The sequence below is a fragment of the Mesorhizobium sp. L2C066B000 genome, from assembly GCF_000502335.1.
Taxonomy (GTDB): Bacteria; Pseudomonadota; Alphaproteobacteria; order Rhizobiales; family Rhizobiaceae; genus Mesorhizobium.
Window position 1 is genome coordinate 1 of record NZ_AYWZ01000010.1, and the last position, 109,992, is coordinate 109,992.

116 protein-coding genes and 4 pseudogenes (1 of these 120 only partly in view) are annotated in these 109,992 nt (G+C 63.3%); 58 read left to right on the top strand and 62 right to left on the bottom strand.

What is annotated here, in order from left to right:
- The 3 genes from X733_RS1000000170505 to yihA form a co-directional block, all read left to right on the top strand.
- On the top strand, positions 1-281 hold a 281-nt coding region (locus X733_RS1000000170505), incomplete at its 5' end, for a hypothetical protein (protein WP_032911291.1).
- A gap of 60 nt (positions 282-341) precedes the next feature.
- The gene (locus X733_RS146545; protein WP_023681358.1) at positions 342-980 is read left to right on the top strand and encodes a CatB-related O-acetyltransferase; all 639 of its coding nucleotides are present in this window, start codon (positions 342-344) and stop codon (positions 978-980) included.
- A complete protein-coding gene (yihA, locus tag X733_RS146540; protein WP_023741307.1) occupies positions 977-1,636 on the top strand; it encodes a ribosome biogenesis GTP-binding protein YihA/YsxC in 660 nt (219 codons plus the stop codon). The genes X733_RS146545 and yihA overlap by 4 nt, the downstream gene beginning before the upstream one ends.
- Positions 1,637-1,702: 66 nt before the next feature.
- On the opposite strand, the gene X733_RS146535 is transcribed toward yihA, so the two are convergent.
- Entirely contained in the window at positions 1,703-2,446 is a 744-nt protein-coding gene (locus X733_RS146535; RefSeq protein ID WP_023673241.1) for a TetR/AcrR family transcriptional regulator, read from the bottom strand.
- A gap of 146 nt (positions 2,447-2,592) precedes the next feature.
- Between X733_RS146535 and X733_RS146530 the strand changes: the two genes are divergently transcribed.
- Positions 2,593-3,774, top strand: coding sequence for an HlyD family secretion protein (locus X733_RS146530; protein WP_023732747.1), 1,182 nt, complete (start codon positions 2,593-2,595; stop codon positions 3,772-3,774).
- Positions 3,775-3,795: 21 nt separating this feature from the next.
- Positions 3,796-5,397, top strand: coding sequence for a DHA2 family efflux MFS transporter permease subunit (locus X733_RS146525; RefSeq protein ID WP_023819243.1), 1,602 nt, complete (start codon positions 3,796-3,798; stop codon positions 5,395-5,397).
- Between the two features lie 116 nt (positions 5,398-5,513).
- On the opposite strand, the gene X733_RS146520 is transcribed toward X733_RS146525, so the two are convergent.
- The 5 genes from X733_RS146520 to X733_RS146500 form a co-directional block, all read right to left on the bottom strand.
- Positions 5,514-7,061: an FAD-dependent monooxygenase gene (locus X733_RS146520; protein WP_032911293.1), complete on the bottom strand. Its 1,548-nt coding sequence runs from the start codon at positions 7,059-7,061 to the stop codon at positions 5,514-5,516.
- Positions 7,062-7,213: 152 nt separating this feature from the next.
- Positions 7,214-7,714, bottom strand: a complete 501-nt coding sequence (msrB, locus tag X733_RS146515; protein ID WP_023819245.1) for a peptide-methionine (R)-S-oxide reductase MsrB — start codon at positions 7,712-7,714, stop codon at positions 7,214-7,216.
- Between the two features lie 210 nt (positions 7,715-7,924).
- Positions 7,925-8,482, bottom strand: coding sequence for a fasciclin domain-containing protein (locus X733_RS146510; RefSeq protein WP_023681353.1), 558 nt, complete (start codon positions 8,480-8,482; stop codon positions 7,925-7,927).
- A gap of 222 nt (positions 8,483-8,704) precedes the next feature.
- Positions 8,705-9,427 carry an anti-sigma factor gene (locus X733_RS146505; protein ID WP_023673235.1) on the bottom strand — a complete coding sequence of 241 codons (723 nt, stop codon included), beginning with the start codon at positions 9,425-9,427 and terminating at the stop codon, positions 8,705-8,707.
- A complete protein-coding gene (locus X733_RS146500; RefSeq protein WP_023673234.1) occupies positions 9,424-9,963 on the bottom strand; it encodes a sigma-70 family RNA polymerase sigma factor in 540 nt (179 codons plus the stop codon). Before X733_RS146500 ends, X733_RS146505 begins: the two co-directional genes overlap by 4 nt.
- 147 nt (positions 9,964-10,110) lie before the next feature.
- Between X733_RS146500 and X733_RS1000000168335 the strand changes: the two genes are divergently transcribed.
- Complete coding sequence (locus X733_RS1000000168335; RefSeq protein WP_245270238.1) at positions 10,111-10,533, top strand: hypothetical protein; 423 nt, start codon at positions 10,111-10,113, stop codon at positions 10,531-10,533.
- A 100-nt stretch (positions 10,534-10,633) separates the two neighbouring features.
- Entirely contained in the window at positions 10,634-11,527 is an 894-nt protein-coding gene (argB, locus tag X733_RS146495) for an acetylglutamate kinase (protein WP_013528489.1), read from the top strand.
- 42 nt (positions 11,528-11,569) lie between these two features.
- Here the strand turns inward: argB and X733_RS146490 are convergent, their stop codons facing one another.
- From X733_RS146490 to X733_RS146480, 3 genes are all read right to left on the bottom strand, one after another.
- Positions 11,570-11,968: a RidA family protein gene (locus X733_RS146490; protein ID WP_023819246.1), complete on the bottom strand. Its 399-nt coding sequence runs from the start codon at positions 11,966-11,968 to the stop codon at positions 11,570-11,572.
- Between the two features lie 112 nt (positions 11,969-12,080).
- Positions 12,081-13,628, bottom strand: a complete 1,548-nt coding sequence (bchE, locus tag X733_RS146485) for a magnesium-protoporphyrin IX monomethyl ester anaerobic oxidative cyclase (protein WP_023703792.1) — start codon at positions 13,626-13,628, stop codon at positions 12,081-12,083.
- 111 nt (positions 13,629-13,739) lie between these two features.
- Positions 13,740-14,216: an Lrp/AsnC family transcriptional regulator gene (locus X733_RS146480; protein WP_023687465.1), complete on the bottom strand. Its 477-nt coding sequence runs from the start codon at positions 14,214-14,216 to the stop codon at positions 13,740-13,742.
- 139 nt (positions 14,217-14,355) lie between these two features.
- Here X733_RS146480 and phhA point away from each other — a divergent pair, with 139 nt between their 5' ends.
- A complete protein-coding gene (gene phhA / locus X733_RS146475; RefSeq protein WP_023687466.1) occupies positions 14,356-15,192 on the top strand; it encodes a phenylalanine 4-monooxygenase in 837 nt (278 codons plus the stop codon).
- Between the two features lie 193 nt (positions 15,193-15,385).
- Here the strand turns inward: phhA and X733_RS146470 are convergent, their stop codons facing one another.
- From X733_RS146470 to X733_RS146465, 3 genes are all read right to left on the bottom strand, one after another.
- Positions 15,386-16,825 (bottom strand): GMC family oxidoreductase, encoded by a 1,440-nt coding sequence (locus X733_RS146470; protein WP_023819247.1) that lies wholly within the window; start codon positions 16,823-16,825, stop codon positions 15,386-15,388.
- Entirely contained in the window at positions 16,822-16,992 is a 171-nt protein-coding gene (locus X733_RS1000000170280; protein ID WP_023819248.1) for a hypothetical protein, read from the bottom strand. Before X733_RS1000000170280 ends, X733_RS146470 begins: the two co-directional genes overlap by 4 nt.
- Before the next feature lie 178 nt (positions 16,993-17,170).
- Positions 17,171-17,932 carry a GGDEF domain-containing protein gene (locus tag X733_RS146465; RefSeq protein ID WP_023681345.1) on the bottom strand — a complete coding sequence of 254 codons (762 nt, stop codon included), beginning with the start codon at positions 17,930-17,932 and terminating at the stop codon, positions 17,171-17,173.
- Between the two features lie 176 nt (positions 17,933-18,108).
- On the opposite strand from X733_RS146465, the gene X733_RS146460 reads away from it, so the two are divergent.
- The gene (locus X733_RS146460; RefSeq protein WP_023687469.1) at positions 18,109-18,828 is read left to right on the top strand and encodes a pyrimidine 5'-nucleotidase; all 720 of its coding nucleotides are present in this window, start codon (positions 18,109-18,111) and stop codon (positions 18,826-18,828) included.
- A gap of 80 nt (positions 18,829-18,908) precedes the next feature.
- Here X733_RS146460 and X733_RS146455 read toward each other — a convergent pair whose 3' ends face one another.
- On the bottom strand, positions 18,909-19,754 hold the full coding sequence (locus X733_RS146455) for an LOG family protein (RefSeq protein WP_023681343.1): 846 nt from the start codon (positions 19,752-19,754) through the stop codon (positions 18,909-18,911).
- A gap of 148 nt (positions 19,755-19,902) precedes the next feature.
- On the opposite strand from X733_RS146455, the gene dapD reads away from it, so the two are divergent.
- From dapD to X733_RS146440, 3 genes are read left to right on the top strand one after another with little or no spacing between them, the layout of a single operon-like run.
- Complete coding sequence (dapD, locus tag X733_RS146450) at positions 19,903-20,757, top strand: 2,3,4,5-tetrahydropyridine-2,6-dicarboxylate N-succinyltransferase (protein ID WP_023819249.1); 855 nt, start codon at positions 19,903-19,905, stop codon at positions 20,755-20,757.
- A complete protein-coding gene (locus X733_RS146445; RefSeq protein ID WP_081740697.1) occupies positions 20,754-21,158 on the top strand; it encodes a DUF805 domain-containing protein in 405 nt (134 codons plus the stop codon). The genes dapD and X733_RS146445 overlap by 4 nt, the downstream gene beginning before the upstream one ends.
- Positions 21,159-21,179: 21 nt before the next feature.
- Complete coding sequence (locus tag X733_RS146440; protein WP_023703796.1) at positions 21,180-21,950, top strand: hypothetical protein; 771 nt, start codon at positions 21,180-21,182, stop codon at positions 21,948-21,950.
- Between the two features lie 66 nt (positions 21,951-22,016).
- Here the strand turns inward: X733_RS146440 and X733_RS146435 are convergent, their stop codons facing one another.
- Complete coding sequence (locus X733_RS146435) at positions 22,017-23,030, bottom strand: 2-dehydropantoate 2-reductase (RefSeq protein ID WP_023819251.1); 1,014 nt, start codon at positions 23,028-23,030, stop codon at positions 22,017-22,019.
- Between the two features lie 115 nt (positions 23,031-23,145).
- Here X733_RS146435 and dapE point away from each other — a divergent pair, with 115 nt between their 5' ends.
- Both dapE and X733_RS146425 read left to right on the top strand, forming a co-directional pair.
- The gene (gene dapE / locus X733_RS146430; RefSeq protein ID WP_023673218.1) at positions 23,146-24,336 is read left to right on the top strand and encodes a succinyl-diaminopimelate desuccinylase; all 1,191 of its coding nucleotides are present in this window, start codon (positions 23,146-23,148) and stop codon (positions 24,334-24,336) included.
- Positions 24,337-24,338: 2 nt separating this feature from the next.
- On the top strand, positions 24,339-24,944 hold the full coding sequence (locus X733_RS146425) for a hypothetical protein (RefSeq protein WP_023673217.1): 606 nt from the start codon (positions 24,339-24,341) through the stop codon (positions 24,942-24,944).
- On the opposite strand, the gene truA is transcribed toward X733_RS146425, so the two are convergent.
- From truA to def, 6 genes are all read right to left on the bottom strand, one after another.
- Positions 24,941-25,696: a tRNA pseudouridine(38-40) synthase TruA gene (gene truA, locus X733_RS146420; protein ID WP_023681338.1), complete on the bottom strand. Its 756-nt coding sequence runs from the start codon at positions 25,694-25,696 to the stop codon at positions 24,941-24,943. The genes X733_RS146425 and truA overlap by 4 nt on opposite strands.
- Positions 25,697-25,707: 11 nt before the next feature.
- The gene (locus X733_RS146415) at positions 25,708-26,214 is read right to left on the bottom strand and encodes an N-acetyltransferase (protein WP_023819252.1); all 507 of its coding nucleotides are present in this window, start codon (positions 26,212-26,214) and stop codon (positions 25,708-25,710) included.
- A complete protein-coding gene (gene fmt / locus X733_RS146410) occupies positions 26,211-27,161 on the bottom strand; it encodes a methionyl-tRNA formyltransferase (protein WP_023819253.1) in 951 nt (316 codons plus the stop codon). The genes X733_RS146415 and fmt overlap by 4 nt, the downstream gene beginning before the upstream one ends.
- A gap of 38 nt (positions 27,162-27,199) precedes the next feature.
- Positions 27,200-27,625, bottom strand: coding sequence for a type II toxin-antitoxin system VapC family toxin (locus tag X733_RS146405; protein ID WP_023732763.1), 426 nt, complete (start codon positions 27,623-27,625; stop codon positions 27,200-27,202).
- A complete protein-coding gene (locus X733_RS146400; RefSeq protein WP_023696043.1) occupies positions 27,622-27,909 on the bottom strand; it encodes a hypothetical protein in 288 nt (95 codons plus the stop codon). Before X733_RS146400 ends, X733_RS146405 begins: the two co-directional genes overlap by 4 nt.
- 99 nt (positions 27,910-28,008) lie before the next feature.
- Entirely contained in the window at positions 28,009-28,539 is a 531-nt protein-coding gene (gene def, locus X733_RS146395; RefSeq protein ID WP_023673213.1) for a peptide deformylase, read from the bottom strand.
- Between the two features lie 103 nt (positions 28,540-28,642).
- Here def and X733_RS146390 point away from each other — a divergent pair, with 103 nt between their 5' ends.
- On the top strand, positions 28,643-29,896 hold the full coding sequence (locus X733_RS146390; protein ID WP_023819254.1) for a DNA recombination protein RmuC: 1,254 nt from the start codon (positions 28,643-28,645) through the stop codon (positions 29,894-29,896).
- 167 nt (positions 29,897-30,063) lie between these two features.
- On the opposite strand, the gene X733_RS146385 is transcribed toward X733_RS146390, so the two are convergent.
- From X733_RS146385 to X733_RS146370, 4 genes are all read right to left on the bottom strand, one after another.
- The gene (locus tag X733_RS146385; RefSeq protein WP_023819255.1) at positions 30,064-30,870 is read right to left on the bottom strand and encodes a class I SAM-dependent methyltransferase; all 807 of its coding nucleotides are present in this window, start codon (positions 30,868-30,870) and stop codon (positions 30,064-30,066) included.
- Positions 30,871-30,951: 81 nt separating this feature from the next.
- Positions 30,952-31,356 (bottom strand): GFA family protein, encoded by a 405-nt coding sequence (locus tag X733_RS146380; RefSeq protein WP_023703802.1) that lies wholly within the window; start codon positions 31,354-31,356, stop codon positions 30,952-30,954.
- Between the two features lie 77 nt (positions 31,357-31,433).
- Complete coding sequence (locus X733_RS146375; RefSeq protein WP_023819256.1) at positions 31,434-32,387, bottom strand: cation diffusion facilitator family transporter; 954 nt, start codon at positions 32,385-32,387, stop codon at positions 31,434-31,436.
- Between the two features lie 116 nt (positions 32,388-32,503).
- Complete coding sequence (locus tag X733_RS146370; protein WP_023687480.1) at positions 32,504-33,313, bottom strand: transglutaminase family protein; 810 nt, start codon at positions 33,311-33,313, stop codon at positions 32,504-32,506.
- A gap of 213 nt (positions 33,314-33,526) precedes the next feature.
- On the opposite strand from X733_RS146370, the gene X733_RS1000000171330 reads away from it, so the two are divergent.
- Positions 33,527-33,652, top strand: a complete 126-nt coding sequence (locus X733_RS1000000171330; protein WP_006200611.1) for a hypothetical protein — start codon at positions 33,527-33,529, stop codon at positions 33,650-33,652.
- A gap of 213 nt (positions 33,653-33,865) precedes the next feature.
- Positions 33,866-34,180 carry a quaternary ammonium compound efflux SMR transporter SugE gene (sugE, locus tag X733_RS146365; RefSeq protein ID WP_023819258.1) on the top strand — a complete coding sequence of 105 codons (315 nt, stop codon included), beginning with the start codon at positions 33,866-33,868 and terminating at the stop codon, positions 34,178-34,180.
- An 85-nt stretch (positions 34,181-34,265) separates the two neighbouring features.
- Here sugE and X733_RS146360 read toward each other — a convergent pair whose 3' ends face one another.
- Positions 34,266-34,694 (bottom strand): DUF6481 family protein, encoded by a 429-nt coding sequence (locus tag X733_RS146360; RefSeq protein WP_023819259.1) that lies wholly within the window; start codon positions 34,692-34,694, stop codon positions 34,266-34,268.
- A gap of 235 nt (positions 34,695-34,929) precedes the next feature.
- Here X733_RS146360 and X733_RS146355 point away from each other — a divergent pair, with 235 nt between their 5' ends.
- From X733_RS146355 to pmtA, 7 genes are all read left to right on the top strand, one after another.
- Positions 34,930-35,991, top strand: a complete 1,062-nt coding sequence (locus X733_RS146355) for an LLM class flavin-dependent oxidoreductase (RefSeq protein ID WP_023819260.1) — start codon at positions 34,930-34,932, stop codon at positions 35,989-35,991.
- A gap of 110 nt (positions 35,992-36,101) precedes the next feature.
- The gene (locus X733_RS146350; RefSeq protein ID WP_023681324.1) at positions 36,102-37,271 is read left to right on the top strand and encodes an AI-2E family transporter; all 1,170 of its coding nucleotides are present in this window, start codon (positions 36,102-36,104) and stop codon (positions 37,269-37,271) included.
- Between the two features lie 82 nt (positions 37,272-37,353).
- Positions 37,354-37,557, top strand: a complete 204-nt coding sequence (locus X733_RS146345) for an arylamine N-acetyltransferase (protein ID WP_023819261.1) — start codon at positions 37,354-37,356, stop codon at positions 37,555-37,557.
- Between the two features lie 22 nt (positions 37,558-37,579).
- Positions 37,580-38,578: an LLM class flavin-dependent oxidoreductase gene (locus X733_RS146340; RefSeq protein ID WP_023673201.1), complete on the top strand. Its 999-nt coding sequence runs from the start codon at positions 37,580-37,582 to the stop codon at positions 38,576-38,578.
- 371 nt (positions 38,579-38,949) lie between these two features.
- A complete protein-coding gene (gene dnaK / locus X733_RS146335) occupies positions 38,950-40,866 on the top strand; it encodes a molecular chaperone DnaK (RefSeq protein ID WP_023819262.1) in 1,917 nt (638 codons plus the stop codon).
- 219 nt (positions 40,867-41,085) lie between these two features.
- Positions 41,086-42,216: a molecular chaperone DnaJ gene (gene dnaJ, locus X733_RS146330; protein WP_023681322.1), complete on the top strand. Its 1,131-nt coding sequence runs from the start codon at positions 41,086-41,088 to the stop codon at positions 42,214-42,216.
- Between the two features lie 117 nt (positions 42,217-42,333).
- Complete coding sequence (gene pmtA / locus X733_RS146325; RefSeq protein ID WP_023687484.1) at positions 42,334-42,939, top strand: phospholipid N-methyltransferase PmtA; 606 nt, start codon at positions 42,334-42,336, stop codon at positions 42,937-42,939.
- A 95-nt stretch (positions 42,940-43,034) separates the two neighbouring features.
- On the opposite strand, the gene X733_RS146320 is transcribed toward pmtA, so the two are convergent.
- Positions 43,035-43,934 (bottom strand): LysR family transcriptional regulator, encoded by a 900-nt coding sequence (locus X733_RS146320; protein WP_023819263.1) that lies wholly within the window; start codon positions 43,932-43,934, stop codon positions 43,035-43,037.
- Between the two features lie 131 nt (positions 43,935-44,065).
- Between X733_RS146320 and X733_RS146315 the strand changes: the two genes are divergently transcribed.
- From X733_RS146315 to X733_RS146300, 4 genes are all read left to right on the top strand, one after another.
- Positions 44,066-44,677 (top strand): LysE family transporter, encoded by a 612-nt coding sequence (locus tag X733_RS146315; protein WP_023687486.1) that lies wholly within the window; start codon positions 44,066-44,068, stop codon positions 44,675-44,677.
- Between the two features lie 120 nt (positions 44,678-44,797).
- On the top strand, positions 44,798-45,394 hold the full coding sequence (locus tag X733_RS146310) for an NADPH-dependent FMN reductase (RefSeq protein WP_023673195.1): 597 nt from the start codon (positions 44,798-44,800) through the stop codon (positions 45,392-45,394).
- Positions 45,391-46,104, top strand: coding sequence for an orotidine-5'-phosphate decarboxylase (pyrF, locus tag X733_RS146305; protein ID WP_023819264.1), 714 nt, complete (start codon positions 45,391-45,393; stop codon positions 46,102-46,104). The genes X733_RS146310 and pyrF overlap by 4 nt, the downstream gene beginning before the upstream one ends.
- A gap of 13 nt (positions 46,105-46,117) precedes the next feature.
- A complete protein-coding gene (locus tag X733_RS146300) occupies positions 46,118-46,405 on the top strand; it encodes a DUF1330 domain-containing protein (protein ID WP_023741329.1) in 288 nt (95 codons plus the stop codon).
- 18 nt (positions 46,406-46,423) lie between these two features.
- On the opposite strand, the gene X733_RS146295 is transcribed toward X733_RS146300, so the two are convergent.
- The 8 genes from X733_RS146295 to X733_RS146260 all read right to left on the bottom strand — a co-directional run bounded on the left by X733_RS146295 (position 46,424) and on the right by X733_RS146260 (position 55,608).
- Complete coding sequence (locus X733_RS146295) at positions 46,424-47,677, bottom strand: low temperature requirement protein A (protein WP_023819265.1); 1,254 nt, start codon at positions 47,675-47,677, stop codon at positions 46,424-46,426.
- A 91-nt stretch (positions 47,678-47,768) separates the two neighbouring features.
- Positions 47,769-48,830 (bottom strand): hypothetical protein, encoded by a 1,062-nt coding sequence (locus X733_RS146290; protein ID WP_023819266.1) that lies wholly within the window; start codon positions 48,828-48,830, stop codon positions 47,769-47,771.
- A 103-nt stretch (positions 48,831-48,933) separates the two neighbouring features.
- Positions 48,934-49,809: an SMP-30/gluconolactonase/LRE family protein gene (locus tag X733_RS146285; protein WP_032911296.1), complete on the bottom strand. Its 876-nt coding sequence runs from the start codon at positions 49,807-49,809 to the stop codon at positions 48,934-48,936.
- Positions 49,809-50,450, bottom strand: a complete 642-nt coding sequence (locus tag X733_RS146280; RefSeq protein ID WP_023819268.1) for a 2-dehydro-3-deoxy-6-phosphogalactonate aldolase — start codon at positions 50,448-50,450, stop codon at positions 49,809-49,811. The genes X733_RS146285 and X733_RS146280 overlap by 1 nt, the downstream gene beginning before the upstream one ends.
- Before the next feature lie 22 nt (positions 50,451-50,472).
- A complete protein-coding gene (locus X733_RS146275; RefSeq protein WP_031193622.1) occupies positions 50,473-51,417 on the bottom strand; it encodes a 2-dehydro-3-deoxygalactonokinase in 945 nt (314 codons plus the stop codon).
- 5 nt (positions 51,418-51,422) lie between these two features.
- Positions 51,423-52,190, bottom strand: a complete 768-nt coding sequence (locus tag X733_RS146270) for an SDR family oxidoreductase (RefSeq protein WP_023819270.1) — start codon at positions 52,188-52,190, stop codon at positions 51,423-51,425.
- A 168-nt stretch (positions 52,191-52,358) separates the two neighbouring features.
- A complete protein-coding gene (locus tag X733_RS146265) occupies positions 52,359-53,708 on the bottom strand; it encodes an EAL domain-containing protein (protein WP_023673185.1) in 1,350 nt (449 codons plus the stop codon).
- A 100-nt stretch (positions 53,709-53,808) separates the two neighbouring features.
- Positions 53,809-55,608 (bottom strand): hypothetical protein, encoded by a 1,800-nt coding sequence (locus X733_RS146260; protein WP_023819271.1) that lies wholly within the window; start codon positions 55,606-55,608, stop codon positions 53,809-53,811.
- 124 nt (positions 55,609-55,732) lie between these two features.
- Between X733_RS146260 and X733_RS146255 the strand changes: the two genes are divergently transcribed.
- From X733_RS146255 to gshB, 3 genes are all read left to right on the top strand, one after another.
- Positions 55,733-56,737, top strand: coding sequence for a glycosyltransferase (locus X733_RS146255; RefSeq protein WP_023710382.1), 1,005 nt, complete (start codon positions 55,733-55,735; stop codon positions 56,735-56,737).
- A gap of 4 nt (positions 56,738-56,741) precedes the next feature.
- Positions 56,742-57,116: a GtrA family protein gene (locus tag X733_RS146250; protein WP_023739808.1), complete on the top strand. Its 375-nt coding sequence runs from the start codon at positions 56,742-56,744 to the stop codon at positions 57,114-57,116.
- A 135-nt stretch (positions 57,117-57,251) separates the two neighbouring features.
- Complete coding sequence (gene gshB, locus X733_RS146245; RefSeq protein WP_023819272.1) at positions 57,252-58,205, top strand: glutathione synthase; 954 nt, start codon at positions 57,252-57,254, stop codon at positions 58,203-58,205.
- 92 nt (positions 58,206-58,297) lie between these two features.
- On the opposite strand, the gene X733_RS1000000167260 is transcribed toward gshB, so the two are convergent.
- Positions 58,298-59,371 carry a glycosyltransferase gene (locus X733_RS1000000167260; protein ID WP_023819273.1) on the bottom strand — a complete coding sequence of 358 codons (1,074 nt, stop codon included), beginning with the start codon at positions 59,369-59,371 and terminating at the stop codon, positions 58,298-58,300.
- Positions 59,372-59,555: 184 nt separating this feature from the next.
- Between X733_RS1000000167260 and X733_RS146240 the strand changes: the two genes are divergently transcribed.
- Both X733_RS146240 and X733_RS146235 read left to right on the top strand, forming a co-directional pair.
- Positions 59,556-60,620 carry a glycosyltransferase gene (locus X733_RS146240; RefSeq protein ID WP_155924238.1) on the top strand — a complete coding sequence of 355 codons (1,065 nt, stop codon included), beginning with the start codon at positions 59,556-59,558 and terminating at the stop codon, positions 60,618-60,620.
- A gap of 250 nt (positions 60,621-60,870) precedes the next feature.
- Positions 60,871-62,403 carry a YifB family Mg chelatase-like AAA ATPase gene (locus tag X733_RS146235; RefSeq protein WP_023819274.1) on the top strand — a complete coding sequence of 511 codons (1,533 nt, stop codon included), beginning with the start codon at positions 60,871-60,873 and terminating at the stop codon, positions 62,401-62,403.
- Between the two features lie 205 nt (positions 62,404-62,608).
- Here the strand turns inward: X733_RS146235 and X733_RS146230 are convergent, their stop codons facing one another.
- Together X733_RS146230 and X733_RS146225 are read right to left on the bottom strand one after the other, a co-directional pair.
- On the bottom strand, positions 62,609-64,780 hold the full coding sequence (locus X733_RS146230) for a malate synthase G (RefSeq protein WP_023819275.1): 2,172 nt from the start codon (positions 64,778-64,780) through the stop codon (positions 62,609-62,611).
- Positions 64,781-64,903: 123 nt separating this feature from the next.
- Positions 64,904-66,925: a hydantoinase/oxoprolinase family protein gene (locus X733_RS146225; RefSeq protein WP_023752360.1), complete on the bottom strand. Its 2,022-nt coding sequence runs from the start codon at positions 66,923-66,925 to the stop codon at positions 64,904-64,906.
- A 195-nt stretch (positions 66,926-67,120) separates the two neighbouring features.
- On the opposite strand from X733_RS146225, the gene X733_RS146220 reads away from it, so the two are divergent.
- The 3 genes and pseudogenes from X733_RS146220 (at position 67,121) to X733_RS146215 (ending at position 69,104) form a co-directional block, all read left to right on the top strand.
- Entirely contained in the window at positions 67,121-68,098 is a 978-nt protein-coding gene (locus X733_RS146220) for a threonine/serine dehydratase (protein WP_023673293.1), read from the top strand.
- Positions 68,099-68,106: 8 nt separating this feature from the next.
- Positions 68,107-68,487: pseudogene (locus tag X733_RS01000000166400) on the top strand (nuclear transport factor 2 family protein).
- A gap of 17 nt (positions 68,488-68,504) precedes the next feature.
- Positions 68,505-69,104, top strand: coding sequence for a DNA-3-methyladenine glycosylase (locus tag X733_RS146215; RefSeq protein ID WP_023681283.1), 600 nt, complete (start codon positions 68,505-68,507; stop codon positions 69,102-69,104).
- 4 nt (positions 69,105-69,108) lie between these two features.
- Here the strand turns inward: X733_RS146215 and X733_RS146210 are convergent, their stop codons facing one another.
- From X733_RS146210 to X733_RS146195, 4 genes are read right to left on the bottom strand one after another with little or no spacing between them, the layout of a single operon-like run.
- Positions 69,109-70,245 carry an ABC transporter permease gene (locus X733_RS146210; RefSeq protein WP_023819276.1) on the bottom strand — a complete coding sequence of 379 codons (1,137 nt, stop codon included), beginning with the start codon at positions 70,243-70,245 and terminating at the stop codon, positions 69,109-69,111.
- Positions 70,242-71,162: an ABC transporter ATP-binding protein gene (locus tag X733_RS146205; protein WP_023673289.1), complete on the bottom strand. Its 921-nt coding sequence runs from the start codon at positions 71,160-71,162 to the stop codon at positions 70,242-70,244. The genes X733_RS146210 and X733_RS146205 overlap by 4 nt, the downstream gene beginning before the upstream one ends.
- Entirely contained in the window at positions 71,159-72,112 is a 954-nt protein-coding gene (locus X733_RS146200) for an HlyD family efflux transporter periplasmic adaptor subunit (RefSeq protein ID WP_023739818.1), read from the bottom strand. Before X733_RS146200 ends, X733_RS146205 begins: the two co-directional genes overlap by 4 nt.
- The gene (locus X733_RS146195) at positions 72,109-72,813 is read right to left on the bottom strand and encodes a CerR family C-terminal domain-containing protein (protein ID WP_023739819.1); all 705 of its coding nucleotides are present in this window, start codon (positions 72,811-72,813) and stop codon (positions 72,109-72,111) included. The genes X733_RS146200 and X733_RS146195 overlap by 4 nt, the downstream gene beginning before the upstream one ends.
- Before the next feature lie 92 nt (positions 72,814-72,905).
- Between X733_RS146195 and X733_RS146190 the strand changes: the two genes are divergently transcribed.
- The 3 genes and pseudogenes from X733_RS146190 to X733_RS146180 all read left to right on the top strand — a co-directional run bounded on the left by X733_RS146190 (position 72,906) and on the right by X733_RS146180 (position 75,133).
- Positions 72,906-73,403, top strand: a complete 498-nt coding sequence (locus X733_RS146190) for a CYTH domain-containing protein (protein WP_023739820.1) — start codon at positions 72,906-72,908, stop codon at positions 73,401-73,403.
- 69 nt (positions 73,404-73,472) lie between these two features.
- Positions 73,473-74,264, top strand: a pseudogene (locus X733_RS146185) (CHAD domain-containing protein); the annotation flags it as partial.
- A 41-nt stretch (positions 74,265-74,305) separates the two neighbouring features.
- Positions 74,306-75,133, top strand: coding sequence for a hypothetical protein (locus X733_RS146180; RefSeq protein ID WP_023819278.1), 828 nt, complete (start codon positions 74,306-74,308; stop codon positions 75,131-75,133).
- Between the two features lie 49 nt (positions 75,134-75,182).
- Here X733_RS146180 and X733_RS146175 read toward each other — a convergent pair whose 3' ends face one another.
- Together X733_RS146175 and X733_RS146170 are read right to left on the bottom strand one after the other, a co-directional pair.
- The gene (locus X733_RS146175; protein WP_023819279.1) at positions 75,183-76,559 is read right to left on the bottom strand and encodes an adenylate/guanylate cyclase domain-containing protein; all 1,377 of its coding nucleotides are present in this window, start codon (positions 76,557-76,559) and stop codon (positions 75,183-75,185) included.
- Positions 76,560-76,733: 174 nt separating this feature from the next.
- Positions 76,734-77,534, bottom strand: a complete 801-nt coding sequence (locus tag X733_RS146170; protein WP_023819280.1) for a helix-turn-helix transcriptional regulator — start codon at positions 77,532-77,534, stop codon at positions 76,734-76,736.
- Positions 77,535-77,649: 115 nt separating this feature from the next.
- On the opposite strand from X733_RS146170, the gene X733_RS146165 reads away from it, so the two are divergent.
- Entirely contained in the window at positions 77,650-78,510 is an 861-nt protein-coding gene (locus X733_RS146165) for an ATP/GTP-binding protein (protein WP_023703854.1), read from the top strand.
- Between the two features lie 18 nt (positions 78,511-78,528).
- Here X733_RS146165 and X733_RS146160 read toward each other — a convergent pair whose 3' ends face one another.
- Both X733_RS146160 and X733_RS146155 read right to left on the bottom strand, forming a co-directional pair.
- Positions 78,529-80,250, bottom strand: a complete 1,722-nt coding sequence (locus X733_RS146160; protein WP_023819281.1) for a SulP family inorganic anion transporter — start codon at positions 80,248-80,250, stop codon at positions 78,529-78,531.
- Positions 80,251-80,329: 79 nt separating this feature from the next.
- Entirely contained in the window at positions 80,330-80,599 is a 270-nt protein-coding gene (locus X733_RS146155; RefSeq protein WP_023673276.1) for a helix-turn-helix transcriptional regulator, read from the bottom strand.
- 79 nt (positions 80,600-80,678) lie between these two features.
- Between X733_RS146155 and X733_RS1000000169675 the strand changes: the two genes are divergently transcribed.
- Positions 80,679-80,870 carry a hypothetical protein gene (locus X733_RS1000000169675; RefSeq protein WP_155923589.1) on the top strand — a complete coding sequence of 64 codons (192 nt, stop codon included), beginning with the start codon at positions 80,679-80,681 and terminating at the stop codon, positions 80,868-80,870.
- 16 nt (positions 80,871-80,886) lie between these two features.
- Here X733_RS1000000169675 and X733_RS146150 read toward each other — a convergent pair whose 3' ends face one another.
- Both X733_RS146150 and X733_RS146145 read right to left on the bottom strand, forming a co-directional pair.
- Positions 80,887-81,597, bottom strand: a complete 711-nt coding sequence (locus X733_RS146150) for a phosphatase PAP2 family protein (protein WP_023692974.1) — start codon at positions 81,595-81,597, stop codon at positions 80,887-80,889.
- Positions 81,598-81,601: 4 nt separating this feature from the next.
- Positions 81,602-81,943, bottom strand: coding sequence for a hypothetical protein (locus X733_RS146145; RefSeq protein WP_023819282.1), 342 nt, complete (start codon positions 81,941-81,943; stop codon positions 81,602-81,604).
- 240 nt (positions 81,944-82,183) lie between these two features.
- On the opposite strand from X733_RS146145, the gene X733_RS146140 reads away from it, so the two are divergent.
- Positions 82,184-82,408 carry a hypothetical protein gene (locus tag X733_RS146140; RefSeq protein WP_023673272.1) on the top strand — a complete coding sequence of 75 codons (225 nt, stop codon included), beginning with the start codon at positions 82,184-82,186 and terminating at the stop codon, positions 82,406-82,408.
- 118 nt (positions 82,409-82,526) lie between these two features.
- On the opposite strand, the gene X733_RS146135 is transcribed toward X733_RS146140, so the two are convergent.
- The 3 genes from X733_RS146135 to X733_RS146125 all read right to left on the bottom strand — a co-directional run bounded on the left by X733_RS146135 (position 82,527) and on the right by X733_RS146125 (position 85,106).
- Positions 82,527-83,207: a GNAT family N-acetyltransferase gene (locus X733_RS146135; protein ID WP_023726768.1), complete on the bottom strand. Its 681-nt coding sequence runs from the start codon at positions 83,205-83,207 to the stop codon at positions 82,527-82,529.
- Positions 83,204-83,689 (bottom strand): MarR family transcriptional regulator, encoded by a 486-nt coding sequence (locus X733_RS146130; RefSeq protein ID WP_023819283.1) that lies wholly within the window; start codon positions 83,687-83,689, stop codon positions 83,204-83,206. Before X733_RS146130 ends, X733_RS146135 begins: the two co-directional genes overlap by 4 nt.
- 232 nt (positions 83,690-83,921) lie before the next feature.
- Positions 83,922-85,106, bottom strand: coding sequence for an NAD(P)/FAD-dependent oxidoreductase (locus X733_RS146125; protein ID WP_023819284.1), 1,185 nt, complete (start codon positions 85,104-85,106; stop codon positions 83,922-83,924).
- A gap of 164 nt (positions 85,107-85,270) precedes the next feature.
- Here X733_RS146125 and X733_RS146120 point away from each other — a divergent pair, with 164 nt between their 5' ends.
- Positions 85,271-86,302: a phosphatidylglycerol lysyltransferase domain-containing protein gene (locus X733_RS146120; protein WP_023714442.1), complete on the top strand. Its 1,032-nt coding sequence runs from the start codon at positions 85,271-85,273 to the stop codon at positions 86,300-86,302.
- A gap of 172 nt (positions 86,303-86,474) precedes the next feature.
- On the opposite strand, the gene X733_RS146115 is transcribed toward X733_RS146120, so the two are convergent.
- The gene (locus tag X733_RS146115) at positions 86,475-87,236 is read right to left on the bottom strand and encodes an ABC transporter permease (RefSeq protein ID WP_023681263.1); all 762 of its coding nucleotides are present in this window, start codon (positions 87,234-87,236) and stop codon (positions 86,475-86,477) included.
- The gene (locus X733_RS146110; RefSeq protein ID WP_023696074.1) at positions 87,233-88,159 is read right to left on the bottom strand and encodes an ABC transporter ATP-binding protein; all 927 of its coding nucleotides are present in this window, start codon (positions 88,157-88,159) and stop codon (positions 87,233-87,235) included. The genes X733_RS146115 and X733_RS146110 overlap by 4 nt, the downstream gene beginning before the upstream one ends.
- A 270-nt stretch (positions 88,160-88,429) precedes the next feature.
- On the opposite strand from X733_RS146110, the gene X733_RS146105 reads away from it, so the two are divergent.
- Both X733_RS146105 and X733_RS146100 read left to right on the top strand, forming a co-directional pair.
- Positions 88,430-89,791 (top strand): cytochrome ubiquinol oxidase subunit I, encoded by a 1,362-nt coding sequence (locus tag X733_RS146105; RefSeq protein WP_023714441.1) that lies wholly within the window; start codon positions 88,430-88,432, stop codon positions 89,789-89,791.
- 108 nt (positions 89,792-89,899) lie between these two features.
- Positions 89,900-90,904 carry a cytochrome d ubiquinol oxidase subunit II gene (locus tag X733_RS146100; protein ID WP_023701932.1) on the top strand — a complete coding sequence of 335 codons (1,005 nt, stop codon included), beginning with the start codon at positions 89,900-89,902 and terminating at the stop codon, positions 90,902-90,904.
- Positions 90,905-91,150: 246 nt separating this feature from the next.
- Here the strand turns inward: X733_RS146100 and msrA are convergent, their stop codons facing one another.
- From msrA to X733_RS146085, 3 genes are all read right to left on the bottom strand, one after another.
- Complete coding sequence (msrA, locus tag X733_RS146095) at positions 91,151-91,876, bottom strand: peptide-methionine (S)-S-oxide reductase MsrA (protein WP_023710365.1); 726 nt, start codon at positions 91,874-91,876, stop codon at positions 91,151-91,153.
- A 111-nt stretch (positions 91,877-91,987) separates the two neighbouring features.
- Positions 91,988-92,272, bottom strand: a complete 285-nt coding sequence (locus tag X733_RS146090) for a hypothetical protein (RefSeq protein ID WP_023755325.1) — start codon at positions 92,270-92,272, stop codon at positions 91,988-91,990.
- 79 nt (positions 92,273-92,351) lie between these two features.
- Positions 92,352-93,053, bottom strand: a complete 702-nt coding sequence (locus X733_RS146085) for a DUF1223 domain-containing protein (RefSeq protein ID WP_023755324.1) — start codon at positions 93,051-93,053, stop codon at positions 92,352-92,354.
- Positions 93,054-93,247: 194 nt separating this feature from the next.
- Here X733_RS146085 and X733_RS146080 point away from each other — a divergent pair, with 194 nt between their 5' ends.
- Together X733_RS146080 and lepA are read left to right on the top strand one after the other, a co-directional pair.
- Positions 93,248-93,619: an endonuclease domain-containing protein gene (locus X733_RS146080; RefSeq protein ID WP_023681256.1), complete on the top strand. Its 372-nt coding sequence runs from the start codon at positions 93,248-93,250 to the stop codon at positions 93,617-93,619.
- A gap of 141 nt (positions 93,620-93,760) precedes the next feature.
- Positions 93,761-95,566: a translation elongation factor 4 gene (gene lepA, locus X733_RS146075; RefSeq protein ID WP_023673259.1), complete on the top strand. Its 1,806-nt coding sequence runs from the start codon at positions 93,761-93,763 to the stop codon at positions 95,564-95,566.
- 80 nt (positions 95,567-95,646) lie between these two features.
- Here the strand turns inward: lepA and X733_RS146070 are convergent, their stop codons facing one another.
- Positions 95,647-97,548 carry an ATP-dependent helicase gene (locus tag X733_RS146070; protein WP_196813745.1) on the bottom strand — a complete coding sequence of 634 codons (1,902 nt, stop codon included), beginning with the start codon at positions 97,546-97,548 and terminating at the stop codon, positions 95,647-95,649.
- A 229-nt stretch (positions 97,549-97,777) separates the two neighbouring features.
- Between X733_RS146070 and X733_RS1000000169680 the strand changes: the two genes are divergently transcribed.
- From X733_RS1000000169680 to X733_RS1000000168350, 4 genes and pseudogenes are all read left to right on the top strand, one after another.
- Complete coding sequence (locus tag X733_RS1000000169680; RefSeq protein WP_245274466.1) at positions 97,778-98,245, top strand: hypothetical protein; 468 nt, start codon at positions 97,778-97,780, stop codon at positions 98,243-98,245.
- A 249-nt stretch (positions 98,246-98,494) separates the two neighbouring features.
- Positions 98,495-98,899: a hypothetical protein gene (locus X733_RS146065; protein WP_245274467.1), complete on the top strand. Its 405-nt coding sequence runs from the start codon at positions 98,495-98,497 to the stop codon at positions 98,897-98,899.
- A gap of 315 nt (positions 98,900-99,214) precedes the next feature.
- The gene (locus X733_RS146060; RefSeq protein ID WP_023819288.1) at positions 99,215-99,586 is read left to right on the top strand and encodes a hypothetical protein; all 372 of its coding nucleotides are present in this window, start codon (positions 99,215-99,217) and stop codon (positions 99,584-99,586) included.
- A 91-nt stretch (positions 99,587-99,677) separates the two neighbouring features.
- Positions 99,678-100,049 (top strand): annotated as a pseudogene (locus X733_RS1000000168350) (endonuclease domain-containing protein).
- Between the two features lie 118 nt (positions 100,050-100,167).
- Here the strand turns inward: X733_RS1000000168350 and X733_RS146050 are convergent.
- The gene (locus X733_RS146050; RefSeq protein ID WP_023728762.1) at positions 100,168-100,488 is read right to left on the bottom strand and encodes a hypothetical protein; all 321 of its coding nucleotides are present in this window, start codon (positions 100,486-100,488) and stop codon (positions 100,168-100,170) included.
- Between the two features lie 163 nt (positions 100,489-100,651).
- On the opposite strand from X733_RS146050, the gene mbfA reads away from it, so the two are divergent.
- Positions 100,652-101,635, top strand: coding sequence for an iron exporter MbfA (gene mbfA / locus X733_RS146045; protein WP_023673250.1), 984 nt, complete (start codon positions 100,652-100,654; stop codon positions 101,633-101,635).
- Between the two features lie 160 nt (positions 101,636-101,795).
- Here mbfA and X733_RS146040 read toward each other — a convergent pair whose 3' ends face one another.
- The 3 genes from X733_RS146040 to X733_RS146030 form a co-directional block, all read right to left on the bottom strand.
- Positions 101,796-102,140 carry an antibiotic biosynthesis monooxygenase gene (locus tag X733_RS146040; protein WP_023819290.1) on the bottom strand — a complete coding sequence of 115 codons (345 nt, stop codon included), beginning with the start codon at positions 102,138-102,140 and terminating at the stop codon, positions 101,796-101,798.
- On the bottom strand, positions 102,137-102,493 hold the full coding sequence (locus X733_RS146035) for an NIPSNAP family protein (RefSeq protein ID WP_023692959.1): 357 nt from the start codon (positions 102,491-102,493) through the stop codon (positions 102,137-102,139). Before X733_RS146035 ends, X733_RS146040 begins: the two co-directional genes overlap by 4 nt.
- Positions 102,494-102,578: 85 nt before the next feature.
- Positions 102,579-102,782: a DUF1127 domain-containing protein gene (locus X733_RS146030; protein WP_023819291.1), complete on the bottom strand. Its 204-nt coding sequence runs from the start codon at positions 102,780-102,782 to the stop codon at positions 102,579-102,581.
- 69 nt (positions 102,783-102,851) lie between these two features.
- On the opposite strand from X733_RS146030, the gene X733_RS146025 reads away from it, so the two are divergent.
- Positions 102,852-103,556: a winged helix-turn-helix domain-containing protein gene (locus X733_RS146025; RefSeq protein WP_023819292.1), complete on the top strand. Its 705-nt coding sequence runs from the start codon at positions 102,852-102,854 to the stop codon at positions 103,554-103,556.
- A gap of 111 nt (positions 103,557-103,667) precedes the next feature.
- Here X733_RS146025 and ligD read toward each other — a convergent pair whose 3' ends face one another.
- Positions 103,668-106,178 carry a DNA ligase D gene (gene ligD / locus X733_RS146020; protein ID WP_023819293.1) on the bottom strand — a complete coding sequence of 837 codons (2,511 nt, stop codon included), beginning with the start codon at positions 106,176-106,178 and terminating at the stop codon, positions 103,668-103,670.
- Positions 106,179-106,189: 11 nt separating this feature from the next.
- The gene (locus X733_RS146015; RefSeq protein WP_023672038.1) at positions 106,190-107,056 is read right to left on the bottom strand and encodes a Ku protein; all 867 of its coding nucleotides are present in this window, start codon (positions 107,054-107,056) and stop codon (positions 106,190-106,192) included.
- 345 nt (positions 107,057-107,401) lie between these two features.
- Here X733_RS146015 and X733_RS1000000168355 point away from each other — a divergent pair, with 345 nt between their 5' ends.
- The 5 genes and pseudogenes from X733_RS1000000168355 to X733_RS146005 all read left to right on the top strand — a co-directional run.
- Positions 107,402-107,551 carry a hypothetical protein gene (locus tag X733_RS1000000168355; RefSeq protein WP_196813601.1) on the top strand — a complete coding sequence of 50 codons (150 nt, stop codon included), beginning with the start codon at positions 107,402-107,404 and terminating at the stop codon, positions 107,549-107,551.
- A gap of 269 nt (positions 107,552-107,820) precedes the next feature.
- Positions 107,821-108,149 (top strand): annotated as a pseudogene (locus X733_RS01000000166410) (DUF393 domain-containing protein).
- 71 nt (positions 108,150-108,220) lie between these two features.
- A complete protein-coding gene (locus X733_RS1000000170285; protein ID WP_196813749.1) occupies positions 108,221-108,913 on the top strand; it encodes a hypothetical protein in 693 nt (230 codons plus the stop codon).
- A 211-nt stretch (positions 108,914-109,124) separates the two neighbouring features.
- Positions 109,125-109,493, top strand: coding sequence for a YciI family protein (locus X733_RS146010; protein ID WP_023819294.1), 369 nt, complete (start codon positions 109,125-109,127; stop codon positions 109,491-109,493).
- Positions 109,494-109,500: 7 nt separating this feature from the next.
- A protein-coding gene (locus X733_RS146005; protein ID WP_023819295.1) for a DUF6596 domain-containing protein crosses the window boundary here: on the top strand, positions 109,501-109,992 show its start. Its footprint extends 753 nt past the window's final position; 492 of the gene's 1,245 nt are visible here — the first part of the coding sequence; its start codon is at positions 109,501-109,503; the stop codon falls past the right edge of the window.

The following is a 109,992-nucleotide window of genomic DNA, read 5'->3' on the forward strand; positions in this document are numbered from 1 at the left end:
CCGTCATCAACAAGCGATTCGTGTGTCATCGCAGTGTAGAATCACACCCGATTCCGCAGGGCAACACCTATCTTAGCGCCTATGCCCGCACGAGGAGGTGCCATTCTTTTGAAGCCGTCTTCGACACCACCGGGGTCCTGCTTGTCCTTCGCAGGGCCCCGTTTTTTTTGTTTCAGGGCGCCTTAGCCGACGGCGGCGGTCGACCTGATCGTGATCTGCCGCGGCACGAACTGAACATCGAAGCCCAGCAGGGCTCGCTCATCGGGCGATTGGTGCTATAGGGCGGATCACGCCATCTCGAATGGCGGCTTTAATTTGCGCCACTCTCGACGGATCTCGCCATGGACGGACCCAACCCAGACATCAAACACCCGATCCCGATGCACACCCGCGTCGGCTTCCTCAAGCCCCTGGTCACCGCGCCGAATATCGAGATCGGCGAGTTCACCTACTATGACGATCCTGACGGACCGGACAAATTCGCCGAGCGGTGCGTGCTGCATCATTATCCCTTCATCGGCGACAAGCTGATCATCGGCAAGTTCTGCGCCATCGCCGAGGGCGCGCGCTTCATCATGAACGGCGCCAACCATGCCATGTCCGGCTTTTCCACCTATCCGTTCAACATTTTCGGCCATGGCTGGGAGCAAGGCTTCGACCCGAAGACGTGGTCGCAGGAACTGCGCGGCGACACGGTGGTCGGCAATGATGTATGGATCGGCATGGATGCGGTGATCATGCCCGGCGTGTCGGTCGGCAATGGCGCCATCGTGGCGGCGAAATCGGTGGTGACGCATGACGTGCCGGCCTATGCGATCGTCGCCGGCAATGCGGCAAAGGTGGTGAAGATGCGTTTCGACGACAGGACGGTCAGGCGGCTGCTTTCCGTGGCGTGGTGGAACTGGCCGGTGGACAAGATCGGCCGCAACCTCAACGCCATTCGGGGCGCCGATATTTCCAGGCTGGAGGCAGCGATTTGAACGCGCTGGGCAACGCTGTCATCGGCACCGACCTGTTCACCAAGGGGTGGATCTTCATCCGCGGCGTACCGGCGATGAAGTTCCTGCCGCCGGAGGGGCCGCCGGAGATCGCCTTTGCCGGCCGCTCCAATGTCGGCAAGTCGTCGCTGATCAATGCGCTCGTCGGCCATAACGGGCTGGCGCGCACCTCCAACACGCCGGGGCGCACGCAGGAGCTCAACTATTTCGTGCCGGGCGGGTTTTCCGGCGAAGGCACCGACCTGCCGCCAATGGCGCTGGTCGACATGCCGGGCTACGGCTATGCCAGCGCGCCGAAGGAAAAGGTGGACGACTGGACCAAGCTGGTCTTCGACTATCTCAAGGGCCGCGTGACGCTGAAGCGGGTCTATGTGCTGATCGATTCCCGCCATGGCATCAAAGCCAAGGACGACGAAGTGCTGTCGCTGCTCGACAAGGCGGCGGTGTCCTACCAGATCGTGCTGACCAAGACCGACAAGATCAAGGCCGCCGGCGTGCCGCAGCTGATCGAAGAGACATTACTGAAGATCAAGAAGCGGCCGGCGGCGTTTCCGTTCGTGCTCGCCACGTCGTCGGAAAAGGGCGAGGGTCTGGACGAACTGCGCGCGGCGATCGTGCTGGCGGCCAATGGCGGTTGAAAGCAACTCCGGGAAAAGTGTGAAGCGGTTTTCCGTCCGGAGTTGCGAAAAAAGACCTTTGGCTAACTAGGCCTTTGCCTTGGACTTCGCCTCGAGCGCGATCATCTGATGGCTTTCTTCCTCGGCAAGCTTTTCGGTGCCGTAGGACTTCAGGAACAGGCTGACGCCCGACCGCACGATGTGGTCGATTTCATCCTGGCTCGGCGCCGTGGTGCGGTAGGCGAAGATGCACTGGCGAAACAGGCCGGCGAGGCACAGTTCGGTGAATTGATAGGCGGCAAGATCGACATCATCGATCTTGAGCAGGCCGCGTTCTATGGCTGCATTGAGGAACTTGACCACCTTGTCGTGGCCGCGTTTGGGGCCACGTTCGTAAAACCGCGCGCCCATGTCCGGTATCCTGTCGGAGGCGCCGATCACGGTGCGTTGCGCCTGGATGACCTTGGCCGAGGTGATCTTCATCGACAGCACCTTGCCGAATTTCACCAGCGTCTGGCGCAGATCGTCGGCGCGGTCGAGCATGTCGTACATGTTCTTGAAGATGGTGCCGCGCTCTTCCTCGATCAGCGCCTCGAACAGCTCTTCCTTGTTGGCGAAGTAGACATAGATCGTGCCCTTGGAGACGCCGGCCTCGCGGGTAATGTCGTTCATCGACGCCGCTTCGAAGCCCTTGTCGATGAACACGCGCCGCGCGCCCTCAATGATCTGGCTGCGCTTGACCGGATCCTGGCCCGCCGCCGGGCGGCCGCGACGCGCACTATCCAGCACATCGCACCGATCATTTTCGACGTCGGGTAACGTGTCGGCCATTAAAGTCACACCTCGCGAAATAATTCGAACCGAGCGGTTCGATTGCTCTTGATATGGGCCTGCTTTAGCGCTATGTCAACGTTCGCATCGAACCGAACGGTTCAGTATAACACATTTTCCTTATGTAGCTACGGTAGCGAGATATCATGTCCTCGAACACGCCAACCACCGCCGAAGTCCGCCCCTTTCCCAACGCCAAGGTCTCGCCGGTTATCGAAGCGCCGGAAGCGCCCATCAAGCCTGCCGCCGAAGTTTTGGCCGAGGTGCCGGCCAAGAAGAAGCGGTCGGCTCGCTCGTTCATGCTGCCGATCATCGGCCTCGCTCTGCTCAGCGCCGGCGCCTGGTATGGCTATAATTACTGGACCGACGGCCGGTTCCTGATCTCGACCGACGACGCCTATGTCCAGGCCGACATGTCGTTCGTCTCGCCGAAGATTTCCGGCTATGTCGATCAAGTCAAGGTCTCGGAGAACCAGCAGGTCAAGGCCGGCGATCCGCTGCTGACGATCGACGACGGCGACTACAGAATAGCCGTTGCCCAGGCGGAGGCGCAGATCGCCACGCTGGCCAAGACGCTCGACCGTATCGACGCGCAGACCAAGGCGGCGCAAGCTTCGCTGCAACAGGCGCAGGCGCAGAAGGTCGCCGACCAGGCGGCAGCCGACAACGCCGCTCGCGCCCAGCAGCGCGCCGCGCAACTGGTCAAGACGCATGTCGGCACACAGGCGCAACTGGACGATGCCCAGACCGCTCTCGACCAGGCCAATGCAGCCCTCGTCGGCGCCGACGCGCAGATTGCAGCCGCACAGGCCAATATCGGCGTGTTCGAAGCGCAGCGCGCCGAATCGGCCAGCACGCTGGCTTCGCTGCGGCTGAACCGCGACAAGGCCGCGCGCGATCTTTCCTTCACCGTGCTCAAGGCGCCTTATGACGGCGTCGTCGGCAACCGCTCGGTCGAGCAGGGCGACCTCGTCAGCCCCGGCCAGAAGCTCGCCGTCGTGGTGCCGCTGGACAAGCTCTACATCGTTGCCAACTTCAAGGAGACGCAGCTGGCCAAGCTGGTGCCCGGTGAGAAGGTGCGGGTCTCGGTCGACGCCACGGACGGCCATGATTTCGAAGGCACGGTGTCGTCGCTGGCGCCGGCTTCGGGTGCGGTGTTCTCGCTGCTGCCGCCGGAAAATGCCACCGGCAACTTCACCAAGGTGGTGCAGCGCATCCCGGTTCGCATCGACGTGCCGGCCGATGTGCTGAAGGCAGGCAGGCTGCGCGCCGGCCTGAGCGTCGTCGTCGCCGTCGACAGCCGCACGGCTCCGGCTACGGCGAACTGAGCGAAAGCCGGGAGCAACGCCATGGCAACCGCAACCATAACTGCAGGAGCGGCTCCGGCGCCTGCCATGCCGGCGGTACCGACGACCATCTCGACGCGCCGCCTCATCGCCTTCCTGGCGATGGTGTTCGGCATGTTCATGGCGATCCTCGACATCCAGATCGTCTCAGCCTCGCTGGCCGAGATCCAGGCCGGCCTCAGCGCCAGTTCCGACGAAATCCCATGGGTGCAGACCGCCTATCTGATCGCCGAAGTGGTGATGATCCCGCTGTCGGGCTTCCTCAGCCGGATGCTGTCGACGCGCGTGCTGTTTGCAGGCGCCGCGGCCGGCTTCACGGCGGCCAGCGCGCTGGCCGCGACCGCCACCAACATCGACCAGATGATCGTCTACCGAGCCATCCAGGGCTTTATCGGCGGCGGCATGATCCCGAGCGTTTTCGCCGCCGCCTTCACCATCTTCCCGCCGTCGCGCCGCGCCATGGTGTCGCCGATGATCGGCCTGGTGGCGACGCTGGCGCCGACCATCGGCCCGACCGTCGGCGGCTATATCAGCCATGCCATGTCGTGGCACTGGCTGTTCCTCATCAATGTCATTCCAGGCATTCTGGTGACGGTCACGACTTGGACCCTGATCGATTTCGACAAGCCCAATCTCGGCCTGTTCAGCAAGTTCGACTGGTGGGGCCTTGCCGGCATGGCGGCGTTCCTCGGCTGCATGGAATATGTGCTCGAGGAAGGTCCGAACCATGACTGGCTGCAGGAACAGGCCGTGTTCATCTGCGCCATCATCATGGTTGTCGGTGCGGCGCTGTTCTTCTGGCGCGCCTTTACCGCCGAGGAGCCGATCGTCGATCTCAGGGCCTTCACCAACGTCAATTTCGCCTTCGGTTCGCTGTTCTCCTTCGTCATCGGCATCGGCCTGTACGGTCTGACCTATCTCTACCCAGTGTTCCTCGGACGCATCCGCGGCTACGATTCCTTGATGATCGGCGAAGCCCTGTTCGTCAGCGGCCTGGCGATGTTCGTCACCGCGCCGATTTCCGGCATCCTGTCGAGCAAGATGGATTTGCGCATCATGATGATGATCGGGCTGTTCGGTTTCGCTGCCGGCACATGGTGGATGACGCATCTGACCGCCGACTGGGATTTCTGGGAATTGCTGATCCCGCAGATCCTGCGCGGCAGCTCGATGATGCTGTGCATGGTGCCGATCAACAACATTGCGCTCGGCACCTTGCCGCCGGACCGGCTGAAGAACGCGTCGGGCCTGTTCAACCTGACCCGCAACCTCGGCGGTGCGGTCGGCCTTGCCGTCATCAACACCGTGCTGATCGATCGCAGCGCCTTCCACTACGCCAGGCTGGCCGAGCATGTGGAATGGGGCAGTGCGGCGGCGCAGACCAAGCTGCAGAACATGACGTTCGACTTCCAGCAGACTCCCGGCCTCGACGCCACCAAGGCGGCGATCTCCAAACTGTCGGGCATGGTCCAGCAGCAGGCGTCGCTGCTGTCGTTCATGGACGTGTTCACCATGCTGACCGTGCTGTTCGCGACCATGGCGGTCTTCACCCTGGTCATCGCCAAGCCGGCGCCGCCCGCGGGCAGCGGTGGCGGAGGCCATTGAGCGCGCCGGACCCCCGCCTGGCGCCCTCATGTGTGACCCCGGAAATCACCCCCGATTTCCGGGGTCACGCTTAAGCATCGATCGTTATCAAGCTCCTTGGTCGAACACCCGGCGCGCTATGCTGCGGCAGGCGCCCCAAACCATTTGGTCAGCGAGTCGGTTAGCCCGGCTGCTTCAGGGCCGCCGACCCAGGCCACATAACCGTCAGGCCGGACCAGCACTGCGCATGGGGCTTCGACTGCCCCCAGCACCGGAAGCTCCCAGACGCCATCGTAGCTGGCGTCGACAGACCGAACCCGATCAGCCCACGGGCGGATGTCCAAAGCGCCGGGTTTTTCAAAGTTGAGCAGCAGCGGCCGGGCGTCGTGCAGCAGGGCAAAGACCCGCGCCGGCCCAGCAGCGGTGACGAGGTCGAGATCAGGCATGCGACGTCCCAGCAGCGGATGCCCTTCGCCAAGATCGTAGTGAATGTCCAGGCCGGACATCATCCCGGCAAAACGCTTGCGCGGCTCTTCCATGGCGAGCAGTTCGGCCATTGTATCGCGCAACGCTTTGGTACGCTCGTCTTCGCGACGGAGCGCGACTGACGCCATGGTGTTTTTCGATACGCGCGCGGCAACCGGGTGGCGTTCTGCCTGATAGGTGTCGAGCAGGCTTTCCGGCGCGGTATTTGTGACCACCTGGGCGAGCTTCCAGCCCAGATTGACCGCGTCGTGCACACCGGTCTGCAGACCCTGTCCGCCGTCCGGCGGATGGACATGCGCGGCGTCGCCGGCGAGCAGCACCCGCCCCTTGCGATATGAGGCTGCCTGCCGGGTCATGTCGGTGAAGCGGGCCAGCGATGTTGGATTGTGGACGCCGTAATCGGTGCCGTAGACGGCAATGAGCGCCTCGCTGAGCTCATGCAACGTGGGCACGCCGCCGGCCCCGACCTCGCGTTCGGTCACCAGCACCCGCACCGTACCGTCTTCCAGTCTGCTGAGGCCGTGAATTCCGATGGCATCGCGGTGGATACCCCATTGCGGCTCTTCCGTTACCTCGACCTCGGCGATCAAATTGCTGGTTGTCGGCTCGGAACCGGGGAACTCGATGCCCGCCGCCTTGCGCACGAGGCTTCTGCCGCCGTCGCAGCCGACAAGATAATCGGCACGAAGCGACCCGCCATCGCTCAGTGCGACATCGACGCCGCCGCCATCCTGCACGAAGCCTGTCACCTCGCGGCCACGGTAGACCGTGACGCCAAGTTCATCGACCCAGCAGGCAAGGATGCGCTCTATGTGCTTTTGCCACAGCGCCAGCCCGTAATTGTGGCGGGTGGGGAAGTCGCTGATATCAAGCGAAACGCCGGCGAAGCCTGCGACCTGTGCGGTCTGGCCTTGCGACAGGAACCGATCGGCAATGCCGCGCTGGTCGAAGATCTCGATGGTGCGCGAATGCAGGCCGCCCGAGCGCGCGCCGGCGAGATCCTGGTTCTCGCGCCGCTCGACGATGGCGACATCGATGCCGTCCAGGGAAAGCTCGCCGGCCAGCATCAACCCGGTCGGGCCGCCGCCGGCGATCACCACGGAATGGGATATTCGCGGCCGGTCCGCATCAACACCGTCGGTCGATTTGGCGGTCGATTTGGGCTCGCCGTCGCGAGCCCGTGCTTTGGTTGGTTGCATAGATTCTGGCCCTCTCGTTAGGGCTGCGGAATCTACGCATAAAAAACCGTCTGCCAATTCTTGAAGTTGACTGTTTTCGCCCCATTTCAAGAGATAGGAGGCGGTCGTCACGCCGGCTCCAAATCCCCACCCCGCTAAAAGACGCCGAACGGTCAGGCAGTTGCCGGCTTGAAGCTGAGCGCAACGCCGTTGATGCAGTGGCGCAGGCCGGTCGGCGCCGGGCCATCGTCGAAGACATGGCCGAGATGACCGCCGCAGCGGCGGCAATGAACCTCGGTGCGGGTCATGCCCAGCGAACGGTCCTCGGTCTTGCCGACGGCGTTGGCAATCTCTTGCCAGAAGCTCGGCCAGCCGGTGCCGGAATCGAACTTGGTCTCCGAGGAATAGACCGGCAGGTCGCAGCCGGCGCAGGCGAAAATGCCCTTGCGGTGCTCGTTGAGCAGCGGGCTGGTGCCGGGATACTCGGTGCCTTCCTTGCGCAGCACGTTGAAGGCTTCATCCGACAGGATGGCGTGCCACTCGGCGTCGGTCTTGGTGACCTCGAAGGTTTCAGCAGCTCTGGCGGGTTGGGGTCCGCCCATGCGCAGCGTTGCCACCGCGCCGGCAAATGCGGCAACGGCGACGCCACTCAAAAGCAAGTCGCGACGGTTCATGACAGAAATCCTCCTGCGGGTTGTTTTGCCAGATTTGGCCGCCACTGGAAAATCAAAAGCCGGTGACGGTTGCCCTGCAAACGAACGCTCCACACCGGCTCCGCGCTTGTTGCGGACGGGATGGAGCGCTCGGTCGTTTGCTCGGCCCACGGGGGCGGGGCCGCGCAATCTGCAGGAGCTTACCGCCTGTTCGTCGGCGGCAGGGCTTTGTTACATCTTCGGCAGCAGGACCTTGTCGATGACGTGGATGACGCCGTTCGACTGCTCGACATCGGCGATCGTCACATTGGCGACATTGCCGTTCTCGTCGGTCACGGTGACCTTGCCGCCGTCAGCCTTGAGCGACAGCTCGCAGCCGCCGACCGTCTTGACCTTATGGGTGCCGCCATCGGCCTTGGCCATCGAGGCGACATCGGCGCCCATCGCTTTAGCGCCGATGACATGGCAGGTCAGGATCTTGGTGAGCTTGTCCTTGTTCTCGGGCTTGAGCAGCGTCTCGACCGTGCCAGCCGGAAGCGCGGCGAAGGCCTCATTGGTCGGCGCGAAGACGGTGAACGGGCCTGCGCCCTGCAGCGTCTCGACCAGGCCGGCAGCCTTGACGGCGGCGACCAGCGTGGTGTGGTCCTTCGAATTGACGGCGTTCTCGACGATGTTCTTGTTGGCGTACATGGCGGCGCCGCCAACCATCGGATTCTCGGCATAGGCGATTGTGGCGAGGGCGGAGACGGCAATGGTACCGGCGAGCAAAAGGGTGGCGATTCTACGCATAGTGTTCGAACTCCTCGGGGTTATTGTTTCCTCTTTCGGAACATGAGGAGATACGAAATAGAACTGCCTGAGTTTCCGCGCGCCGGGAAAAATTTCCTTTATTTTGTCGACGAATTAATCTCCGGAGATCGAACCTCTAATCTCCAGCAGCGTATCCAAAACGAAAACAGCGGAAGATGTACTTCCGCTGTCTTCATTGTGACGTCATGGTTTTACGATTTATCAGATGCCCTTCAGGTCGCCCGCGGCAACGACCGGTCCGGTCGGCTGTCCGGTCGTCGAACCGCCCGTCGGCTCGACGCTGACGGCAAGCACGGCGCCTTGCGCCAGCTTCTGCTGCACTGCCGGGGTAACCGGAATGTGCGTGACCTGGCCGGCGGGAATGACACCCATCGAGACCGGCGCATTCTTGCCTTCGATCATCCACAGTTCGAAGTCCTTGCCGGCGGCGCGTTCGCCCGAAACCAGCGACAGGCCGACATCGCGGCGGGAAGCGTCGTAGACGACGAGGTATTTGACATCGCTGCCTTCGGCAGCCAGCGAGGCGACGAGGCGCTCCTGCGGCACGACGACCGGCGACCTGACGTAAGGCACGGCGACATAGAGCACCAGGGCCGCGAGAGCCGCTGCGGTGAGGCCGCGCCAGAAGCTAAGGCTGGACCACAGGCTGCCGCTCGGGGCCGTCGTCGACGCCGCGGTGGAGGAGAACAGCCGGCGATCGATAGCCGGCTTGATGGTGGCCGGCGGCTCTACCTCAGCATAAGCGGCAGCCATCGGCGAGAGATTCACTTCCCAGGAATCGACGAGACGGGCAAAGCCGGTCTCCGCGTCGATGCGTCCGGAGGCTATCTGGCGCTCATCCGCCGGCAGCACGCCGAGAACGTATTCGGCTGCGAGCAGGTCGTCGCCTCCACGTTCCGGTCCATTTTCTTCTGCCAGGGTCATCTTTCCAGACATTCTCTAAGTTTCAACAGGCTGCGGCGCAGCCATGTCCGCATCGTGTTGAGCGGAACCTTGTGACGTTCCGCGAGCTCGGCGTAACTTTCGCCGTTCAAATAAGCACCCCGAACGGCTTGCGCCCGGTCTTGTTCCAACTCTTCAAGGCACTGATAGATGCGCTCGGATTCACCGCCCGCAACAACCATAGCCTCTGGCCCCGGACCGGGGTCAGCCACGTCGAGCGCGGCATCGATATCGGCAGCGGGCTTGCGTCGCGACCGGATGCGATCAATCGCATGATTGCGTGCTATGGCCACCAGCCAGGAGATTGGGCTTAGATCGGAAACAGCGAAACGGTCCGCCTTCGTCCACACTTTGACGAAGACCTCTTGCAGCGCTTCTTCCGCATCTCCGCGATCCTTCAATACACGAAGGCACACGCCGAAAAGTTTCGCACTGGTTTGCCGGTAAAGCAGATCGAACGCAGTCCGATCCTTCATCGAGGTCCGGACAATCAGGGTGGAGATATCCTGCGGCGTCATACGGACAAGCTAAGCGATCACGATTTATTTGCAAAGGCAGAAATCTTGTTGTCCACGCAAACGATGTCCGCGCCCGATCGCCAGTAATCGCCGGTCGGTGCCAAGGAAATCGGCTGTCGTTAGCCTCCCGCAGAAAGGGGAACAGCAATGTCGGCCGAACAGATGCTGTGGGAGAACGATGCAACCGGCTTGGCGGAGCTGGTGCATAGAGGCGAGATCTCGCCGCCGGACCTTGTCGATGCTGCGATCGCGCGCGCCGAGGCAACCCGATCATTGCGCATCCGCCGCTTGCCTGAGGCGCCATGGACCCGAAGGGGGCCGCGAGCTCATCGAAAACCTGCTCGACAAATTGCATTTGACCCGTCTCTTGGAGATCAGATCCCTGTTTGGGCAATTGATGGACAAGAGCCTGTGGTTCACCACTGGCCGGCGATCCAGAATGGCCTGCCGCTCGACATCCAGGGCGTCGGCCGCCCCGGCGACGAGCAGACGTTCTTGTCGCTCGCCGCGCAGATGGAGAAGATTTCCGGCTGGCTGACGCGGCGGGCGCCGCTCAAGGTGCCGGCCTGATCCGGCAGATTTCATCATCGTGATAGCAAAGCTGTTTGCGGCCTAGGCCAATTCCCGCTAAGACGCCGCCGTCCTTACCCGCATCCAGGGAACCATGCCGATGACGGAGATCACCGCCACCGCCGAAATGCAGGCCGCCCTGCTCTCGCGGGCCCTGCCCTATATGCAGCGCTACGAGCACAAGACGGTGGTGGTGAAATATGGCGGTCATGCCATGGGCGATATCGAGCTCGGCAAGGCTTTCGCCCGTGACATCGCGCTGCTGAAGCAGTCCGGCGTCAACCCGATCGTCGTCCATGGCGGCGGGCCGCAGATCGGCGCCATGCTGGCCAAGATGGGCATCGAATCCAAGTTCGAAGGCGGGCTGCGCGTCACGGACCAGAAGACGGTCGAGATCGTCGAGATGGTGCTGGCCGGTTCGATCAACAAGGAGATCGTCGCGCTGATCAACGCCGAGGGCGAATGGGCGATCGGCCTGTGCGGCAAGGACGGCAACATGGTGTTCGCCGAAAAGGCGCGCAAGACCATGATCGACCCGGACTCCAACATCGAGCGTGTGCTCGATCTCGGTTTCGTCGGCGAGCCGGTCGAGGTCGACCGCACCCTGCTCGACCTGCTGGCACGCTCGGAAATGATCCCGGTGCTGGCGCCGGTGGCGCCCGGCCGCGACGGCCACACGTACAACATCAATGCCGACACCTTCGCCGGTGCCATCGCCGGCGCCTGCCAGGCGACGCGCCTTTTGTTCCTGACCGACGTGCCCGGCGTGCTCGACAAGAACAAGAAGCTGATCGACGAGCTGACGGTGGCCGAAGCCAAGGCGCTGATCAAGGACGGCACGGTGTCGGGCGGCATGATCCCCAAAGTCGAGACCTGCATCGAGGCGATCGAGCGCGGCGTCGAAGGCGTCGTCATCCTCAACGGCAAGACGCCGCATGCGGTGCTTCTGGAACTGTTCACCGAACACGGCGCCGGCACGCTGATCGTGCCCTGATCGGCAACTGGCTTGGCGGCCAGTTGGTCGGCTGGCCAGCCCTTAGGCAGGCTGGGGCAGGCGCGCGATGACCTTTATCTCGAAGTCGAAGCCGGCTAACCAGTTGACGCCGACCGCCGTCCAATTGGTGTAGGGCGGTTCACCGAACACCTTCAGCCGAACGGCATCGATCACGGGCCATTGCGTTGCCGGATCGGTGTGGAAGGTGGTCACGTCGACTATATCGTCGAACGTGGCGCCCGCTGCTTTCAGCACTGCCGCGAGATTGTCGAAGGCAAGCTGGACCTGCTTTTCGAAGGCAGGTTCGGGCGACCCGTCCTCGCGGCTGCCGACCTGGCCCGAGACAAACAAAAGATCGCCCGATCGGATTGCAGCAGAATAGCGATTGATCTCGTAGAGAGCCTGCCTGCCGGCAGGAAAGATCGCGTCACGTTTGGTCATTTTCACTCCATTGTCCGGGGCACTCACATACGTCCCGTATGCATGAGGTGGGTACATACGCCGCGTATGTCAATACGCATACGGTACGTATCTATGAATGGCAGCGAGCCGGTCAGGTGCCGGCCGAGATCGCGACAGCCGCTTCGGCCGGCTTGAGCGGCGGGCGCATGACGACCATGGATTCCTCATCGGCATCCTGCGGCGCGCCCCAGAACTCAGCCAGCGTCGGACCATCCTTGAGGCGGCGGTCGCGGGCCAGGAAACCCCAGACCTCGCGGAACCACACGCGGCGGCCCATTTGGGTGTACCAGCGCATCGAATGGCGCTGTTCGGGATCGGGGTGGAAGAGAATGCGCGCCAGCGCCTTCGGCCGCGACTGCACCGCGACCTCGATCAGCTTGACCGAGAAGAACAGCATCCACGGTTTCAGCCGGGTCATCTGCAGCACCTGGTGCTTGTAGTCCCACAGCCGGGCATCCGTCTGGATCACCTTGCGGTCCTTGGCGATGCGGAAGAACGGCGTCCAGCGGTGCGGCGTGACATAGAGCGCCTGGATCTGGTCGGGGTCGTAGGCAAGCAGCTGGCGAAAGCCGCGCCACAGATCGCGAAAGGTCTCATCCTCGAACCCCGCCACCCAGGTCGCCATGGACAGTATGCCATGCTGGCGGAGCAGCCGGATCGCCTCGCGGTCGGATGAGGTGCTGCCGCCCTTGCGGATCAGTTGAAGCGTCTGCTGGTCGGTGTTTTCCATGCCGAGCAGCCAGCGGATGACGCCGGCCTTGCGATAGAGGTGCAGGATGTCGGCATCGCGCACGATGTCGTCGGCCCGGGTCGAGCCGACGATCAGCACCGGCACGTTCTCGGCGATCAGCGCATCGAGAAAGGCGCGCCAAACCTTCTTCGATACGGTCGGGTTTTCGTCGGCGAGGTTGATCAGTTCGACGCCGTGCTGGCGGTGCAGCCAGGCAATCTCCTGCGCAAATTTTTTGGGGTCGCGGTGCCGCCAGCGGGTCCAGAAACCGCGCTGGCCGCAATAGTTGCACAGATGCGGACAGCCCCGCGAAAACTGCATGACCACGGCGCGCTTGCCGCCCCAATAGCTGTAGCGGCGGTGATCGATCAGCTCCCAGCCGACGCGGTACTCGTCCAGATTGGCAGTGGTCCCGGCCGGCCGCGTCGCGAAGGGGCGGCCGAGATCGTCGCGATAGGCGATACCCGCGACATCGCCCAGCGGCCGGCGATTGTCCAGTGCCACGACCAGGGCAAGGATGGTTGCCTCGCCCTCGCCGCGCACGATGAAGTCGAAGACATCGCTCGCCGCCAATATGTCGCGCCAGTGATAGGTCGGGAACACGCCGCCATAGATCACCAGCGTCGCCGGCTCGAGCGCCTTGACCATGCGGGCGATCGCGAGCGCGGTGGGATGCGCCGAGGTCGAGCCGGAGTGGCCGATCAGGATGCAATCGGGCTGGCCGCTGAGCGCATCGCGCACCAGAGTTTCCAACGGCATCGGCCCGAATTCGGCATCGACCAGCCGGACTTTATGGCCGGCGTCGATAAGCGGGCCGCCCAGTGCCAGCAGGCCGAGCGGTGGCAGATGGTCATCGGGCACGCGGCTGCCGATGGCGGTGTGCGGCGGATTGATCAGCACGATGTTCATGACGGACCTTTGAGCGACGGTCCGCATGGCGTAGCCGGCGTTTCAGTTTCGCATTTGGGCTCCGTTCAGCAGTTTGCGTGCAGCTTTTCCGCAGAAATGGCGGTGCGTGTCCTACCGCCTGAGGTGGGCGAGCGGCACGTGGCCCGGGCCCTTGATGTTCTGCAGCACCAGCTGGGTGTGAACGTCGCGCACGCCGGCAAGGCGCATCAGGCGGTGCATGACGAAGGCGTTGAGTTCGTCGACCGACGGCACCATGACGTGCAGCAGGAAATCGTGGTCGCCGGTCATCGTCCAGCATGACGACACTTCGTCCATGCGTTGCACGGCGGCGATGAAGGTTTCGGGCGAACCGTCGCTGTGGCTGGTGAGCCGCACCTGGATGAACACCTCGACCATCAGGCCGACGGCGCGGCGGTTGAGCACGGCGGCAAAGCCCTTGATGATGCCGGCCTCCTGCAGCGCCTCGAAGCGGCGGGCGCAAGGCGTCGTCGACAGGCCGATCTCCTGCGCCAGTTCGGACACGGGCTTGCGTCCATCGCGCTGAAGCACATCCAGCATCTTGATCTCGAAATCGTCGAACTGAGGCATTTTCACTCTCTTTCAGCTTCTGCTTGGTGATTTTTACCTCAAATCATGGACCCAAGCCATCATCAAAGCTGAATTGCCTCGCCGGCCGCCGCTAGACTCTGCGGACAGATTCAAGTGTCACGATCAGGGGAGAAGAACCATGACGACGATGAGCGTTGCCGAATATGCCCGTGATTGCGCGGCGCAAGGCCTGCGAGGCGACTATTCAGTGTGCCGTTCCGATTTCACCGTGGCGCAGGGCTATGATTACAGCGCCGACGAACAGGCGGTGTGGCGCACGCTGTGCGACCGGCAAACCAAGCTGACACAGAAGCTGGCGCACCATTCCTATCTCGATGGCGTCGCCGCACTCGGCCTGCTCGACAAGATCCCGGATTTCGGCGCGGTCTCAGACAGGCTGCGCAAGCTGACCGGCTGGGAAATCGTCGCCGTGCCTGGCCTCATCCCGGCCGCGCCCTTCTTCGACCATCTCGCCAACCGGCGCTTTCCGGTGACCAACTGGCTGCGCACCAAGGACGAGCTCGACTACATCGTCGAACCCGACATGTTCCACGACTTCTTCGGCCATGTGCCCATCCTGACACAGCCGGTGTTTGCCGACTTCATGCAGATGTATGGCGAAAAGGCCGAGAGCGTGATTGCGTTGGGCGGTGACGAGATGATCACCCGGCTCTACTGGTACACCGCCGAATACGGGCTGATACAGGAGGAGGGCCAGAAGCTGAAAGCTTTCGGCGCCGGGCTGATGTCGTCGTTCACCGAATTGCAGTTCGCCGTCGCGAGCCCGGACGCGCACCACGTGCCCTTCGACCTCGAAACGGTAATGCGCACCGGTTACGAGATCGACAAGTTCCAGCGCGCTTATTTCGTGCTGCCGTCCTTCGACGTGCTGCGCGATGCGTTCCGGACCGCCGATTTCAAGGCGATCGTTGCCCGCCGCAAGGGGCAGCCGACCCTGGATCCAGCGACGGTTTAGCAAATCCTGAAGGGTTTGCGCGGCACCTATCCCCACCCTTAATCCTCCCCACAAGGGGGAGGGAGATCTCGTTGGCGCTGATTTCCGAGGGTTTCGACACCAAGGCATGGGTAGCGCCGGCAGCAATCCTGTCGCGCCGTTCGCTTTTTTGACATCAGACGGTAATGACTTCGTCACACCGTGGATGACTTCGTCACACCGTGATTACTTTGGTCAGATGGTCGCCTAGCCGGCAGGCAAGTGCGGTGATTGTCGTCGTCGGGTTGCATTCGCCCGACGTGCAGAACACCGACGAGCCGCCGACATAGAGATTGTCCATGCCGTGCACCTTGCAGTTGGCGTCGACCACGCTCTTGGTGATATCGGTGCCCATGCGCGTGCCGCCCATGTGGTGGTGGCCGGCCAGTTCCTCATCCGTCGGGTAGTCCTCGCCATTGGTCAGCCAGTCCATGATGCGGACGCGGCCGAGGTCCTTCTCGATCAGCGTCGTTCCGAACAGCTTGAGCCCCTCGAGGATGGTGCGGCGCTCCAACGGCGACTTCTTCCAGTGCAGCTCGATGCGCGGCACGCCGGCACGGTCGACATCGGTCTTCGACAATTCGATATGGTTCGAGGCCAGCGGCGCCTGTTCCCAGGCGACGTAGAGCTGGGCGGCGCAGCGCAGGTTCTGGCTGAGCTGGTAGGCGACCCATTCGGCGGCCTCGGGCGCGGTGCAGGCGAGGTCGGCAATCAGGCTCTTGACGCCGGCATAGGGCGTCTCGATCAGGCGTATGCCGAAATTCATGATCTGCAGCCGCTCCATGGCGGCGAGCGTCGGCGAGAAGAACGCCTCGTTGACGGCATCAACCTCGAACTCCCTGTAATCGGCCAGGATGGCATTGCCGCCCTCGAAGGTCGGGTGCTCCATCCAGTAGCGGCCAAGTGCCGTGGCGTTCGGCACCACGCCGCCATTCGAGCGCTGGTTCGACCATAGAAGCAGCCGCGAATTCTCCAGCCCGCCGGCGCAGACGATGAAACAATCGGCGCTGAAGGCGCCGGCATCCTTGCCATTCGACCACAGCCTGGCGCCGGTCACTCGCTTGCCGTCCCCGGCAAGTTCGGTGGCATAGGTGTTGAGCACGAGCGCTATGTTCTTGCTCTTGTCGAGCTCGTCGGAGAATTTCTCGCCAAAGCGCACGGCCGGGCTCTTGATCAGCTGCACCCAGCGTATGTCGTCTGAAATCGGCACATCGGGCTTGAAGTCGGGAAGCTCGAGTATGTCGTGCACCTCGGACAGATAGGGCTCGATGTCGGTCCGGGCGATTGGCCAGCCGGTGTCCGGCGCCCATGCCTTGGGCTCAAAGTCCTGCTTGTCGAGCACGCGGCACCAGCCGGCCCAGTGGTTCGACGACCCGCCCATGAAGCGCAGCCGGGTGATGTCGAGATCGAAATATTGATCGCCGACCGTGAAGCCGCGGTAGAAATCCTGCGACTCGTCGCTGAATTCGCGTGCGCCGGCCTCCAGCACCACGACCGGAATGCCGGCGGCGCCGAGCTTTCTGGCAATGGTGGTGCCGGCCGGCCCGGAGCCGAGAATGCAGACCTTGGGCTTGAAATCCGAGGCTCGAAACGCCTCATAGCAGTCGAAGATCATGCCAGGTCGCTCCGCTTCAGGATCCAGCCATTGACCACGACGATCTCGTCGGGATCGGCCGGGGGGCGGTCGCTGTCAGGCAGCTTGCGAAAAAGCTGTAGCGCCGGCATCGCAATCAGCGCCTGCACGATGGTGCGGCGCGACATTTTCCTGATGAACAAACTCATGACACGTCTCTGGATGGGGGCTTCGATCCACGCATGGCGTTCCCTGAACGGCACACGTACCGGCCAGACATGCCATTCCCGTGCCAAGCCTTGCCTGTAAACGAGTTACAACCCGGTAAACGGCGCAGTTGCGTGGAAACAATGTTGGCGAACCGTTAACAGCCCCACCACCAACACCTCACGCAGCTTCGGAAATGTCCCGGTCGAGGATCGACAAATTGCGGCCGCGGTGCTTGGCCTCGTAGAGCCGGCGGTCGGCGGCGCGCATCAGGTCCGAGACATCGGCATCTTGCGCACAGGTGATGCCGCCGATCGAGACGGTCAGCGGCACCGTGCGCTCGTCGACCGGACGAAAGCGGACCAGCTCGACTTCACGGCGGATGCGCTCGGCCACGCGCCGGGCTTCGGCTTCCGTAGCGCCGACCAGGAAGGCGCCGAACTCCTCACCGCCAATGCGGCCGAGCACGTCGCCGCTGCGGACGCCGCGCTCGATGGCGCTGGCGATCAACACCAGTGCGTCATCGCCGGTCAGATGGCCGAAACTGTCGTTGATCGCCTTGAAATGGTCGGCGTCGATGATCAGCAGCGCGCCGCGATCGGATTTGCGCCGCGAGCCGTCCAACGCGGCAAAGAAGCTCTCGCGGTTGAGCATGCCGGTCATGTCGTCGCGGCTCGCCTTCGCCGACAGGCGCCGATGCGCGGCGGCGAGCTGGGCATGCGCGCGGGCGAGATCGCGATGCGCGTTTTTCAGTCGGTCGCTCTGCCAGAAGGTGCTGGCGCAGGCGATCCAGGCGAGCGCCAGCGGGCACACCGTCGATGTCAGCCAGACAGTGCGGTCGACCGGAAAACCCATGGCGGGAACGATGATCAGCGTCAGCAAAAGCGAGATGGCTACCGAGCCGAATGCGACCGCGGCGGACTTTAAGACTATGCGACTCATCGCTGGCTCCCACTGAACCGTCTCTGTGCCAGCAAGCCCTGAAGGCCACCTTTCCGTGATGGCTAAAATTTGAATGGTGAGCCCATTTTTTACAACTCTAGATGCACATAGGTTGTGGATAAGCTCTACATCAGAAAGGGGTTCGAACGGCAGATATTTCATGCCATAAGGACGCCATGACCACGCTGCCCGATCCCGCCCGCTTCGCCCATGTCACCGACTGGGTGTTCGACCTCGACAACACGCTTTATCCGCACCATTCGAATCTGTTTTCGCAGATCGACGTCAAGATGACGGCCTATGTCGGAGAACTGCTCACGCTGCCGCGCGAGGAAGCGCGCAAGCTGCAGAAGGAACTCTATCTCGAATATGGCACGACGCTGAACGGGCTGATGACGCGCCACGGCATCGACCCCGACGATTTTCTCGAAAAGGTGCACGACATCGACTATTCGTGGCTGGTGCCGGATCCGGTGCTGGGCACCGCCATCCGCCAGCTGCCCGGCCGCAAGTTCATCTTCACCAATGGCGACCGCAGGCACGCCGAGCGCACCGCGCGCCAGCTCGGCATACTCGACCATTTCGACGACATTTTCGATATCGTCGCCGCCGGGCTGACGCCGAAGCCGTCGCGGCAGACCTATGAGAAGTTTGCCGAACTGCACGCCGTCACCGGACACAATGCGGTGATGTTCGAGGATCTCGCCCGCAACCTGGAGGTGCCGAAATCACTGGGCATGACCACGGTGCTGGTGGTGCCGCGCAATTTCGAGCCGACCTTTGCCGAGATCTGGGAACGCGATCCGGCCAATGAGGACGACGTCGATTTCGTCACCGACGATCTCGCGACGTTTCTGACGGGGATAGTGGAGGGGGTAGAGGAATTGAGGAGCTGAAGAATTGAAGAACTGGTGAAAGGGAGACCGATCCGGACCTCCTTTTCCTCAATTCTTCAGTTCTTCAATTCCCGGTTCCCCTACTCCCCCAACTTGTAGAAGCGGCTGATGATCCCCCAGGCCTCGTCGGCGGTGTCAACAAAGTCGATGATATCCTGGTCGCCGGGCGTGATGGTGCCTTGTTCGGCCAGGAAATCGAGGTCGATCGCGCGCTGCCAGAACGCCTTGCCGAACAGGATCACCGGCACGCGCTCCATGCGGCCGGTCTGGATCAGCGTCAGCGTCTCGAAGAATTCGTCCATGGTGCCGAAGCCGCCCGGAAACACCGCGACGGCCTTGGCGCGCATGACGAAATGCATCTTGCGGATGGCGAAATAGTGGAAGTTGAAGCACAGCTCCGGGGTCACATAGGCGTTCGGCGCCTGCTCGTGCGGCAGGACGATGTTGAGGCCGATCGACGGCGCGCCGACATCGTCGGCGCCGCGATTTCCCGCCTCCATGACGCCTGGACCGCCGCCGGTGACGACGACGAATTCGCGGTAGTAGGACGTGGCCGATTGCTGTGAGCAGAGGCGGGCGAATTTGCGCGCCTCCTCGTAATATTTGCTGTTTTCCTCGAGGTTTTTCTTCTGCGTCTCGTTCTTGGCGGCCCAGGCCTCGCCGCCGGGCTCGGGAATACGCGCGCCGCCGAACAGGATGACCGTCGAGCGGATGCCGCGCTCGGCCAGGATCATTTCGGGCTTCAAGAGCTCAAGCTGCAAGCGCACAGCGCGCAATTCCCGGCGCGTCATGAAGTCGGGATCGTTCCAGGCCAGCCGGTAGGTTTCGGCGCGCGTCTGCGGCGTGTCGGGAACGCTTTTCGAGCGCTCCAGATCCTCGTCCGAATGCGGCAGCGGCGTCCATCCCGCCTTTTCCATAGGAGTCATATGCTTTCTACCCGTCCCAACAGTTCACTTGCGCCGTCCCATGGCGCACGCGCGATTGACCCCCAATACGCCTTAACATAGGGTCCGCGCGACTTTCAAAACAAGGTTAAGGCCGACGGCCTTAACAGCGTGGTAACGGAGCGAATTCATGTCGAAGCCTGATCTGGCCAGCCTCGAAAAGACGATCGAGAAGGCCTTCGAGGAGCGCGACACGATTTCGACCGCGACCCGGGGCGAAACGCGCGACGCCATCCAGTCCTCACTCGACCTGCTCGACCGTGGCACCGTGCGCGTTGCCGAGCGCCAGGCCGATGGCAAATGGCATGTCAACCAATGGCTGAAGAAGGCGGTGCTGCTCTCGTTCCGGCTCTATCCGATGGAGATCATCAAGGGCGGCCCCGGCCAGGCGGTCTGGTGGGACAAGGTGGCGTCGAAGTTCGACGGCTGGAGCGCGGTCGATTTCGAGAAGGCAGGCTTCCGCGCCGTGCCGTCTTCGATCGTGCGCCGCTCGGCCTATGTCGCGCCGGGCGCGGTGCTGATGCCGTCCTTCGTTAATGTCGGCGCCTATGTCGATAGCGGCACCATGGTCGACACCTGGGCCTCGGTCGGCTCCTGCGCCCAGATCGGCAAGAATGTGCACCTCTCGGGCGGCGTAGGCATCGGCGGGGTGCTGGAGCCGATGCAGGCCGGCCCGACCATCATCGAGGACAATTGCTTCATCGGCGCGCGCTCCGAAGTGGTCGAGGGCTGCATCGTGCGCGAAGGCTCGGTGCTCGGAATGGGTGTGTTCATCGGCCAGTCGACCAAGATCGTCGACCGCGCCACCGGCGAAGTGTTTTATGGCGAGGTGCCGCCGAATTCGGTCGTCGTCGCCGGCTCGATGCCGGGCAAGGCCTTTCCGAACAACGATCCGGGCCCTGGCCTCTACTGCGCCGTCATCGTCAAGCGCGTCGATGCCAAGACCCGGTCGAAAACCTCGATCAACGAACTGCTGCGTGATTGATCCTGTCCGAGCAACCAGAGCGCTCCAGATTGCCCAAGACACCACCACTTCCCTGGCTTTTCTTCAGCCTCTCAGGGCGCGTCAGCCCAAGTGCCTACGTGCTCGCCGGGCTGCTGCTGGTGCTTGCACAGTTTTTCCCGCTCTACCAGTTGTCGAGACTGGAACCCGGCACCGCAACCAGCCAGAACTGGGCACTTGTGTTCTGGGTCGTTTTGCTCATCTCGACATGGTCGAGCTTTGCGGTAACCGCAAAGCGGTTTCATGATTTCGGCAAGCCGACTTATTACGCGTTGATCTCTCTTGTCATCGGCCCCATTCTTCTCATCGTTCTAGCGTGTTTCCGGGGTGACCCCGGTCCGAACCGCTACGGCAAACGCAGCAACGCGCCGGCTGAACCATGAGCGCCGACCGGATATCTCGCCATGCGCTACCGCACGCTTGATCCGAAACTGATCATCGACACCGCCGAGCGGCTGGAAGAGCGCGTCGCCGAGCGTTTTCCCGATGCCGGCCTGCGCGGCGTCGCCGCCGAACTGGTGTCGCTGTCGCGCGACCTGGCCAAGGCGGCGCAGGCGCTGGAAGCGCCGATCTGGTGGCTGCGCGGCGCCATCGTCGCCGCTGTTGCCGCCGGCGCGCTGACCTTCCTATTCGTCGGCACCATCCTGCCGCTCATCCATATCTCGCAGGCCGACGATGCGGTGCAGTCGGTGCAAGGCATCGAAGCCACGATCAACATGATGATCCTTGCCGTGCTCGGCCTGCTGGCGCTGATCCGCACCGAGGAGCGCATCAAGCGCAAGCGGGTGTTTCGCCAGCTGCATGGGTTGAGATCGCTGATCCATGTCATCGACATGCACCAGCTGACCAAGGATCCGGCAGCATTGTCCGCCAATTTCAGGCCGACCGCGCATTCGCCGGCTCGCATCACCAATGCCGCCGACCTGGCGCGCTACCTCGACTATTGCTCGGAAATGCTGTCGATCACCGGCAAGATCGCGGCGCTGTTTGCGCAGTCCGTCAATGACGATGTGGTCATCGACGGCGTCAACGACGTCGAGAACCTGGCGTCCAACCTGTCGCGCAAGATCTGGCAGAAGATCACGCTGATCGAGAACCACCCGGCGGCGCAGCCCGTGCCGGCGCCAGGCCCGGCGAGCAAAGCGCCGGCTCCGAGGCGCGCACCAAAGCTGTGACGCGGCGGGCCCACGCGCCTGTTTTCGGGCTATGCGGGCCAAGGCCCGAGGCTCGCGGCAAGTAGACTATCCAGTGACGGCTTCCGGCGTCAGCCCGGGTGAGCCGCGCGTTTCCCGCTCGGCCTGCCGCACCAGCGCGGTGACCCGCTTCAGCAGAGGCGCCGGCGTGCCGGCCTTTTCGGCGAGGCTCAGGACGGCCCCCTGCAGGTCACCGATCTCGGTCGGCCGACCGCGCTGGAGGTCGTCCCACATCGACGAGCGCGCCTGCGGGTCGATGGCGAGCATGCGGCGGGCGACCAGCCGGAACAGCCAGTCCGGCAGCCGGAGCAGCTTCGGCAGCAGGCCGGGACGCAAGCCGCCGATCCGCGCCGGCGCGATATGTAACGCCTTCATCGCCGCCAAGGCCTCGTCGATCTGACCGGCCAGGATCCGCCGCCAGCGGCGGTCGGCAAGTTCGCTCGCCAGCGGCAGGCCGGACAAGGCGACAAGCGCGTTGTTGAGGTTGATCAGCAGCTTGCCCCACTGAACGGCTTTCATGTCGGGATGGGTTTCCACGCCAAGCCCTTCGACATCGAGAAGGCCGGCAAGGCCGGTCACGCCATCTTCGATCATGACCTTGCCGTTGCTGGCGCGATGCACGTGAAGCGGCAAATTGCCTATGGCCGACTGGACGACATTGAACGGCACCATGCCGGCGAGCACAGTCCGTCCACCGAGCCCGGCGCGTAACCGGTCGGCATTGCCGACGCCGTTCTGGAGGCTGACCACCACGACTTCGCCGCGCGCATGTCCGGCAACAAGCGACGCCATCTCCTCGGTAGCGCCGTTCTTGACCGTCACCAGCACCACGTCGGCACTGGCCAGGGCAGCGGCGGGATCAGTGGTGACGGACTCCGGCCGGATGGATCGGTCGCGATTATCGAGATCGGTGATGCGCAGGCCGCCGTCCAGCAAGACCGTCGCGATGCTTGGCCGCGCCAAAAACACCACCTTGCGTCCGGCCAGCGCCAGGCAGCCGCCGACATAGCAGCCTATGCTGCCGGCGCCGGCAATGACGATGATCTTTTCGGCGTTGGCCATGCGATTATCTCGTGTTGGCCTGCACTATACGACAGGAAAACCATAATGTCGGCGGCAGGACCGGTCATCATCTCTGGCCGTGACAGGCCTTTCGCTTTCGACTATCGCTTTGCCCATGAAACTGCCGACCGATCCCGCCGCCAACCTCGCGACCCTCATACGCTGCGCCTCCGTAACGCCCGCCGAGGGCGGCGCGCTGGCTGCCCTGGAAGGCATGCTGAAGCCGCTCGGCTTTTCCGTCGAACGCCCGGTGTTTTCCGAAGACGGCACCCCCGACATCGAGAACCTCTACGCGCGTCGCTCCGGCAATGGGCCGCATCTGATGTTTGCCGGCCATACCGACGTGGTGCCGGCGGGCGACGAGGCGTCGTGGACGCATCCGCCCTTCGCCGCCGAGATCGCCAAGGGCGAGATGTATGGCCGCGGCGCCGTCGACATGAAGGGCGGCATCGCCTGTTTCATCGCCGCCGTGGCGCGCCATGTCGAGAAAAAGGGTGGTCCGAAAGGCTCGGTCTCGCTGCTGATTACCGGCGACGAGGAGGGGCCGGCGATCAACGGGACGACAAAACTGCTCGACTGGGCGGCGGCCAGGGGCGAGAGATGGGACGCCGCGATCGTTGGCGAGCCGACCAATCCGGACACGCTCGGCGACATGATCAAGATCGGCCGGCGTGGCTCGATGTCGGGCAGTGTCACGGTCAACGGCCGCCAGGGCCATGTCGCCTATCCATTGCTCGCCGACAATCCGGTGCGCGGCCTGATCAGCCTGGTCGACGCCTTGCTGTCGCCCGTCTTCGACAAGGGCACGAAGGATTTTCAGCCGACCAATCTGGAAGTGACCTCGATCGATGTCGGCAACCCGGCGACCAATGTTATTCCGGCCAAGGCGACAGCCACCTTCAACATCCGCTTCAACGACACATGGACTGCCGAGACGGTGCAGGCCGAGATCCATAACCGCCTCGACCAGGCGGCGAAGCGCAAGAAATACCGGACCGGCAAGACGCCGGTCGACTACGAGCTGATCTGGCGCGACCGGCCGAGCCATGTCTTCCTGACGCGCGACGACAAGCTGATCGAGACGCTGCGCGGGTCGATCAAGGCGACAGTCGGCAAGGAGCCGGCGCTGTCCACCTCGGGCGGAACCTCGGATGCGCGTTTCATCAAGGACTATTGCCCGGTGGTCGAGTTCGGCCTCGTCGGCAAGACCATGCACATGGTCGACGAGCGCGTCGCACTGGCCGACCTCGAGACGCTGACCCAAATCTACCAGCGCTTCATCGATGACTGGTTCGAGCAGGGCTGATCATGCTTTCGGTTGATGAGACCTCTTCATCGCTTAACGGCGCCTGGCGGCTGATGCTCGGAAAGGCCGACGGCTTGCGGCTGCTCGACCTTTCGGCGGACGGCTTCTGGAATTCCTTCTTCGCCATCGTCGTCGCCGCGCCGGCGATGATCGTCGGCTGGGTCGGCACGGCCAACGAGATCGGCGATCCCAATGCGTTCGCCGGCCGGCTGGGCATGTTGATTCGCCTGGCGACCGTCGACCTCGGCTCGTGGCTGCTGCCCCTGGTTGTGCTTGCCCTGGTCGCATCGCGCGCCGGCATCGGCGACCGCTTCGTCCACTATGTCGTCGCCAGCAACTGGGCGTCGGCGATCACTGCCTGGATGCTGCTGCCTTCAGCGCTGATCAGGCTTTTCCTGCCGTCCGGCAACCCGGTTGCCGAATTGGTGTGGCTGGTTCTGGTGGTGCTGTCGCTGGTACTCTCCTGGCGGATGACCAACGCCGCGATCGGCAAGGGCGCGGCTGTCGGCAGCGCCGTGTTCGCAGGCATGTTGGTGGTGTCTCTGGCCGTCTTGTTCGGCCTGGTGGCGCTGCTCGGCATCACTGTGCCGACCGCCGCTCCGGCTTAGAACTTTTCCGGATAGTCTACACCGACGAGAAAAAGCCCGTCGGGCGGCGCCACCTGGCCGCAGGCGGCGCGGTCTTGCGCCGCGAGCGCTGCCTTGAGGTCGGCGGCGGTCCAGCCGCCGTCGCCGACGCGTTTCAGCGAACCGACCATGGAGCGCACCTGGTTGTGCAGGAAAGAGCGCGCCGAGGCCCTGACTTCGATCAGGTCGCCCTGGCGGCTTACATCGAGCCGCTCCAGCGTCCGCACCGGACTGTTGGCTTGGCATTGCGTCGAGCGGAAGGTGGTAAAGTCATGTCGGCCGAGCAGGACTTTCGCCGCTTCGTGCATGGCGTCCGCATCGAGCCGCTTCGGCACCCACCAGACCTTGCCCTTTTCCATCGCTGCAGGCGCGCGCCGGTTGAGGATGCGGTAGAGATAGTGCCGTCCGGTGGCCGAGAAACGGGCGTCGAACTCATTGGGGACAACCGTGGCCTGCAGGATGGCGATGCGCGCGCCTGCCGCCTGCAGGTGCGCGTTGACGGCGTCGCGCACCTTGTCGTTTGGCCATGCCTTGGCGAGGTCGACATGCGCCACCTGGGCGGTCGCATGCACGCCGGCGTCGGTGCGGCCGGCGGCGCGTATCCGCACCGCCTCACCGCAAAATTTCTCGATCGCCTGCTCTATCGCCTGCTGCACCGAAGGCTGATCCGCCTGGTGTTGCCAGCCGGCGAAGAGGCTGCCGTCATATTCGATATCGAGACGAAAACGCGGCATACACCCTTCGTTCAGGCGGCGAGTGCGGTAAAGGCCTGGGCGTAGACCAGTTTGCCTTTTTCGGGTGCGTCACCCCAGGCCAGCGCCTGCAGCGCTTCGCCCTGATATTCGCTCTCGAACTCTTCGGCCCGCGCATGATTGTAGCCGAAGCGGCCGTAATAGGCCGGATCGCCCAACACAACGGCGAGCGTCTCGCCGGCATCCCTGAGGCGGATATGCGCCTCGCGGATCAGCGCACCGCCAATGCCCGAGCCGTGGAACGAAGGTTCCACCGCCAACGGCGCCAGCGCCACGGCTGCGAACTGCTTGCCGCCGTTCTGGACGAACAGCCTGGAAAACAGGATGTGGCCGACCACCTGGCCGTCTTCTTCCGCCACCAGTTCGACAACGGCGTCGCCGCCGGTGACCAGAGCGTCGACCAGCCCGGCCTCCGCCTGCTGGCCGAATGCGTGTTCCTCGACCAGGCGTATGGCCTCGCGGTCCCGCGGCGTCGCGCCGCGTATCGACATCATGCTCATGAGAACTTCATTCCTTTTTCGATCTTGGCCCCGCGCAGAAACTCCTTCGCGGCAGCAGGCTTTCCGCCCGCCCGTTGAACTTCGACCAGCCTGACCGCGCCCGACCCGCAGGCGACCGTCAGCCGGTCATCGAGAATTCCTCCCGACTCGCCCATGCTTTCAGAAAGCGTACCTTCAGAAAGCGTGGAGCGAAGCAGTTTCAGCCGTTCCGTGCGGCCGCCGATGTCGGCCTCGCACCAGGCGCCGGGGAATGGCGACAGCCCGCGAATGTGATTGTGGACCTCCGCAGCCGGGCGCGTCCAGTCCACACGTGTCTCCGACTTATCGATTTTCCTGGCGTAGGTCACCCCGTCAGCCGCCTGCAAAGTCGATGCCAGGGTATTTGTCTCGAATCGGGACAGCGCTTCCACCATCAGCGTGGCAGCAATATTCATCAAGCGGTCGTGCAGATCGCCGGCCGTCATATCGGGCTCTATGGCGCATTTTTCAACCAGTGCCACCGGACCGGTGTCCAGGCCCTCTTCCATGCGCATCACCATCATGCCGGTCTCGACGTCGCCGGCCATAATGGCGCGCTGGATGGGAGCTGCACCACGCCAACGCGGCAAAAGCGAGGCGTGGCCGTTGAGGCAGCCGAGGCGCGGAGCCTCCAGAATAGCCTTCGGCAACAGCAAACCATACGCGACGACGACCGCGACATCGGCACGCAACGCCTGGAAAGCAGCTTGCTCGGCCTCGCCCTTCAGCGACAGCGGCGTGCGCACTTCGATGCCCAGCCGCTCAGCCTCGCGCTGCACCGGCGACGGTGTCAGTTCCAGCCCGCGGCGGCCCGCGGCGCGCGGCGGCTGGGTGTAGACGGCTGCTATCTCGTGCCCGGCCTCGGCAATCGCGCGCAGCACCGGCACCGAAAACTCCGGCGTGCCCATGAAGATGACGCGAAGCGGCATTTTTCGTCCAGTATCCTGTTCTGCGCGCGGCAGTCCGCTCAAGCGTCTGCTTCAAACGGGTTTACGATCTTGAGGTCAAGCTCTTCGAAGTCCTTAATATTGCGCGTCGCCAGCATAGCGTCGTGCGACAGGCAGATGGCAGCGATCATGGCATCGGAAAGGCTGATCGGCCGGCCGATAGTTTCCCGCATTGCCCGGAGCTTGCCCGCCAGACGGGGAATGGGACCGGCAAATTCGACGACACGTCCCGAAAACTGCTTCGAAACCAGGTGGTCAAGTGCACGGACGTGGCGGTCCGAGCCGGTCTTGTTGAGAAACCTTTCGGCTCCAAAGGACTGCTCCATGACAACAGGACCGCAGAGATAGAGGTCGAGCAGGTCCTGTCTGCGAAACCACTTAGCGACGTTTGGATCGGGCGCGGGCCGGCTCGCTTCCGAGACGACATTGGTATCGAGGATTATCACTCGAAATTCTCAATGGTGCGGCCAAAGTCGCGTTTCCGTTCCGCTTCGATCTCATCCATCATCTGCGCAAATTCGTCGCTGATTGCATTTTCCGAGGCGAAGGCAGCGCGAATCGCATCCCAAGCCGTGAGTCCAGGCTCGGCCTTGCCTTCTTTTTCCGCAACCATGCCTTTTCGCAATAAATCGATCGCCTTGATCGAGAGGCTTTGGCCGCCCTTGCGTGCCGCATGCTCGATTTCACGCTTCAACGGCTCGGGAATATCTCTGATCAACATATCGCCCATCTGAGTCTCCAGTCTGATATCAATGATATCACGCTAGGAAGCGTCTCTCAATAGGGGCGGGTCGAGACGGGATTTTGTGCGAGTCGCCGAAAGCAGGGCCTATCCCACCAGCTTGCCCGGCGCCTTGTCCTTGGCGAGCTTCTTGAACTTCTTGACCACCATGTCGCGCTTCAGCTTCGAGATGTGGTCGATGAACAGCACACCGTTGAGATGGTCGATCTCGTGCTGCAGGCAAGTCGCCATCAGGCCTTCGGCCTCGATCTCCTGCAGCTTGCCGTCGCGGTCGAGATATTTCACGCGCACCGAGGCGGGACGCTCGACCTCGGCGTAATAGTCCGGGATCGACAGGCAGCCTTCCTCGTAGACCGAGCGGGCGTCGGCGCTTTCGAGGATTTCGGGATTGATGAAGACATGCGGCGCCGGCGGCTCGTCTTCTTTGGCGAGGTCGATGACCAGCATGCGCAGCGGCTCGCCGATCTGGATTGCGGCCAAACCGATGCCCGGCGCATCATACATCGTCGCCAGCATGTCGTCGGCCAGTTTGCGCAAAGGCGCGTCGACGCGTTCGACTGGTTTGGAAACCTGGCGCAGGATGGGATCGGGAAGGATGATGAGCGGCTTGATCGACATGGCGCCTCACCTAAAACGTCGCAGGAGAAGCGTCAACCGGTGCGAATCGGTCTCGTTCACGTTTTGATCTGTGCCAGGTCTGCGAATCGGCTATGCTGGCGGGATGAACGACCTGAGCACCATCCTTTCCGAACCCGTTGCCCGGCTTGGCGCCACGACGATCACGCTCGGCCATGCACTGGCCCTCGGCGCGCTGGTGTTTCTCGGCCTGTTCCTGGCGCTTGTCGTGGCGCTGTGGCGATCGGCCAAGGCGCGCACCATCGCCGCGGCGGAAGCCGCCGACCACGCCCGCGACGCCGAGGCGCGGATGGCCGGCATTTTGCAAAGCCAGGCCGAGATGCAGGGCCGCATGGGCGCCATCGCCGACGTGTTCGGCGCAAGGCAGGCCGAACTCAACCAGTTGATCGGCCAGCGCCTCGACGCCATGACCGGCAGGCTCGGTCAAACCATGACCGAACAGACCAAATCGACGCATGAGAGCCTCGCCAAACTGCAGGAACGGCTGGCGGTCATCGACACCGCGCAAGGCAACATTCAGTCGCTGGCCGGCCAGGTCGTGCAATTGCAAGCGATCCTGTGCAACAAGCAGACGCGCGGCGCCTTCGGCCAGTCGCGCATGGAGGCGATCGTCGCCGACGGCCTTCCGATGGGCGCCTACGAGTTCCAGGCAACGCTGTCAAACGGCAGCCGTCCCGACTGCCTGGTCAGGATGCCGAACGGTGCGCCGCAGCTTGCCATCGACGCCAAGTTTCCGCTGGAAGCCTGGAACGCCATCCGCGCCGCCGATGGCGCCGAACACCAGAAGATCGCGGCCCAGGCTTTCCGCCGCGACATCGAAATTCACGTCCGCGATATCTCGGAAAAATACCTGATCCAGGGCGAGACGCAGGACACCGCCTTCATGTTCGTGCCGTCGGAATCGGTGTTCGCCGAAATCCACGAGAATTTCGACGCCGTGGTCCAGAAGGCGCACCGGGCGCGTGTCATCATCGTCTCACCGTCGCTTTTGATGCTGTCGATCCAGGTCATCCAGGCCATCCTCAAGGACGCCCGCATGCGCGAACAGGCGCATCTGATCCAGGGCGAGGTGATCCGGCTGATGGAAGACGTCGCGCGCGTCGACGAACGCGTGCGCCGGTTGCAGACGCATTTTGGCCAGTCGGCCAAGGATATCGACGAGATACTGGTGTCGACGTCGAAGGTGACCAAGCGCGGCCAAAAGATCGAAGCGCTGGAGTTTGGCGAAAGCGAAGCCGAAGTGCGCGGTGGCGGACCCGCCAAGGCCGAAGCCGGGGTGCGGGTGGCGGACTCCAAGACGGGGCAGCTCAGGCTACGTGTCGTCGAAGGCGACGATTAAAGTCTTTGTTTTGATGCATGTCGTTGTCCCAGAACCGCGGCACACTTCTGGGCGGCATGCATTAAAGCGCGTCGCGCTGAAACGGATTCATACGACGCGCTTTAAAAGTCTTTGTTTTGATGCATGTCGTTGTCCCAGAACCGCGGCACACTTCTGGGCGCCATGCATTAGACCGTAGCCACGATCACGTGCGCCTGGATCTTGGCCGCAACCTCGCCGCTGCCGTGTCTGGCTGCAATCACGGACGCGGCGTGATCGGTTGCGGCTTCCAGTTTTCCTCTAGCCTCGATTTCGTTGCGAAGCGGAGTTCCCTGGCAATAGGCAACCGCCGGAAGGCGCGGCGAGGAGGCACGGCTTTGTTCGGCCCTCGTGTCGATCACCACACGGGAGAAACCTGCGGCTTCCAACTCGCCGCGGATCAATGCAATGTCATTGTAGCCGTGCGGCGTGCGGGCGAGAAAGCGGGGCGGATCGTTCGGAAAAATCTCCGCAAGAGCATTCGTCACATCATTGGCGAATACATTCTCTTCGATGCGATCCCACACGTTGAACAGGAAATGGCCGCCGGTCTTCAGGACCCGCTTTGCTTCGCGATAGCCGGCGGATCGGTCGGGAAAGAACATCGCGCCGAACTGACAGCAAACGAGATCGAAAGCCGCATCTTCGAACGGCAGCGCCAGAGCATCCGCCTGACGCCATTGTATACGACTGTCGGGAGCTTGTCGCGAGGCCGCGTAGTCGAGCATAGGCTGGTTGAGGTCGGTCACGACATAGCTTGCGCCGGGAGACAGTTTTGGAGCCAATGCGCGGGTGACAACGCCGGTGCCGGCGGCGACTTCCAGGACGGCGCCGGGCGACAAGGACGCTGCCCGTCGTGCCAAATCCGCGGCGAACGGCTCGAAGATCAGCGGCACCATGTAGCGGTCGTAGTTTTCCGGAATCGAGCCGGCAAACACTTTGTCCGTTTCCGACATTGCTATCCCCCGCCATCCGTTTGATGGCTAGCCTAGCACATTATTGGCTGGTTTGGGCCGCGTTTAACCGGGAGGCAGGTGCTACTGCGCCTCTACGATGCTTACGCCCTCGAATTCCGGAAGCCAGTGCAGGGCCGATCGGTGCCATTTCTGTTGGGTCGGAACGAGATCCTCGCGTTGCCGCGCGGTCCCCGCCCTGATCCCATAGACCTTCGGCCCGTCGCCAACCGACGTTGCGTAAAGATGCGAACCGCAGTCGCCGCAGAACGCCTGGGCACGCTTGGCGCCGCTCGATCCCGTCTTGATATAAACCTTCGGTGTTCCCTTGGTGATCCTATAATGATCCTCAGGCGCGGGAACAGTGACACGAAAGGCGGTGCCGGTCAGTTGCTGGCAGTCGGTGCAATGACAGATAGAGGTCTTTTCCGGGTCGACCTCTGCTTCATAAGCTATGGCGCCGCAATGACACCCACCATCGATTTTCATGGTTGATTCTCCGAATTCCGTCGAGTGATCTTAGCGGGACCAGGCGATGGGGCCAACGGTGGACTGCTGGTCCAGAACTAGTCCGACGCCGCCTCGACCTGCTTGCGCCGGTGCTCCCAGGTTCCGGTCGTCTGCGGCTTGACGAACAGCCTGGTGATCTCCGGCATTTCTTTTTTCAAGAGCGCCTCGATGCGCTCGACACAGGCTTCGATCTCAGGCGCCGTCAGATGGTCCTCGAATTCGATGCTCAGCCCAGCGACGATCTGTCGAGGGCCGAGATGGACGGTGAGAACGCCGTTGGCCCGCTGCACTGCCGGATCCTGCTGGGCGATGGCCAGCACCTTGGCCTGCACTTCTGGGGAGGCCGGCTCACCGATGAGCAATCCCTTGCTTTCGCGCGCCAGAAAGATGGCGGTGGCGCCGAGGATCATCGCGATGCCGATCGAGGCGACGCCGTCGAGTTCGGGCATGTCGAGGAGTTCGGCCGCCAATATGCCGGCGAAGGCGACGAACAGACCGAGCAGGGCGGCGCTGTCCTCGAACAGGATCGTGTAGACGCTCGGATCCTTGCTCGATTGCACGGCCTGCAGCCAGCCTTGCTTGCCCTTCTGCTGGCGGAACTCCTTCAGCGCCACGTACCAGGAGCTGCCCTCGAACAGCATCGAGAGGCCAAGCACAATGTAGTTGATTTTGGGATTGGCGACCGGCTCAGGCGCCATGATGTGGACGACGCCTTCATAGAAGGACACGCCAGCGCCGAGCGCAAAGACGAGCAGGGCGACAATGAAGCTCCAGAAATACAGCTCGCGGCCATGGCCGAGCGGATGCGTGCGGTCCGGCGGGCGGGCGGCGCGGTGCATGCCGTAGAGCAGCAGCCCGCCATTGCCGGTATCCACCAGCGAGTGCACGCCTTCCGACAGCATCGCCGAGCTGCCGGTGAAGAAGGCGGCGACGAATTTGGTCACAGCAATAGCGAGATTACCGGCGAGCGCCGCGTAGATGACCGTCTTCGACCCGCCATGTGCTGCCATGCTGTCCCTCCAAGGAACCTGATGTAACGCCCCTGCCGCCGAGCTCCACAGGCATCACAACGCACGAATCGCCCGGTCGTTCAGGGTCTTGTAGGCCAGCTTGCGGAAAGACGCCCCTATTCGATGATCTCGTCCGTCCACACCTTGAAACCAGCCAGCGTGCCCGGTCCGAAGATGTGGGTCAGCGGCACGTCGGCGGCGTCGCGGCCGGAGGCGATCAGGATGCGGCCGATGCGTGGCGAATTGTTGCGCGGGTCAAAGACATGCCAGCGGCCACCGAGATAGACCTCCATCCAGGCTGCGAAATCCATGCTCGCCCAAGGTTTGGGCAGGCCGATGTCGCTGATGTAGCCGGTGCAGTAGCGGGTCGGGATGTTGAGCGCACGGCAGAAGGTGACGGCGAGGTGGGCAAAGTCACGGCAGACGCCGCTTTGCTCCCGATAGGCTTCCGCCGCGGTGCGGGTCGGCCGCGCATTGCCGTAGCTGAAGACGATGTGGTTGTGGACGAAATCACAGACCGCCTGGACGCGGGCAATGCCGAGCGGAGTGTGCCCGAACAGCCGCCAGGCTTCGCTGGCCAGCAGATCGCTCTCGCAAAAGCGGCTGGGCAACAGGAACAGCAATGTGTCCGACGGCAGGTCGCGCACCTCATGCTGCCAGGCCATCAGGTCGCCCATCTCGAAGGTACCGGGGTCGCGGATTACCGAATCGGTGCCGAAGGTGAAGCGTCCGGGCGGGGCGACGAAACGGTTGCACCAATTGCCGAAACTGTCGCGGTAGCTCTGGATCGGCACCGGCGGGTTGGAGGTCAGGAAATCCGGGCGCTCGAGATCGGAGGCCCTGGAGTAGTGGACGTTGAGCATCGCGATCAGCGGCGTTTCCTGCGGAAAATCGAAACTCATCTCGCTGCCGATGCGGATTCGCATTGTCGTCCTGACCGCACTTCCTGATCATCGCCGGGCGAAGGCATGGCCGATGCTGCAGTGCGAAGGCAACCATGGCACGGACCGGAATGGTTTACGAGCAAATTAGAAACCGGTTGAAAGCGGCCCGCCGGCGCCGGCGACGGACGCCCGCCCCCTTGCAGTCCGGCGTTTCTCTTGTTTCACTTGGCCTCCCAGCAACTGGAGGAACGAATCATGGCTAAAGGTGCGATGAAGGCGGGCAAGGAAGCTCGCAAGCCGAAAAAAGACGCCAAGAAGCCCGCCGCGGCTCCGGCACTCAAGGCGCCGCCCGTCAAGGCGATGAGGCTCAAGGAAAAGTAAGCCCGCCTTAGGTCGTCAATATCTTGGGACGGTTGAGATCCGGGCAAACCGTTTCGGCGCAGATTTTGACGCCGGCGGCATGAACGATGCTGCCGGCGTTTTGTTGATCGGACCGGCGCAGCCGCTTATGCCGAAGCGGCGAGGACGACCTCGCGCCTTTCTCAAAAGTCCGGCCGGGACGCCCCGCCATCCTCATGGAAGGAGTGCATCCCGATGTCGTGGATTTTTCTGTTCTTCGCTGGTCTGTTCGAAATCGGCTGGGCGATCGGCCTCAAATACACCGACGGCTTCTCGAAGCCGCTGCCGACGGTGCTCACTGTCGCCTCGATGATCATCAGCCTGGGGTTGCTCGGCCTAGCGCTCAAGACGCTGCCTGTCGGGACGGCCTATGCGGTGTGGACCGGCATCGGCACGGTCGGCACGGCGCTGCTTGGCATCTGGCTGCTGGGCGAGCCGGCGACGGCCATCCGGTTCGCCTGCATTGCGCTCATCGTCTGCGGCATTATGGGGCTGAAGCTCGCCGCCTGAGCAAAGCAACCAAGGAAATCGACGCACAAACACATTCAGGGCCGCTGGAAGGCGACCCTGATGTCCGATCGTTTCGATCGAAGCGTTAGCGGGCGGAGAAGCCCGGAGGCGTCCTGCCGGTACGCTGCTTGCGGGCCGCATAGCGTGCGTCGCGCTTGGCCTTGCGTTCGGCTTCGTCGGCCAGCAAACGGGCGATGCGCTCGTTTTCTTCGGCTTCCTTGATCTTCGCTTCAGCCTGCGCTGCCTCTTCGGCCGCAATACGCGCCGCTTCGGCTGCTGCCTCGCGCTCGGCCTTCTCGACCGCCTCGCGTGCCAGCTTTTCCTGCTTCAGCCTGGCCTTTTCGGCCTCGCGTATTTTGCGAGCCTCAAGAATCGCCTTGCGTTCGGCCTGTTTGGCCAGAACCGCAGGATCATCAGCCGCCGGCTTCGACTTGAAGCGCTCCAGAAGCGCCTTCTTTGCCTCGTTCGCGGCATTGCGCCGCTCGAAAATGTCTTTTTCCCTGTAGATAGCCAAGTCCACTTCCCTGAAGTCAATTCGCGACGCTTACATACGCGCGAAAACCGAGAGTTCAAGCGCCAAAACGGTATGCCAGCCATGAAAGTTTATGCTGTTGCAGCCGGGAGACGCGTTTTCCCTGAAACAAAGCCGGCCGAAACCGACATGCACTGTTCACTATCCGCCCCTCTGGCGGCCGGGGCGGCTCGCCGCTACCTCTAGCGGGCAAATCAGAACATTTGGATGACATGCCATGGAACTCGGTCTCTACACTTTCGCCGACGTCAGCCCGGAGCCCAGCCCCGGCGCGATCGGCCCGCATCAGCGGCTGCGCAATCTGATCGAGGAGGTCGAGCTGGCTGACCAGGTTGGCCTCGACGTCTTTGGTCTGGGCGAACATCACCGCCCCGACTATGCCGCGTCCGCGCCGGTGGTGGCGCTGGCCGCTGCCGCCGAACGCACCAAGCGCATCAAGCTGACCAGCGCGGTCACCGTGCTGTCCTCCGACGATCCGGTTCGCGTCTTCCAGCAGTTCGCAACGCTCGACCTTTTGTCGGGCGGCCGGGCCGAGATCATGGCCGGGCGCGGTTCGTTCATCGAATCCTTCCCGCTGTTCGGCTACAATCTCGAGGACTATGACGAGCTGTTCGCCGAAAAGCTCGATTTGCTGCTGGCCATACGCGACGGCGTCAAAGTCACCTGGTCCGGCAATCTGCGCGCGCCGATCAACGACCGCGGCGTCTATCCGCGGCCGCTGCAGGACAAATTGCCGATCTGGATCGCAATAGGTGGAACGCCGCAATCTGCGGCGCGCGCGGGCGTGCTCGGTTTGCCGCTGGCACTGGCCATCATCGGCGGCGAGCCGGCGCGGTTTGCACCGCTGTTCGACATTTATCGCGATGCCGCAAGGCGGGCCGGTACCGACCCCTCGGGCCTTGCCACCAGCATCAATGTGCACGGCTTCATCGCCGGCACCACTGAACAGGCGGCCGACGATTTCTATGGCCCGCAGGCCGAAGTGATGAACCGCATCGGCCGCGAGCGCGGCTGGGGCCCGACCTCGCGGGCGCATTTCGATCAGTCGCGTGGTCCGAACGGCGCGCTGTTCGTCGGCGATCCGGAGCAGGTGGCGGAAAAGATCGTCGCCCAGCACAAGATCTTCAACAATGACCGCTTCCTGCTGCAGATGGCGATCGGCGCCATGCCGCACGCCAAGATCATGAAGGCGATCGAACTGTACGGCACCAAGGTGGCGCCGATCGTACGCAAGGAGACCGCCAAGCCCGGCGTCGCCGTCGCAGCGCCAGCCGCCTGAGCGACGGGCGGCCCGGATTGAGGGCCTTTCCGGCTAACGGAACCTTGGGCTTGCAGAGGCGTTTCCGTCAGGGGAAAGCACCAATTGCGGTGCGCCGCTGAGGGAAAATCATGAAAGCCGAACCCGCCGCTTTGGGTGCTGGCCTTGCCGAGACCGAAGAGGCGAGAGTTGTGGCGCGTGCCGACACGCATCTGATGCGTTCGCTGCTCATCGGGATCTTCCTGTTCATGGCCATCTACGCGCTGTATTTCGCGCGTGCTTTCTTCATGCCGGTCATCCTCGCCTTCCTGCTGACGCTGACGCTGACACCAATCGTGCGCTTCCTGCGCAAGCGCGGCATTCCGGAAGTGGTTTCGGCGACAATGTTGGTCGTGCTGTCGATCTGCGTCTTCGGCGTTGCCGGCTATCTGCTCAGCGGCCCGGTCATCGACCTTCTCAACAACACCTCGTCGATCGGCCAACAACTTACCGAACGGCTGGCGCAATTGCGGCGTCCGCTCGAGAGGATCATGCAGATCTCGCATCAGATCGAACAGATGACGGAGACCTCGCAGGAGCCGGGCATCCAGAAGGTGGCGATGGCGCAGTCCGGCGTCCTGTCGGCCGCCGCCAGCAACGTCCTGTCGGCGGGGACAAGCCTGACCATCATCTTCGTGCTGTCACTGTTCCTGCTGGCGTCAGGCACGATGTTCTATGAGAAGATCATCCAGTCCTTCGCCAGCCTCAGCGAGAAGAAGCGGGCCTTGCGCGTCGTCTATGACGTCGAGCGCGAAATCTCGCATTATCTGCTCACCGTCACCGTCATCAATGCCGGTCTCGGCGCGGTTATCGGCCTTGGCCTGTGGGCGCTCGGCATGCCCAACCCGCTCGTCTGGGGAACGATGGCGGCGCTGCTCAACTTCCTGCCCTATGTCGGCGCGCTGATCACCATCGTGCTGGTCAGCGTCATTGCGATGATCAGCTTCGACTCGATCACCTACGCCCTTTTGGCGCCGGGCTTCGTGCTTTTGTGCGACATCGTCGAAGGCCAGTTCGTTACGCCGATGGTTGTCGGCCGACGCCTCGAGATCAACGCCGTGGCGATCTTCATCGCCATCGCCTTCTGGTCCTGGCTTTGGGGCTTTGTCGGCGCGCTGATGGCGGTGCCGCTGCTGGTCGTCGTCAAAGTGTTCTGCGATCATTTCGATGGCCTCAGCCATGTCGGCAATTTTCTCGCCGCACAGCAGACGGCCGTGGTGGAGGAGGAAGCGGCCGAAGAGAACGGAAAGGCCGCGCCATAAGCTTGCCGCGCCTGTCCGTCATCTCGCATTTGTTGTCTTCAGGCGGAGTGCCTATATCGAGCCGGTCAACCCGGACCCTGCGATGAACGATGCCTCCTTCGACCTCGATTCCTATTTCGACCGCATTGGCTATCGCGGTCCGATCGATGCGTCGGTCGACACGCTGAGCGCGCTGCATCGCCAGCATCCGCAGGCGATCCCGTTCGAGAATCTGGACCCGTTGCTTGGCGCCAGCTCGACATCGTCATTCCCGACCGCGCCTTCGAAACCAGGGTCAGGCAGTTGAACATCGTAAAGGCTTGAGGCCCATGACCGCACTTTCCGTTCTCGACCTGTCGCCGATCGTCGAAGGCAGCGACGCCTCGCAATCGCTGGCAAATTCGCTCGACCTGGCCCGCCATGCCGAGCGGCTCGGCTACAGGCGCTACTGGCTGGCCGAGCACCACAACATGCCGGGCATCGCCAGCGCGGCGACCGCCGTGGTCATCGCCCATGTCGCCGGCGGCACCAAGACCATCCGCGTCGGCGCCGGTGGCATCATGCTGCCCAACCATGCGCCGCTGGTGATTGCCGAGCAGTTCGGCACGCTGGCGGCACTGCACCCCGGCCGCATCGACCTCGGCCTCGGCCGGGCGCCCGGCACCGATATGGGAACAGCGCGCGCGCTGCGCCGCAATCTCGAGGCGTCAGACAATTTCCCCCAGGATGTCGTCGAGCTGATGGGCTATTTCCAGCCGGCCGCGGAAGGCCAGCGTATCCACGCCGTGCCCGGCGAAGGCCAGAAGGTGCCGGTCTGGATCCTCGGTTCCAGCCTCTATGGCGCGCAGCTCGCCGCCATGCTCGGCCTGCCCTATGCGTTCGCCTCGCATTTCGCGCCGGCCGAACTCGACCATGCGCTGGAGATCTACCGTTCGCGCTTCCAGCCTTCGGAACAGCTGGACAAGCCCTATGTCATGCTCGGCCTCAACGTTTTCGCCGCACCGACCGATGGAGAGGCCAAACTGCTGTTCACCTCGTTGCAGCAGGCCTTCGTCAATCTGCGCACCGGGCGGGCCGGCCGCCTGCCGCCGCCGGTCGAGGGCTATGACCAGACGCTCGAGCCGATGGCAAAAACCATGATTTCGCAGGCGCTGTCCTGCGCCGTCGTCGGCTCTCCCGAAACCGTCCGGCAAGGCATAGACGCGTTCGTGCGCCGCACCGGCGCAGACGAGCTGATGGTGACCGCGCAGATCTTCGACCATGCGGCACGCGTGCGCTCGTTCGAAATCCTGGCCGAGGCGCATAAATCGCTGTCGCAGGCCGCGTGACGCTTTTGCCTGTGTCTGCTGTGGGCAGGCGCCTTCCTCAGCCAGGAGCCGCCTCTCTCACGCATCGGTGACGTTTTCTTGTGGTTTCGAAGCCCTGACTGGGCGCTTCGCCGGGGGATCGCGCAGATCCTGGGGTTTTGAGCGCGGTTTGAGCACATCCGGGCCGCCGGGCGGCTGTTCAAAGGCGCCAAGCGCGGCGCGGTGGATGCCATGCGCAGAATGCTTGCGCCCGATGCCGCCTGTTCTTATATACGCGCCAAGCCGCCCAGTGCCGGAATGCCGGTTGCCGGAGCGGAATTTCTTGTGAACAGGGGCTTTCGTCGGAACGCCTTACGGGTCCTGAGAGCCTGCTTAGCGGAGAGACTAGAAAAATGGCAAAAGTAATCGGTATCGATCTCGGCACCACCAACTCCTGCATCGCCATCATGGATGGCAAGGAGCCCAAGGTCATTGAAAATGCGGAAGGCGCGCGCACGACGCCTTCCATCGTCGCCATCTCGGGCGACGGCGAACGTCTCGTCGGCCAGCCGGCCAAGCGCCAGGCGGTCACCAATCCTGAAAACACCATCTTCGCGGTCAAGCGCCTGATCGGCCGCCGCTATGACGACCCGGTGACGGAGAAGGACAAGAAGCTTGTCCCCTACAAGATCGTCAAGGGCGACAATGGCGATGCCTGGGTCGAGGCCGGCGGCAAGAAGCAGTCGCCCAGCCAGATCTCGGCCATGATCCTGCAGAAGATGAAGGAAACGGCGGAGGCCTATCTCGGCGAGAAGGTCGAGAAGGCGGTCATCACCGTTCCGGCCTATTTCAATGACGCCCAGCGCCAGGCCACCAAGGACGCCGGCAAGATCGCCGGCCTTGAGGTGCTGCGCATCATCAACGAGCCGACGGCTGCAGCACTTGCCTACGGCCTCGACAAGAAGGATGGCAAGACCATTGCCGTCTATGACCTTGGCGGCGGCACGTTCGACATTTCGGTGCTCGAAATCGGCGACGGCGTGTTCGAAGTGAAGTCGACCAATGGCGACACCTTCCTCGGCGGCGAGGATTTCGACATGCGTCTCGTCGAATATCTGGCGGCCGAGTTCAAGAAGGAACAGGGCATCGACCTGAAGAACGACAAGCTTGCGCTGCAGCGCCTCAAGGAGGCGGCTGAAAAGGCCAAGATCGAGCTGTCGTCGACGACGCAGACCGAAATCAACCTGCCCTTCATCACCGCCGACGCGACCGGCCCCAAGCACCTGACGCTGAAGCTGACCCGCGCCAAGTTCGAGCAGCTGGTCGACGATCTCGTCCAGCGCACCATCGAGCCCTGCAAGGCGGCGCTCAAGGATGCCGGGCTGAAGGCTGGCGAGATCGACGAAGTGGTCCTGGTCGGCGGCATGACCCGCATGCCCAAGATCCAGGAGATCGTGAAGCAGTTCTTCGGCAAGGAGCCGCACAAGGGCGTCAACCCGGATGAAGTCGTCGCTTTGGGCGCCGCCATCCAGGCCGGCGTGCTGCAGGGCGACGTGAAGGACGTGCTGCTGCTCGACGTGACGCCGCTGTCGCTCGGCATCGAGACGCTGGGTGGCGTGTTCACCCGCCTGATCGAACGCAACACGACCATCCCGACCAAGAAGAGCCAGGTGTTCTCGACCGCTGAAGACAGTCAGTCGGCCGTGACCATCCGCGTCTTCCAGGGCGAGCGTGAAATGGCTGCCGACAACAAGGCGCTCGGCCAGTTCGACCTGGTCGGTATTCCGCCGGCGCCGCGCGGCGTGCCGCAGATCGAGGTCACTTTCGACATCGACGCCAACGGCATCGTCAACGTTTCGGCCAAGGACAAGGGCACCGGCAAGGAGCACCAGATCCGCATCCAGGCCTCTGGTGGCCTTTCGGACGCCGACATCGAGAAGATGGTCAAGGACGCCGAAGCCAATGCCGAGACCGACAAGCAGCGGCGTGCTTTGGTCGAGGCCCGCAACCAGGCCGAGGCGCTGGTGCACTCCTCCGAGAAGTCGCTGAAGGAATATGGCGACAAGGTTTCGGAAACCGAGCGCACGGCGATATCGGAGGCTATCGCGGCGCTGAAGGCTGCTGCCGAAGGCGACGATGCCGCCGACATCGAGGCCAAGTCGCAGACGCTTGCCGAAGCATCCATGAAGCTCGGCCAGGCCATGTACGAAGCTTCGCAGAAGGAAGCGGCGGAAGCCGACGCCAAGGCGGACGCGGCCAAGGATAGCGATGTGGTCGACGCCGATTTCGAGGAAATCGACGAAAACGACGAGAAGAAGAAGTCGGCCTGACCGGTTGACGGCAAATAAAGCGGAAAGCCCGGCGCAAAGCCGGGCTTTTTTGCAACCCTCGCTGAAAAAGTGCGGGCCTTGCCGAAAAAGTCACTGAAAAACACAGGCACAAGCGCGCCGGCCCTAGCATCCGGGCATCACCGCTCCTAAATCGAGACAACGTGCCGGCAAACGACGCAACATGCATCAAGACGTTGAGCATCCGGACTGCGGGAAAAGATGAAAGCTGATTTCTACGAGACGCTGGGCGTGCAAAAGGGCGCCGACGAGAAGGAGCTCAAGAGCGCTTTCCGCAAGCTGGCCATGCAGTTCCATCCCGACCGCAATCCCGGCGATCACTCCTGCGAGCACAAGTTCAAGGAAATCAACGAAGCCTACGAAACGCTGAAGGACCCGCAGAAGCGCGCGGCCTATGACCGTTTCGGTCACGCCGCCTTCGAGCAGGGCGGCATGAATGGCGGCGCGCAAGGTTTTGGCGCCGGCGGCTTCGCCGACATTTTCGAAGATATTTTCGGCGACATGATGGGCGGGCGCCAGCGCCGCTCGTCGGGCGGCCGCGAACGCGGCGCCGATTTGCGCTACAATATGGAAATCACGCTGGAAGAAGCGTTTGCCGGCAAGACCGCGCAAATCCGCGTGCCGGCCTCGATCTCATGCACGGAATGCTCCGGGACCGGCGCCAAGCCCGGCACCCAGCCGGTGACCTGCTCGATGTGCCATGGCCACGGCAAGGTACGAGCGACGCAAGGCTTCTTCTCGATCGAGCGTACCTGCCCGCAATGCCAAGGTCGCGGCCAGACGATCAAGGACCCGTGCCCGAAATGCGCCGGCCAGGGCCGCGTCACCGAGGAACGCTCGCTGTCGGTCAATATCCCGGCCGGCATCGAGGACGGCACCCGCATCCGGCTTGCCAATGAGGGCGAGGCGGGCCTGCGCGGCGGCCCATCGGGCGACCTCTATATTTTCCTGGCGGTGAAGCCGCATGAATTCTTCCAGCGCGACGGCGCCGATCTCTACTGCAAGGTGCCGATATCGATGACGACGGCCGCCCTTGGCGGCTCGTTCGAGGTGACGACGCTGGACGGCAGTCAGACCAAGGTGAAAGTGACCGAAGGCACGCAGAACGGCCGCCAATTCCGCCTCAAGGGCAAGGGCATGCCGGTGCTGCGCCAGCCCAATGTCGGCGACCTCTATATCCAGACCGCGGTCGAAACGCCGCAAAACCTGTCGCGCCGCCAGCGCGAGCTGCTGGAAGAGTTCGAGCAGCTGTCGTCGAAGGACAATTCGCCCCAGTCGAGCGGCTTTTTCGCCCGCATGAAGGACTTTTTCGAATCCTTCGGCGAGCACTGAACCCAAACCAAGGCCGCCACGCTTCCCGAACGTCATCAACATCTTATGCCAGATCGCGCCTTGCCTTGGACCTGTTAGCTGCTAAGTAGCGTTCGGGGAGTGTTGAGGAGAACTTGCATGGCACGTGGTCCGGGATTGCGGAAGGCGCTGGCGGAAAAGTTCGACGACGAACTCAAATTCTTCAAAGGCTGGATCGACAAGCCGAAGTCGGTCGGTTCGATCGTGCCGACAAGCTCCATCACCGCCCGCAAGATGGCTTCCATCGTCAATCCGAAGTCCGGCCTGCCGGTGCTTGAAGTCGGACCCGGCACAGGCGTCATCACCCGTGCAATCCTCGCCCAGGGCGTTAAGCCCGAAAACCTGTACGCGGTCGAATATTCCACCGATTTCGTGCGCCATCTGCGCCAGCTCTACCCCGGCGTCAACGTCATCGAGGGCGATGCCTTCAATCTCAACGCCACGCTTGGCGAGAAGAGCGGGATGGTTTTCGATTCCGTCGTCTCCGGCGTGCCGCTGCTCAATTTTCCGGTCGCACAGCGGATCGCCTATATTGAAAGCCTGCTAGACCGCATCCCGGTTGGACGGCCGATCGTGCAGCTGACCTATGGGCCGTTGTCGCCGATCCCGCCCGGCCGCGGCAATTACACGGTCAAGCATTTCGACTTCATCTTCCGCAACATCCCGCCGACGCAGCTGTGGATCTACCGGCGCGAAGCGCATTAGCTGGTATTGGGGGCGGGAGAAGTCTCTGGCGCCTTGTAGAGGATCGACGTCTCCCGAAGGAAGCTCGATTGAGGGTCGATCCACATCCTTGACTGTTATCCGCCTCGCAAACTCGTGGCGACCTCTCTGATCGCCGCGCACATGGCCCGCACGGCCGTTGCTTCGGCGCTGCTGGAGAACAGAAGCAGCAGAGGCCGACGCGCACGCGGCTCCAGAGGACGCCTCGCGACGGTTCGCTGCCAATCGGCCGGAAACGCCAGGCCTGGCGCAATCGACAAACCGCGCCCGGCCCCAACCAGAGCAAGCAGCGCCGCCATATCGCTCGCCGACAGGATGACAACTGGCGCAACGCCAAAATCCTTGAACAATTCGGCAAGCATTGGTCCGCAGCCGCCGCTCGACATGATGAATGGCTGGCCGTCGAGAGCGCGGATCGGAAATGACCCGCCTTGGACTGAGTTCTTTTGCGATGACGCTACAAAGAGTTCGTCGTCGACAAGTTCCTCGGCTTGGCAATTGCCGGCGATGTAGGACAGTCCAATATCGGCGGCACCGCGATCGACCCACTCCGCCACCTCGGTATCCGTGCCCAAGAGCAGTTCGACAGCAAGCTCCGGGTGCCGGACGGAAGTAATGTTCAACGCATATGGAGCAATCTTTACCGAGGCGCTGCTGACCAGCGCGAGCCGTACTCTGCCTTTGATGGAGTGTTCCCGTAAGCCGACAAGACGGCCTAAAGCATGCAAAGCGGCGCGCGCCGCGTCCAAAGCCGCCTCGCCGGTTGCGGTGAAAGCGACACCGCGCCGATCACGTATGACGAGGGGCGCGCCAACGATCTCCTCCAGCGCCTTCATTGCATGGCTTATGGCCGATTGAGAAAGACAGAGCCGCTCGGCGGTTTTGGTGAAGCTGCGCGTCTCGCTGAGCGATGTCAGGACGCGCAGCATCGTGATGTTGATATTAGCTTTGTTCATGGCTGCCGAAATATCTTTCATTTCACTCATATTAAAGAGCGCTGTAGGTTTTGTGAAGGTGAGGGAAACGACCCTCGAAATCGGCGAGCGGCTTTCCTGGCCTCTCCGGCATGCAGGCGTGCGGTACGACGAGACTGAAACTGGAGTATCGCATGAGCTACCTTCCGCAATTCCTGACCCTTGCTTCGGTCTTCCTGCTCGGCGCCATGAGCCCAGGACCCGATTTTGTAGCCGTGACTTCCCATGCGCTGATCAGCCGTCGCGCGGGGTTCCATGTGGCGCTTGGCATTGCCGCAGCGATCATGGTGTGGGCGGCTCTCGCGATGTGTGGCCTGGGCCTCGTACTGACGCAGATTGCATGGGCTCACCTTGCCGTCCGGATCGCCGGTGCCGTGTATCTCGGTTACCTGGGCAGCAAGATCCTTTTGTCGGCTTGGCAGGCGCGGCCACCGCTGGCCGTCGGTGGCGCAGAGACTACGGCTCCTTGGCGAAGCGGATTCGTTGTCGGAATTACAAATCCGAAGACGGCCGCGTTCTTCGCGAGCCTGTTCATATCGGTATTGCCGATGCAGGCTCCGATCTGGGTCCAGGCAGTGTCGCTGGCCATAATCGGGCTGGTCGCGATGGCGTGGTTTGGGCTTGTCGCGCTAATGTTCTCCACAAGAAGGGTTCGGTCGGTATATGGCAGCGTCCGCAGGCCGATAGATGCCTTGCTCGGAGTTGCACTCATCGCGCTGAGTGCAAGAATTGCGGTCACCCACTAGCAATAGCCCAGCTGCTCGGCACACCTTCGCGCGCCTGCCCCCCGATCGTTTCCGTTTTTTGAGCCAGTGCGTTGATTTGCGCAGCCTCTGGCTGTACCTGTCCGGGAACAAGAGTGGCCAATGGCTGTGATCGCGAAAATCCTCGTCTTCGCCGGCTCGGTGCGCAGCGGCGCCTTCAGCGGCAGGACCGCCGATGTGGCGCAGAAGGAGCTGGCCATGCAAGGCGCCGAGGTGACGCGCATTTCGCTGGCCGACTATCCGCTGCCGATCATCGACGAGGACCTCGAAAAGGAAAAAGGCGTTCCCGACAACGCCGTGAAGCTCGGCCGGCTGATCGCCGCCCATGACGGGCTGCTGATCGCGACGCCGGAATATAATGGCTCGATCCCGCCACTGCTCAAGAACACGATCGACTGGGTAAGCCGGGTGCGCCTCGATGGCGGCTGGCCGGTGAGGCCGCTTGTCGGCAAGGTCGCCGGCCTGTGCTCGTCTTCCAACGGACATTTCGCCGGGATCCGCTGCATCAACCATCTGCGCGCCGTGCTGGTGCGCTGCCAGTTGGAGATGGTGACGCCGGAATGCTCGGTATCCGATGGCGGCAGTGCCTTCGACGGCGACGGCAATTTCAGGGATGAGAGACTGACCAAATCGATGGAGCACCTATGCCGCACGCTGATCGAAACCTCGCGCATGCTGTCGACCAGGACCGGGGCATGATTTCCACAGCCATGCAGGCCCATACCATGAGAGAAAGGCTGATCGTCGGCCTCGACGTGCCGACGGTGAAAGAGGCCGAACAGGCGGTGCAGGAGCTCGACGGCGTCGTCTCCTTCTACAAGATCGGCTATCAGCTGGCCTTCGCCGGCGGGCTCGACTTCGCCAGGGAGTTGGCCAGCGGCGGCACGAAAATCTTCCTCGACATGAAGCTGCTCGACATCGACCACACGGTGGCGAAGGGTGTCGAGAACATCGTGCGCATGGGCATGACCATGCTGACCATCCACGCCTATCCCAAGGCGATGCGGGCCGCGGTGGAGGCCGCCAGGGGCAGCGACCTGTGCCTGCTGGCGGTCAGCGTGCTGACCTCGATGGACGAGCAGGACGTGATCGACGCCGGCTATGAATATGACCCGCACACGCTGGTGCTGAGGCGCGCCGAACAGGCGCTGCATGCAGGCATGGGCGGCGTCGTCTGCTCGGCCGAGGAGGCGGAAGCGGTGCGCCGCATCGTCGGACCCGACCTAGCGGTGGTGACGCCGGGGATACGGCCCAAGGGCAGCGACCATGGCGACCAGAAACGCGTGGTGACGCCCGGCCGGGCGATCCGCAACGGCTCCAGCCATCTTGTTGTGGGCCGGCCAATCGTGGCGGCAAGCGACAGGCGCGCGGCTGCCGAGGCCATACTGGAAGAGATGCGCGCGGCGTAACGAGGAGAAGAAAATGCCCAAGGGATACTGGATAGCCCGCGTCGATGTGCGCGACGCTGAAGGCTACAAGGACTATGTCGCTGCCGCCAAGCTCGCTTTCGACCGTTTCGACGTGAAGTTCCTTGCCCGTGGCGGTGAGCATGAAAAGGCCGAGGGGCCTGGCCGCGCCCGCAATGTCATTATCGAGTTCGAATCGCTGGCGATGGCGCATGACTGCTACCACTCGCCGGAATACCAACGCGCCGTCGCCATCCGTCAGAAAGTGGCCGATGGCGAGATCGTGCTGGTCGAGGGTATCTGACGCGCGAAGCTGCGCTGCTCAGTGCGGCGCTTCCTTCTGCGCCAACACCTCCAGTTGATGGCGGTGCCCCGACAGCTCATAACCGACAACGGTAACGGCCGGCGCTAGCGTGAGTAAGATGAGGCAGACCGCCATGTCGACGCCCGCAAGGGCGGCGATGATGGCAAGTGCGACGACCGCAGCCGTTCCCGCCAGCAGCCAGACATGGAGGGGATCGAAGCGCTGGACGAGATAATAATACAGCGCGTAGATCGCCCCCAGGAACACGCCTAGCGGAATGGCGACCGAGAGCAGGGTCGCTACCGGGCCGATATGGGCCTTGTGCTCGATGAAATAGGCCGCGACATGCAGCCCGGCGCCGGTGGCGACGATGGCCGCCACGATCAGCATCTGGCCATAGCCCCAGACAAAAGAGCGATTGCGGTGCTGGTGCAGCACCGTCCCCGAGGGCAGCATGTAATAGACCCACCACATGCCGAAGGTGAGACCCATTCCGGCAATGCCGATCAAGGCGGCATCGAGGTTCCAGCCCTGCTCCTCGACCGCGGCCGACAGCGTCGCCAGCGTGCCGACCACCCCTTCGCCCAGCGCGATGATGGCGAACAGGCTGTAGCGCTCGGCGACGTGGTGCGCGTGCCAGGGCGTGCCGCCATCCCGGCGTTCGGCGATGACCGGTCCGGCAAGCTCGATGAGAAGCAGGACCGCGCCGAAAGCCAGGCTGGTCTCCAGCGAGAAATCGACCAGGATCTGCACCACCCAGCCGATCTGGGCGATCGCGATGGCGATGGCATAGGTGAGACAGGCACGCCGCCGCCCAGGGTCCTGCCGCGCCGCGCGCAGCCATTGGAAGATCATGGCGACGCGCATGATGACGTAGCCCAGCACCATCACCGAATTATTGAGGTGTTCGCCATGCTCGATCGAGGCGAACATGCGCGGCAGCCCGATGGCCAGCACCAGCACGCCGATCATCTGCACCATGGTGACGAGGCGGAAGACCCAATCGTCAGTGTCATAGGCGGAGGAAAACCAGGAGAAGTTGATCCAGGCCCAGCAGATCGCGAAGCTGGCAAAGCCGAAGCCGATCAGCGCCGCCGCGTAGTGGCCCTCGGCCAAGGCATGCGCCAGTTGCGACGAGGCAAGGCTGAAGGCGGTGACGAAGGTCAGATCGAACAGCAACTCGAGCGGCGTGGCGACGCGATGCGCCTCATGCGGATCGCGCCCGGCCATGTGCCTGATGTGATGGTGGAGGGAGCTTGCTGGTGTGCTCATCGCGCGGCCGTGCCTGAGGACTGTCCCGCGACACTAAAGGTGGAGCTAAAGCCGTCAAGGCGCGGTAGGTCGGGCTGGTCCCCGCGACCGTTCAGATCGCCTGTCGGTCCAGTCGGTTCGCCGCCGTCTCGGCAACCGCATCGGCCAGCGTCATGCACCATTGCAGCCAGCAATAGGCGCGGAAATCGAAGCAGGGCAGGCCGGGACAGACCTCGAACTCGATGAGGTTGACATGGTCGTCAGCCTCGACCCTGAAATCGAGGGAAAACACGTCTCGCAGGCCGAGCCCGCTGACCAGCCGCTCGGCGATGCGCCGGATGGTTGCCGCGGCTGCTGGCTGGGTGTCGGCGACCGGCTCCAGCACCGGCTCGCTGTATAGTCCAGCCGCCTTGGCGGCCTCGCCGGTGTCGCCGTAAAGCGCCATCGAGTCCGCCATGGTCTGGAAATCGCCGCCGGAGTCGACGAACGCAATGCCGAGCGCTTCCGCCCCGGCATCCGTGTGCAGCCCAAGGAAGCTGGCGCGGACATTGCGACCGCCGACATAGGGCTGGACGACGACATCGTCGCGATAAGCGGCATAGACCCGCCGGCTAAGCTCCAGCGCATGGGCCAGGTCGTTGCAGCGTGAATCCGGCCAGATGCCTACCTTGGAGCCGAGCCGGTTCGGCTTGACGAACCAGCCGGCTTCCGAAGCTGGCGGGTCGGCCAGCCAGCGGCCGTCGCGGGCCAGGCCTGCCTGCGGCGCCGGCAGGCCGAGCGCGCAAAGCACGGCGCCGGAGCGGAACTTGTCCTGGCAAAGCGCGAACAGCGCATCGTCGGCTCCGATGGTTCTAAGCCCATTCAGCCTGGCAAGTGCGGGCGCTGCAGCACCGCGGAAATAGGCAATGCCGTCGGTCAGCGTCCAGACCAGCGTGGTTGCGGGATCGGCCTTCGCCAGCGCGCTTGCCGCATCGTCGAGTGCAACCGGCATAAAGGCGAGGCCGCGCTTTTCACAAGCGGTCGCCAGTTGATCGAACTCAGGAGCGAGATCGGTCGACTGCGCCAGATAAGACGAGATTTCCAAGGCGCGCTCGGCGGGAAAGCCGTCGGCGACCAGCCTGTCGAAACAGGCCTTTTCCGGCTCATGGACGAGGATCAAGGTCGGGCGCGGCATGGGTCAACGCTTCTCGGTGATGCAGCCACACCATCGCACGGCCAATGCGATCGGCTTGCGCGAAATCGACCCGCGCCCGACGCCTGCACGACAACCGGTACGCTCAGGCGATCAGCACGCGCGGCTCGAAGCGGCCGTTGACGGGGATGTCGAGCAGGAAGGTCATGCCGGCCTGTGGGTCAAGCTTGCGCTGCTTGTCGTCCTTGCCTTTCCAGGCCGAGGTCACCGCCAGCCGATCGGCCTTGGCGCCGACAAAGGCCGGGCACGAGGACTGCCCCGCCGGCGTGGCAATTTCGCGCAACAATGTGCCGTCCGGCGCATAAGCCTTCACCGCCTTGCCGCCCCAGACCGCGTTCCACAGCACGCCGTCACGGTCGACAACCGAGCCGTCGACATAGCCCCGCGACGAGCGATGGTCGACGAACACTTTCGACTCGCCGATCGGCAGGCCCGTCGCCGGATCGCAGGCGACGCGCATCAACAGGCCGGTCGAGGTATCGGTGTAGTAGGCGATCGTTCCATCCTGCGAGAAACAGATCGAGTTCGACACGGTGATGCCGGTGTAAAGCGTGCGCAGCTCGCCCTTGAAGAACCAGTAGATGGCGCCCGCGCCCTTCTCCTCACCCTTGCCCATCGTGCCGACCCAGAAGGCGCCACAAGGGTGGACGCGCGAATCGTTGGAGCGGGTCAGCGCATTGTCGGCCTCGATAGGCGTATGCAGCGTCAGCTTGCCGGTCGAGACGTCGCGGACATGCAGGCCGGTCTCGGTGGCGATGAGCTGGCGATTGTCGTCGATAATGGCGATGGCGCTGGCCATCTGGCCGAGCTCATGGACCTTCCGCGCGCTGGACGTGACACCCTGCTCCAGCAAAAGCCCGTTGACGATGTCGAACCAGAACAGCGTGTCGGTGGCGGGATCGTAGCTCGGCCCCTCGCCGAGTTCACAGACATGGTCCGAAAAAACCGAAACCTTGTCCATCATGCCGCTCCGCCGAAGGCCGCATCCCAGGCCGTCACCGCCGCCTGCGCGCGCGAGGCCACCTCGTCGACGCTCATGCCGGGTTTGAACAGGCTGGAGCCAAGACCAAAAGCAGTCACCCCAGCGGCTTTGTAGCCGGCAAAGTCTTTGTCCGAAACGCCGCCGACGGCGCCGACCACGGTATCGGCCGGCAGCACGGCCCGCATCGCCGAAATGCCGCTAGGCCCGAGCACGCTTGCCGGGAAGAATTTGAGCGCCGAAGCCCCAAGCCTAATCGCCTGAAAAGCTTCGGTGGGGGTGAACACGCCTGGCATCGTCACCATGCCATGGTGCATGGCGCGGGCCATGACTTCGGCATCGATGTTGGGGCTGACCAGCAGCCTCCCGCCGGCCTTGGCCAGGGCGTCGACATCGGCTGAAGTCAGCACCGTGCCGGCGCCGACCAGCGTTGTCTTGGGCAATGCGGTGACAATGCTGGCGATCGATGAAAACGGCTCCGGCGAATTGAGCGGCACCTCGATGGCTTCGATGCCGGCGTCAAACAGCGCCTGGCAGATGGCAACCGCCTCGCTGGGTTTGAGGCCGCGCAGAATGGCGATAAGACCACGCTTGAGCTTCGGGAAGGGGGCGGTCTGGGTCACGCTGTCACTCCACTCTGGTGAGTCATTTGGCGATCATGCCATTTTCCCGCGCTGCCTCGATAAGGCCGGCACGCACCGCCTCGTCGGCGTCGACCGTCCTGACGGCAAGCCCTGCAACGTCGAGCGCCTGGCGGTAGAGGGCTGCTAGCGGCCCCGAGGCGACCAGCACGATTGCGGTGGTGCTTTCGCCATAGCGGCGGCCCGCCGAGGCGATCTCGCCGCCGATCAGCAGGCCGGACAGGCAAGCGGCGGCATCGTCGGCCTTGAGGTCCTGCAGCAGGCCGGCGGCGCGGATCGAGAACAGCCGCGAGGTGACATCGCCGCCCTCGGCCAAAGCCTTGCGGCACCATTCCTGGAAGAACGGATTGTCCGGAATGACCGGCTTCGGGCTCTCGCCCAGCGAATGGCGCAGGATCGAGTGAGTGGCCAGCACCGAAAACAGCTCGCCGGTCGGCCAGGTGCAGAAGCCGTCGACCGCGCCGTCTTCGACCAGAACCCATTTCGAATGGGTGCCGGGCATGCAGACGAGATGGCGACCTTTTGCCGGCAAACCGGCGCCGGCAAGCTGGGTTTCCTCGCCGCGCATTACGTCCGGCGCATCTTCCAGGCGCTGCGCCAGGCCAGGCACGATGCGGATGTCGCGGCGCTGGCCGGGAATGCGGGCGGCCCCCGCGAGGATGGCACTGAGCGGCGCCGGCACGGTGACGTAAGGCGCTTCCAGCCAACCCTGGCGCGAGCCGGCCATGCCGCAGATGATGACCGGCAGTGTGTCAGGTGCGCCGAGCGCCGCCAGATGGCCCTCGAGGATGGTCGAAAAGCCTTTTTGCTGCGCGGTGATCAACCCATCATCGCCGCGACGCTCGGCAAGCACCCCGCCCGCCTCGTCGACCAGCCAGACCCGCATGCGGGTCGTGCCCCAGTCGACGGTGGCGACTGCTGGCGTGCCTTTTGCCGGATTTTGATTCACCGGGCTCACAGGAAACCCCCGTCGACGATCAACATCTGCGCCGTCAGCATATGCGAGGCGTCGGAGGCCAGGAACAGCACCGTGCCGACGATGTCGTCGGGCTGCATGACCTGCTTGATGCATTGCTTGGCGACATGGGCGGCGAGCCTCTCCTCGGTGACCCAGAGTTCCCTTTGCCGGTCGGTGATCACCCAGCCCGGCGCAACGGCGTTGACGCGAATGCCGTCGACGCCGAGCTTGCCGGCCAGCCCCTTGGTGAGGCCCAGAATGCCGGCCTTGGCGGCGGTGTAGGCCGGCATATCAGGATGGTTGATCAGATAGGAGGTCGAGGTGAAGTTGATGATCGACCCGCCGCCGGCCCGCTTCATGCCCGGCGCCACCGCCTGTGCGGTGAAGAAATGCGGGCGCAGATTGACGGCGAGATTGTTGTCCCAGAACTCGACGGTAACGTCGGCGACGTCGTGGCGTTCGTCCCATGCGGCATTGTTGACCAGCACGGTGACGTCGCCATGCGCCTCAGCCGCTTTGGCGGCCGAAGCGCGCAACGCCTCGACGTCACGCAAATCGGTCTTGAGGTAGAGCGGTCGCCGGCCAAGTTCTTTTTCGACGCGGTCGGCAAGCAGCGTGCTTGGGCCATCGGCGATGTCGATGAAGGCGACATGGGCGCCTTGGCGAACGAAGCCCTCGGTCAGTGCCGCACCAATTCCGGAACCGCCGCCGGTGATCAGCACCGAGGCTCCCCTGAGGTCGGCAAAATCGGCCGATGGCATCATATCTTCATCTCCCGGTCCGGTCGGCGCGCATCCTATCCAGCCAAGTCCGGGGAGCAAGGGCGAAAACGGCGATTTGATTGGCTTATGTCAGACAAAAGGCCGCAAGATGGCGCGCACAGTCGATCTGGCTCGCGCCGCTGACTTGCTCGACGCAGGCCAGACCGCCGGTCAGACTGCCTTGGCGTAGAGGGCGCCGCGATAGGAATCGCGGAGGTAGCCGAGCGTGGCGTCGGCGTCGACCGGTTTGCCGAAGAGATAGCCCTGGCCGCCGGCGCAGCCGAACTGGACGAGGCGGTCGGCCTGCGCCTCCTCCTCGATGCCTTCGGCGACGACATCCATGCCGAGCCCTTCACACATGGCCAGAATGGCGCGGATGATGTGTTCCGACGGTCGGTCGTCGAGGATCGAGGAGACGAAGGCGCGGTCGATCTTGAGCTTGTCGAAATGGAATTCGCGCAAGCGGCCGAGCGAGGACTGGCCGGTGCCGAAATCGTCGAGCGAGACGCGGATGCCGACGCGACGCAGGTCCTCGACGATCTTCTCGGCCGAGGCCGGATCGTTCATCAGGCCGGTTTCGGTGATCTCGATCTCCAGCCGTCGCGGATCGAAGCCGGTGCGGTCGAGGATCGACAATATGTGCAGGCCAGTGTTCTGGTCGACGAGCTGCGAGGGCGACAGGTTGAAGGACAGGAACAGGTCCTTCGGCCAGCTGCGCGCCGCTTCGGCCGCCTTGCGCAGCACCAGCTGCGACAGCGGGCCGATGATGCCGCGCTCTTCGGCGATGGGGATGAACACGGTCGGCGGGACGACGCCGAGGTCGCGATCGGTCCAGCGCGCCAGCGTCTCGAAGCCGATGGTGCGGCGGGTGGTCAGATCGACGATGGGCTGGAAATGCGGCTCGACCTCACCGGCCGAGACGGCGCGGCGCAGCGCCTGTTCGATGCGGGTGACGCGCTTGGCCGCCTCTTCCATTTCGCGGGTGTAGACGACGACCCGGCCACGGCCCGAACGCTTGGCGTGGTAGAGCGCCGTTTCGGCCTTGTTGACGAGGATTTCCGTGGTTTCGTCGCCGGAATAAAAGAGCGAGCAGCCGACCGAGGCCGAAAGCCTGGCGGTGCGTTCGCCGACATCGTAGGGCGCCGACAGGATTTCGATCATCATGCGCGACTTCTCGGCCGCCGCTTCCTCCGAGAACACCATCGGATACAGGAAGGCGAATTCGTCGGCGCCGATGCGGCAAACGGTGGAGTGGCTGTCCATCGAAGCGCGCAGCCGCATTGCCACCTGGATCAATATGTCGTCGCCGGCCTTGTGGCCGAACAGATCGTTGATCGGCTTGAAGCCGTCGAGGTCGAGAATGCCGACCGTGAACGGCGCGGGATCGTCTGCACGGTCGCTGATCAGGCGATCGACCTTGTCGAAGAAGCGGCGATGGTTGCCAAGCCCGGTCAGCGCATCGGTGAACGCCAGATCCGAGTTTTCCCTGCTTGCCTGCCCGGTGCCAAACGTCGTTTGCATCGGTATCCCTGTTTGTGACGCCCGAAATTTAGGCTGAGACTGGCAGCAAAGCGTTTAGGAAGCGTATCGCGAAATCGATTTTTCGCTGGCGAATGATGCTTTAGCGGACGCGGTAGAGTTCGACCGGGGTTCCGCGCGTTTCGGCCACCGGTTCGAGCCAATCGGGGACGCTTCCCTGCATCAGCCTGGCCAGGAAGCCTTGCGGCGCCTTGGCGGCAAGCATCTTGCTTTCGGCGCTGCCGCGGCAGAGCGCCATCAGGCCGACGTGGTGAGCCGCCGCGATCATCCTCGCCTGGTCCGCCGATCCGAGGAAGGCATCGAGCGCAAGCAGGTCGCCGGCGATGTTGCGATGATAGGGGCCGGCAAAGACGCGGTGCCCGGAATAGGCAAGGATGGGCGAGCCGAGATTGGAAATGGCAAGCACCGTGGTGTCCGGCAGCCGGGCCAACGCCGCGAAGGAGGCCTTGCGCTCGCAGGACGGATCGCTGTCGGTGTCCTGTGCCTCGACCGAGACCTTGCTGGCCTCGAATACGCTCGACGTCGCGGCGGCAGCGCCGGCCCAGACGGCATTCACCGACACCAGCCAGACCGCCGCCATGCGCAGCGATACGCTGCGCGCAGGGCTGATCCTCGCCCGTTCGCGCCAGCTTGCGATCCAGGCCGACAGCGGGATGACGGCAAAGGCGATCGAGAATGTCGAGCCGCGGACCTGCCAGGCGCTGACGATGAAGGCGCCGACCAGCAAGGCGCCGACGAGGCTGTCCTGGCGGCGCCATGGTCCGCGCAGGCGAAGCGCCATCAGCGCGATCGCCACCAGCGGCGTGACATAGCGCGCCGCCAGCGACGCCGGCTCATTGACGGCAATACTGAACAGCGACTGCGCCTCGTCGATGTGATCGAGCCACAATTCCTTGAGGCGCGGATCGAGGTTTGCGTAGGGAGCCGCAAGGCATTGCGGAAACAGCGCCACGATGACGGCGCCCAGCCCAAGCGCGAGCAGGCTAAGCGAGATCAGGCGGCGGCTGGCCGTGCCATTGGACACCGTGAGCGACGTCACGGCGGCAAGCCCCAGTCCGGCGATTGCCGCCACCACGAACTGCACAGCCGAGAAGGCATCGCACTGCGGCTGGCCCATGGCCGATGGCGGGATGGTGGTGACGAAGACGAGGGCTGAAACCCCGGCAAAGCCGAGACCGAAATCCCTGGCGATCCGGCGTTCGCCGCCGGGATCGACGACGAACAGCAAAGCGATGCAGGCGCCGATGGTGGCGACATAGGGCGCGGTTTCCATGCCGACGGCCAGCGTCAGGGCCGCACACAGCCCGGAAATCAGCGCCGCCCAGCGACGCGCCGGCGCCTCGAGCAGCAGGCTGAGGCTGGCCATGGTCAGCGTCAGCTGGACATTGTGATGATCGAGCGCACCCGGCAAGAAAATGCCGATGAAATGCAGCGCCGCCGCGCCGATGACGATAGCGGGCAGCACGGCGCCGACGCCGGCGAAGCTGCGTGCCGCACGGGCTGTAAAAAACACCGCCAGGCAGAACAGCAGCGACGGCCACAGCACCTGTGCGATCGCTTCGGCCATGGCCATGCTGCCGGTCAGCGCCGAGGCGGCGAGGATGATGACGGCGAGCGGTGCGTCGACCAGCCGCGACCAGTGCATGACGAAACCGCCTTCCGGCCCCATCCTGTACTGATGCAGGTCGAACCAGCCCTGGCCGGCCAGCATGTCGCGAACCTCGACCAGCCGCAGCAGGCTGTCATTGTCGCCGCCGGCATTGCTCAATTCGCGAAAGCCCGTGGCGGCATTGACAGCCAGCACCACCAGCATGGCAAGCAGCGCCAGCGTCATATCGGACTTCCAGGAGGAAGCACCCGCCTTGGCTGCGTTCATCATCATGACCTTCGTCGGAAAGACTGCGGCCTTAAACCTAGCCTTAACAGCTTCAATAAATAGTAAAGTCGCCTGAGCGAGGCCGCATATGAGCGCGGCCGGAGGCTCCGCCGGGTGTCGGGAGACGGAAATGCCGCACGAAGTCCGCCATGAGCCGGCCATTGCCGTGCTCCTGCCTTGCTACAATGAGGAACTGACCATCGCCGAGGTGGTGCGGCGCTTTCGCGAGACGCTGCCATCGGCCGAGATCTATGTCTATGACAACAATTCCAGGGATTTGACCGCGCTCAAGGCGCGCGCAGCGGGCGCCATCGTCGTCCGCGAGCCGCGCCAGGGCAAGGGCAATGTCGTGCGGCGCATGTTCGCCGACATCGATGCGGACATCTATCTGATGGCCGATGGCGACGGCACCTATGCGCCGGAAGATGCCTCGCTGCTGATCAACATCCTGCAGACCGAGCGCTGCGACATGGTGGTTGGCACCAGGCGCGGCGTCACCGACGATGCCGGCCGTTCCGGCCATGCCTTCGGCAACCGCATCTTCAACAGCCTCTACAAGCGGCTGTTCGGCGCCGACTTCACCGACATCTTCTCCGGCTACCGCGTCTTCTCGAGGCGTTTCGTCAAGAGCTTTCCCGCGGTTTCCGGCGGCTTCGAGATCGAGACCGAAATGTCGGTGCATGCCTCGCAGCTCAAACTGCCGGTGAGCGAGATCGCGCTCGATTATGGCCGCCGGCCTGAGGGATCGTCGTCGAAGCTGTCGACCTATCGCGACGGCGCCAGGATCCTGTGGATGTTCGCCATGCTGATGAAGGAAACGCAGCCGCTGCGCTTCTTCGGCGCCTTCGCGATTTTCTTCCTGGCGTCGAGCCTTGCCCTGATGACGCCGGTGCTGATCGAATTCGCCCAGACCGGCCTCGTGCCGCGCATGCCGACCTGGGTGCTGTCGGTCGGCCTGCTGCTGCTCTCGATGCTTGCGATGGTGACCGGATTGATCCTCGATTCGGTATCGCGCGGACGCGCCGAGCAGAAGCGCATTTTTTATCTCTCGGTGCCGTCAGGCCGGGTCGAACGGCGCGAACGCACTGGTGAAATCCCGAAGGCCGAACCGGGCAAGACGCCCCGGGCCGCCTGAGGCCGTGAGCCGGCTCGTCCGCTTCGTCCTGGCCGGCGGCGTTGGTTTCGTCGCCGATGCCGCGGCGCTCTGGCTGCTCTTGGCGGTGACGCCGCTCGGTCCCTTCGTCGCCCGTGTCCTGTCGATCGGCTTTGCGCTGTGCGTCACCTGGCAGATCAACCGGCACCTGACCTTTTCGCCGTCGAGCCGCGGCGTGGCGCAGGAGGGCGCACGCTATGGCGGCGTCGGCATCGCCACCAGCATCGTCAACTATCTCGTCTACTGCGCCATCCTGTTCGCGCTGCCGGCAATGCCGCCGCTGGCGGCACTTGCGATCGCCTCGCTGGTAGCGATGGCGCTGTCGTTCCTCGGTTACTCCCGGCTGGTCTTCGACCGTTAGGGGGTCTGGGCCAAGCAAGCGCGATTGGCAGAAGCCGCCAAGTTCCGTATATCGGCGACTTGCCTTGCCGCAATTCCGGACGGAAAACCGCTACGCACTTTTCCTGGACTTGCTCGACCCGCTGGAGACCAGAAGATGACCCTGAAGATCGCCGTCCAGATGGACCATGTCTCCACCGTCTCGATCGCCGGCGACACGTCGTTTGCGCTGTCGCTGGAGGCGCAGCGGCGCGGGCACCAATTGTTCCACTATACGCCGGACCGGCTGTCGATGCTGGGCGGCAAGGTGTTTGCCCGCATCGAGGAGATGAAGCTCCGCGACGAGAAGGGCAATCATTTTTCGCTGGGCGACAAGGTGCGCACCGACCTGTCGGAGATGGATGTGATCCTGCTGCGCCAGGATCCACCCTTCGACATGAACTACATCACCACGACGCATATTCTGGAGCGCATTCACCCGAAGACATTGGTCGTCAACGACCCGGCCTGGGTGCGCAACAGCCCGGAAAAGATCTTCGTCACCGAATTCCCCGATCTGATGCCCGAAACGCTGATCACCAAGGATCCCCAGGAGGTCGCGGCCTTCCGCAAGGAATTCGGCGACATCATCGTCAAGCCGCTCTACGGCAATGGCGGCGCCGGCATCTTCCATCTCAAGGAGGACGACCGCAACCTCGCCTCGCTGCTCGAAATGTTCGCCCAGCTGTCGCGCGAGCCGTACATCGTGCAGCGCTATCTGAAGGATGTGCGCAAGGGCGACAAGCGCATCATCCTGATCGACGGGGAGGCCGCCGGCGCCATCAACCGCATTCCGTCCGAGCACGATTCGCGCTCCAACATGCATGTCGGCGGCCGCGCCGAAAAGACCGAGCTGACGCAACGCGAACGCGAAATCTGCGCCCGCATCGGCCCATCGCTGAAAGAGCGCGGCTTCATCCTGGTCGGCATCGACGTGATCGGCGACTACATGACCGAGATCAACGTGACCTCGCCAACCGGCGTGCGCGAAGTGCAGCGCTTTGGTGGCGCGGATATCGCCAGCCTGTTCTGGGACGCGGTGGAGGAAAAGCGGCGGAATTCGACCGCGTAGTGTGCGTTGCTACGGAGGACTTTGGTGGGTCCAGAGAAGCATCGAAAGATGCTCTTTATCGGGTAAGACTGCCGAGCAAGCGGCTCATCAGATCAAACTATGTCCCGGAAGCGCCGAGGCCTCAGTTTCGGAGGAAGGAGACCGATAAGTCTGGTCTGCAATTTTAGCTGTGGTGTTGCCCAGTCTTTCAGCAGAAAACCCGCATCGGCGTTCTTTTCCAGCAATGCAAAAGCCGCAGACAGTCCGATCAGGTCGACCAAGGTCCTACGCATTGAGTGGCGGGAGATTAAATGCTCCAGTCCCGGCGCCACTTCGCACCAACGATTGGCCAGTGCCCGCCGTATCGCTATTTCAGTATCAGGCGACATCCTGCCGAGGCCAACTCCGGTACCCAGGATGCGCCCGTCCGCCCAGCCATTGCCGCCGTGAAGCCGATAACTGCCAAGAGCCCGCCCAATCCTCACGGTTCCGCCGATCATATGGGCGGCACGAGCCATATAACCATCGGCACATATCTTTATTTCGTCCGGATCGGATGGACGCATGATTTCAAGCGGAGCTCGACGAAACATCATCCCCGATGTGGTTGACCAAAACCAACCCACGGTGCCCCGATCAATAAATAATAATGTCGGGTCAGCTTCGGTGTCGACATGCAGGTAGCCGCTCATTTTCGGCATCGATCGCGGGTCGTTCAGGTGGAATACGGGATGACCGCCCGCAAGCAGTTTGCCGGCCGTATCTATCACCACCTCATCGGAGCTCGACATCGCCGCGATACGGGTGTGGCTGAGATGCGCTCTCACATGGCATTCTATGAAGTCAGGGTGCCAAGCATCGTCACCGTCAAGAAAGGAGATCAGGGGTCCGGCCGTCGCGTCAAGCCCGGTCATCATTGTTGCCAACTGCCCGCCATTTTGCAGTCGGGGCAGAAGGCGGAAACGACTGTCGCCAAGCTGAGACAGACACTCTTCAATCCTTCGGCGGGAAGCGTCGGTCGAAAAATCATCGACCACCACGCACTCGAACGCAGTGTATGTCTGCGCCGCTACGGATCGGATCGCAGTGTCGATGAATGCCTCTTGATTGAAACAGCCTACGCAAACGGATACGGTTGGTAGCGCGATGTGAGAACCAGCCCCGCTTGGGACGATGTTTTCTTTCAAGAGGCGCTTCTCCGTACACCAGATTTGATCGCCTGAGATATTCCGTCGATCAACTGGCGATGTTTCTTTGCCAAATTTCTCTCTGTCGAAGCGAGTTTTGCCCCGCACTCAAGATCGCAATTGCCGCATGTTGACCCTACAGCACGGGTATCGCCCTCCTACCAAATTCGAGATTGTCAGAGCCATGCTGCGTCATGGCCACAAAGTCAGAAAGGGGCACCCTTCCGCGAAGTCGCAACCTGCTCTTCAGGCCAGTTTGCTGTCTGACGATCCGTTCATATCCTATTCGGGAATGTCCGGTACGCCGCTCGGATTAGCAAGTCATATGCCTTTCCTTCCACGCGGCCACCGCGCCTGGTTTCTCATCTCGCCAACCTGGTCCATCGAAAACAGTGCTAGCGTCAAAACCATCCGGACCTATGCCGTTCTGCATAGACTCAAGAACCCCCGTCACTCGCTAATCTTCCTATCCAACACTCAGGCCGAGGCTGATCTGTTGAATCAGTCCGGCGAGGCCGCCGTCCTGCACAACAAGACGTCAACAACCTCCGAACACATATTCAGGCCTCTCGATGACGTCCCTGTAGAATTTGATGCAATCTACAATGCGCAGCTGGCTCCGTGGAAGCGCCATGACTTGTCGCTTGGCATCCAGCGTTGCGCATTTGTCTTCTATCGAGATTCAAGCGGATCCTCCACGACGGAGTCGGAAAGAGCGCGAATAAATCGGCATAGGGAGCTCGCGCCGCATCACGTCTTTATCAACGAGTTTGACGGCACCGGCAAGCCTGTCCGATTGGCACCGGCTCAGGTGAACACGCATCTAAATCGTGCAGCCGTGGGAATCTGTCTCTCTCACCTGGAAGGACCAATGTTCGCCAGCACGGAATATCTTCTCGCGGGCCTTCCAGTGGTCACGACGCCGAACCATGGCGGCCGAGACCTTTATCTGGATGACGACTATTCGCTCACAGTTCCACCCGATCCTCGATCCATCGCGGAGGCTGTCTTAGCGCTGAAGGAGCGACGAATTCCCCGGGATTACATTCGTTCGCAAACTTTGAAACGAATCGAACGAGACCGCGGGCGGTTCATAGACCTTGTAAACGAGATTTTTCTGGAGAGCGGCTCTTCGCGCCGGATCGCCCTGCCTTGGCCTTTCAGATATCCTGTCATGGAGTGGCTTCCACCGCAGGTCGCGATCGATCGATCGCTTTCAGGTTCGGTCGATGCCTTCATCACCGCTTAGAAGCAACACCCTCAGATCGCCGAAGGGCCTAGTCGCCCTTGTTAAACGCGGTCGAGGAGGCGGAGCAGCCGTTCCATTTTGCTTGACCATCTTCCTTTTTTGCAACCGGCACAGCGCGCTGCAGCCACCACGAATGCATGTTCCTGTAATGTTCTTGCCTTGGCCTGAAATCTATGGTTGTCTTGTCCTGACGTCGCTCGCGGTCTGAACCACAAGGCCGAGGCGAGCCGATATCCGGGGGCAGAGCAAGATGGTGGCGCGGGTTCGCACGGTTGCTTTCCAGGGCATCGAGGCCGTACCGGTCGATGTCCAGGTGATGATCGCGCCGGGCAAGGTCGGCATGCAGATCGTCGGGCTGGCCGACAAGGCGGTGGCCGAAAGCCGCGAGCGCGTGCAGGCGGCACTGCATGCGTCGGGGCTGTCGATGCCGTCGAAGAAGGTGACGGTCAACCTGGCGCCTGCCGATCTTCCCAAGGAAGGGAGCCATTACGACCTGCCGATCGCGCTCGGCCTGATGGCTGCACTCGGCGCCATTCCGGGCGACATGCTGGCCTCCTATGTCGTGCTCGGAGAATTGTCGCTCGACGGCACCATTGCCACGGTCGCCGGCGCGCTGCCGGCGGCGATCGGCGCCAATGCCGAGGGAAAGGGCCTGATCTGCCCGTTCGGCTGCGGGCCGGAAGCGGCCTGGGCGGGCAAGGATTTCGACATATTGGCGCCGCGCAGCCTGATTGCCATCGCCAATCATTTTCGCGGCACGCAGGTGCTGTCGCGGCCCGAGCCCGGCATCCATGTCTCGGCCCGCGACCTGCCCGACCTTTCAGACATCAAGGGCCAGGAAAGCGCCAAGCGGGCGCTGGAAGTGGCGGCGGCCGGCGGCCACAATCTGTTGATGGTCGGGCCTCCCGGCTCGGGAAAATCGATGCTGGCGCAGAGGCTGCCTTCAATTCTGCCGCCACTGGCGCCCAAGGAACTTCTTGAAGTCTCGATGATCGCCTCGGTGGCCGGCGAGCTCGGCGAAGGCAAGCTCACCGACCGGCGGCCGTTCCGCGCCCCGCACCATTCGGCTTCGATGGCGGCAATGGTCGGCGGCGGCATCAGGGCGCGGCCGGGCGAAGTATCGCTTGCCCATAACGGCGTGCTGTTCCTCGACGAGTTTCCCGAATTCACGCCGCAGACCTTGGATGCGCTGCGCCAGCCACTGGAGACCGGCGACTGCATGATCGCGCGCGCCAACCACCGCGTCACCTATCCAGCGCGCATCCAGCTGGTGGCGGCGATGAACCCGTGCCGTTGCGGCATGGCCGGCGAGCCCGGCTATCGCTGCCTGCGCGGTGAGCGCTGCCGCACCGACTACCAGGCGCGCATTTCCGGCCCGCTGCTCGACCGCATCGATCTCAGGATCGAGGTGCCTGCGGTTTCGGCCGCCGATCTGATCCGGCCGGATCGGGCGGAGAAAAGTGCCGCCGTTGCGCAGCGCGTCGCGCGCGCCCGCACCATCCAGCGCGAACGGTTCGAGCGGCTCGGCGTGACCAGCGCGACCACCAACGCGCATTGCTCGCCTTCTGTTATCGAGGACATCGCGATGCCGGATGCCGCCGGCCTGTCGCTGCTGAAAGACGCCAGCGAGAAACTCGGCTTTTCCGCGCGCGCCTATCACCGCGTGCTCAAAGTGGCGCGCACACTGGCTGACCTCGACGCCAGCGAAACCGTCGGCCGAATTCACCTGGCCGAGGCGATTTCCTACCGCATGATGTCGGAGCGGGTAGCGCAGGCGGCGTAACGCTCCTCCTTGAGGGGAAGGTGGCCCCGAAGCGGCAGGGTGGGGGTCGCCGAAGAATGGTCGATCTTTTTGGAGCCGAGCCGAGAAGGGGCCTCTGCAATGACATTGCTTGTAGTGTCGTCCGAAGGGAGTCGCCGCACTTCACGCAGGACCCCACCCGGCCCTTCGGGCCACCCTCCCCTCGAGGGGGAGGGAAACGCAGGCGCTAATTCGCCCGCTCTTTCGCCTTCAGCTCCAGCCTCCGCGCGTGCAGCACCGGCTCCGTATAGCCGTTCGGCTGTTCGCGGCCTCTAAACACCAGGTCGCAGGCGGCCTGGAAGGCTATGGAATTGTCGAAATCGGCGGCCATCGGGCGGTAGAGCGGGTCGCCGACATTTTGGAGGTCGACGATCGCTGCCATGCGCCGCAGCGAATCCATCACCTGGATCTGCGAGCACACCTTGTGGTGCAGCCAGTTGGCGATGTGCTGCGAGGAGATGCGCAGCGTGGCGCGGTCTTCCATCAGGCCGACATCGTTGATGTCGGGCACTTTCGAGCAGCCGACGCCCTGGTCGATCCAGCGCACGACATAGCCCAGAATGCCTTGCGCATTGTTGTCGAGCTCGCGCTGGATCTCGTCGGGGGTCCAGTTCGGCCGCACCGCCACCGGCACCGACAATATATCATCGAGCTTCGCCTTCGGCCGGCTCTTCAGCGCCGCTTGGACGGCGTGGACATCGACCTTGTGATAGTGCGTGGCGTGCAGCGTCGCCGCTGTCGGCGACGGCACCCAGGCGGTGTTGGCGCCGGCCTTGGGATGCGCGATCTTCTGTTCCAGCATCGCCGCCATCAGATCCGGCATCGCCCACATGCCCTTGCCGATCTGGGCATGACCGGCGAGCCCGCATTCGAGCCCGATGTCGACATTCCACGCCTCATAGGCGGAGATCCAGGCGGCCTGCTTCATGTCGCCCTTGCGGATCATCGGCCCGGCTTCCATCGAGGTGTGGATCTCGTCGCCGGTGCGGTCGAGGAAGCCGGTGTTGATGAACACGACGCGCTCCTTCGCCGCGCGGATCGCCTCCTTGAGGTTGACGGTGGTGCGCCGCTCCTCGTCCATGATGCCCATCTTGATGGTGTTTGCCGCCATACCGAGCAGCGCTTCGACGCGGTCGAAAATCTCGACTGCGAAGGCGACTTCCTCCGGCCCATGCATCTTCGGCTTCACCACATACATTGAGCCCGCGCGGGAATTCATCCGACGCCCGTTGGCGCCGACATCGTGCAGCGCGATCAGCGCCGTCATCGCCGCATCCAAGATGCCTTCCGGCACCTCGTTGCCATCGCGGTCGAGGATGGCCGGATTGGTCATGAGGTGACCGACGTTTCGCACCAGCATCAGCGAGCGGCCAGGCAAGCTCAGCGCGCCACCACTGGGCGCGGTCCAGGCGCGGTCCGGATTGAGCTTGCGCGTGAAGGTTTTGCCGCCCTTGCTGATTTCCTCCGCCAGATCGCCCTTCATCAGGCCGAGCCAGTTGCGGTAGACGATGACCTTGTCCTCGGCATCCACCGCCGCGACCGAATCCTCGCAGTCCTGGATGGTGGTCAGCGCCGATTCCAGGATCACGTCGGCAATGCCGGCCGGGTCGGTGCGGCCGATCTGGTTGGTGCGGTCGATGAGGATCTCGATGTGCAGGCCGTTCTGGACCAGCAGGATGGCTTCCGGGTTGGCACCGTCGCCGCGATAGCCGGCAAATTGTTTCGGGTTGGCCAGCGTGGTGCCGCCGGCGCCAGCGCCGAGCCGCAAGGTGCCACCCGAAACCGTCAGCCCGTTCACGCCGGCCCATTTGCCCGAGGTGAGCGGCACGGACTCGTCCAGAAAACTCTTCGCCCAGGCAACCACCTTGGCGCCGCGCACGGGGTTGAAGCTTTTGCCCTTCTCGGCGCCACCGGTCTCGGCAATGGCGTCGGTTCCGTAGAGCGCATCGTAGAGCGAGCCCCAGCGAGCATTGGCGGCGTTGATCGCATAACGCGCATTCATCACCGGCACCACCAGCTGCGGCCCGGCAACGCTGGCGATCTCGGGGTCGACATTGTCGGTCGTCACGGAGAAGGCCGGCCCTTCGGGCACGAGATAGCCGATCTCACGCAAGAAGCTTTTGTAGGCCTCCATATCGATGGGCGCGCCATTGGCGCGGTGCCAGGCGTCGATCTGTTCCTGCATGGCGTCGCGTTTGGCCAACAACGCCCGGTTCTTCGGCGCGAGATCATGGACGATAGCCGAAAAGCCGTTCCAGAAGGCGTCGGCGGCAATGCCGGTACCCGGCAGCGCTTCGCCGACAAAGTCATGCAGTTCGCGGGCAATCCGCAATCCGGCGATCTCGACGCGATCGGTCATCAGGGCTTCTCCAGATGAAAGGCTTTGCGGCCTTTGGCATGTCAGGGGTGAAGGGTCAATTCAGCTTAGGGTGAAGGCGGGGAATTTGAAGCTGCTGATCTCTCCCCTCGTGGGGGAGATCACCTAAACCGCAATCCTCGGCCGACCCGATGCAACCGCCACCACATGCGCTTCGATAAACATCCGTTGGGCCTCAACCGTAGACACCTTGAACTCGGTCGAAACGTCGATCTCGGCATTATCCGTGCCGGCATCCTTCGCGCGCGCGGCTACGATCGCCCGCACATCAGCCTCCGCTGCCGCGATCGCCTCGGCCTCGTCCGTGAAGTCGCGCACCGTTTGCCCCGACGCCAAACGAAACAAACCTTCCCTGGGCTGGCTGACGCGGGCTTCGGCGGAGACGCGGACCTGGCCGACGACAGCGCCGAGCGCGTTGGCGACATCAGTATCCTCCGGCACCACGCACTCATTACCGACCAGCTCGGCCAAGCCGGCATAGTGCAGCGGCGCCGAGGCGCCGAGGCCAATGACCGGACGATCGAGCGCGACGCTGAGCCTTGCGATGCCGGGATGGGAATCGACGGCGCGCTGCACCAGCGCATGCGCGACGGTGGCGGCGCCATCCAGCCCATCCTCGGCAAAGGCTGTCTCCAGAATGTATTCGGCCGACCAGCGCGTGAGCGTCAGCAGCACGCGTTCGGAAATCACCTCCGGAGACGGCGCGATGTACTGGCCTCGCCCATCACGCTTGCGGGCAAACAGTTCGGCGCCGAGCCGGGCCGCAAGCGGGTCCCAGTTGGCCTGCTTGCCGAGCACATGGGCGGCGTCCGAGGGGGTGAAGCCCGAGATATGCACAAGACCGCGCGAGACCAGCCGGTTCAGCGTGGCGTTCTGGGCGTTCGAGGTGAGCAGCCTGTCGATGGCGAGCGGCACGGCACCAATCAGTTCATACAGTTTCGCCTCGGGCGCGGTCAGGCCGGCGGCGAGCCTGTCCGGCACGCCGGTGCGCAACGCAAAGCGGCCGTCCATGCGGCCGGGGTTGGGCGCCCTGAGCTGGCGCTCGAGCTCCGATGTCACGGAAACACCATGCATCATGCCGGCCAGCGCCAGTGGCACCAGGCGGCGCGGCCCGAGCAGGATCTTCGGGTTGAGCGCGCCATCTTCCAGCGCCACTTCGGAATCGCCGCCGAGGCCGAAGGTGCGCATGGCGACCGCCTCGACCATGGTGCGGAAGCCACCGACGGTGGCGCCTTCGGGGTCGAGCCGGGGCCGGCCACCATCGAGCACGGCGACATCGGTGGTGGTGCCGCCAATGTCGGACACCATGGCGTTGTCCAGGCCCGTCATGTGGCGGGCGCCGACCAGGCTGGCGGCCGGGCCGGAGAGGATGGTCTCGATCGGCCGCTGGCGGGCAAACGCCGCCGAAACCAGCGCGCCATCTCCGCGCACCACCATCAGGGGCGCTGCGATGTTGCGGGCTTCCAAAAATCCGTCGGTTGCCGCCACCAGCCGGTCGATCATCGAGATCAGCCTGGCGTTGAGCAAGGTGGTGAGCGCGCGACGCGGACCGCCGAGCTTGGCCGACAATTCATGGCTGGCGGTCACCGGCAGGCCGGTCTTTTCGCGGATGAGGTCGCGCGCGGCGAGTTCATGCGCCGGGTTGCGGGTGGCGAAATAGGCGCAGACGGCAAAGCCCGACACCGAGGCGCCGAGTTCAGGGAGTGCTGCTTCCAGCCCCGACAGATCGAGCTTGGCCGCATTGCCGTGCACGTCATGGCCGCCCGGACAAAACACCACCGGATCGGTGCCGAGCGCCGTCTTCAGCCCGTCGCGCGCAAGGTCGGCCCCGGTAAAGCCGATCATGATGAGCGCCACACGCCCACCCTGGCCCTCGACCAGCGCATTGGTGGCGAGCGTCGTCGACATCGACACGAGTTTGATAGCGGCCGGATCGGTGGCGGATTTTCCCAGCACCGCATCGACCGCGCCGGAAATGCCGACAGCAAGATCGTGCCGCGTGGTCAGCGCCTTGGCCTTGGCCAGCACCTTGCCTTTTGGCCCGCCTTGTTCCGACCACAGCACGGCATCGGTATAGGTGCCACCGGTGTCGATACCGAGAAACAGGGGTTTTGGCTTGGCGGTCATGTCTGGCGGTCCGGGATTCTGCTCCCCCGCCCTTAGCCGATACGGCCCAGCTGATAAAGGCGGGAGAGGTGGGCCAGTTTGACCCTCGTCGCCGCTCATGCCCGCCAAACTTTGTAACGGTCACATTTTTTCATTGGTGCGTGGCCTGCCTTTGCGTGCACCATGCGCCGATCTCATCCCTTTCAGGACTTCGCCATGACCACGCTTCCCGGGATCGCCGACATCCATGCCGCCGCCGCGCGGCTCTCCGGCCTGATCGCCGAAACGACCTTGATCGAATCGCTGGAACTCAACAAACGCTTCGGCGGCCGCATCCTGTTCAAGCCGGAGACGCTGCAGCGCACCGGCTCGTTCAAATTCCGCGGCGCCTACAACAAACTGTCTTCGCTGAGCGAAGAAGAGCGCAGCCGCGGCGTCGTCGCCTTCTCCTCAGGCAACCATGCTCAGGGCGTCGCCGCGGCGGCTGCCATGTTCGGCGTCAAGGCGGTCATTGCCATGCCGGCCGACGCGCCGGCGATGAAGATCGCCAATGTCCGCAAGATGGGCGCCGAAGTGGTGCCGTTCGACCGCTTTCGCGACGACCGCATGACGGTGGTGCGACCCTACATGGACAAGGGCATGGTGCTGGTGCCTCCTTTCGACGATCCGGCCATCATCGCCGGCCAGGGCACGATCGGTCTCGAACTGATGCGCCAGGCAAAAGCGCTCGGCGTCAGCCTCGATGCGGTCGTCATTCCCTGTGGAGGCGGCGGCCTGACGAGCGGCATTTCGATCGCCGTCAAGGATGCCTCGCCGGCCACAGCAGTCTGGGCCGTTGAGCCCGAGCATTTCGACGACACCCGCCGCTCGCTGATCGAGGGAAAAAGGGTTTCTAACGAGCCCGGCCACAGTTCGATCTGCGATGCCATCCTCACCGCAGAGCCCGGTGCCATCACCTTCGAGATCAACCGCAAGAACCTCGCCGGCGCCATCGCCGTCTCCGACAAGGCGGCCGCACAGGCGGTGCGCGACGCCATGGCCCATCTCAAGCTGGTGGTCGAACCCGGCGGCTGCGTGGCGCTGGCGGCGCTCTCGTCAGGCGAGATCGAACTGTCGGGCAAATGCGTCGCCGTCGTGCTGTCAGGCGGCAATGTCGATTTCACCACCTATGCCGAGATCATGGCCGCGGCCTGAGAACCGATATGGCAGACGCTGAGATAAGGGCGGCTCTCGATCGCCATTGGGCTGCCTCCGATGCCAATGATCTGGAGACGGAGCATCAGATCTATCGCGAGGACGCGGTGCTCGATTATCCGCAATCAGGCGAGCGCATCAGCGGACGGCACAACATCCAGTCGTCGCGCGCCACGCAGCCCAACCGGAAGCGCTTTGCCGTGCGGCGGATCACCGGGTCAGGCGACCTCTGGATCACCGAATATGTCCTGACCTATGACGGGATTCCGTCCTATACGGTGAGCATCATGGAGTTCGTCGATGGCTAGGTGGTTCGCGAGACCCAGTATTTCGGCGATCCGTTCGAGCCGGGGCAGTCGCGCGCGCAATGGGTCGAACGGATACCTTGAAACACGGCGGCGGTAGCATGACCGGCCACCATCCGCTCGATCGTGCCGAACTGCCTGATGATACGGCCGATCTCGCCCGCTATCTCATCGGCAAGCTCGTGGTGCGGGAGCTGCCGGAAGGCATCGTCAGCGGCCGTATCGTCGAGACCGAGGCCTATGTCACCGGCGACGCCGCCGGGCACGGCTATCGCGGCATGACGCCGCGCAACCGTTCGCTGTTCCTCGGGCCCGGACACGCCTACGTCTACCTCGCCTATGGGGTCTCCTGGATGCTCAATGTCTCGAGCGAGGGGCCGGGCACCGGCACCGGCGTGCTGATCCGGGCGCTGGAGCCGCTCGAAGGCATCGCCATCATGCGGCTGAACCGGGGCGTGGAGCGCCTGCGCGACCTGGCGCGCGGGCCGGGGCGGCTCGCCCAGGCATTGCGGATCGACCGTTCGCTGGACGGCCTCGATCTGTGCCGCCAAGGCCCGCTATGGCTGGCAGCCGACGAGCACGAGCCCGGCGACATCGGCCAAGGCATCCGCATCGGCATCACGAAGGATGCGGACCGCCCGCTGCGGTTCTATGTCAGGGGCAGTCCGTTCGTCAGCGGTCCGCCATCGCTCAATTCCTGAACGCTCAGTCGAGCGTGCGCCTGAACCGCACCAATGCGACGCCGGCAAACAGGGCCACGAACCCGACCAGCCAGGCGATCTCGCCCGCAACCGCCGGCAGTTCGGCGCCCTTCAGCATCACCGCGCGGGTGATGCGCAGAAAATGCGTCAGCGGAAAAATCTCGCCGAAGGTCTGCGCCCAGCCCGGCATGCCGCGATAGGGGAACATGAAGCCGGACAGCAGGATCGACGGCAAGAAGAAGAAGAAGGTCAGCTGCAGCGCCTGCATCTGCGTGCGGGCGATGGTCGAGATGGTGTAGCCAAGCAGCACCAGCGCCAGCACGAACACCAATACGGCTGTAAGCAGCAGCGACATCGAGCCGGTGAAAGGAATGGCGAACAGAAGCTTCGACGCCGCCAGCACCACCACCACCTGGACGCCGCCGACCACCAGATAGGGCAGCACCTTGCCCAGCATGATCTCGAACGGGCTGGACGGCATGGCGAGCAGGTTTTCCATAGTGCCGCGCTCGGTCTCGCGGGTCAGCGCGATCGAGGTCATCATCACCAGGGTCATCTGCAGGATGACGCCGAGCAGGCCGGGCACGATGTTGTATTGCGAGATGCCTTCCGGATTGTAGCGCTGGTGCACCACCACATCGAGCTGGCCCCTGGCGGCCTCACTCGCCGCCTCCTGCATGCCTTGCGCCCGAAGCAGCGCCTGGCTGGCCGCTTTGCTTAGCGTCGAGATGGCGCCGCTGGCGGCGGCCGGGTCGGTGGCGTCGGCCTCGATGAGTATCTGCGGATTGTCGCCGCGCTCCACCCGGCGGCCGAAATCGGCCGGGATGGTGACGACGAAGGCGACATCGCCGCGCGCCATCAGGAATTCGGCAGCCTCGGCACTTTGCGCAACATGGTCGAAGCGGTAGTAGCCGGTCGTCTGCAGGGCCGCGACAATGGCGCGGGTGTAGGGGTCGTTGCTGGTCGCCACCAGTGCGGCAGGCAGGCTTTTGGGATCGTTGTTGATGGCGTAGCCGAACAGCACCAGCTGCAAAAGCGGCACGCCCAGCATCATGGCGAAGGTGATGCGGTCGCGCCGCATCTGGATGAATTCCTTGATCAGCAGCGCACCGAGCCTGGCGAAGGAGAAGACGCTGTTCATGCCATATTGTCCTTCGAGCCGGACATGAACTGGATGAAGACGTCCTCGAGGCTGGTCTCGCCGGGTTTTACGCTGACGCCCTTGTGCTCCTTCTCGACATCGGCGAGCGCCTTTTCGAGCTTTGCCTTGTCGGAGCCGACGACATGCAGCGTCGCGCCGAACGGCGCCACCTGGTCGACGCCGGGCCGGTCCCTGAGTGCATCGGCGACCTGGTCGAGGCGCGGTCCCTGCAGCACGAAGGTGGTCAGACCGGCATTCGTCACCACCTCGTCCACCGTGCCGGTGGCCAGCATCTTGCCGTAGGAGATGTAGCTGATTCGGTGGCAGCGCTCGGCTTCGTCCATGTAGTGGGTGGACACCAGCACGGTCAGACCGCCGCTCGCCAGCCGGTGGATCTCGTCCCAGAATTCGCGCCGCGCCTTCGGATCGACGCCGGCGGTCGGCTCGTCGAGCAGCAGCAGCTTCGGCTTGTGCATGATGCAGGCGGCCAGTGCCAGCCGCTGCTTCCAGCCGCCCGACAGCGTGCCGGCGAGCTGGTTGCGGCGGCTCGTCAGGCCAAGCTCTTCCAGCGTTTTCGACACATGCTCCTCGACCGGCTTCAGCCGGTAGAGCCGCGCCACGAATTCGAGATTCTCGCCGATCGTCAAATCCTCGTAGAACGAGAATTTCTGCGTCATGTAGCCGACTTCGCGCTTGATGCGGAGCGACTCGGTGCGGATGTTGAAACCCAGCACCGTACCTTCGCCCTCGTCGGGCGTCAGCAGGCCGCACATGATGCGGATGGTCGTCGTCTTGCCGGACCCGTTGGGCCCGAGAAAGCCGACGATCTCGCCCTCTGCCACCGTCATCGTCACATGGTCGACGACAGTCTTGTCGCCGAAACGCTTGACCAGGCCATGAACGTCGATGGCGTTCATTTTGCGGAGGCCGCCAGCTCGACATCGACGATCTGTCCCGGCTGCAGCGCTTGCGCCTTGCCCTCAGGCCGCGCCTCGACGAGGTAGACCAGCTTCTGCCGGTTCTCGAGCGAGTAGATCACCGGCGGGGTGAATTCCGGGTCGGGCGAGACATAGCTGACGCGCGCCTTCACCTCCGGCCCGCAGCCGTCGCAATGGACGACAAGCAGCGTGCCGACCTTGATCGACGAGAACGCACTTTCCGGGACATAGACGCTGAGCTTTACCGCACCGTCCGGCAACATCGAAATGACAGGCGCGGTCGGACCAGCGGTGTCGCCGGGATTGCGGATGACGTCATTGATGCGGCCGGGCGAGGGTGCCGCCAGCACGCGCTTCGATAGCCGCCACTCAGCCTGTTCCAACGCCGACTGTGCCTGTTTGACCTGATTGTCTGCCGCCTTGATCGTTTCGGGACGCGCAGGCAGACCGCCGACGGCGAGGTTGGCCTGCGCCTGGCCGACCTGCGCATTGGCGGTCTCCAGCGTCGCGGCGGCGGTGTCGTAGTCGGCCTGCGTGCCGGCGCCGCGCTTGAACAGGTCGGCGGCGCGGTCGTATTTGCGCTTGGCATCCGTGGCCTGGGCCTTGGCCATGTCGACCTCGGCCTTCAGCACCGCGATCTCCTCCGGCCGCTTGCCGATCTGCAGGTCGGCCAGCTGCGCCTGCGCCTGGGCGAGCGCGGCCTCTGCCTGGGCGACGGCGATTTTTGCGTCGGCGCTTTCGAGAGTCACCACCGGCGTGCCTGATACAACACGGTCGCCGCGCTTGACCGCGACGGTCTCGACCTGCGCCACTTCGATCGGCGCCAGCAAGACATAGTCGCCCTCGACATAGCCGACGGCAAGCGGCGCTGCCGGCGCGCAGGCGCCGAACAGCTGGGCTGCGAGCGGCAGGGAACAGAGAAAACTCATCGCTTGCTCTCCTTGCGGGCGACCGGATTTCGGGCCGCCAGTATGGCGCCAAGATTGCTTGTGACCGCCGCCACCACCTTGGCGGCTTCGGTGTTACCGATCTCGCGCCAGCCCATACGACGCATCACTGCTTCGCGGCCGATGCGGAAATAGATGACCTGGCCGATCAGCGTGAAGACCACGAGCTTGGTGGCCTCGCTTTCGGCCGGCTCGCCCGTCGCCTGTTCCCAGATCTGGCAGAGGCGGCGATGCGTCGGTTCGAACACCCCGTCATAGATGCGGTCGAGGGCGGCCGTCGGATGCGACAACTCTCTAAGTACGAATTGTACGATATCGCCCGCCTCCGGCCGGGCGACGATAAATCCTACCATCCGCTCCAATGCGGTCGAGAGCTGCGCCCGCGCCGTCTCTGAACTGGCTTGGCCTTGCAGCTGCATGCCGCCGAGCGCCTGGCCGGCAACCGCCTGGATAGTCTCGACGATGTGGTCGGCGGCGGCCCCGCGGAGCCCTTCCTTGCCGCCGAAATGATAGGCGATGGAGCCGATGTTGGCCTTCGCCTCCGCCGCGATCTCGCGCGTCGAGGTGCCGTCGAAGCCCTGCCGCCCGAACAGTTTGAGCGCGGCCAGCACCAGTGCGGCGCGCGTCTGCTCGGCGGGCGATGTCTCCTGGCGGGGCATTTTGTCGGGCGCGGATTTGATCATGTCGGCGTGTTTAATCAATCGATTGATTAAAGTCAAATTGATTATCTACGGCCGCTTGCCATGTCGGGCCGCAGACGCTTTAGTGCGCGGCCATGGGCAAGGAAGTCGAACGCAAGTTCCTGGTCTCCACCGCCGAATGGCTAGAAATGGCCGAGGCGAATATACGCATTCGCCAGTTCTACCTTGCCGCAGCACCTGGCCGCACCGTGCGCGTGCGCATCAGCGACGGCAGTTCGGCGAAGCTGACGCTCAAATTCGGCAGCAAGATCCGCGAGCGTGACGAATACGAATATGAAATTCCACTGGCGGACGCAGAGGAGATGCTGGCCTTCGCCATCGGACATGTCATCGAGAAGACACGCCACCATGTTAGGCATCGCGGCTATCTCTACGAAGTCGATGTTTTCGGCGGGATTCTAGCCGGCCTTGTGGTGGCCGAACTGGAGACGCCGGAGGATGTACCTGACGAAATGCTGCCTGATTGGCTCGGCCGCGAAGTGACCGGCGAGCAGAGATTTTACAACGCGTCGCTCGCCCTAGAGCCGGATGATTTTAGGTCGGGTCGACCTAAAATCGGAATCCGGCTCTAAATCAAAAGAGATGGACCATGATGTCGTCCGAAAACCGCTTCACACTTTTCGGCATCATGCTCTAGGNAGAGCGCGCGCGCCTTGCTGCGGCTGGTCCGTTCCGGAAATGAAACATTCTGTCGGACTGAGAACCAATGCTACCGTCAGGTGGCGGCGCTGCTTGCCGGGCCGCGCGAGGCGACCGCGCTGGTCGAGACCGTCGACCGGCTGGCAGCCGCCTTTCCCGAGCAGGTTGCCGGCGGCGGCCTCGACAGCGTGCGCGACCGGCTGATTGCCCGCCAGCATGAAATGCATGCCGGCGCCGGCCTCGACGCCGCCATAGGCGGGGCCACCGCCGCCTGCGAGGAAGGCCTCATCAGGATAGAGCGGCTGCTGCTCCCCGATCTGCCTGAGCATGCAGCCGATGTGGTTGCGGAAGGCGCTCGCAAGACCTTGCGCCGTGCCAGGAAGGCGCTGGACCGGGCGGGATCGCGCGGCGAAGCAGAGGATTTCCACGATCTGCGCAAGGCTGCCAAGACCCACTCGATACATTTGTCGCTGCTCGGCCGGCTATGGCCGACGCCGATCAAGGTGCGGCGCAAGGCGGTCGACGAACTTGGCGAAGAACTCGGCGAACTGCACGACGTCTTCGTCATGCGCGTGCTGCTCGAGGCCGACGGTGAGCCGCTCGGCGATGCGCAGGACACAAGGCTTCTTGGCAAGCTTTTGAAGCGCTCGGAAAAAAGCCTAAAGAAGAGCTGCCTCGCCGGGTCGGCCGAACTGTTCGGCGACAGCCCCAAGCGCTCGACGAAGAAACTCGCCCGCAATGCGCGCGACGACCTCGCCGGCGCGGTATTGTCGGAAGAGGTCCCGGTCGGTTGATCATGGCCGAGGACGTCACCTCGTGCTAGTCACACTTTGCCATGACCGCGCCGCGCGATACGATTCTCGACCGCCTTGGCCGCTGGCTTGCCGGCCGGCTGCAGGACGAATCCTCGGGCTATGAGCCCTACACGCCGTCCGACGCCGAGACGTTGCGGCGCACGCTCGAACCCGGCGACATCCTGCTCATCGAAGGCAACCAGAAGATCTCCGCGGCCATCAAATACCTGACACAGTCGACCTGGTCGCATGCGGCCTTCTATATCGGCGATGCGTTGTCCGAACCGGAGGACGGATCGGAACGGCGTCGGCTGATCGAAGTCACGCTCGGCGAAGGCTGTGTCGCCGTGCCGCTGTCGCGCTACCGCACCTACAACACCCGTATCTGCCGGGCGAGCGGGCTGGCGCCGGAAGACCGCGACCATGTCGTCGCCTTCATGATCGGCAAGCTCGGCCTGAAATACGATCTCAAGAACATCTTCGACATGCTGCGCTTTTTCCTGCCGACGCCACCGGTGCCGGTGCGCTGGCGCCGCCGCATGCTGGCTTTCGGTTCCGGCGATCCGACGCGCGCCATTTGCTCGACGCTGATCGCCGAAGCCTATGGCGAGATCCGCTACCCAATCCTGCCCGAGATCACCCGCGCGCCCGGCCGCGCCTCGGCGCAGTCGAACTATTCGCGCCGCGAAATCCTGCACATCCGCCACCACTCGCTCTACACGCCGCGCGACTTCGACCTGTCACCATTCTTCCGCATCGTCAAACCGACGCTGGAATATGGTTTCGACTACCGGGCGGTGACCTGGGAGGACAAGGCAGGCACCGACGCCGCAGCCGCGAAGGCTGGCGCAATCGCCTCAGGCACGTGATGGCTTCGGCCTGAGTCATGAGGTGCAGGCGTCTCACATGGCGGCTGCATCACGCCGAAACCGCAATAGCGCCCTGGTTTTCGGCCCTGTGTTCGACCCAGACATGGACCGGTTCGTCCCGGCCGCGGATGCTAACCGGTCCATGATCGCGCGCATTCAACCGTGTCGTTGGCGATTCCGCCTTCGCGGCCTCAATCAGTCGTGACCCAAAGCAAATATTCGCCTGAAGTTCCCGGCAGAGCGCCTGCAAACGGCTGGCGACGTTGACGGTGTCGCCCACCACCGCGAAGGACAGGTTGCGCTCGCTGCCGACCGCGCCGAGGACGACGGCGCCATATTGTGCACCGATCCGAACGTCCAGCGGCGGATATCCCCTGGACACACGCTGGACATTCCAGTCTTCGATAGCGGCGATCATCGCTTCAGCGCACCGGATGGCCCGGGTTGCGTCGTCATGGCTGGCTTGCGGAACCCCGAAGGTCGCCATGATGCAATCGCCGATATAGTTGTCGACGGTGCCATGGTGGTCGAAAACGACCTGCTCCATGCGACGGTGGAACTGACGCAGTAGTTCGAACACTGCTTCGGCCGGATGATCCTCGGAATAGTGTGTGAAGCCGACGATGTCGGCGAACAGCACCGCGATATCCTGCCGGCGGACCGGACCGAAGGGCTCGTCATCCGAGGCGAGCTGGTCGACGACATTGGGCGAAAAATGCCGGGCGAGATTGGCGCGGGCGCGCTCCGCCTTGACATAGTCTTCCGACAGATGCCGGGAACGGGAGACGACCAGCGCCATGATCGCGCCGATAATCAGGACAACCAACACATTGGTCGCCTGCGCGAACGTATCGACGAAATTGGGGTTGAGATAGAGATTCAGTCGCTCTGTCATCGGCAGCGAATAGAGGTTCGTTGCCGGAATGACGGTTCCCGCATGAAAAACCACCCATCCCACCCCGATCGTCCACGTCAAGGCCGCGAGCGCGCCGAGATAGAGCGCCAATCGTGTCGAAAGGGTCAGCGCGCCAAGGCATACGAAAATCAGCAGGAATTTGAAGCTGCCCTCGCGCAGTTGCATCGCGGCCGGCGCGACCTCGAGGGAAAACGGGTTGGGCGTTACCAGCAGAACGGTCAACAGAATGATGTCCAGCGTACCGACGAGGTAACCGATCCACCATGGCGCGTTACGACGGCGCGCAAAGCGAAACTGGATCAGGCCGACGAGTTGGAACAGCGCGAGGCCCGCCAGCACGAAGAGCAGCGAGGCATCCCAGCGGCTGATCAATGAAAAGAAGCAGGAGATCACGGCGAGCGATGCCGTGCGCGCCCAGAACTGCAATGCAGCACCCTGGCGTTCTGCGCGCTCCCGCAAATTTTTCAGGCGCGAATAGCGGCGAAGTTCAAGTGTTGGCGCGGTCGGCATAGGATCACTTCGATTTTGCGGGGACGGTCACGCATTCGGCAAACCCGCCCCGTACAGTCTGGCAAATCAGCGCGCGAACTCTATCATGAATGTGGCTTCATTTTTGAAGCACCTCCGGACTGGAGCGCGACAAGCTCAGCCGCCAGATGCAATCCTGCTCGGATGATGGCCCAGTCAGGCCGGCAACGGGCGGCGTCCCTTTGCCGGAGCGGTGGGCCGGTCGGACGCACCGGCATCCCTGGGGTGCGGGCCGATCGGCATGATCGCCGGAAACGGGGTTGCGCCAAAAGCAAACGTCCATTTGTAGCCGGTCAGCCCGTCTTCCGGCGTCGTGTGCTGGTCGTGATGGGCGAGCAGTTTGGCGCGCTCGGCCAGTTCCTCCGCCTCGCGCTTCACCATCTCCGCCGTCTCCGGCCGCATCCGCCTGGAGAAAGAGACGAAGGTCGCTTCCCGCTCCAGATGGGCGATCGCCCAGCCGATGAAATTCTTGTTTGTCATCTCGAACAGCGGCCTGAGCGGCCCTTCGAAATTCCACTGGATCGGTGTGTCGACCAGCAGCCGTGCCGACAGCCCGCTGCCCAATGCGATCAGACCGAGCGCTTCGAGATCGCGCAGATAGAGGAACATCGAGGCTTCGCTCAAGCCTTGCGAGCGCATGACGCCTTCGGGCGTGAACTTCTCCGACAGCATGACGAAGATGAACAGCAGCGCCGGTCGTCCCGCGAGCTTGCGCTCGATCTCCGGCGCGATGCGATTGACCGGTCCCGGCCCCCTGTTCATCGATCCGAGCACGTTTTCCAGCTCGACGCCGGCGGCGGCGCAGATCCCGACGAGACGGTCGAGCTTGCAGTTGCGCTCGTGGAAGATGCGCTTCACCGTCGGCTCGGAAATGCCCATACGCCCGGCTAGCTCACGATAGGTGACGCCCTTGGCCTTCATCGTCCGCTTCAGCGCCTCGAAGATCAGGCCGTTCATGGAATGCACCTCTTTTGCGCCATTTCGTATCGAATTTCGATACTAGCTCGAATCGTCCTTCCGGAAAAGTATCGAAACTCCTAGCTCTCCGCTATCCATCACAGGAGACCTGGCCATGAAAACCCTCATCACCTCGATTTGCGTCGCCGCCTTCGCTATCGCGCTCGCACCTGCGGCCGAGGCTGCCGAACTCTGGCGCGCCTCGGGCTTCGAGCAACCGGAAGCGGCGCTGTTCGACGCCGCCAACAATCGCATCATCGTTTCCAACATCGTCGGCAATCCCGGCGAGGCCGACGGCAACGGCTATCTCTCGGTGCTGTCGCTGGACGGCAAGGTCGTTAGCCGGCACTGGACCGCCGGCATGGATGCACCGAAGGGCTCGGCGATCTCCGGCGGCAAGCTCTACGTCGCCGACATCACCAAGGTGCGCATCGTCGATCTCGCCAGCGGCAAGCTGGTCTCGACCATCGATGTGCCCGGCGCCGTGTTCCTCAATGACGTGACATCGGACAGTTCGGGCAAGGTCTATGTCACCGACATGCTGGCCGATGCGATCTATCGTATCGACGGCAACAAGCCGGACCTGTTCGTGAAGGATGCGAAGCTCGCCGCGCCCAACGGCATCTTTGCCGATGGAGGTCGGCTGATCGTGGCGTCCTGGGGCAAGGGCATCAAGCCTGATTTCAGCACCGTCGAACCCGGCGGCCTGCTGTCGGTCGATCTCGCCAGCAAGGCAATCACACCGCTGCCCGGCGCGCAAAACTTCGCCGACCTCGATGGCGTCGTCGCCATCGGCGACAGCATCTACGCCACCGCCTACATGACCGGCAGGCTCTATCGCTACAAGGTTGGCGGCACGCCGGAGGCTGTGGCGCAGTTCAAGCCGGGCAGCGCCGACATCGGCACCGACGGCAAATCCGTGATCTATGTGCCGCTGATGAACGAAGGCAAGATCGAGGTGCTCAGTCTGGACTGACGGCGCACATTTGCCGGCTCAGCCAACGGGCGCGGTTTTGAGTTGCGCCCGCGAATCCTTGATCGAGGCGGCAAAGGTCACCAGCGGCCGTTTGACGCCGTGGTTGATCAGCATGCGCCGTGTCTGCGGCGAGGCACCGGCGATGATGAAACGCACCCCTGCGCGCTTCGCCTTGTGCGCCGCGCCCTCGATGACATTGGCCGCGGTGGAATCGAAGAACGGCACCGCCGAGCAATCGAGGATGAAGTTCTTGCGCTGGTCGGCGATGCGGTCGAGCACCGTGCCGACAGTCGAGGCGGCGCCGAAGAAGAAGGCGCCGGAGATGCGATAGACGACGGTGTCGGCGTCGCTTGCCTCGCTTGCATCGTAGGCGCGGCCGCTGCTGTCGGCGACATCGTCCTGCACCAGCGGCAAATCCGCCTCCACGGCGATCGACTTGGCCATGCGGTCGATGAACAGGATCGAGCCTAGCGCGAAGCCGACGACGATGCCTTCGGTGAGATCGCGGAAGACGACGATCAGGAAGGTTGCCATCAGCACCAGGGCGTCGCCGCGCGAAGCGCGCAGCAACGTGGCGAAGGCCTGCTTCTCGAACATGTTCCAGCAGACAACCGCCAGCACCCCGGCAAGGGCGGCAAGCGGGATGTAGCTCGCCATTGGTGCGGCCACCAGCATGAAGACCAGCAGAAAAAGCGAATGCAGCATGCCGGAAACCGGCCCATGCGCGCCGGCCCGCACATTGGTGGCGGTGCGGGCGATGGTGCCGGTGGTGCAGATGCCACCGAACAGGGCAGACGCGATGTTGGCAAAGCCTTGCGCGACAAGCTCGCAATTGGAACGGTGCCGCCGCCCGGTCATGCCGTCGGCGACCACGGCCGACAGCAGCGATTCGATGGCGCCGAGCAGCGCAAAGGCCACCGCATCCGGCAGCACCGCAAGCGCCTTGTCGAGGCTGAGCGCCGGCAGCGCCGGAAATTGCAGGCTGCGCGGAATGCCGCCATAGCGGGTGCCGATCGTTTCCGCCGGCAGCGAAAGCAGCGCCACGACAAGGGAGGCCAGTCCGACGGCGATCAGCATGCCCGGCCAGCCGGGCCGCCAGCGCTTCACCCCGACGATGGTGGCGATGGTCAGCGCCGCCACCAGCGTTGCCGAGATATTGAGCGTGCCGGCCGCGTGGCCGATCGCCATCAGCTTCGGCAGCAGCGGCCCGGGCTCCGGCCCGGCAAGCCTCAGCCCGAACAGTTCCACGATCTGGCCGGAGAAGATGATGATCGAGATGCCGGCGGTGAAGCCGACCGTCACCGGGTAAGGGATGAATTTGATATAGGTTCCGAGCCGGAGATAGCCGATGGCGAGCAGGAAGATGCCGGCCATCATCGTCGCCAGCAGCAGTCCGTCGACGCCTTCGCGCTGCACCGTCGCCGCCACCAGCACGATGAAGGCGCCGGCCGGGCCGCCGATCTGGAAGCGGCTGCCGCCGAGCGCCGAGACGATGAAGCCGCCGACAATGGCGGTGAACAGGCCGCGCTCCGGCGTCACGCCCGAAGCAATCGCAATCGCCATCGACAGCGGCAACGCGACAATAGCGACGGTCAGCCCGGCCATGAAGTCGGCCTTGAACTGCGGCAGGCGGTAACCTTCGCGCCAGACCGTCACCAGCTTGGGCGTGAACAGCTCTGAAAATGTCGGCTTTGCCGACTTCTGGGCCGGTTGATGCACTGCCCGCCGGATCTGATCCATGGACTGCCTTCCGCTTGCGTGAAGGCGGCGGGATCGTCGGCAGGACTGTCGGCGGTCGCCGTCGCGACTATATGCCGGCTCAGCCTTGCGGGTTCGGCGGCGCGACCGGCTTGAGGCGCACGCCCCGGCCGCCGCGCTCGCTGGTCTGGTTCTCGCCGATGAGCTCCACCCCGGCCTCGTCGAGAGCCTGGATAACCTTCATCAGCGTATCGACCACACCCCTGACCACGCCGTCACTCGCTTCCATGCGCTGGATTGTCGGAAGCGAAACGCCGGCACGCTCGGCGAGCGTCTTCTGATCGATGCCGGCCAGCGCCCTCGCGGCGCGCATCTGCGCGGCAGTGATCATCGGTCGGAACCCCCGTCTGAGTCTGCGGAGACGACGTGTAATACAATCATAGTGATGTTTCAACCATCATAAAGCATACATGAAACATGATCTCTCCACAAAGCCGGATGGCGGGATACGGGATGAGCATGCTACGCTACCGCCTTGGCTCTTACTGGCGGGGAAATATCAGTTGAAGATTTTCAGGACCTTGACGACTTCGGCAGCCTTGCTGTCGGCGGTTTTTCTGCTGGCAGGCTGCGGACACGGGCTGATCAACCGGCTGATTTGAATGTCGCTCCGGATCGTCAGTCTTCGGGCTCGTTGCCATCGGCCACCGCCTTGTTCCGCTGCAGCATTCGCGCCGCCAGCCAGCACAGCGTCGCCCAGGTGAAGCCGGCGCACCATCCCGCCAGCACGTCGGAAGGCCAGTGGACGCCGAGATAGACGCGGCTGACGCCGACCAGCAGCGTTATCAGCACCGCCAGGCTGAGGACATAGATTTTCGTCGTTCGTCCCGGCAGGAAGCGCGCTGCCAGCGAGCCCAGCGTGAGATAGGTCACCGCCGACAGCATGGCGTGGCCGCTGGGAAACGACAGCGACGTCTCGTTGGCCAGGTGCGAGACAAGATCGGGGCGCGGCCGGTCGATGCCGGCCTTGAGCAAGGTCGACAGCAGCTGCCCGCCGGCCACCGCGACAAAGATCAGCAGCGCCGTCCTCGGCCTGCGGATCAGCAGGAGGTAGACGATCACCGCCGTTACGATCAGCACCAGCACGCTGGAGCTGCCGAGGCTGGTGATGTCCCGCATCGCGCCTTCCAGCCATGCCGGGCCGACGGGAACATCCGGCTGACCCACTTTTCGGAAAGCGAGCAGGATCTCTGTATCGAAAGCGTGCGGCGTGGTGGCCCTCGCCACCTCCATCAGTTCCTCGAAGCCCCACAGCCCGGCGGCTATCACCAGCCCAGCCAGCAGCACCGGAAATTCAAGCCAGTTGGTGAACGCACGCGGGGTCTTCATCGGATTACAGTCGCCCCTGCAGGTAAGGCCCGAGCGAGATCAGCACCACCGCCGCGATGGCCAGCACGATGCCGGTCGCCTGCAAGGCATTGACGCGTTCGCCGAAGAACACCAGCGCCACCACATTGACCGCCACCAGTTGGATCACCGCCGACAGGCTGAACGACACCGACATGCCGAACTCACGAACCAGCCGCAGCATCATCAGATTGCCCGCCGTATAGAGCGCCAGTGTCAGCACGATCTTGCCAAGGCTTGGCGCCAGCCCCCATTGCTTGGCCGCGATTGCCGCCAGCAGGAAGATCACCGTCGAAACGACGATCTGCGCCAGTCCCCAGAAACTCACTTTTGTGCCTCGCTGTCGTTTGTGGCAGCCCTTGTTTCGCAAGCGCGCCGACACGTCAAGCAGACTGCGGCGAGACAGGCCCGACGATGACGAGAGGTGGCTGAATGAATGGCAGCACGATCGCGGTCTGATTGCAACGCTCGGGCCGGATTAACGCAAACCCAGGCAGCTGCCCACCCAAGCCCCGGAAAAGAATGGACATTTAAACATGGCGCCCTACCTCTTCTGGAGGAGAGTGCCATGCCAAAGTCCGTCTATGACCGTGGCCTGCTGAAACCCGACGACATCGCCAGGCTGCAACGCGTGTTCGACGAAGCCTGCCGCAGGCGCGACGTGCATCCCGATTCGGCGGAGGCGCGGGAGATCGCGCTGAACCTGCTTGCGCTGCACAATGCCGGGATGGTCGAGGAAGATATGCTTATGGAAACCGTGGGTTTCCGCCGGTTGGAGCCGAAATCAGCCTGAGGCCCGCAAGGCGGCCTGGAGCAATTCCAGGAAAAGTGTGAAGCGGTTTTCCGTCCGGAATTGCGTAAAAATAAAGGCCTAGGAGCGGTTCGCCGTTTCCGTGAAACGGTGAAACGCTCTAGCCGGCGCGCTGCACGACGGCCACATTCATCTCTGCCCTCAGCCTGAAGCCGATGGACTCGTACAACCGGACCGCGCCGGCATTGCTGGCATAGGCATGCAGGTAGGGAACTTCGCCGCGCGCAAAAATTCGGTTGGCCACGAACACCGACAGCAGCCGGCCGAGGCCGCTGCCGCGAAATTCGGGATGCGAGCAGACGCCGCTGAGTTCGCTGTAGCCGGGCTGCTTCATGCGCTCGCCGGCCATCGCCGCCAGCCGGCCGTCGATCTTCACGCCCCAGAACTCGCCGAGGCTCAGCGCCTTGAGGGTGAACGGGCCGGGCTTGGTCAGTGACGCCAAAGCAAGCATCTCGGCCGCGTCGTCCTGCGTCAGCTGCTGCACACGCTCGTCCGACACGGAAGGCAATGGCGCCTCGGCAACCATCTGAACGCCGAAGGCGGTCACGGTCGCGGTCAGTTCCGGCGGCAGGGCAATGGGGTCCGCCTGGAGCATGAACACGCTCTCACCTGCAGGAATGAGGCTTGCGAGCGCCTGCAGGCTCTCAGCGTCGTCTGCCCCGGAAGCCGCGAAGGGGACGATCGAGGAGGGATAGCGCCTGGCGAGCCTGTCGCCATACGCAAAGATCCGATGCCGCGTGTCGAGCGCGCTCCAGACCGGACGATCGAGGACATGGCTCATGGCGCGACATCCTGTTTCACACGACGGTCGAGTGGGGCCGCCGCCAGGCCGTCCTCTATTGCCGAGAGTTGTTCGAGAAGCGGCCCCGCAAGGCCTTTGCACAAGTCGGCAACGGCGTTCTCGATGCGCGGCCAAACGTCCCGCTTCGCCACATCGACCAGGCGCTGGCCGTTCGCGGTCAGCGAGATCATCCTGCGGCGCTGGTCGTCGTTCGATGGCGCGGCCTCGACCAGCCCCAGTTCGGCCAGCAGCGCCACGCTGCGCGTCACCCCCGGCTGGGTGATCCCCATTGACTGCGCCAGTTCGCCGACAGGCAGCGGCCCAAGCCGGTCGAGCGCGGCCAGCAGAGGATACTGGCTGGACTGCACCGGCACCTCCAGCCCATTGAGCATGCGCTGCGTATCGGCCTGCAACTGCTCGCCGATGCGCTTCAGCCTGCTGCCGAGGGTTAGATAGCCAAGGGATCGAATGATGTCTTCCATGGTCGGTTTGTCCGATTTTGATAACATCTTATATAACAAGACATGAAGTGGATTCAAGCGCCTGCGTTGGGAGATTGGCCGCAAGCTCTCAGCTTCGTCATCCCACGGGCGAAGCAGCCGCGCAGCGGCGTCGCGAAGACCCGAGAATGACGAAGGGACAGGGCGCTTCGGCTAACCGCCAAAATATACGATCCCGCCATGCAGATGTGTCGGACCAAGCGCACCGAAGCGTCTACAACTCCCTGGCGATCTGACGGGCAATCGCTTCGGCCTGCAGTCCGGCGCTGTGAAAATAGCTGGTCAGGCTTGGCCGCATGCCGATGAACCACAGGCCGGGCTGGCCGCTCGGGGTGCCGCCATTGGCCTTCGGCACGCCCTTGGCGTCGAGCACGCCGAGATCGCCCAGCATGGCCTCCAGGCCGGTGCGATAGCCGGTTGCCGCGATCACTACATCCGGCTCGAGCACCGTGCCGTCGTTCAGCCGCACGCCGGCGCCTTCGAAAGCCGCCACCGGCGCCACCACCGAAATCCGTCCGGCCTTCAGCGCTGCGACGGCGCCGTCGTCAACGGCAATAGCGATCTGCTCGACGCCGAGCCGGCTGGCGCCGCCCTTCGGCGCCGGCGGCAGGCCGAAGCGGGTGAGGTCGCCGAACACCAGCCGCTGCGTCGCGGCAATCGCGGCATCGGCAATCCACGTCGGCAGCATCGCCATGAAACCGCCGAAGCGCGCCACGGCGACCTTGCCGATCCGTTTCGGCATCAGCGACGGACCCTGCCTGGCTGACAAGCAGATGGCCTTTGTGTCGGCACGGGCGAGGTGGTTGAGCACGTCGAAGCCGGAATTTCCGGCCCCGACCACCAGCACGCTTTTGCCCACATAGTCCTGCGCTGTGCCGAAATCGGCGGCGTGGACAAGTTTGCCGGTGAAAGTCGCCTTGCCTTGCCAGTCCGGCGTCCATGGCAAGCGGTCGCGGCCGGTGGCGACGATGACATTGCGGGCGCTCAGCGTTTCCCGGCCCGTATGGACGAGCCAGCCATTGCCTCTGCGTCCGATCCGCTCGGCGGCGGTGCCGAATTCGACCCTTACGCCGCGCGCGCGGGCAAAATCCTGGAGATAACCGACGATGGCATCCTTGTTCGGAAAGGCGGCGGTGCGTGGCGGATAGGCAAGGCCGGGCAGGGCCGATAGCGCGCGATGCGTGTTGAGGGTCAGCTTCTCGTGCCGCCGTCGCCACGGTTCGGCGATCCGCGGCTCCTTTTCAAGCACGACGACCCGCACGCCGNCCCGCACGCCGCGCCGGCCAAGCGCGTCGGCGGCCGCCAGCCCCGCCGCGCCGGCGCCGATGACGATAACCGTATCGTCGGGTCCTTTCGGCCCCAGGACGATAGGCATCGTTTCGCTTGTCGTAGCCGCCATTCGGTCGAGATTTCCTTTTAGGTGCGCCATGGGGGACCCGTCCTATGTGGCACGTCCCATATGGCACAGGGGCGATATGATCGATAATGAGGTCGCGTCAATGCGACTGATTCGAGGCCTTGGGGGCAAGCCTCTGTTTATCATCGGCACGCGGAAGCTCGACCATGCCCTCCTTGCGTATCTTTCTCGACAGACTGCTGGAGGGCGCCGCAGCCAAGGTGCCGCGCCAGGATTTTTCGCATGTCGAGCGGCTGGCGCTTGTCCGCCGCCACGGCGACTTCTCGCTGGCCTATTCGACCGCCGTGCAGCAAAAACTGTCCTATTTCGGTGACGCCGACGGCTACATCGCCTTCGGCACCAAGATGAAGCACCATTTCGCGCTCGGTGACCCGGTGGCCCATCCGGCCGATCGGCCCGACTATATCAGGCGCTTTGTCGAAGCCGCCGACAGCCCGTGGTTCGTGCAGATCGGCGAACCGACGGCGCGCGTGCTGGCCGGGCTCGGCTACCAGGTCAACCGTCTCGGCGTCGACACGCGGCTGGAACTGCCGGCTCACGATTTTTCCGGCAAGCGCAACGAAACCGTGCGCTATTCCGAACGCTGGCTCTTGAAGAAGGGGTTTTCCTTTGGCGAAGGAGCGGTCTATCTCGACGAGGTCCAGCGCCTGTCACAGAACTGGCGGGCCGACCGCATCGTCAAGCGCTGGGAGATGGCGTTCCTCAACCGCCCCTTTGCCGATCATCTCGGCATCGATATGCGCCGTTTCGTGCTCTACAGCCCGGAAGGCGAGCTCGTCGCCCTGCTCGATTTCGATCCGATGTTCAGCGGCGGCAAGGTGATCGGCTACACCACCTCGTTCAAGCGCAAGCACATCGATGCCTCGCCGCATGCCGAAATCGGGCTGACCAAATTCGCCGTCGACCGGTTTCGCAATGAGGGCATTTCGGTCGTCACGCTCGGCCTGTCGCCGATGCTCGACGTCGGAGCCAACGGCTTTGCCGAATCGAGCTTCTGGCGCAACGCCTTCGAGCGGGCCTATGAGTCGCCCTGGGTCAACCGCAGCAAGTTCAACCTCAAGGGCCAGGCGGCGTTCAAGCGCCGCTTCCATGGCGTCGAAGAACCGACCTACATCGCCTTCCGCCAAGGCAGGCTGATCGAGATGCTGGGGTTGCTGCGCCTCATCAAGGCGATCTAGCAAGAAGCGTGGCGGCCAACGTGGCCAATTTGCCCCCAGCAAAACTGTTGATTTGACCGGCGCACGGGCGATCGCCTATTTGCATGTCGCTCAAAAGTGGTCCCCATTTTGAGCAAACGACATGCGCGTCGCCTGAGTCCGTTCAAACGCGACGCGCTTTAGAGCGGCAAGGTCAGTTGCGCAGCCGGTAGCCGGTCCGGAAGATCCAAGCGACGATGGCGATGCAGATGGCGAGGAACACCATCGTCATGCCCAGGCTGACGGCGACCGAGACATCGGACTTGCCGTAAAAGCTCCAGCGGAAACCGCTGATCAGGTAGACGACCGGGTTGAACAGCGTCACCGTGCGCCAGGTCTCGGGCAGCATGTTGATCGAATAGAAGCTGCCGCCGAGGAAGGTCAGCGGCGTGATGATCAACAGCGGCACCAGCTGCAATTGCTCGAAGCTTTTCGCCCAGATGCCGATGATGAAGCCGAACAGGCTGAAGGTCACCGCCGTCAAGACAAGGAAGGCCAGCATCCAGAACGGATGCTGGATGGTGAGCGGCACGAACAGCGAGGCCGTCGCCAGGATGATCAAGCCGAGGATGATCGACTTGGTCGCGGCGCCGCCGACATAGGCGATGACGATCTCCAGATACGACACCGGCGCCGACAAGAGCTCGTAGATGGAGCCGACGAATTTCGGGAAATAGATGGCAAAGGAGGCGTTGGAGATCGACTGCGTCAACAGCGACAGCATGATCAGGCCGGGCACGATGAAGGCGCCGTAGCTGATGCCGTCGATCTCGGTGATGCGCGAGCCGATGGCCGAGCCGAAGACGACGAAATAAAGCGATGTCGAGATCACCGGCGAGACGATGCTCTGCAGCACGGTGCGGAACGCACGCGCCATCTCGACCCGGTAGATCGCCCATACTGCTCGCCAATTCATGGCTCTTGCCTCAACAGATTGACGAAGATCTCCTCGAGCGAGCTGTTTTGCGTGTCCATGTCGCGAAACTGGATGCCGGCCGTCTCGAGTTCGCGCAGCAGCGATGCGACGCCGGGGCGTTCGCTCTGGTTGTCATAGGTGTAGGTCAGCTGTGTGCCATCGCCCGACAGCTCCAAGGCGTAGTGCGAGAATGCATCGGGAATGGCGGTGAGCGGGTTGCGCAATTCCACGATCAGGCGCTTGCGGCCGAGCTTGCGCATCAGTTCGGCCTTGCCCTCGACCAGGATGATCTCGCCGCGGTTGATGACACCGACACGGTCGGCCATCGCCTCGGCCTCTTCGATATAGTGCGTTGTGAGGATGATGGTGACGCCATCGTCGCGCAGCCGCCGCACCATCGCCCACATGTCCTGGCGCAGTTCGACGTCGACGCCGGCCGTGGGTTCGTCGAGGAACAGGATGCGCGGCTCATGCGACAGCGCCTTTGCAATCATCAGCCGCCGCTTCATGCCGCCCGACAGCGTGATCGCCTTGGCGTCCTTCTTGTCCCACAACGACAGGTCGCGCAGCACCTTTTCGACGAAGCCCGGATTGGGCGCCTTGCCAAACAGGCCGCGGCTGTAGGTGACGGTTGCCCAGACGCTCTCGAACGCATCGATGGTCAACTCCTGCGGCACCAGCCCGATCAGGCTGCGCGCGGCGCGGTAGTCTCGGTTGATGTCGTGGCCGTCGACGGTCACCGTTCCCGACGAACGGTTGACGATGCCGCAGACGATCGAGATCAGCGTCGTCTTGCCGGCGCCGTTCGGCCCCAGCAGCGCGAAAATCTCGCCGCGTTCGATGTCGAGGTTGATTTCCTTCAGCGCCTTGAAGCCGGTGGCGTAGGTCTTGGTGACCCCGGCAATCGAAATGATGGAAGGCAAATTCGTGGAAGACATGAGGCCGAAAACGACTGTTTGAAAGAGGCGGGGATTATTATTGCGCTGAATGTCGGTGTGCAGGCTCGGAAGTCAATGCCGCTGCTGACAATTGTGGACAAACGTTCCCCTTTTGCCGTTTCGTCATGGGGGTGTCGGGGCGCTGACGGTTTGATACGATCTGCTGCGACAACGCGCCCCGCGTGACGCCAAGCCGCTTTGACCGGACCGCATCCGCCGCCTATTCTGCGCCAACAAACAGCAGCCGGAGCCCGCATGGACCCGCTCATCCTGTCGCGAATGCAGTTCGGGGCGAATATCTCGTTCCACATCCTGTTTCCGACCATCACGATTGCGCTTGGCTGGGTGCTGCTGTTCTTCAAGCTCCGCTACAACGCCACCGGCGATTCCGCCTGGATGCGCGCCTATTTCACCTGGGTAAAGGTGTTCGCGCTGTCCTTCGCCATGGGCGTGGTCTCGGGCGTCACCATGAGCTTCCAGTTCGGCACCAACTGGCCGGGCTATATGGAGCATGTAGGCAACATCGCCGGGCCGCTGCTTGCCTACGAGATCCTCACCGCCTTCTTCCTCGAAGCGGCCTTCCTCGGCATCATGCTGTTCGGGTTCCGCCGCGTCTCCAACCGCGTCCACACGCTGGCGACGGTATTGGTCGCCGGCGGCACCACGCTGTCGGCCTTCTGGATCATTGCGCTGAACTCCTGGATGCAGACGCCGGCCGGCTTCGAGATGATCGATGGCAAGGCGCATCCCGTCGACTGGTGGGCGATCGTCTTCAACCCGTCCATGCCCTACCGTCTGACGCATATGCTGCTTGCCTCCGGCCTGACGGTGTCGTTCCTGATCGCCGGCCTGTCGGCGCTGCGCTATCTCACCGGCGACCGGTCGGAATCGATGTGGAAGGCGCTGCGCACCGGCGTCTTCACCGCCGCCATCCTGATCCCGATCCAGATCTTCGCCGGCGACCAGCACGGGCTGAATACGCTGGAGCACCAGCCGCAGAAGATCGCGGCCATGGAGGCGAACTGGAACACCGGCCCCAACGTGCCGCTGGTGCTGTTTGCGCTGCCCGACGAGGCGGCGAAGAAAAACAAATTGGAGATCGCCATTCCCGACGGCGCCAGCCTGGTGCTGCGCCATTCCACCAGCGGTATCGTGCCGGGGCTCAACGACTATCCCGGCCTGCATCCGCCGGTCTTCCCGGTGTTCTGGGGCTTCCGCATCATGGTCGGCACCGGCATTTTGATGCTCATCGTCTCGTGGTCGGCGACCTTCTTCCTCAAGCGCCGCCACAGCCTGCCGAGGCCGCTGGCCATGCTGATGGTGCCGATGGCGCTCTCCGGCTGGCTGGCGACGCTGGCCGGCTGGTACACCACCGAAATCGGCCGCCAGCCCTGGCTGGTCACCGGCGTGCTGAAAACCGCCGACGCTATCGGCCCAGTCGCCGGCAGCCATGTCGCGCTGACGCTCGCCATCTATCTCATCCTCTATGTGCTGCTGTTGATCGCCTATCTCGGCGTGCTGGTGCACCTGGCGCTGAAGGCGGCCAAGGACGGCGACACCTCGCCGCTGCCGGGCGTCATGAAGACGGCGATGTCGCAACCGGCCGCAGCGGAGTGAGGAATGGTCCGCGTAGCGGACGAAAAGCCAACGATTTGGCTTTTCGAATGACGAACGCCCGGAGCCATAGCGAAGGGCAGAACCGTTGATGAGGGGGATGACAGACCGATGACCTTCGACTGGCCAACCGCGCTGCCCCTGATCTTCGCCGGCCTGATGGGCCTCGCCATCCTGATCTACGTCATTCTCGACGGTTTCGATCTCGGCATCGGCATCCTGTTCTCGGTCGCCGAAGATGCCGAGCAGGACACCATGATCGCGGCAATAGGCCCGTTCTGGGATGCCAACGAGACCTGGCTGGTGCTGGCCGTCGGCCTGCTCCTGGTCGCCTTCCCGCTGGCGCATGGCGTCATCCTCACCGCGCTCTACATTCCCGTCTTCGTGCTTTTGGTCGGCCTCATCCTGCGCGGCGTCGCCTTCGATTTCCGCGCCAAGGTGCCCGCCGGCAAGAAGCATCGCTGGAACCGCATTTTCTTCCTCGGTTCCGTCATCGCCTCGCTGGCGCAAGGCTATATGCTCGGCGTCTATGTGCTTGGCCTCGATGTCGGTTTTGGCGGTATCGCTTTCGGCGCGCTGGTGGCGCTCTGCCTGTCGGCGGCCTATGCAGCGATGGGCGCGGCCTGGGTCATCTACAAGACCGAGGGCGAATTGCAGAGGAAGGCGGTGGCCTGGCTGCGCACGGCCCTGGTGCTGACCGCGCTCGGCATGGCGGCGGTGTCGCTGGCGACCCCATTCGCCAGTCCGCGCATCTTCGCCAAATGGTTCGTCTGGCCCGAAATGCTCTATCTGTCGCCGCTGCCGATCCTGTCGGCGCTGCTGTTCCTGTGGCTGTGGCGGCAGACCTTCCACCTGCCCAAGCCCGACGATCGCCACGCGCTGCGGCCGTTCCTGACGCTCGCCGCCATCTTCGCGCTCGGCTTTGCCGGGCTTGCCTGGTCGTTCTATCCCTTCGTGGTGCCCGACAGGCTGACCATCTGGCAGGCGGCGTCGGCGACGGAAAGCCTGGCCATCATCCTCGCCGGCACGGTGGTCGTGCTGCCGGTGATCATCTTCTATTCGTTCTATGCGTATCGGGTGTTCGGCGGGAAGGCGACGGATCTGACGTATGATTGAAGGGCTCTCTAATCGCGGTTTGCGCGAGGCACCCCCCTCTGGCCTGCCGGCCATCTCCCCCTTTCGGGGGGAGATCAGCTCCTCACTGCGGCCTTCGCCAACCTTGCAAGATGAGCACCGTCAGCGACGCTGCCAATCTCACCCCTTGAGGGGGAGATGCCCGGAAGGGCAGAGCGGGGTGCTGTCCCGCTGGCGTCTCAGGTAGGGCGTCGCCGCTCTCTGCGTCCGGCCAAGTCCTATCGCCCCTCAGCTCTTCCCCGCCAGCACCAGCACCGGCTTCTCGCTGTACAACCCCGGGAACAGCGCCTTCAAATTCGCCACCTTGGGCAGGTCGTTGTAGACGATGTAGGGGTAGGTCGGGTTCAGCGTCAAAAAGTCCTGGTGATATTCCTCGGCCGGATAGAAGGTTTTGCCCGTCTCCAGCGTGGTGACGATGGGCTTGGCAAACACCTTCGCCTGGTCGAGCTGGGCGATGTAGCTCTGGGCGATCTTCTGCTGCGCATCGTTCTCGGCAAAGATGGTCGAGCGGTACTGGGTGCCCGAGTCGGGGCCCTGGAAGTTCAACTGCGTCGGGTTGTGGGCGACCGAGAAATAGACCTGCAGCAGCTGGCCGTACGTCACCTTGGACGGATCGTAGGTGATCTCGACCGATTCGGCGTGGCCGGTGCGGCCGCTGCCCACCGTTTCGTAGACGGCGTCATCCTTGGCGCCGCCGGTGTAGCCGGAGACGGCCTTGGTCACGCCCTTGACGTGCTGGAACACGCCCTGCACGCCCCAGAAGCAGCCGCCGGCGAAGATAGCCTTCTCGCTGCCGCTGGCGGCCTTCTCGTCCACTGCCGGCGGCGGGATCACCACCGCGTCCTCGGCCGAGCGCGCCGGGCTCTGCCAGAAGGCAGCCGCGGCGGCGGCGACGATGAGCGCGGCAAGCGCGCTCTTGAAGATCGGCGTTCTCGTCCTTGCAATGCCGGTCATGTCTGATCTCCTTGATGGTGGCGAAGACTATACGACAGAACGTCCCGCCTGGTTTCTCAAATTGCCGTGCGCCGGCCCGGCCATTGTGCGGCCGGGCCATGGGACCAAGCCTTATTGCGCGGGCGCCATGGCGTCCGCCGGCTTCATCGCATCCGTTGCGGGCTTCATCGCATCGGCCGGCTTCATGGCGTCGGTGGCGGGTTTCATTGCATTCGTCGCCATTGGGTCGGCGGGCTTCATGGCACCGGTCGCCGGCGCCATGGCATCGGTCACGGGCTTCATCGCATCGGTGGCCATCGCCGGCTTCATGGCGTTGGTCGCTTCGTCGGCACGGGCGCCGGCGGCGAAGCCGGTCATCGAAAGCGCAAGGGCGAGCGCGGTCAGGGTCTTGGTCATGATGGTATTTCCTCCTTGAAGAGGGCGCGCGGATGCGAGCCCGGTTATGCCGCGCTAGCGGCGTTGCGTAGAAAAAGAATCAGTCGGCGGCTGCAGCCAGGATCGGCCCGCCACCCGGCGACTGCACCAGCACCGCGGTGCTCAGCCCGCCGCTTGCCGCCGGCAGCGGCAGTGTGGTGGCGTCGCCGCTCCAGCTGCCGAGTTTCTCCAGCGAGTGCACGACATTGGCATGCGGCAGCGTGCGGCCGGTGTTCTCGCCGCGCGCCACCGGCACTTCGACGACGCCCTTGTTGTAGCGGACCAGCCAGACATCGGCGCGGCCGGCCGGCGCGGAACCGGCGCCGATGCTGATCTTGCCGCCGTCGAGCGACAGCGTCGGCCCGTTCGTGCGGCCACTTGCGGAAATCAGCTGCTCGATCTCGCCTGATGCCGCGCCCACCGCATCGGCACCGCCATTGACCACCACCTGCGGCGTGAACGGGCCGGAGCGGCCGAGCGACGGCTCATAGCGCACCTGGCGCTGGGTAAATTCCTCGCGGCCGAAAATGTCTTTCCAGCCGAGATAGTCCCAGTAGGTGACGTTGAACGACAGCGCCAGAACGCCCGGCTGGTCCTTGACCTTGATCAGGTTGGCATTGGCCGGCGGGCAAGACGAACAGCCCTGGCTGGTGAACAATTCGACCACGGTGAGCGGCTGGGCGAAGGCGGTGCCGCCAAGCATCATCAGCGCCGCGCCTGCGGCAGCCAGCATGCCGGCGCGTTTTGGGTTAAGTCCAGTCATCGGGGGTCTCCGTTGCGGCGGGTTCATCCCACACTTCGTCGCTGCCCGAGGCTTCGTTACATGGTTCACCGCTTCGTGATTGGGGGCGGACGCGTCGTTGCCTTCTCCCCTTGTGGGAGAAGGTGGATCGGCGCGAAGCGCCGAGACGGATGAGGGGTGTTCCAGCGGAGTGAGACGTTGGTTAATCTAACGTCATGCCACATCAGCCCGTCGCTCCTGCCAAACGAAACTTTGCCCGTTCGCTCCGACGTGAAATGACGGAGGCGGAAGACAAACTGTGGCACGAACTACGTGACCGCAGGCTCGATCGGATTAAATTTCGGCGCCAAGTTCCTGTTGGAAAATACGTCGCCGATTTCGCTTGTCTTGAATCACTCCTCATCATCGAGATCGATGGGAGTCAGCATGCGGACTCAGAGTCAGACCAGGCCCGTAGAACGGAACTGGAGGCGAGAGGCTTTCGTGTGTTGCGCTTTTGGAACGACGATGTCCTGAAAGACATGGACAGCGTCTGCACCACGATAATCGCTTATGTAAGGGATGTCAGTTTGCAGCCATGGCGGTGAAAGAACGCCGGCGTCAAGCTGGAACACCCCTCATCCGTCTCGGCGCTGCGCGCCGATCCACCTTCTCCCACAAGGGGAGAAGGCAAGGGCACCGCCACCCCGCTTGCCCCTGCAACCCGCCCCTGCTAAAGCCGCCCCATCATGAGCACGCCTCTCGACCACATCCGCAATTTCTCCATCGTCGCCCATATCGACCATGGCAAATCCACGCTTGCCGACCGGCTGATCCAGTCCACCGGCGGGCTGGAGCTGCGCGACATGAAGGAGCAGGTGCTGGACTCGATGGACATCGAGCGCGAGCGCGGCATCACCATCAAGGCGCAGACGGTGCGGCTGAAATACCGCGCCAACAATGGCGAGGACTATATCCTCAACCTCATCGACACGCCCGGCCATGTGGACTTCGCCTATGAAGTGTCGCGTTCGCTCGCCGCCTGCGAAGGCTCGCTGCTGGTCGTCGATGCCTCCCAGGGCGTCGAGGCGCAGACGCTGGCCAATGTCTACCAGGCCATCGACAACAATCACGAGATCGTCGTGGTGCTGAACAAGGTCGACCTGCCGGCCGCCGAGCCCGAGCGCATCCGCGAGCAGGTCGAGGAAGTCATCGGCATCGACGCCTCCAACGCCGTGCTGATCTCGGCCAAGACGGGTCTGGGCATTCCCGATGTGCTGGAGGCAATCGTCCACCAATTGCCGCCGCCGCGCGAAGGCGATGCCTCGGCACCGCTGAAAGCCATGCTGGTCGACAGCTGGTACGACGCTTATCTCGGCGTCATCGTTCTGGTGCGCATCATCGACGGCGTGCTGAAAAAGGGCGCGACCATCCGCATGATGGGCACCGGCGCAAAACACCTGGTCGAGCGCACCGGCGTGTTCACGCCCGCCCGCATCAATGTCGACGAGCTCGGCCCCGGCGAGTTCGGCTTCTTCACCGGCTCGATCAAGGAAGTGGCCGACACCCGCGTCGGCGACACCATCACCGAGGATAAGCGCCAGACCGCGCATGCTTTGCCCGGCTTCAAGCCGGCGCAGCCGGTGGTGTTCTGCGGCCTGTTCCCGGTCGACGCCGCCGATTTCGAGGATCTGCGCGCCGCCGTCGGCAAACTGCGCCTCAACGACGCGTCCTTCTCCTATGAAATGGAAACCAGTGCGGCGCTCGGCTTCGGCTACCGCTGCGGCTTCCTCGGCCTCTTGCATCTGGAGATCATCCAGGAGCGGCTGGAGCGCGAGTTCAACCTCGACCTGATCGCCACGGCACCGTCCGTCGTCTACCGGCTGCTGCTCAATGACGGCTCGGTGAAGGAACTGCACAACCCGGCCGACATGCCCGACGTGGTGAAGATCTCGGCCATCGAGGAGCCGTGGATCCGCGCCACCATATTGACGCCCGACGACTATCTCGGCGGCATCCTGAAGCTCTGCCAGGACCGGCGCGGCATCCAGGCCGACCTGTCCTATGTCGGCAAGCGCGCCATGCTGATCTACGACCTGCCGCTCAACGAAGTGGTTTTTGACTTCTATGATCGCCTAAAATCGATCTCCAAGGGCTACGCCTCCTTCGACTATCATCTGACCGACTACAAGGAAGGCGACTTGGTAAAAATGTCGATCCTGGTCAATGAGGAGCCGGTCGATGCGCTGTCCATGCTGGTCCACCGCACGGCGGCGGAAAAGCGCGGCCGCCAGATGTGCGAAAAGCTGAAGGAGCTGATCCCGAACCATCTGTTCAAGATCCCGATCCAGGCCGCCATCGGCGGCAAGGTCATCGCCCGCGAAACCATCTCGGCGCTGCGCAAGGACGTCACCGCGAAGTGCTATGGCGGCGACGTCTCGCGCAAACGCAAGCTGCTGGACAAGCAGAAAGAGGGCAAGAAGCGGATGCGCCAGTTCGGCAAGGTGGATATTCCGCAGGAGGCGTTTATCCAGGCGCTTAAGATGGGCGATTAAGCGGTCCGGCCTTCGGCCGGACGCATCGACCCGGTGGGTGTTCCATCGCGTAGCGCAGCAGAAACTTGCCGTCAAAAATCTCAGCGTCTAACGGGCGCAGGCCGCCTTGGGCCGAGCTCTGCGAGGAAGCGGCTTGCTTGTGCGTTCGCATTTCCGTTATTCAGATTGAATGCTTCCGCATATCCAAATTGTCGAAAGCTCGACAACGTCAGCTCTCCTGGCTTATTTTCGTCCGGTACGGATTTAACTCGCGTCAGCGCTACATAAAATAAGCGCCTTTGTTCTTGTCGCTTTCTTTCTACCTCTGCAGGGGTGTCATCTGCGTCCGGAAACCTAGGGAGCAAGCCATCGACAAGGCTAGTAATATATAAGATGGGGCTCCCTAGCCCCTTGCTTCCATAAAGCGTCATTATGCGAACGTAGTCGACGTCATCCGGATAATTGGGCTCATAGATTTTCTCCAAAATGAGCTTCCGGACGTCGCTAATCTCGGTATCCTCGTCGATTTCGCCTTCGAACAGCTCGCGTATGCGCGTAAACGAGGGGTCACCCGGAGGGAAAAGTGCATCTAGCACATCAGAGGCGCTGTCCAGCTCCGAGATCATTTCGATTTCATTCTGAATCTCTCTAAATCGAGTTCTCAGCGTCTGGCACTGCGGCAACTGCAAAGTACCAGCCTCAGACCGCTCAAGAGCTTCCCATGGCGATATGTCATGTTCCGTGCATTTCGCACGTAAGCGTCTGTATTGCCCCGCTCGAAAATCATTACTCCCGTACCCTAGGAGCCATCTAAGTGCTGGCCGGTCATCTCGATCTCCTGCCACCATGAGGAGCGCCAATTTCTCCGTAACCTCATCCGTTTCAAGCTCGCTTTCGGATAGGTAGTCGCGACAAGCTATGCCTGCCTCGCGGAGGGCATCTGAAATTTTTAATCCGAGCTTCTTTCTGGGAGTTAGAACGATAATATCGCCGGGATCGGAACCGGCGGCGATCTTCTGTACAATATCAGCTGCAATCCCATTGGCCTCCTCATCAATTCCTGCGAATTGGACTATGCTGACAATGCCGTCACCGTTCCCCTGGCGTGCCTCTAGTGGATGCGCATTGCCCCCCGGGTTGTGAGCGATAAGGCTGTTTGCCATCGAGACTACTCGCCCAGGACACCGATAGCAGGTGGTCAATTCGTGATCAGACCGGTCTAAATTGTCATCCTCCCACTCGATGATCCCCTCGGGATGTGCATGCTTGAAACTGTAGATTGATTGATTCTCATCGCCAACAATTATGACGTTTGCATCCCGTCCAAGGAGTTTTACGACACTCTGCTCGACCTTATTCAGGTCTTGATATTCGTCGACCAGAATATAGTCGAATAAATCAAACTCTGGCGACGCTGGGTTATCTCTGAGATAGATGTACAAAAATGGAATCGCCTCGCCGAGAAGAATGCATTTATGAAATGTCATCCAGTCAACAAGAGCGTGTCGAAATTCTCGGTCGACCGCATCTGCCGCCTCTATAGGATCATCGTCTTGAGAACGAGCGAAGGCAGCTTCATATGCCTTAATCCGCTTCTCGCGTGCACCCTTATTGCCAAATCGATTGTCTCCGAGATCATATAGGAGTGGTTCAATTTCGAAATTTAGGAGCGGCCTTGTAACGCGTCCAAGTAAATTGATCACCCACTGTTTTCGAAGTATCCGCATAGCAAAGCTATGTAGGGTTCGTGCCTGAATCTCGTCTGCACCCTCAACATCGAGCTTGTTCAACTCTCGTCGAACGTCTTCGGCGGCTATTCGAGTAAAGGTGACCGCCAAAATTCGCTCTGGATCTGCGCCGCTCTCGACTAGTCGCGCGACACGCCTCCTCATAGAGAACGATTTTCCAGTGCCAGGCCCCGCAATTACACGAAGCCTATTCGCCGCATCGGCAGCTATTTCATAAGCTGATGTTCCCACCAGCAAGTCATCGTCCCAAGCCATGAATTCACCCCTCCCTTTATTTATTTTAGTTTGGCTCATTGTAGATCGAGATCGAGCTTTGTGGTCAATCTCGTTTCTGCACGCTTCATGATGTTTCTACAAAGCGACTAGATGAGGTTGTTTGTGTGAACCGCGCGGGTTCGTACTGCAACAGCCTGCCTCTCCTTGAGGCCGCCATTGGAGAACATCCCTTCCTGAAGTATCCTGAGGCGGTATGGGGGAGGTCTCGATGCGCTCCAATCTCGACACCATCGCCGCAATCGGCCTCGCCATCGGTGGCGCCTTCGGCCTGGCCGGCACCTTCGTCACCAGCGCTCCGCTGCGTGAAACACTCTGGGCGATCGATGGCGTGGCGCTTGTGGTGGCAACCGCGCTGCTGACCATGAAATACCAGCGGCTGGGCAACGAGTGCGTAGCCGCCGGGTTCCTCACCTTCCTCGTCGGCGAGAGCTTGATCATATCAGGCAATGCGGCGGGGCTGGAGGCCAGCGTTCCCTCCTATGTCGGCGGCATCTCGCTGTGGGCGGCAGCGCTGGTCCTGATCGGCGCGGCGAACACCTTTGCACTCTGGATGCGGCTCACCGGCCTCATCGCCGCCGTGCTGTTTGTGGTGACGGTGGCCATGGTGCTGTGGGGCTCTCCCTTGCTGCCAACCTCGGCGCCGCTGCCCGCCGCCGGCTATCGTTCCTGGTGCTGACTTTTGCCGGCTGGATATGGACGTTGCTGAAGTCGCCGAGGTGATTGACGCGATCCGGCGGCTGGCTCCGCATGTGAAGGTGGGGCGCTGACTTTTCCTTCCCCCCTTGTGGGGGAAGGTGGATCGGCGCGATAGCGCCGAGCCGGATGAGGGGTGTTCCAGCGGAGTGAGACGCTTGCGTTCCCTGGAACACCCCTCATCCGACCTCGCTTCGCGAGGCCACCTTCTCCCACAGGGGGAGAAGGGAAGATGGCGCTTCTTCCCCGACCATGCGAGCGTGCGTCTCCGATTCGGAAACCCGCCGCCATGCTCCGCCTCACCCTTGCCGTCCTCCTCATCGCCACCCCGGCGCATGCCGCCGATATGGCGTTCTTCGTCAAGAATTTGCGCAGCCAAGCGGTGGCGGTGGAGCTGTTCAGCCGTGATCGCAAGATGTCGTGGCCGGGCGGCGACCAGGTGTTCCTGATTGAGCCCAGCTCGCAGAAATCGGTGCCGATCTCGTGCAATTCCGGCGAGAACATCTGCTATGGCGCCTGGGTGAATGGCAATGATGCGGTCTCCGCCGGTGTCGGGCCGGATAATGACCAGCCATGCGATACGTGCTGTTTCATCTGCGTGGAGAAGACGACCGAGACGATCGATCTGGTTGAGTGAGGGGCGGGGCGCCGAAGCTGCTGATCTCCCCCCTCGTGGGGGAGATGTCCGGCAGGACAGAGGGGGCGCGAAGGATCGCCAGCGTATGGATCAGCAAGCCTAAAATTGACATGGCGCGGCTGCAGGAATGAGAGGTCGGCGGGACAGCGCCCCCCTCTGCCTTGCCAGGCATCTCCCCCACGAGGGAGGAGATCAGCAGTTCCGCCCTTTCCCAATCCCCCCAAAATCAGTCACGCCCCGCCCTTCAATGTCAGCCGCCATCATGCGATGCTGATTCCCTCGGCCGGGGGGCCGATTTGCCTCGGGGGAAACACCATGTTTTTCACTTGTCTGCGCCGCGTCGTCGTCGCGCTCTCGCTTGCCGCGCTGTTTGCGCCGGCCGCTCACGCCGCCGACATCACCTTCGCCGTCAAGAACAGCCATCCCAACGCCATGCGCCTCGAGCTCTACAGCCAGGACCGCGACTATGTCTGGCCGGGCAACGACAAGGACTTCTATCTCGACGATGGCGAAACCAAGCAGATCCCGGTCTCGTGCGACGAAGGCGAGTCCATCTGCTACGGCGCCTGGGTGGACGGCGACGAGGGAACCTATTGGGGCGTCGGCCCCAACAACAAGGAAAGATGTGAGGATTGCTGCTACACCTGCAATGGCGGCGAGACGGAGGAAATTGAACTGACGCCGTAGGAAGTACAGCCAATCTCCCCCCAAGTGGGGGAGATGTCCGGCAGGACAGAGGGGGGCGCTGTCCCGCCGACGTCAATNACCGAGCATCGTAATGCCGCACACGCCTCTACCGCCTCGACATCGCGCAAACGCCAGATCGATGCGCAAAGCCCTGACGCCAGCCGAACTCAAGCTCTGGAACGAACTTCGTGCCCACCGGCTGATGGGCTTGGCTTCCGGCGACAATTTCCGATTGCCGCCTACATCGTCGATTTCGCTTGCCCGGAGAAGAAGCTGGTCATCGAAGTCGATGGCGCCCAGCATGCGGACGCCGGCGCGGCTGCCGGTGAAGAAACGCGGACATCGCACCTCGAACAAGATGGCTGGACCGTCCTGCGGTTCTGGAATGACGACGTCATCCGCGACATCGACAATGTCTGCCAGCATAATTGTGATTGCGGCTGAGCTTGGAGGCGCATCCTGAACGGATGACGGTGCTGGGCTTTAGGCAGGGAAAGGTCGGCGGGACAGTGCCCCCCTCTGGTCTGCCGGCCATCTCCCCCACGAGGGGGGAGATCGGGTTCCGCCGCGGCTTTCGCCAATTATCCCAGCAACGCCCTCTGCCGCTTCGGCCCGCCCGCCTTGCGCCAGGAGTTGAACCGGTGCGTCGCGGCGGCAAACGAGATCTTCATCTGCTGGGCGACCGAGTAGCGCGACCTGCCTTCGTCGAACAGGCGGTAGCAGCATTCGACGCCCTCCTCGGTCAGCTTGCCGTCGGGCGCCTTGTTGTGCGGATTGGCGGGGTCGAATTTTTCGACCTGCTGTTCGACCAGGCCTTTCAGCCGCTGCAAATCGGCCTCGATGCTGGCGATCAGATCGAGGACGGGTTTCGGATCGAAGTGGTCGTGCGGCTTTGCCGTCATCTTGCTCATGCCTTTCGCTTGCGTGTCGCGACAATATAGGTGAACATTTGCCGATAATGAAGAGCGCGTTGCAATACGGCGCTTCAACATTTCTTGACTGGTGATTGACCGCGGAGACTGCAGCGCCTAGTTTAGAATTGTTCTAAACTGGGGTGAATTTCTCATGCTTTCCCGTGTCTTCGGTTTCGGCCGCCGTCCTTTCGAAACGCTGTCGGAACAGGAGATCCTGGCGCTGGCAATTTCGTCCGAAGAGGATGACGGGCGCATCTACCGCGCCTATGCCGACGGGCTGGCGGACAGTTTTCCGCAATCGGCGAAAGTGTTCGAGGCGATGGCGGAGGAGGAGGACGGGCATCGTGATTCCCTGATCGAGCTCTACCGCAAGCGTTTCGGCGAGCGCATTCCGCTGCTGCGCCGCGAGCACGTGAAAGGCTATTACGAGCGCAAGCCCGACTGGCTGGTGCGGCCGCTGGGCATCGAGCATGTGCGCCGCCAAGCCGAAGAGATGGAGCGGCAGGCCTATCGCTTCTATGTCGAGGCGGCCAAGCGCACCAGCGACGCCTCGACCCGAAAACTGCTCAACGACCTTGCAGCGGCCGAGCAAAGCCATGAGAATTCGGCGCATCGGCTGGAGCAGAAACTTGTGCCGGGCGAGGTGAAGGACGAGGAAGCCAGCGCCGAGCAGCGCCAGTTCATCCTGACCTATGTGCAGCCGGGACTGGCCGGGCTGATGGACGGCTCGGTGTCGACACTGGCGCCGATCTTTGCCGCCGCGTTTGCCACGCACGACACCTGGCAGACGCTGCTGGTCGGCCTCGCCGCCTCGATCGGCGCCGGCATCTCGATGGGCTTTACCGAAGTCGCTTCGGACGACGGCAAGCTGTCGGGGCGTGGCTCGCCCATCAAGCGCGGCCTGACCGTCGGCATCATGACGACGCTGGGTGGGCTGGGCCACGCGCTGCCTTACATCATCCCGCATTTCTGGACGGCGACGGCGGTGGCGGCCGTGGTGGTGTTCTTCGAATTGTGGGCGATCGCCTTCGTGCAGAACCGCTACATGCAGACGCCCTTCCTGCGCGCAGCGTTTCAGGTGGTGCTGGGCGGGGCGCTGGTGTTTGCGGCCGGGGTGCTGATCGGGAATGCGTGAGCGCCAAGCGCCCCCTCACCCAGCCTCCGCTTCGCTCGGCTGACCTCTCCCCGAGGGGAGAGGAGATTTTCGAAGCCTGCGCCAGTCTCTTCTCCCCAGCGGGGAGAAGGTGGCCGCGAAGCGGCCGGATGAGGGGGCCTGGCGCGACGCCGATACCTAGTCACCCATTCACCGCCCTGCTATCCTCTGGCGCCTCGTCCCTCTCCGTCAGCCCGTAATCCCGCACCACATGCGCAATCCGCAACCGATAGCCGGCAAATATTCCGCCGCGGCCCGCATGCTGCGCCTGCCGATGCTCTTCCGTGTTGCGCCAGGCTTTCACCGCTTCCTCATCGCGCCAGAAGGACAGCGACAGGACGCGGTTGGGATCGCCCAGGCTCTGGAAGCGCTCGATCGAGATGAAACCGTCTATGCCGTCGAGCAGCGGCCGCAGTTCGGCAGCGATGCAGAGATAGGCATCGCGCTTTCCCTCAGCCGGTTGCACCTCGAAGATGACAGCGATCATATCTCCTCCTTGACCGCGGTCTGGAACAGCTGCCGCGGTCCATGCGGCCCCGACACCAGCTTCAGGAAGATGCGGTCCTCTTTCAAGATGAACTTTTCGCGGCGGGCGAATTCGTAATTGGCCTTGCCCGCCGGATCCGCGGCGAGACGGGCGCGATATGCTTCGTAGGCGGCGAGGCTGTCGATGCTGTAGGCGGCGTAGGCGGTGGTGGCCGAGCCCTCATGCGGGGCGTAGTAGCCGATCAGATCGGCGCCGCAGCGCGGGATCGCCTGGCCCCAGGCCTTGGCATATTGCTCGAAGGCCGGCTTGCCGAACGGGTCGATCTCATAGCGGATGAAGCAGGTGATGGTCATCGTGATCTCCTTGGGTTTCGCATCGATAGTTCGAGCGGCGTCGAAACGTTGTGCCGCAGGGTCTGCTAAGCAAAAGCGCTGGCGGTCAGGCCTGCCAGAAGGGCCTTGCACATTCGCGGCGCACATCCTCACGGGTCAGGCCGAGATCGCGCAGCAGATGGTCGTTGACCTCCGCGAGGTCTAGCCGCTGCAGATGGCGGTCGTACCAGCGGGCGAGAAGCCGCCGTTGCAGCCAGGTGACGAACGGGAACGGCCGGCGGCTGGCGAGTGGGGCGGAAGCGGTTGGCATCGGCGTTCTCCTTGATCCCGCCCGACAATAATGCTTATCTGACGAGAATGCTTCGATGGAGGCCTAACTATGCGTGAAGGACCCGACATTGCCCGCATCGCCAGCCTGGTCGGCGATCCGGCGCGGGCAAACATGCTGAATGCGCTGATGGGCGGCACGGCTTTGACGGCGAGCGAACTGGCGCTGGAGGCCGGCGTCTCGCTGCCGACGGCGTCCTCGCATCTGTCGAAACTGATGGAGGGCGGGCTTTTAACTTTGGCCAGCCAGGGACGGCATCGCTATTACGGCCTCGCCGGGCCGCAGGTTGCCGGCATGATCGAGGCGATCACCGGGGTGGCCGAAGCGGTCGGCCCCAAGCGGGTGCGGCCCGGCCCGCGCGACGGCGCCATGCGCGTGGCCCGCGTCTGCTACGACCACCTCGCCGGCGAGCAGGCGGTGGCGATGCTGGACCGGTTCGTCGCGCGCGGCATCCTGTTGCGCGACGACATTGAGATCAGGCTCGGGGAGACCCGGCCGGGGGAGATCCGGCTCGGGCCGTCGGCCGCATCGCATTTTTCCGCCATCGGCATCGATGTCGGCGCCAGGCCGCGCCGGCCGGTCTGCCGCGCCTGCCTCGACTGGAGCGTGCGCCGCTCGCACCTTGCGGGAACGCTGGGCGCGGCTATTCTGGACAAGATCCTGGCGGAGAAATGGGCAAGGCGGGAGAAGGACAGCCGCGCGGTGGTGTTTTCACCGCCGGGGAAGCAGGCGTTCGAGCGGGTGTTTTTGGCGTAGAGGTTCGGCAGCGCTAATTGGGCGACGCTGGCGGTACAGCACCCCCCTCTGTCCTGCCGGACAGAGGGGGGTGTGACGGAACGCTTGCGTAGCAGGTGAGGCGCGCGACGCTCACCCCCGCTTCAGCACCTTCCCCTGCTTGAAAAAGTCCACCCACGGATCGGCCTCCGCTAGTTCCTTCAGCGTCGTCTTGCCCCCGATCGGGAAGGAATTCGGCGCTAACCCTTTTTCGACCTCCGCCCAGGTCACCGGGATCGACACCGTCGCGCCCTTCTTGGCGCGGGAAGAGTAGGGCGCGACCGTGGTCGAGCCCCTGCCGTTGCGCAGATAGTCGACGAAGATTTTTCCGGTGCGCGCCTTTTTCGACAGCGTCGCCGTGTAGCGGTCGGGCGCGGCCTGCTCCAGCGCCTTGGCGAAATCATGGGAGAAGGTTTTGACTTCCTCCCAATCCGCCGAGGGTTTCAGCGGCACCAGCACGTGATAGCCTTTGCCGCCTGACGGCTTGACGAAATTCGGCAGCGACAGATCGTCAAGCTTGCCTCTGATGTCGAGTGCGGCCTCGCGCACCGCCTTGACGTCGACGCCTTCATCGGGATCGAGATCGAAGATGATCTGATCCGGCTTTTCCAGCTCCTCGATCTTGCAGCCCCAGATGTGGACCTCGACCACGCCATACTGGACCAAGGCGGCAAGGCCGTCGAAATCGCGGATGAACAGGATTTCCTCGCCATCGGTCGGATCCTTCATGCGGGCAATCTTGTCGCTCATGCCGGCCGAAGCATGTTTCTGGAAGAAGCGCGGACCGCCGATGCCATCCGGCGCCCTGACCAGGCTGAGCGGCCGGTTGACGATGAACTGCTCCATGCGCGGCCAGACCAGCGCGTAGTGTTCGAGCAAGTCCTGCTTGGATATTTTTTCCTCGGGCCACAGCAGCTTGTCGGGATGGGATAGTTTTACGCTGGTCGTGATCGTCGCGGGCGCCTTAGCCCCGGCGGCCTTGCCGGCGCCGCCTGCCGCCGGCTTTGCCTTGTTTGCCGCCTTCGATGGCTTTTCCTGCACGACTTCCTCCGCCGGCTTGTCCTCGCGCAGTCCCTGGAACGACGCGTGGCGTATTATACGGTCCGAGGTCCAGCTGCGGAACTCCACTTCGCCGACAAGTTCGGGCCTGACCCAGACCAAACCCTTGCCCTTTGGCACCGCGGCGGCAAACGGCGAGGCGTCTGCCTTCAGCGCATCGAGTTTTTTCTTCAAATCGGTGGCGCTCCTGGCTGTGAAGCCCGTGCCGACGCGGCCGGCATAGTGGAGCTTGCCGCCCTCGTGGTAGCCGACCAGCAGCGAACGCAGGCCGCGGCCGGTCTTGTCCGAGGGCAGATACCCGCCGATGACGAATTCCTGGCGGGCCGTGCATTTCGACTTCACCCAGCTTGGGCCACGGCCGCTGCGGTAGGGCGCATCGGCGCGCTTGGAGACGATGCCTTCGAGGCCCATGCGGCAGGCGTGCTGCAGCATGATCTTGCCGGGCTCAGCGAAATGGTCGCTGAAGCGGACGGCGGCATTTTCGGCCGTCTCGCCGAGCAACTCCTGCAGCGCCTGCTTGCGCTCGACCAGCGGCTCGCGGCGCAAATCCTTGCCCTCAAGCCGCATCAGGTCGAACACATAGTAGGTGAAGCGGTCGGTTCGATTGGCGGAGAGATCCTGCTGCAGCAGCGAGAAGGACGAAACGCCGCTGTCGGCGAGCACGACGATCTCGCCATCGATGATGGCGTCGCTGCATTTCAGCTGGGCGAGTTCCGCGACGATCTCGGGGCCGAATTTCCCCGTCCAGTCGAGGCCGGTGCGGGTCAGCAGCCGCACCTCCGTGCCGGCGATCTGCGCCTGCATGCGGTACCCGTCGAACTTCACCTCATGCAGCCAGTCCTCGCCGGGTGGCGCCTCGCGCTCCAGCGTCGCCAGCTGCGGCTCGACGAAGTCGAGGCGCTTGCCGGCTTTCGCCTTGCTGGATGCCGCGGGCTTGTTGGAGTGCCAGACCTTCGGCTTCTTGCCGTCGGCGGTCTTGCCTTCCGCGACCTCTTCGATGGTCAGGCCGGACTTCACCGATTTCGGTGCGTCCTTCAGGATATCCTCGCCGGGGCGGGCGGCGGCATCGTCGGATTTGATCAGCAGCCAGTTGTCGCGCTTTTCGCCCGGGCGGGGTCTTAACCTGACCAGATGCCACCGCCCATTCAGCTTCTGGCCGTTGAGTTCGAAGTCGATATGGCCCTTCTTCATCGCCTTGGCCGGGTCGATCTCCGGCGTCCATGTGCCTTCGTCCCAGACGATGACGGTGCCGCCGCCATACTCGCCCTTGGGAATGGTGCCCTCGAAGCCGGCATAGTCGATCGGGTGGTCCTCGACATGCACGGCCAGCCGCTTCTCGTGCGGGTCGAGGCTCGGGCCCCGCGTCACCGCCCAGCTCCACAACACGCCCTCATGCTCGAGGCGGAAATCATAGTGCAGCCTGGTCGCGTCGTGCTTCTGGACGACGAAGATGCCGCCGGGCTGCTTGCCGCGCGCGACCTTGCCCGCCGGCTCGGCCGTCTTCTTGAAATCGCGTTTGGACTGATATTGTTCGAGGCTGGCCACGGCGCCGACCCTCAAGCCGACTTGCGCTTGGGCGCAGAAGCTTTCGCCTTGCCGCTTTTTGCCGCCGGCTTGGCCTTCTTCGCCGGGCCTTCCGCCTGGCCGCCATCGGACAGGCTCTTCTTCAGCGCGTCGAACAGATTGACGACATTGGACGGCTTGGGCGCGGCCTGCGCTTTCGGAGCCTTCTTTCCGGCCTTCTTGGCGCGGATCAGTTCGAGCAGCGCGTCCTCATACTTGTCCTCGAATGTCGACGGATCGAACTTCCCCTTCTTCTTGTCGATGATGCGTTCGGCCATATCGGTCATCTCCTGGTCGGTCTTCACCGCCTTGATGTCGCCGAAGATGCTCTCCGGCTCCCGCACCGTGTTGCCGTAGCGCAAGGTGGTCAGCACCATGCCTTTGCCGCGCGGCTCGATGACCACGGGCCGCTCGCGGCTATAGAGCACGACGCGCGCCAGCCCGGCCATCTTCTTGTCCGCCATGGCATCGCGAATGACGGCAAAGGCCTCCTCCGACACCTTGTCGGCGGGCGTGACATAATAGGGCGTGTCGAGATAGATCTGCTCTATCGAGGCTTTGTCGACGAAGCCGTCCAGCGCCATCGTGTGCGAGGACTCGATCTGCACCGCTTCGATCTCTTCGTCCTCGACATAGACGAACTCACCGGGGCTCACCTCATAGCCCCTGATCTCGTCGCCATCGCCCAGCGGCTTGCCGGTTTCAGAATCGACATAGATGCGCTTGACCGTGTTGCCGGTCTTGCGGTTGAGCACCCGGAACGAAACTTTTTCGGCGTGGGTGACGACGTTGGTCAGTTCGACAGCGCAGGTGACCAGCGACAGTTTCAGATAGCCCTTCCAGGCGGGGCGAGGTGCCATGGCGAACTCCTGCGCGATGCGGTTCAAGCGAGAACGGGCAAGGCCCGTTCCGGTTCCGGGCGCGCAACCAGGGGCATTTCGGCAGCGAGCATGGAAATTTCGAGAGGCTCGCCAAATCTGAAACAGAACCGCGCCCAAGCGACATCCAGACGAAACATATGTGATGTAAAAGTCACAATGCCGGAAATGGCGACGAACTACACCGAAAGACCCCCAAACAGCCGCATTCCGGCCACGAAGCATGGGGTTTTCGACCAAAGATTAACATCGTGTTCACCGACTATTCACGCCTCGACACTATGATCCCCGCAATCGGACGGGACATCCGAAAATCGGGACAGGGACTTGAGTAAAATGAAATTCTGGGGCCACATCGCCGGCTATGCCGCCGCCATCCGCGAGTTCATCGCGCCGACCTATCGGCCGGAGCGCTACTACATGCGCGGCCCGGGTCCGGCCTGCGCCCGTCGCGGCAGCTCGCTCGGCGCGCACTGATCATGACGTTCGAAACGCGTCACGACAGCCGGATCTGCAGACCGGAGGCCGATCCCCGCGCAACCACCTATCGCGCCGAGCGCCCCGCGCTGGCCGCGAGAAGCCGTGCGACAACGCCGCGGCTTTGATCCCGCTGCCGGCGGGCTTAGTGTCTGAAGACACAAGTTGCCGGATGTCCCGTGACTTCTTCTCCTGAACCCTTCGATGCCAACCAGCCATTGATCGTTTTCGACGGCGTCTGCGTGCTGTGCTCGGGCTTCGTACGCACGGTGGTCGGGCTCGACCGCAAAAACCGCTTCCGCTTCGCCACGGCGCAGTCGCCCTTCGGCGAGGGCTGTTCCAGAGATACGGGCTGCGCACCGACAGCTACGAGACCAATCTGGTCCTTGTCGGCGGCGCTCCCTTCATGCGGCTGGACAGTTTCATCGCGGTGATGGCCGCCGAACTCGGCTGGCCGTGGCCGGCGGCGAAGGCCCTGCTGCTCATCCCGCGCCCCTTGCGTGACTGGCTCTACGAACGCATCGCCAAAAACCGCTACGCATGTTCGGCCGCAAGGACAGTTGCGAGATCCTGTCCGCCGCGATACGTGCGCGCGTGATCGGCTAATCGCATGTCACCCAAAAATGACCTCCGTTCTGGGAAAACGACATACGCAAAAAGAGCGGCGCGATGAGGCTTCTGGTCGTTGGCGGCTATGGCATTTTCGGCGGCCGCATCGTGCAATTGCTGGAGAGCGAGCCACGCCTGATCCTGCTCGTCGCCGGGCGCTCACTGGGCAAGGCCGAGGCCTGGCGCAAAACCCGCACCGGCGCGGCGGCCGACGCGCTTCGATCGCAATGGCGACGTCGCGCAAGGCCGGCCTGTTCGTTCGCGCCTCAGTCCGGCAGCGCCGCGACGGCGACGATCTCGATGACGATGTCTGCCTGGGCAAGCGCTGCGACGCCGATTGCCTCCGAAGGCGGCGGATTGTTGTCGCTACAATGCTTCGGACAATGCTCGGCGAAAAACGCGTCCAGCACGTCGAGACGAAAATTAGGCGAGCTGAGGACGCCGCCGTCGGGAAATGGGCCCTTTGACGAAAAAGGTCAGCCTGATGAGATGGTCGAGCCCGCTGCCAAGTTCTTCCAGATCCGATTTGATGTTGCCGAGAACTTCCCGCCACTGCGCCGCGGCATCGCCGGCGAAGCCGCCACCCTTCTTGCCGGCCGGATCGTAGTCAGCCGATGTCGCGGTGTTGCCGCAGAGATAGACGGTGCCTTTCGCACCGCTGACGACCGTGCCTTTGCCGCATGGCATCAACCGGCCGTTCTTGAATTTCTTGTGGGTCATGAGTTCCATTCTCTTCTCCCATGCCTCGTGTGACGTGCCCGCCAACGACAGAGGATAGTGCTGTGCGGAGCCACGGCCAGTCCGCTGCCGGTCATCCGCCAGCAGACGGAGGAACATCTGGTCCTTGCGAAATCTCCTGGCGGAGGCGAAAGTTTTTTCTGAAGCCTGTCGAAATCGGCCGCCGCCGCGCGACATACGTCTGGCCCCAATAGGATGCGGCCTTCGAAACCACGGGAGAAGACCCATGCGATACATGCTTTTGATCAACAGCGACGAAGCCGCGCAGGCGAACACGCCAATCGAGAGGGCTCGGCAGATGAGCGCAGCATATGCCGCCTATACCGAAGCGTTGAAGAAATCCGGCGCATGGCTCGCCGGCGAACGGTTGCGCCCGACCCAGGCGACCACCTCGGTGCGGATCACAGACGGCAAGACCAACGTGATCGACGGCCCCTATGCCGACACCAAGGAGCAGCTTGCCGGCTTCTACATGATCGAGGCGGCCGATATCGATACCGCCATCGACTGGGCGGCGCGCTGTCCGGCGGCGAGCGCCGGCACGGTCGAGTTGCGGCCGATCTGGGAAATGGCCGACTACATGCCCAAGAAATGACACCGTGATGGACAATCGCCCGAACGTCGCGCGGGCGGCGGCCGAAGCGGCCGCCCGGCAGAGTTACGGCAAGCTGGTCGCCTACCTTGCTGCGCGCACCCGCGACGTAGCCGGCACCGAGGACGCGCTGGCCGAGGCCTTTGCCGCGGCCCTTGAGCGCTGGCCACAGACCGGCGTGCCCGAGAAGCCGGAAGCATGGCTGCTGGCCGTGGCGCGCCGGCGGCGCGTCGACGCGGTGCGCCGTCGGCTGACCAGCGAGGCGAGCCGCGACCATCTCAAGCTGATGGCCGAGGAGATGGAGGCGAGCATGGAAGACGAAGACCTTCCCGACGAACGTCTCAGGCTGATGTTTGCCTGTGCGCATCCGGCGATCGAAGCCAGCGTGCGGGCGCCGCTGATCCTGCAGACGGTTCTGGGTTTCGACGCGGCGACGATCGCCTCGGCCTTCCTGGTTTCGCCGGCGACGATGGGCCAGCGTCTGGTGCGCGCCAAGAGCCGC

Bases quoted from the DNA above. Each gene is read 5' to 3' on its own strand.
- X733_RS146545 (WP_023681358.1), top strand. From the start codon at position 342: ATGGACGGACCCAACCCAGACATCAAACACCCGATCCCGATGCACACC.
- X733_RS146535 (WP_023673241.1), bottom strand. From the start codon at position 2,446: ATGGCCGACACGTTACCCGACGTCGAAAATGATCGGTGCGATGTGCTG.
- X733_RS146530 (WP_023732747.1), top strand. From the start codon at position 2,593: ATGTCCTCGAACACGCCAACCACCGCCGAAGTCCGCCCCTTTCCCAAC.
- X733_RS146525 (WP_023819243.1), top strand. From the start codon at position 3,796: ATGGCAACCGCAACCATAACTGCAGGAGCGGCTCCGGCGCCTGCCATG.
- X733_RS146520 (WP_032911293.1), bottom strand. From the start codon at position 7,061: ATGCAACCAACCAAAGCACGGGCTCGCGACGGCGAGCCCAAATCGACC.
- msrB (WP_023819245.1), bottom strand. From the start codon at position 7,714: ATGAACCGTCGCGACTTGCTTTTGAGTGGCGTCGCCGTTGCCGCATTT.
- X733_RS146510 (WP_023681353.1), bottom strand. From the start codon at position 8,482: ATGCGTAGAATCGCCACCCTTTTGCTCGCCGGTACCATTGCCGTCTCC.
- X733_RS146505 (WP_023673235.1), bottom strand. From the start codon at position 9,427: ATGACCCTGGCAGAAGAAAATGGACCGGAACGTGGAGGCGACGACCTG.
- X733_RS146500 (WP_023673234.1), bottom strand. From the start codon at position 9,963: ATGACGCCGCAGGATATCTCCACCCTGATTGTCCGGACCTCGATGAAG.
- X733_RS1000000168335 (WP_245270238.1), top strand. From the start codon at position 10,111: ATGTCGGCCGAACAGATGCTGTGGGAGAACGATGCAACCGGCTTGGCG.
- argB (WP_013528489.1), top strand. From the start codon at position 10,634: ATGACGGAGATCACCGCCACCGCCGAAATGCAGGCCGCCCTGCTCTCG.
- X733_RS146490 (WP_023819246.1), bottom strand. From the start codon at position 11,968: ATGACCAAACGTGACGCGATCTTTCCTGCCGGCAGGCAGGCTCTCTAC.
- bchE (WP_023703792.1), bottom strand. From the start codon at position 13,628: ATGAACATCGTGCTGATCAATCCGCCGCACACCGCCATCGGCAGCCGC.
- X733_RS146480 (WP_023687465.1), bottom strand. From the start codon at position 14,216: ATGCCTCAGTTCGACGATTTCGAGATCAAGATGCTGGATGTGCTTCAG.
- phhA (WP_023687466.1), top strand. From the start codon at position 14,356: ATGACGACGATGAGCGTTGCCGAATATGCCCGTGATTGCGCGGCGCAA.
- X733_RS146470 (WP_023819247.1), bottom strand. From the start codon at position 16,825: ATGATCTTCGACTGCTATGAGGCGTTTCGAGCCTCGGATTTCAAGCCC.
- X733_RS1000000170280 (WP_023819248.1), bottom strand. From the start codon at position 16,992: ATGAGTTTGTTCATCAGGAAAATGTCGCGCCGCACCATCGTGCAGGCG.
- X733_RS146465 (WP_023681345.1), bottom strand. From the start codon at position 17,932: ATGAGTCGCATAGTCTTAAAGTCCGCCGCGGTCGCATTCGGCTCGGTA.
- X733_RS146460 (WP_023687469.1), top strand. From the start codon at position 18,109: ATGACCACGCTGCCCGATCCCGCCCGCTTCGCCCATGTCACCGACTGG.
- X733_RS146455 (WP_023681343.1), bottom strand. From the start codon at position 19,754: ATGACTCCTATGGAAAAGGCGGGATGGACGCCGCTGCCGCATTCGGAC.
- dapD (WP_023819249.1), top strand. From the start codon at position 19,903: ATGTCGAAGCCTGATCTGGCCAGCCTCGAAAAGACGATCGAGAAGGCC.
- X733_RS146440 (WP_023703796.1), top strand. From the start codon at position 21,180: ATGCGCTACCGCACGCTTGATCCGAAACTGATCATCGACACCGCCGAG.
- X733_RS146435 (WP_023819251.1), bottom strand. From the start codon at position 23,030: ATGGCCAACGCCGAAAAGATCATCGTCATTGCCGGCGCCGGCAGCATA.
- dapE (WP_023673218.1), top strand. From the start codon at position 23,146: ATGAAACTGCCGACCGATCCCGCCGCCAACCTCGCGACCCTCATACGC.
- X733_RS146425 (WP_023673217.1), top strand. From the start codon at position 24,339: ATGCTTTCGGTTGATGAGACCTCTTCATCGCTTAACGGCGCCTGGCGG.
- truA (WP_023681338.1), bottom strand. From the start codon at position 25,696: ATGCCGCGTTTTCGTCTCGATATCGAATATGACGGCAGCCTCTTCGCC.
- X733_RS146415 (WP_023819252.1), bottom strand. From the start codon at position 26,214: ATGAGCATGATGTCGATACGCGGCGCGACGCCGCGGGACCGCGAGGCC.
- fmt (WP_023819253.1), bottom strand. From the start codon at position 27,161: ATGCCGCTTCGCGTCATCTTCATGGGCACGCCGGAGTTTTCGGTGCCG.
- X733_RS146400 (WP_023696043.1), bottom strand. From the start codon at position 27,909: ATGGGCGATATGTTGATCAGAGATATTCCCGAGCCGTTGAAGCGTGAA.
- def (WP_023673213.1), bottom strand. From the start codon at position 28,539: ATGTCGATCAAGCCGCTCATCATCCTTCCCGATCCCATCCTGCGCCAG.
- X733_RS146390 (WP_023819254.1), top strand. From the start codon at position 28,643: ATGAACGACCTGAGCACCATCCTTTCCGAACCCGTTGCCCGGCTTGGC.
- X733_RS146385 (WP_023819255.1), bottom strand. From the start codon at position 30,870: ATGTCGGAAACGGACAAAGTGTTTGCCGGCTCGATTCCGGAAAACTAC.
- X733_RS146380 (WP_023703802.1), bottom strand. From the start codon at position 31,356: ATGAAAATCGATGGTGGGTGTCATTGCGGCGCCATAGCTTATGAAGCA.
- X733_RS146375 (WP_023819256.1), bottom strand. From the start codon at position 32,387: ATGGCAGCACATGGCGGGTCGAAGACGGTCATCTACGCGGCGCTCGCC.
- X733_RS146370 (WP_023687480.1), bottom strand. From the start codon at position 33,313: ATGCGAATCCGCATCGGCAGCGAGATGAGTTTCGATTTTCCGCAGGAA.
- X733_RS1000000171330 (WP_006200611.1), top strand. From the start codon at position 33,527: ATGGCTAAAGGTGCGATGAAGGCGGGCAAGGAAGCTCGCAAGCCGAAA.
- sugE (WP_023819258.1), top strand. From the start codon at position 33,866: ATGTCGTGGATTTTTCTGTTCTTCGCTGGTCTGTTCGAAATCGGCTGG.
- X733_RS146355 (WP_023819260.1), top strand. From the start codon at position 34,930: ATGGAACTCGGTCTCTACACTTTCGCCGACGTCAGCCCGGAGCCCAGC.
- X733_RS146350 (WP_023681324.1), top strand. From the start codon at position 36,102: ATGAAAGCCGAACCCGCCGCTTTGGGTGCTGGCCTTGCCGAGACCGAA.
- X733_RS146345 (WP_023819261.1), top strand. From the start codon at position 37,354: ATGAACGATGCCTCCTTCGACCTCGATTCCTATTTCGACCGCATTGGC.
- X733_RS146340 (WP_023673201.1), top strand. From the start codon at position 37,580: ATGACCGCACTTTCCGTTCTCGACCTGTCGCCGATCGTCGAAGGCAGC.
- dnaK (WP_023819262.1), top strand. From the start codon at position 38,950: ATGGCAAAAGTAATCGGTATCGATCTCGGCACCACCAACTCCTGCATC.
- dnaJ (WP_023681322.1), top strand. From the start codon at position 41,086: ATGAAAGCTGATTTCTACGAGACGCTGGGCGTGCAAAAGGGCGCCGAC.
- pmtA (WP_023687484.1), top strand. From the start codon at position 42,334: ATGGCACGTGGTCCGGGATTGCGGAAGGCGCTGGCGGAAAAGTTCGAC.
- X733_RS146320 (WP_023819263.1), bottom strand. From the start codon at position 43,934: ATGAAAGATATTTCGGCAGCCATGAACAAAGCTAATATCAACATCACG.
- X733_RS146315 (WP_023687486.1), top strand. From the start codon at position 44,066: ATGAGCTACCTTCCGCAATTCCTGACCCTTGCTTCGGTCTTCCTGCTC.
- X733_RS146310 (WP_023673195.1), top strand. From the start codon at position 44,798: ATGGCTGTGATCGCGAAAATCCTCGTCTTCGCCGGCTCGGTGCGCAGC.
- pyrF (WP_023819264.1), top strand. From the start codon at position 45,391: ATGATTTCCACAGCCATGCAGGCCCATACCATGAGAGAAAGGCTGATC.
- X733_RS146300 (WP_023741329.1), top strand. From the start codon at position 46,118: ATGCCCAAGGGATACTGGATAGCCCGCGTCGATGTGCGCGACGCTGAA.
- X733_RS146295 (WP_023819265.1), bottom strand. From the start codon at position 47,677: ATGAGCACACCAGCAAGCTCCCTCCACCATCACATCAGGCACATGGCC.
- X733_RS146290 (WP_023819266.1), bottom strand. From the start codon at position 48,830: ATGCCGCGCCCGACCTTGATCCTCGTCCATGAGCCGGAAAAGGCCTGT.
- X733_RS146285 (WP_032911296.1), bottom strand. From the start codon at position 49,809: ATGGACAAGGTTTCGGTTTTTTCGGACCATGTCTGTGAACTCGGCGAG.
- X733_RS146270 (WP_023819270.1), bottom strand. From the start codon at position 52,190: ATGATGCCATCGGCCGATTTTGCCGACCTCAGGGGAGCCTCGGTGCTG.
- X733_RS146265 (WP_023673185.1), bottom strand. From the start codon at position 53,708: ATGCAAACGACGTTTGGCACCGGGCAGGCAAGCAGGGAAAACTCGGAT.
- X733_RS146260 (WP_023819271.1), bottom strand. From the start codon at position 55,608: ATGATGATGAACGCAGCCAAGGCGGGTGCTTCCTCCTGGAAGTCCGAT.
- X733_RS146255 (WP_023710382.1), top strand. From the start codon at position 55,733: ATGCCGCACGAAGTCCGCCATGAGCCGGCCATTGCCGTGCTCCTGCCT.
- gshB (WP_023819272.1), top strand. From the start codon at position 57,252: ATGACCCTGAAGATCGCCGTCCAGATGGACCATGTCTCCACCGTCTCG.
- X733_RS146240 (WP_155924238.1), top strand. From the start codon at position 59,556: ATGCTGCGTCATGGCCACAAAGTCAGAAAGGGGCACCCTTCCGCGAAG.
- X733_RS146235 (WP_023819274.1), top strand. From the start codon at position 60,871: ATGGTGGCGCGGGTTCGCACGGTTGCTTTCCAGGGCATCGAGGCCGTA.
- X733_RS146230 (WP_023819275.1), bottom strand. From the start codon at position 64,780: ATGACCGATCGCGTCGAGATCGCCGGATTGCGGATTGCCCGCGAACTG.
- X733_RS146225 (WP_023752360.1), bottom strand. From the start codon at position 66,925: ATGACCGCCAAGCCAAAACCCCTGTTTCTCGGTATCGACACCGGTGGC.
- X733_RS146220 (WP_023673293.1), top strand. From the start codon at position 67,121: ATGACCACGCTTCCCGGGATCGCCGACATCCATGCCGCCGCCGCGCGG.
- X733_RS146215 (WP_023681283.1), top strand. From the start codon at position 68,505: ATGACCGGCCACCATCCGCTCGATCGTGCCGAACTGCCTGATGATACG.
- X733_RS146210 (WP_023819276.1), bottom strand. From the start codon at position 70,245: ATGAACAGCGTCTTCTCCTTCGCCAGGCTCGGTGCGCTGCTGATCAAG.
- X733_RS146205 (WP_023673289.1), bottom strand. From the start codon at position 71,162: ATGAACGCCATCGACGTTCATGGCCTGGTCAAGCGTTTCGGCGACAAG.
- X733_RS146200 (WP_023739818.1), bottom strand. From the start codon at position 72,112: ATGAGTTTTCTCTGTTCCCTGCCGCTCGCAGCCCAGCTGTTCGGCGCC.
- X733_RS146195 (WP_023739819.1), bottom strand. From the start codon at position 72,813: ATGATCAAATCCGCGCCCGACAAAATGCCCCGCCAGGAGACATCGCCC.
- X733_RS146190 (WP_023739820.1), top strand. From the start codon at position 72,906: ATGGGCAAGGAAGTCGAACGCAAGTTCCTGGTCTCCACCGCCGAATGG.
- X733_RS146180 (WP_023819278.1), top strand. From the start codon at position 74,306: ATGACCGCGCCGCGCGATACGATTCTCGACCGCCTTGGCCGCTGGCTT.
- X733_RS146175 (WP_023819279.1), bottom strand. From the start codon at position 76,559: ATGCCGACCGCGCCAACACTTGAACTTCGCCGCTATTCGCGCCTGAAA.
- X733_RS146170 (WP_023819280.1), bottom strand. From the start codon at position 77,534: ATGAACGGCCTGATCTTCGAGGCGCTGAAGCGGACGATGAAGGCCAAG.
- X733_RS146165 (WP_023703854.1), top strand. From the start codon at position 77,650: ATGAAAACCCTCATCACCTCGATTTGCGTCGCCGCCTTCGCTATCGCG.
- X733_RS146160 (WP_023819281.1), bottom strand. From the start codon at position 80,250: ATGGATCAGATCCGGCGGGCAGTGCATCAACCGGCCCAGAAGTCGGCA.
- X733_RS146155 (WP_023673276.1), bottom strand. From the start codon at position 80,599: ATGATCACTGCCGCGCAGATGCGCGCCGCGAGGGCGCTGGCCGGCATC.
- X733_RS1000000169675 (WP_155923589.1), top strand. From the start codon at position 80,679: ATGAAACATGATCTCTCCACAAAGCCGGATGGCGGGATACGGGATGAG.
- X733_RS146150 (WP_023692974.1), bottom strand. From the start codon at position 81,597: ATGAAGACCCCGCGTGCGTTCACCAACTGGCTTGAATTTCCGGTGCTG.
- X733_RS146140 (WP_023673272.1), top strand. From the start codon at position 82,184: ATGCCAAAGTCCGTCTATGACCGTGGCCTGCTGAAACCCGACGACATC.
- X733_RS146135 (WP_023726768.1), bottom strand. From the start codon at position 83,207: ATGAGCCATGTCCTCGATCGTCCGGTCTGGAGCGCGCTCGACACGCGG.
- X733_RS146130 (WP_023819283.1), bottom strand. From the start codon at position 83,689: ATGGAAGACATCATTCGATCCCTTGGCTATCTAACCCTCGGCAGCAGG.
- X733_RS146120 (WP_023714442.1), top strand. From the start codon at position 85,271: ATGCCCTCCTTGCGTATCTTTCTCGACAGACTGCTGGAGGGCGCCGCA.
- X733_RS146115 (WP_023681263.1), bottom strand. From the start codon at position 87,236: ATGAATTGGCGAGCAGTATGGGCGATCTACCGGGTCGAGATGGCGCGT.
- X733_RS146105 (WP_023714441.1), top strand. From the start codon at position 88,430: ATGGACCCGCTCATCCTGTCGCGAATGCAGTTCGGGGCGAATATCTCG.
- X733_RS146100 (WP_023701932.1), top strand. From the start codon at position 89,900: ATGACCTTCGACTGGCCAACCGCGCTGCCCCTGATCTTCGCCGGCCTG.
- msrA (WP_023710365.1), bottom strand. From the start codon at position 91,876: ATGACCGGCATTGCAAGGACGAGAACGCCGATCTTCAAGAGCGCGCTT.
- X733_RS146090 (WP_023755325.1), bottom strand. From the start codon at position 92,272: ATGACCAAGACCCTGACCGCGCTCGCCCTTGCGCTTTCGATGACCGGC.
- X733_RS146085 (WP_023755324.1), bottom strand. From the start codon at position 93,053: ATGACTGGACTTAACCCAAAACGCGCCGGCATGCTGGCTGCCGCAGGC.
- X733_RS146080 (WP_023681256.1), top strand. From the start codon at position 93,248: ATGCCACATCAGCCCGTCGCTCCTGCCAAACGAAACTTTGCCCGTTCG.
- lepA (WP_023673259.1), top strand. From the start codon at position 93,761: ATGAGCACGCCTCTCGACCACATCCGCAATTTCTCCATCGTCGCCCAT.
- X733_RS146070 (WP_196813745.1), bottom strand. From the start codon at position 97,548: ATGGCTTGGGACGATGACTTGCTGGTGGGAACATCAGCTTATGAAATA.
- X733_RS1000000169680 (WP_245274466.1), top strand. From the start codon at position 97,778: ATGCGCTCCAATCTCGACACCATCGCCGCAATCGGCCTCGCCATCGGT.
- X733_RS146065 (WP_245274467.1), top strand. From the start codon at position 98,495: ATGGCGCTTCTTCCCCGACCATGCGAGCGTGCGTCTCCGATTCGGAAA.
- X733_RS146060 (WP_023819288.1), top strand. From the start codon at position 99,215: ATGTTTTTCACTTGTCTGCGCCGCGTCGTCGTCGCGCTCTCGCTTGCC.
- X733_RS146050 (WP_023728762.1), bottom strand. From the start codon at position 100,488: ATGACGGCAAAGCCGCACGACCACTTCGATCCGAAACCCGTCCTCGAT.
- mbfA (WP_023673250.1), top strand. From the start codon at position 100,652: ATGCTTTCCCGTGTCTTCGGTTTCGGCCGCCGTCCTTTCGAAACGCTG.
- X733_RS146040 (WP_023819290.1), bottom strand. From the start codon at position 102,140: ATGATCGCTGTCATCTTCGAGGTGCAACCGGCTGAGGGAAAGCGCGAT.
- X733_RS146035 (WP_023692959.1), bottom strand. From the start codon at position 102,493: ATGACCATCACCTGCTTCATCCGCTATGAGATCGACCCGTTCGGCAAG.
- X733_RS146030 (WP_023819291.1), bottom strand. From the start codon at position 102,782: ATGCCAACCGCTTCCGCCCCACTCGCCAGCCGCCGGCCGTTCCCGTTC.
- X733_RS146025 (WP_023819292.1), top strand. From the start codon at position 102,852: ATGCGTGAAGGACCCGACATTGCCCGCATCGCCAGCCTGGTCGGCGAT.
- X733_RS146015 (WP_023672038.1), bottom strand. From the start codon at position 107,056: ATGGCACCTCGCCCCGCCTGGAAGGGCTATCTGAAACTGTCGCTGGTC.
- X733_RS1000000170285 (WP_196813749.1), top strand. From the start codon at position 108,221: ATGAGGCTTCTGGTCGTTGGCGGCTATGGCATTTTCGGCGGCCGCATC.
- X733_RS146010 (WP_023819294.1), top strand. From the start codon at position 109,125: ATGCGATACATGCTTTTGATCAACAGCGACGAAGCCGCGCAGGCGAAC.